This window comes from Micromonospora sp. CNZ322, assembly GCF_007827755.1.
Genome location: NZ_VITD01000002.1, coordinates 1 through 110157, shown reverse-complemented (window position 1 = coordinate 110157; position 110157 = coordinate 1). Strand labels below are relative to the sequence as shown.

Here is a 110157-nt window from a genome sequence, read left to right as displayed (position 1 = left end):
AGGAGGCCGAGACCCTCCAGATCCGGCCGGACACCCCGGTGCTGCACCTGCTGCACGTCGCGTACGACGCGCACCGCAAGCCGATCGAGGTGTCCCAGGCGACCTGGCCCGGCCCCATGACCACCCTCACCGAGGAGTACAAGATCCCGGGCCCGACCCCCGACCCGGAACCCGACCCCGGCCTGGTCCTGGGCTAAACCCTCGCCAAGGTCGACTCGGTTTCCTGGAAGTCGGGCATCGCAGCGCCCGGGACACCGCGACTTTCTGAAAACCGAGTCGACCAAGGCGCGCGACACGACGCGCGTGGGCTAGAGGCGGATGCCCAGGAGGGCGTCGACAGTGTTCGCGAAGAGGGCGGGCGCTTCGGGGTCGTCGGTGGCACCGGCGAGGGTCGCCTCGGCCCAGCGGTCGGCTGCGGCCAGGGCTCCGGGGGTGTCCAGGTCGTCGGCCAGGCGTGCGCGTACCTCGGACAGCAGCTCAGCCCCGGACGGCCCGGCAGGCGCGGCGGCGGCCCGCCGCCAACGGTCCAGGCGCTCGTACGCGGCGGTGAGCAGCTCGTCGGTCCAGGTGCGGTCGCTGCGGTAGTGCCCGGAGATCAGCGCCAGCCGGATCGCCATCGGGTCGACCTTGTCGGCGCGCAGCCGGGACACGAAGACCAGGTTGCCGCGGGACTTGGACATCTTCTCGCCGTCCAGACCGATCATGCCGGCGTGGACGTAGTGCTCGGCGAACGGCGCCTGGCCGGTGAGCCGCTCGGCGTGCGCGGCGGATGCCTCGTGGTGCGGAAACAGCAGGTCGTTGCCGCCGCCCTGCACGTCGATCCGGTCGCCGAGCAGGTTGAGCGCGATCACCGCGCACTCGATGTGCCAGCCGGGGCGGCCCGGGCCCAGCTCGCCACCCGGCCAGGACGGCTCGCCCTCGCGTGCGCCGCGCCACAGCAGCGGGTCAAGTGGGTCCCGCTTGCCGGCCCGGTCGGGGTCGCCGCCGCGCTCGGGGAAGATCTCCAGCATCTGCTCGCGGGTCAGGTTCGACTCGTAGCCGAAGCGGGGCGTGGCGGAGATGTCGAAGTAGACGTCGCCGGTGCCGTCGTCGAGCCGGTACGCGGCGCCATCCTTGAGCAGCACCTCGACCTTGTCGGCGATGTCCGGGATCGACTCGACCGCGCCCACGTAGTGCTCCGGCGGGATGATCCGCAGCGCCTCCATGTCCTCCCGGAACAGCGCCGTCTCGCGCATCGCCAGGACCACCCAGTCCTCGCCGTCGCGGGCGGCCCGCTCCAGCAGGGGGTCGTCAATGTCGGTGACGTTCTGCACGTAGCGCACCGGGCGGCCGGCGTCGCGCCACATCCGCTGCACCAGGTCGAAGGTGATCATGGTGGCGGCGTGACCGAGGTGCGTGGCGTCGTACGGCGTGATGCCGCAGACGTACATGCTTCCCGCCTCGGCCGGCTCACTCGGGTGGACACCCTGCCGCGCCGAGTCGTACAACGCCAGTGGCTCGCCCCTGCCCGGCAGCCGTGGCACCTCGTGTCCCGCCCAAGACTCCATGGGATCAGCCTAGCCAGCCCGACGACGACGCCGGAGCGCCCCACGGGTGATCAAGATGACAGCGGGTCACATGGGCGGCCAGGGCATCGCCGGCCAGTCCTCCGGAGGCTGGGGGAAGCAGCCGGTCTCGCGCAGCCGGTCGACCCGGGCGGCCACCTCGGCCACCTCGCTGATCGTCAGGTGGTCGGCCAACTCCGCGCCGAGCGCACCGGCGACCTGCCCGGCCAGTGCGTCGAGCATCTCCACGGCGTCCGCGGGCAGCCGCTTACCGGCCCAACCCCAGAGCACCGTGCGCAGCTTGTCCTCCACGTGGAAGCTCACCCCGTGGTCCACGCCGTAGATCCGGTCGTCGGCACCGACGAGCACGTGACCGCCCTTACGGTCAGCGTTGTTGAGCACCGCGTCGAGCACCGCGAGCCGGGCCAGCCGCGGGTCGTCGGCGTGCGCGAGGGCGTACGCGGCACCGTCGTCGTCCCGGGCCGCGGCGATCGGGATCCAGCGTGGCGGCAACTCCCCGGCGGGCAGGAAACCGACAAGCGGTTCGGCGTCCTCCGGCTCGTCGATCCACAGCTGGCAGGAGCCGGGGCCGAACGGGCCGTCCCGCAGCACTGTGGGCGGCACCAGGTCCCATCCGGTGGCCCGGGAGACCAGGTACGCCGAGACCTCCCGACCAGCCAGGGTGCCGTCGGGGAAGTCCCAGAGGGGGCGCTCACCCCGGACCGGCTTGTAGACGCAGCGGGCGGTCAACCCGTCCAGGGTCAGGATGCCGCGCAGCGTCGTGTTCGACGCGTCGACCAGCCGACCCTCCAGGTCGAGGACGCCGTCACGCAGCAGCCGCAGCGCGGCGTCGCCGTCCTGGCGAGGCTGGAGGCCGGACGAGGTCACCGGTGATAACCGTTGTGCCGCGGGCAAAGGTGCCCGGCGGGGTCCAACGGTTGGCCGCAGAGCGGGCACGGTGGCCGGCCCGCGTTGACCACTCGCCGGGCCCGCTCGATGAACTGGCGGGTCGCCTGCGGAGTGAGCCGGACCCGGAGCCGATCCAGGTCCTCGTCCGGCTCTTCGTCCTCGTCGTCGTCCTCGTCCTCGTCGTCCTCGTCGCCGAGCTCGACCTCGGGCTCCACCTCGCCCGCCGCGATCGCCTCGATCACCACGGTCGCGGTGTCCACGTCGAAGGCCAGCCCGAGCGTCCCGACCCGGAACTCCTCGTCGACCGGAGTGTCCAGCGGCTCGTTGTCGCCGATCACCGGCGCCAGCTCGGGCAGGTCCACCCCGAAGCGACGCTGCGCCTCGGTGAGCAGCTCCTCAAGCTTCTCGGCGAGCAGGGACACCTGGACCTTCTCCAGCGCGACGCTGACCAGCCTGCCGCCGCCGCGGGCCTGCAGGAAGAACGTGCGCTCCCCCGGCGGCCCGACAGTCCCGGCGACGAACCGCTCCGGCGGTTCGAAGGCGTGCACCTGGTGGGTCATACCCACGACCCTATCCGGCCCGCCTTGGCACCGCGCACCCCACCGACGCGAATCGCCGCAGCGACGGCGCGCCCGGCGTACCAGGGGCTAAACCCGGGCGTGGCGGCCCTTCCGGCGCGCGCTGACGCTCCGGCCGGGGGCGCTGTCGTGACGCGCCTCACCCCGACGCACCCGCCCCGCCACCGACGGCCGCGTCCGAGTCGGCCACGCGGTTCGCGCGCCGACGCCGCTTGGCCGGCGGCGGCACCAGCGCCGCCAGGTCGCCACCGGTGTCGTTGAGTCGCACCAGAAACGGACGCAGCGGCGTGAACCGGATCGCCGTCACCGATGCCGGGTCGGCCACGATCCGCTGAAAGGCATCCAGGTGTACGCCGAGCGCGTCCGCCACGATGGCCTTGATCACATCGCCGTGGCTGCACGCCAACCAGACCGCCTCGGGCCCGTGCTCGGCGGTCACCCGGGCGTCCCAGGTGCGCACCGCCGCCACGGCACGCGCCGCCATCGCCGCCATCGCCTCCCCACCCGGGAAGACCGCCGCGCTGGGGTGCTGCTGGACCACCGGCCAGAGCGGCTCCTTGGCGAGCTTCTTCAGCGGCTGCCCCTCCCAGCTGCCGTAGTCGCACTCGATCAGCCCGTCCTCGACCACCGGGGCGGCCTGCGGGAGTGCCAACTCCAGGGTCTGCCGGCACCGGATGAGCGGGCTGGTCACCACCGCGGCCAGCGGCACCGCCCGCAACCGCTCGCCGACCGCGGTGGCCTGGGCGCGCCCGGTGTCGTCCAACTCGACCGGTTGCCGACCGGCCAGGCCGCCATCGGCGTTCGCCGTGGTTCGGCCGTGTCGCAGAAGCAGAAGGGTCGCCACGGGACCACCCTATGACCTGGGCCCGGCGCCGGGCCGTCGCGGGCCCTGGAGGCACCACCCGGGGAGCGGCGGGACGACGAGTGCGGCCCCCGGGCTCCGCCTGCGGGCGGAGCCGGGGGCCGTCGGCAGATCGGTCAGGTGGCGTCGATCGTGCCGGTCAGCAGCAGAGCCAGGACCAGGGTGCCCAGCGCGACCCGGTACAACACGAAGACGTACAGGGTGTGGTGGGCGACGTAACGCAGCAGCCACGCGATGGCCGCGTACCCGATGCCGAACGCGATGAGGGTCGCCACGATCGTCTGGGCCACGGTGGGCACTGACGTGCCCGGGGCGGACGGTTCGAAGACGTCCCCGAGGCTGAACACACCGGACATCACCACCGCCGGGATGGCCAGCAGGAACGAGTACCGTGCCGCCGCCTCCCGGGTCAGGTTGAGCAGCAGACCTGCGGTGAGCGTGCCGCCGGAGCGGGACACCCCGGGGACCAGCGCCATCGCCTGGGCGAAGCCCATCACGATGCCGTCCTTCATCCGGAAGTTCTCCAGGGTGCGGGTCTGCCGCCCCCAGTACTCGGCGAACGCCAACACGAAGGCGAACACGATCAGCGTGGTCGCCACCACCCACAGGTTGCGCCCGGCGGTCTTGATCTGGTCCTTGAACACGAAACCGAACAGCCCGATCGGGATCGAGCCGACGATCACGTACCAGCCCATCCGGTAGTCGAGGCTGGAGCGGACCGACTTGTCCCGGATGCCCACCAGCCAGGTCCGGGTGATCCGCCAGATGTCCTTGGCGAAGTAGATCAGCACTGCCGCTTCGGTACCGAGCTGGGTGACCGCTGTGAACGACGCGCCGGCGTCCCGGTCGAAGAAGATCGCCGAGGTGATCCGCAGATGCCCCGACGAGCTGACCGGAAGGAACTCGGTCAGTCCCTGGACGATGCCCAGGACGATGGCCTCGACCCAGGTCACTCGCCGACTCCCGAGAGGTCGAGAGCCTCGGCGACGGTACGCAGGGTCTGCACACCGCTGTCCCGGTCGGCCACGAAGAGCGTCACCGACAGCGTGGTGACGCCGGCTGCGGCGTACTCCCGCATCCGCTCGGCGATGCGCTCCTTCGGGCCCAGCAGCGAGGTGCGGTCGATGAACTCCATGGGTACGGCGGCGGCGGCGTCGCGCTGCCGCTTGGCCAGGTACAGGTCCTGCACCTCGCGGGCGGCGTCGCCGTAGCCCATCCGGGTGGCGAGCTGGTTGTAGAAGTTCTGCTGCCGGCTGCCCATGCCACCCACGTAGAGAGCGGCGTACCAGCGGACGAGTTCGGCGCAGGAGGCCACGTCATCGCCGATCACCACAGGCACCGACGGCACCACGTCGAACCCGGCCAACTCCTTGCCGACCTTGGCCCGTCCGGCGGCCACCGAGGCGAGCTGCTCCTCGGCGAACTCCGGGGCGTAGAACACGGCCAGCCAGCCGTCGGCGATCTCGCCGGCCAGCTCCAGGTTCTTCGGGCCGACAGCGGCCAGGTAGATCGGTATGTGCTCGCGGGGCGGGTGGAAGCCCAGCCGCAGGGCCTTGCCCGGGCCGTCCGGCAGCGGCAGCGTGTAGTGCTCGCCGTCGTACGCCACCTCCTTGCGGGCGATGGCCAGCTTGACGATGTCGACGAACTCGCGGGTCCGGGCCAGCGGCTTGGCGAAGCGCACGCCGTGCCAGCCCTCGGACACCTGCGGGCCGGAGACACCCAGGCCGAGGCGGAACCGACCGCCGGAGAGCGCGTCGATAGTGGCGGCGGTCATGGCGGTGGCCGCCGGCGTACGGGCGGGGATCTGCATCACCGCGGCGCCGACGTCGATCCGTTCGGTCTGGCCGGCCATCCAGGCGAGCATGCTGGGCGAGTCGGAGCCGTAGGCCTCCGCCGCCCACACCACCGAATAGCCCAGCCGGTCCGCCTCCTGGGCCAGCGCCAGGTGGTCGGCCGGTGTGCTCCACGCCGTCTGGTATCCGAGACTGAGCCCGAGTCGCACTGGTCCTCCCCCATCCGTGGCACAGGTCGCCCCAGGTTACGCAATGCCGATAACGGACTCGATCACCGGCTCGACCCCTTTGATCCCCCCTCCATCGGGGCAGCCCGGGGCGGCGGAACCGGCAGAACCGGCAGAGATACGGGAGCGAGGATATCCGTGGCGGCACGTTCGAAATAAGGTTCACCCATGCAACAGCGACCGCTCGGCCGAAGCGGGCTGGCGGTTTCCCGGCTCGCGCTCGGCACCATGACCTGGGGCCGGGACACCGACGCCGACGATGCGGCCGCTCAGCTGAAGAGTTACCTCGACGCGGGCGGCAACCTGATCGACACCGCCGACGTGTACGGCGACGGCGACGCCGAGTCGGTGATCGGCTCGCTGCTGGGCTCCCTCGTCCCCCGTGAGGAGCTGCTTATCGCCACCAAGGCCGGGTTGCGCCCCGGCAGTGGCCGACGTCGGGACGGCTCCCGAGGGCACCTGCTGCGCACGTTGGACGCGTCGCTGCGCCGGCTCGGCACCGACCACGTTGACCTGTTCCAGGTGCACGGGTACGACCCGGACACCCCACTGGAGGAGACCCTGGCCGCCCTGGACCACGCGGTGGCCAGCGGCAAGGTCCGCTACGTCGGGGTGTCGAACTTCTCCGGCTGGCAGACGGCGCGGGCCGCCGCCTGGCAGACCGCCTGGCCGGGGCGGGCGCCGGTGGTCGCGTCCCAGGTGGAGTATTCGCTGCTGGAGCGGGGCGTGGAGCGGGAGGTGCTGCCCGCGTGCGACGCGCTCGGCCTCGGCGTGCTGCCCTGGTCGCCGCTGGGCCGGGGCGTACTCACCGGCAAGTACCGGCACGGCCGCCCGGCCGACTCCCGGGCCGCGTCGCCGCACTTCGAACGGTTCGTCTCGACCTACCTGGAGCCGCGCTGCTCCAGCATCGTGGAGGCGGTGGCCACCGCGGCCGGTGGGCTGGGGGTGTCGCCGCTGGAGGTGGCGTTGGCGTGGATCCGGGACCGGCCCGGCGTGACCGCGCCGATCCTCGGCGCGCGCACGGTCGGGCAGCTCCTCGGTGCGCTCGCAGTGGAACGGATCACCCTGCCCGAGGAGATCACCACCGCGCTGGACGACGTCTCCGCGGTGCCGGTCGGCTACCCCGAACGCGACGGCTGACCAGCCGGCCGGGTCACGGCCGGCCCCGCAGGCCGGGTCACGGCCGGCCCCGCGCGCGGGTCACGGCGTTGGGCGCTGTCCGGGTAGGTCGTGGATCGCGGTCAGGAAGCGCGACTGGTCGTCGCGGAGCGCGGGCTGGGTGAGCCGGATCCACGAGCCGTCGTCGAAGACGATCGTGGACGTCAGCTGCACGAGCCCGGTCGCGCCGCGCTCCGAGTCGACCCGGGCCACCCGGTCGCGGCGCACACTCCACAGCACCCGCGGTTGCCGTCGGTCGGGCCGGTCGGCGTCCGGGCGGGGGCCCATCCGCAGCAGGTGCAGGTGGGTGTCGGTCACCGCCAGCGGGGTGCCGCTGTAACGCTCCAGGAAGAGCAGCAGGCTGCCGGCGAGGGTGGCGAGGTCGCCGCTGAAGACGAACCGGCGACGGTAGGCGATCTCGGCGAGCTGCTCGGCCAGCGGGCGGTACAGGCTGAGCCGGAACAGGGCGCGGAACGCCTCCTGCTCCTCGGTGAGCGGGATGGGATCGCGCTGCACCCGCTGGTGTGGGGCCGGCTCCGGTTCGGCCGCCTCCGGCACACCGGCGGCGATGGCACCGGCCTTGCCGGGCAGCAGCAGCACGCCAGCGGCCAGCCGGACCGGCGTCAGCACCGCGTCCACCCAGACCACCGGGTTGACGATGTTGAGTAGCCCGAACAGCACCTTCGGGTCGAGCGAGTCGACAAACTCGTCGGCCATCACATCGGCGAGCTGCCGACCGGCCTTGTGGGTCTGCGGGGCGCGGACCGGGCCGAGCCCCACGTAGCGCAGCTCCTGCCCGGGCAGCAGTGGCGCGACGAGAGCACGTTCGGGTTCGTCGCTGGTGCGGAACTCGTCGCGCAGCTCGCGAGCCTTGTCCCGGGCGGCCCGCGCGCCGCCGAGCACCGCGTCGGTGAACCGACCGAGCCGGCCTCGCTCCCCTGACATCACGCGTTCCTCCCTAGCGGCCCGCCGGCTGACCCGCCGGCGGCTGCCCGAAGACATTCTGGTCGATCCAGTCCGCGCCGCCCTGCACCGCCTGGTCGATCTGGTCGCCGACCTGTTCACTGCCGGGAACGGAGAGCCCGCTGGTCAACGCGACAGTCCCCCAGGTGACACCGTGCACGACCGAGTTCGGCACGTTCCACGGCAGGTTCGTCGCCCAGTCCCGGGCGATCACCCGGGCCCCGTCGGCGACCCCGTGCGCCCGCAGCGCGGCGGCCCGGTCGAGGACGCCCATGTCGAACGGGGAACCGGACTTGCCCAGCTTGTAGGTGCCCTTCGTGGGGTCGAAAATCTTGTGGAACCACTTGTCGGCCTTGCCGGCGGCGTGCCGCTTGTCGGCGTACTTCTTGCCGGTACGCAGCTTGTCCTGCATCTTGACCAGCTTGTCGAGGTGCGCCTGCAGCTTGCGCAGGTACAGCATGACCCGCTGGAGCAGGCGGATGACCTTCTGCAGGTGCACCGCCAGCGGCCGGATGACCTTCAGCATCCGGGTGACCACGACCAGGGCCCTGGTCACTGTCACGCCCACGCCGACCGCCCAGGACGCCCCCATGGTCACCGGCGCCATCAGCAACGCCGTCACCAGCGTCACCAGGAGGAAGTTCACGAACTCCACGCAGAGGTCCACGAGCACGTCGTGCACGGTCTGCAGGCCGTCGGCGACACTGCGCAGGTATTCCGCTGTCGCGGCGAACTGGTCGGCGACGTCGAGGAGCTGCTGCTCCACCTCGGCCAACCGCTGGCCGTACGCCACACCGGACGGTGAGCGCCAGCCGGCCTGCGCGGACTCCCGGGTGCCGCGGTGACCCTGGGCCAGCTCGCGCACCTGCCCGGCCAGCGCGTCCCACTCGGTGGCCTTCGCGCGCAGCACGGCGGGCTCGCCGTCGACCAGGTCGACGAGCTGGATCAGTGGCCAGGCAAGGGTCCGGCAGACACTGTCGACGGCGTCCTGCACTCCGGAGAGCGCGCTGTCCAGGCCGTTCCACAGTTGGACGGCGCTGCCGGCCGGCCCGCTCATCCGGGCAGCCCCGACTGGATGGCCTTGAATCCGGCGTCGAGGTCCCGTTCGTTGTGCTCGTACGCCTCGACCGTGTCGGCCAGCGCCGTGGCGACCCGGCCGAACGCGGCGTTCGCGGCGGCGAACAACTCCTTGCCGCCGGTGACCTGCTCGGCGTACTTGTCGCGGAGCATGTCGCTGGCGAACGGCAGGTGACCGAAGGCGTCCGACGGCACGTCGCCGGCCGAGACGATCTGCCGCTCCAGCGCGGCCAGCGAGCTGGCAACCTGCTTGGCGGCTGTCTCCAGTCGACGGACCGCCTGCACGTCGACATCGATATCCGGCGGCATGCCGTTCCTCCCCCATGAGTCGAGCGCACCGACGATACGATCTCCCGGCCGCCGGGCACCACCCGGTCGCACGATTCACGGGGAGGAATCTCATGACGGACCCGACGTCCGCGTTCGACGCGCTCGCCGGGCGGATCGCCGACATCGAACGCCGGTTCGCGGGCCTCCGCGACGACCTGGCTGAGCTGTCCGGCACCGCTGTCGACGAGAGCGGGCTGGTCTCGGCGACAGTCGACGCCACCGGCGCGCTGACCGGCCTCACCCTCGCGCCCGCCGCCCTGCGCGCCGGCACGGAGGGGGTGGCCGAGCTGGTGCTCGACGCGTACCGGCGGGCTCGTGAGGTCGCCTCCGGGCACGTCGACGAGCACACCGAGGGGTTGGACGTCGCGCTCGGCGCGGGGCTCGGCGACCTGTTCGGCACTCCGGGGGACTTCTCGGCGCTGGGCCGGCTGGAGGAGACCGTGGCCCGGCTCGGGCGGCTGGACGACCGCCTGCCGGGCGCACCGGCGTGACGTCGCCGACCTGGCCGGAGATTGCCGCTCGGCTGCGGGACACCGTCGCCCGCTGCGACCGGGACACCGACCTGGAGCTCTCCGCCGGCCCGCGCGGGATCCGGCTGCTGGTGCGCCGCGAGGTGGTGCGGGTGATCTGCCCCGGCCACGACGAGGCACGCCTGGCCGCGCTCGGCTGGCACCGCCCGACCGGCGACGAGGGCTGGTGGTACGAGGCGGCGCGCACTCCGGAGCAGGTGGAGCGGCTCAGCGTGTTCGTGACCCGTACCGCCGCCGAGGTGCTGACCGACGAACCCGGCACGCTCTCCTGCCGGGCGCTGCCGCCGGCCGCGCATCCCGGCCCGCCGGCGGCGCCGGCCGCGGGCCCCGGACCAGCGGTTCCGGCCGCCTCGGCTGGACCGGCGGTGCCGGCTGCGCGACCTGGACCAGCGCCCGCCGAGGACGCGGTGCCGGCGGTGGTGGCGCAGCTCGCCGCGGCCGTCGACCGACGCGACCTGCCCGGCTACCTCGGAGCGCTGGCCGGCGCCACGGTGTGCGTCCCCCTCGCCGGAGAACCGACGCCGGACGTCGACTTCCCGTGGACGGTGGTCGGCGACGCGACCGGCGCGCCGCTGCTGCCGGTCTTCACCTCGCCGGGGGCGCTCGCCGCGTTCGCAGGGGACGGGGTGCCGTTCGTCGCGCTGCCCTGCGCCGAACTGTTCGAGGACTGGCCGGACCCGTCCTGGGGGCTGGCGGTCGACCCGGGCAGCCCCCGAGCGGTCGCCCTGGCCGCCCCGGCCCTCGCCGCCCTGCTGACGGCGAACGTCTCCACAACCTGACGCCCTGTCCAGCCGCGACGACGCCCCCTCTCCCCGCGATCTTGCAGTTGCTGTCGCGGCATAGGGAGCTTTCCACTCATCTCGGCGACAGGAACTGCAAGATCGGCGCGACGGGGACGCGGGGTGGCACGGAGGGACGGGGCGGCACGAACCGCCCGCGGTGGCGTCGTTGGTCACTCCAGAGGGGGTGGCGAACGGCCGCTGGGCTGGGCAGCATGGAGGGCATGGACTACGAGTACGCGCCACTGCGGCTGCCGCCGAACGTCGACCGGTTGACCGCCGCGGCGCAGTTGGCGATCCAGGCGGAGTTCTCCGGATGGGAGTTGGCCCGGGTGCGGCTGTACCGGGACGGCACGCGGCAGGTGGTGCTGCGTCGTCGGCGGGTCAACCAGCCACAGCCGGGTCTGTCGTACTGACGACCGGGCGGTGCCGCCCGAGGCCGGAGTCGGCCCCGGGCGGCACCCGGCCTAGTGCTGGTGCCCGGCGTGGTCGTGGTCGTCGTCGAGCTCCAGGAACGGGTGCTCGTCGAGCCGACCGACCAGCCGGTCGTCGGCAGCAGGCTGGAACGGGCCGACAGCGTCGTCGTCGTCGAACGACTCCAGGTCGACCGGGGTGCCCACCTCGCTGACCATGACCACCCCGTCGAGCGGCTCCAACTCGGGGACGTCCAACGCGCCGAGCGAGCCGTCACCGCTCTGCAGCAGCTCCAGCACCGCCTCGCCGACGCCCTCCACCGGCGCCGGCTCGTCGTCCTCCGGGGTGCCCTCGCGGCGGGCCGCCTCGGCCACCCGCAGCAGCGCGGCAACGCTCGGCACCCGGTAGTCACGACGCTGACGCACCGAAATCACGCGGGGGTGCGGGTCGCTGGCCTCGGCACCCTCGCCGCCGCCGAAACGTTCGTCGGCCTCGTCCGGGTCGATCGAGTCGACATCCCACGGCGTCACCTCGCCGAAGGCGTCGAGCAGTCGCTCGTCGTACGCGAAGGAGGCGTTGTTCAACGCCACGTACGCCTGCCAGACGTCGTCGTCGTCGACGCGGCCCTGCGCGGCGCGTACGGCGGCCAGGTGGTGGCGGGCCGCTTCGATCACCCGCTCGAGAGCGGCGTCCAGCTCACCATGCTGGTCGGTCATGTGGGGCAGTCCCTTCACGATGGGGAGGTTGCGCGCCGGCGGCCACCGCCGGACACGACTAGCAGGTGCGGAGGAACCGGTCGAGAACCCGCACGCCGAACTGTAGTCCGTCCACCGGAACGCGCTCGTCGATGCCGTGGAACAACGCCGAGAAGTTCAGGTCGGCGGGCAGCCGCAACGGGGCGAACCCGAAGCAGCGGATGCCGAGCTGCGAGAACGCCTTGGCGTCGGTGCCCCCGGAGAGCATGTACGGGACGGGCCGCGCCCCCGGGTCCTCCGCGCGCAGGGCCGCCGACATGGCCTCGACGAGGTCACCGTCGAAGGTGGTCTCCAGCGCCGGCTGCCGCTGGACGTACTCGATCGCGATGTCCGGGCCGACCAGCTCGCGCAGCTGCCGCTCCAGCAGCTCGGACTGGCCGGGCAGGCTGCGGCAGTCGATGGTGGCGGTGGCCCGGCCGGGGATGACGTTGTCCTTGTAGCCGGCACTCAACCGGGTCGGGTTGGCGGTGTTGCGGATAGTCGCGCCGATGATGTTGGCGATGGGGCCGAGCTTCGCGATGGCCGTCTCCGGGTCGTCCGGGTCCAACTCGATGCCGAGCAGGTCGGAGACCTCGGTCAGGAAGGCCCGCACGGTGTCGGTGACCACCACCGGGAAGCGGTGCCGGCCGATCCGGGCGACGGCCTCGGCGAGCGCGGTGACGGCGTTGTCGTCGTGCATCATCGAGCCGTGCCCGGGGCGGCCCTTGGCGTGCAGCCGCAGCCAGTCGATGCCCTTCTCGGCGGTCTCGATGAGGTAGAGCCGCTGGTTGTCGTTGACCGAGTAGGAGAAGCCGCCGACCTCACCGATCGCCTCGGTGCAGCCGTCGAAGAGGCCCCGGTGGTTGTCCACCAGGAAGCGCGCGCCGTAGTCGCTGCCCGCCTCCTCGTCGGCGGTGTACGCGAGCACGATGTCGCGCGGCGGTCGTACGCCGGTGCGCTGCCAGTGCCGCACCACGGCGAGCACCATCGCGTCGAAGTCCTTCATGTCGATGGCGCCCCGGCCCCAGAGGTAGCCGTCGCGCAGCTCGCCGGAGAACGGGCCCACCGACCACTCGTCGGCGTCGGCGGGCACCACGTCCAGGTGGCCGTGCACCAGCAGCGCGCCCCGGCTCGGGTCGGTGCCCGGGATGCGGGCCACCACGTTCGCCCGGCCCGGCGCGGACTCGTGCAGGACGGACTCCACGCCCACCTCGGCGAGCTTCTCCGCCACGTACTCGCCCGCGCGGCGCTCGCCGACGCTGGTGTCGTTGTCACCGGTGTTGGTGGTGTCGATGCGCAGCAGGTCGCGGCAGAGGTCCACGACCTCTGCGGTGGGGTCGGGCAGGGCGGAGGCGGCATCGCTCGTCATCGCCTCTTCATACCAGCCCGGGCCGCTCGACAGGCCGGCGCGGGTGGACGCATCGACGGGCCGGTTTCGCGTTGGTCGCGTTCGGGTACCGCCGCCCACGACCGTACGTCCCTGCCGGAGCTTCCGCCCGCCAGTCGAGGAGGGCACCATGTCCGCTGTTCCCCTGCCGCCGCTGCCGCCCGCGCCCGCATCCGAGGAGGGTTACCGACCCGCCGGTCGCAGCATCGCCGACATCGTCGACCGGGAGCACCGGCAACTGCTGGCGCTGCTGGACCAGCTCTCCGGCCCGGACACCACGCCGCAGGAGGGGTTGGCGGTGCTCACCGCCGCGCTGTCGCGGCACCTGTCCGCCGAGGAGCAGTACCTGCTGCCGGCGGTCCGCGCGGTGCTGCCGGCGGCCACCGAGCGGGTGGACGCGGAGATCAACGCCGACGCGGCCCTGCTGAGCGCCCTGAAGGGGCTGACGGACGAGGCGCTGGCCGAGATCGCCGAGCGGGTCCGCCGGCATGTCGACGGGGTGGGCGCGCTGGTCACCGAGCTGCGCGCGGTCGCGACCGAGGAGGAGCTGATCCGGCTCGGCAACCGGTTGGAGATCGCCGAGGAGGCCGCGCCGACCCGACCGCACCCGGGCACGCCGGCCACCCCTCCGTGGAACCGGATCGTGGAGCCAGCGGTCGGGGTGGTGGACAAGGTCCTCGACGCGGTGACCCGCCGGCCGACGTACCTGGCGGACCTGCCGGAGCCACCGCGCGACCGGTGACCGGCGAGACCGCCGGCAATGCATTCATTATCACCGATCCGCTCGGGCTATTCCGCCAGCAGACGCGTAGTCCTACCGTCACAATATGAACCTGGAGCTGCGTCACCTGCGGGTGGTCTGCGCGATCGCGGAGACGGGAAGTGTGACGAAGGCGGCCTCGGCTCTCGGGCTGGCCCAGCCGGCGCTCACCGCCCAGCTCCAACGCATCGAACGGACGCTGGGCGGCCCGCTGTTCGACCGGGACCGGCGCGGGGCTCGACCCACCGCGCTCGGTGAGCTGGTGCTGGCCCGCGCCCGGGTGCTGCTGCCGGCGATGAAGGGGCTGCAGGACGAGGCCGCCCGGCTGGCCGGGGCGGGCGACACACCGCCGTGCTACCGGTTCGGTGGGGTGAACAGCCCGATCCTGGGTCGGCTGGTGCACCGGTTGGCGGCCGAGCAGCCGCCCGCCCAGATCACCACGTACGCGTCCTGGTCGGTGGACGAGCTGGCGCAGTTGGTGGCCGGCGGTCGGCTGGACTTCGCGCTGGCCGGCGTGTGCGGCGACGCCAGTCCGTCGGCCGGGTTCGGGTTGAGCTGGCAGGAGGTCGCCGTCGACCCGGTGCTGGTGCTGCTGCCGGAGACCCATCCCCTCGCGGCCCAGGACGAGGTCCGCCTGGCCGACCTGCGCCACGAGCAGTGGGTCGCCGCGCCGGGTGACGGCTGCTTCGCCGACTGCTTCGCCGCCGCCTGCGCCCGTGCCGGCTTCACCCCCCGCAAGGTGTACGAGACCGACATCCGCGGCTGCGTCGACCTGGTGGAAGCCGGCGTGGCGGTGGCCCTGTGCCAGGCGACGTTCCGCCCCGTGAGCGGCCTGGTCACCCGTCAACTCGCCGGGACGCCGCTGCGCTGGCGGCTGCTGCTCGGCTGGCATCCGGACTCCCACGCCGCCCAGGGTGCGGCGCTGGTGCTGGAGACGGCCAAGGCGGCCTACGTCGACTCGTTGGCGCCGCACCCGGCGTACCTGGCCTGGCTGCCCCGCAACCCGGGGTTCGGCGTCCGGCACCCCACCGGGGTACGGCCGGGCTGAGCGGCCGGTATTCCCGGCCGCTGGCGGTGCGAACCGCCGTGGGCCGGGTATCTGGCGGACATGACCGACCTCTACCCGCCCGCCGACGACCGCGAACTGCTGCGCCAGGCGGCTGCCGCGCACACCGCCGCCACCCGCGAGGTGGAGGCTTTCCTGCGCCGCCTACCGGCGGTGCCCGACCCGGCCGACGTGACCGAGTACGCCAACCTGCTCACCCGAGAGGACCAGACCCGCGGTGACCGGGACGCCGCCGCCGACGCGGCGGGCCTGACCATTGCAAGCCTGGAATCCGACAAGGGCCAGTAGCAGGACGCCGAACGGTGCCGTCCCTGCCCGGGACGGCACCGTCGTGCGGTCGCTCAGCGTTCGACGAGCGGGTCGTGACCCAGGTCCAGCAGGGAGTGCCGCCAGCTGTCGTCGGCGTTGCCGCGCGACGGCTTGGCGTCCATCAGCTCGCGGATCCGCTCGACCGCCTCCCGCATCACCTCGATGTCCTCCGGGGTGAGGTCCACCTTGCGCTTGGTGAGCACCTTGAGGATCTCCCGGCCGGGCTGGGGCAGGTCGAGGTTCGGGTTCGGGCTGAACGACTCCTCTCCCGAACCCCGGGTCAGCAGCCAGGTTCGCAGCTGCTCCGACGGGACGTTGACCTCGGCGTGGAAGTCCTCCCAGAGCACTTCCACCTCGGGGTCGAGCCGCGCTTCGCGTACCATCAGGTCTCCTCTCCGGGCGGCGGCCCGGACGTCTCCGGGTCGTCCTGGTCGGTCTTCGGATGCAGGCCCTCCGCGGGCACCCGCGTCCGGCGGGGGTTCGCGGTGGGCGGCGCCAGGATCGGGTCGGGATGGTCGTCCTCGTCCCGGGGTTTCGCGGACTCCGCGGGCTGGTGCGGGTCCTCGTGTTCGTCCCTTCGCGCCGGCCCGCTCATCGCGGGTGTGTGGTCGTGGCGGCGGTGTACCCCCGCTCGCCCGCGGTCACGTCGAAGGTGAGTGCGCCGTCGCGGACGTCCACAGTGACCTTCTGCCCCGGCGAGATCGCCGACTCCAGCAGCATCCGGGACAGGTGGTTGTCCACCTCCCGCTGGATCACCCGGCGCAGCGGGCGGGCACCGAACTCCGGCTGGTAGCCGTGTTCGGCGAGCCAGTCGATGCCGGCGGTGGTGAACTCCACCTGGAGGTCCTGGGCGTGCATCCGGCGGCGGGTCTCCTCCAGCAGCAGCGCGGTGATGTCGCGCAGCTGCTCGGCCTCCAGCCGGCGGAAGATGATGACCTCGTCGATGCGGTTGAGGAACTCCGGGCGGAAGTTCTCCTGCAGGCGGCGCATGAGCCGCTCCCGCAGCTCGTTGCTCTCCTGCTCGCTGCCCACGTCCCCGGTGCCGAAGCCGACCGAGCGCTGGGCGCCGGTGATCAGCTCGGAACCGAGGTTGCTCGTCATGATCAGGACGGTGTTCTTGAAGTTCACGGTGCGACCCTGACTGTCGGTGAGCCGCCCGTCGTCGAGCACCTGGAGCAGGATGTTGAACACGTCCGGGTGGGCCTTCTCGATCTCGTCGAGCAGCACCACCGCGTACGGGCGGCGCCGCACCGCCTCGGTGAGCTGACCGGCCTCCTCGTAGCCGACGTATCCGGGCGGAGCGCCGACCAGCCGGCTGACCGTGTGCCGCTCCTGGAACTCGCTCATGTCCACCCGGACCATCCGGTCCGCCTCGCCGAACAACGCCTCGGCCAGGGCGCGCGCCAACTCGGTCTTGCCGACGCCGGTCGGGCCGAGGAACAGGAAGCTGCCCATCGGCCGTTCCGGGTCGGCCAGCCCGGCCCGGGAGCGGCGCACCGCCTCGGCGACCGCGGTGACCGCGTCGTCCTGACCGACCACCTTCTGGTGCAGGTGGCCCTCCAGGCGCAGCAGCCGGTCGCGTTCCTCCTCGGTGAGCTGGCTGACCGGGATGCCGGTGGCCCGGGAGACCACCTCGGCGATCTCCTGCGGGCCCACCTCGGGCACCTGGGAGCCGGACGAACCGTCCTCGCCGTTCGCCCGTCGAATGTCCTCCTCCAACTCGGCGATCCGGTCGCGCAGCGCGGAGGCCCGCTCGTACTGCTCGTCGGTGACGGCCTGTTCCTTGTCCCGGCGTACATCGTCGAGTTCCTGCTCCAGCTCCCGCACGTCGGACGCGGGGGTGCGGGTGCGCAGCCGCACCCGGGCGCCGGCCTGGTCGATGAGGTCGATCGCCTTGTCCGGCAGGAAGCGGTCGGTGACGTACCGGTCGGACAGCTCGGCGGCGGCGACCAGCGCCTCGTCGGTGAAGCGCACCTGGTGGTGGGCCTCGTACCGGTCGCGCAGCCCGCGCAGGATGGCGATGGTGTCGTCGACGCTGGGCTCGGGCACCAGCACCGGCTGGAAGCGCCGGGCCAGCGCGGCGTCCTTCTCGATGCTCTTGCGGTACTCGTCCAGCGTCGTCGCGCCGATCACCCGCAGCTCGCCGCGGGCGAGGGCGGGCTTGAGCATGTTGGACGCGTCCATTCCGCCCTCGCTGCCGGCGCCACCGGCCCCGACCAGGGTGTGGATCTCGTCCATGAAGATGATCAGCTCGTCCCGGTGCGCCCGGATCTCGTCGATCACCTTCTTCAGCCGTTCCTCGAAGTCGCCCCGGTAGCGGGTGCCGGCGACCAGACCGGCCAGGTCGAGCTGGACGACCCGCTTGCCCAGCAGGGTCTGCGGTACGTCGCCGTCGCAGATCCGTTCGGCCAGCCCCTCGACGATGGCGGTCTTGCCGACGCCGGCCTCGCCGATCAGCACCGGGTTGTTCTTGGTCCGCCGGGACAGGATCTCCACGGCCTGCTCGATCTCGTCGGCCCGCCCGATCACCGGGTCGATCTGGTCGTTGCGGGCCAGGTCGGTGAGGTCCTGCCCGTACTGGTCCAGGGTGGGGGTGCCGCGGTCCGGCTTCGGGCCGTTCATCGGCCCGCGCTCGGCATTGGCGGCCTGCAACGACTCCGGTTGGATCCGGCCGGCGGCCAGCATCCGCCCGGCCGGCGACTCCGGGTTGAGCGGCAGCGCCATCAGGATGTGCTCGGGGCCGATGTAGTTGGCGCCCATCGCCCGGGACAGCTGATGGGCGTCGAGCAGCGCCCGCTTGGCGGCGGGGGTCAACGACAGGTTCGGCGGCACCTCCCCGCGCGGCGCGCCGTCACCCTTTCCACCGAGGGCGTTGAGCAGGGTGTCCGGATCAGCCCCGGCCCGGCGTACCAGGTCACGCAGCGGTTCGCGTTGCAGCGCCGCCCAGAGCAGGTGGTCGGTGTCCAGGTCGCTGCTCTGCCGTTGCGCGGCCCGCCGGGCCGCGTCGGCCAGCATCTCCCGAGCGTCGGCCGTCATCAGTCGGGTGATGTCGACCCGGTGCGGCGGTCGGCGCCCTCCCTCGCCCCGGCCGAAGTACCTGGCCAGGAATTCGTCCCACGGGTCGGAGCCGATGTCACCGGGTCCCATCATGTCTGTCCTCCGCAGTAGGGCTCGGCACGGTCGGCAGGGGCTACCCGGCGCGCGCCCCGACAAACGCCGCAGGTGGCGGAGGACCGGCGTTCCGGGAGTGGCGTCGGGTCAGGGCCGGCCGATGGTGGCAGGCTGACGGGATGGATGAGACCCCGCTGCTGATCGTGGATGGCGCCAACGTGGTGGGCTCGCGCCCGAACGGTTGGTGGCGTGACCGTGCCGGGGCCGCTGCCCGGTTGCGCGACTCGCTCGCCCCGGTGGCGACCATCGGGTTGCCGGCCCGGCTCACCGCCCCGGTGGAGGTGGTCCTGGTGGTCGAGGGTGCCGCGCGGGACGTGCCGGGCACCGAGGGTGTCCGGGTGGTCTCCGCCGCCGGCTCCGGCGACGACACTGTGGTCGAGCTGGTGGAGGGCGCGCCGCGACGGCGGCGGCTGGTGGTCACCGCCGACCGGGAGTTGCGCGGGCGGGTGACAGCGCTGGGCGCCGAGGTGTACGGCCCGCGCTGGCTCCGCGAGAACCCGACCAGCAACTGAGAAATTCTCGCACTGGGACTCCCACAGATCGGACTCCCGGCACTTCCGGGGGCCTTCCGGACAGGCGGGCAGGAACACCGACAGGGCGGATGTTCTTTCGGAACCGCCGATAGGCTCTAATGGAGATCTCCCCGCCCCCAGGAGGTTCCGCCGTGGCGAGCGTCGCCGAGCTGAAGGCTGCCATCGATGTCGCCCTCCAACAGATCGGAGACGGGCAGACAGCCGTGCAGGCGGCCGGCGAGAAGCTCTCCGAGGCACAGCAGACCCTGGCCGGGGCGCTGGAGGGCAGCGGGCACGAGACGGTGGAGGCGGCCCAGGCGTCGCTGACCCAGGCCAGCCAGGAGCTGGAGGAGTGTCTCGCCGCGACACTTGTCGCGGTGGAGCAGGCGCAGCTCTACGTCTCCACCCTGTAGGCCGCCATGTCCATCATCGAGGATGTCGGCGGGCAGGTCCGTGCCGCCACCGAGGAGTTCCCGGTGGCCCTGCTCGGGCAGGCGCTGGAGAAGTTCGGCCTGGCCGCGGAGCGGCTGCGCTGGGTACGACAGGAGTCGGCCAACCCGATGGGGGTGCCCGAGCTGTCCGCCGCCACCGAGCACGCCGAGAGCGCCGGCTACGCGCTGCGGGTGGCCCAGGAACAGCTGTCGGCCTACCTGACGGCGATCGGGCTCGGCGCGGACGGCGCCCCGGCAGCCCGCCCTGAGCAACGCGCTCCCCGCCACGACACGCCACCGGCGTCCGGGCCCGCCACGGTCGCGCCGGAGCCGGCCGAGCAGGTGCGAATGCGCCGCTGGTGGTCGGTGCGGGTGGCCGAGCTGACCGGCGGGCGCGAGGGCACCGACAACGAACCCGACGAGCGGGTGGACGACTCCCAGGAGTTGCTGCGCCGAGTGGTGGGTGGTGTCCGCTCCGGCGACCGGGACCGGCTCCGCAAGGAGCTGCGCCGAGCCTCGGCCGATGTGGGGCTGGGCATGGCGGCGTTGGCGCCGCCGCTGCTGCGCGAACTGGCCGGTGAGCTGCTCGGGCACCCGCCGCGCGCCACCGACCTCGGGCGGCTGCGCGGCGAGTTGGACGGACGCGTCCGCGACCTGCTGCCCGGGTTGCCGCCGCCGGTGCTGGAGACGCTGCTGACCCGGGTGTGCCGGATGCCGCCGCCGCGCGCCTCCGGGGAGCCGCCGCACGCCGCCGACTCCGCGGTCACCGCCGGGGTGGCGACCGGGCTGCTGCTCGCCCGCCTCGGCCGGGACCTGTCGGCCGGCGCGCGAGAACCGGCGGGCGCGGGGCAGCGAGGCGACGCGGGAAAGCCAGCCCGGGCCGGGCAGCCGGCAGGCGCGCAGCAACCGGGCGGGACCGGGCGGCCTGGCGCCGTTCCCCGCGCCGGCGGTGCGGTGCAGCGGCCGAACACCGCCACCACGCAGCGCTCCGGTGGCCTGCCGCCACGCTCGGACGGGCCGCCGCCACGCCCAGGTGGGCTGCCCCCACGCTCGGGCAGCCCCTGGCGGGACGCGCCGACGCGCCGGGGCTCCGATGGCTGACCGGCGCGGTCAGCTGGCCAGCCGGGTCCGGGAAACCCTCGCCGAGGCGTTGGGCGCCACCCGTACCCGGCTGTCCGCTGCCCAGGCCGACCTGACCGCCGGGCGGGAACGACTGGCCCGGGTCCAGCGGGCGGCGGCCGCCGTACCGGCGCGGGTGGGCGCCCAACGGGACCGCCGCATCGCCGAGATCGACGCCCGCTACTCCACCCGGATCGCGGAGCTGGCCCGGCGGGCCGCCGACGCGGCGCGGCAGGAGGCGCCCGGCTGCGCGGGGGCCGACTGGGCCGGGTGGGCGCCCACGCCCGCCCGCCGGGCCGAGCCGCCCGGCGCGCTGCGGGTCGGCACGGTCCGGATCGACGGCGTCGACCCGGTACCCGCGCTGGTGCCGCTGCTCGACGCCGGGCACGTCCACCTCTCCGGGGACGACCGCGCCGGCTGCGACGCGGTGGTGTCCGCGTTGCTGCTGCGGGCCGTCGGCCGCGCCGACCCCGGGGCGGTACGACTGATCGGGTACGACCCGGACCAGCTCGGCGGCGGACTGGCCGGGTTCGCCCCGTTGGGCACGGCCGGGCTGCTCACCTTCGTCGGGCCGGGAGGGCTGGGCCCACTGCTGGACGACCTGGTGGAGCAGATCCGCCGGATCAACGAGACGGTCCTCGCCGGCGAGTACGCGTCGCTGCGCGAACTGGCGGCGGCGACCGGCCGACGACCCGAGCCGTGGCGGGTGGCGGTGCTGCTCGGTGGGGAGGAGCTGAACCGGCACGAGCGCGGGCAACTGGACCGGGTGGTGCGGGCCGGCGCCGCCTGCGGCGTACACCTGGTGGTGCACGGTGTGCCGTTGCCGGAGGATCCGACGGTGACCCGGGTGGTGGCCGGGGTGTCCGGCGCGCGGATCGGCGGTTCAGCCGGGCTGCCGGTCCGACTGGACCCGCCGCCGCCGGCGGCGCTGGTCACCGAGACCTGCCGGGACGTCGCCGCCCGGGTGAACGCGGGCCCGCCGCCGACCCCCTTCACCGACCTGCTGCCCCCGCCCGAGCTGATGTGGCGCGAGGACTCCGCCGACGGGCTGACCGCGCCGATCGGTGAGGGCCCACAGGGTCGGCCGGTGCGGTTGACGCTTGGCGACTATCCACCGCACGCGCTGATCGGGGGGCCGTCCGGCACCGGCAAGACCAACCTGATCTTCGCGTGGATCGGCGCGCTCGCGGCCCGCTACTCCCCCGCTGAGCTGGAGTTCTACCTGCTGGACTTCAAGGAGGGGGTCTCGTTCGCGCGGTTCGCGCAGGGCCGGCGCGACCCGAGCTGGCTGCCGCACATGCGGCTGGTCGGCATCAACGTCAACACCGACCGGGAGTTCGGGCTGGCGTTGCTGCGCTTCCTCGCCGAGGAGTTGCGCCGACGCGCCGACGCGGCCAAGAAACACGAGGTCACCAAGCTGGCCGAGCTGCGGGCCGTCGACCCGACCGGGCACTGGCCACGCATCGTCGCCGTGGTGGACGAGTTCCAGATGTTGCTGGCCGGCCGGGACGTGGTCGCCCGGGAGGCGGCCGACCTGCTGGAGGACCTGGCCCGCCGCGGCCGGTCCCAGGGCATCCACCTGGTCCTCGCCTCGCAGGACGTGCGGGGCATCGAGGCGCTGTGGGGCCGCCCCGCGCTGGTCGCCCAGTTCACCCTGCGCATCGCGTTGCCCAAGGCGCTGCGCATCCTCGCCGAACGAAACGACGCGGCGCAGTCGCTGCCGCGCTGGCACGCGGTGGTCAACGCCGAGTCAGGCATGGTGGAGGGCAACGAGGTGGCCCGCATCCCGTCGGCCAGCGACTGGGAGACCTGGAGCGGGCTGCAGCACCGGCTGTGGCGGATGCGGGCCCCCGACGCGGCGCCCGCCCGGCTCTTCGACGGCGACGCGATCCCCCGGCTGGCGGACGCCCCGGACTTCCGGGCGCTCGCCGTCCCTCCGGACGGGACCGCGCCCCGCAACCCGGTGGCCCTGCTCGGCGAGATCATCGACGTGCAGTCCCGCTCGGCGTCGCTGCGGCTGCCGCGCGCCCCGGGCCGCAACCTCGCGGTGCTGGGCACCCGCGTCGACGAGGCGTGCGCGGTGCTCGACGCGGCGGCCCGGTCGCTGGCCCGTCAGCACCCGCCGGGCACCGCCCGGTTCTCCATCGCCTGCCTCGACCCGGACGCCGACCCGATCGCTCGCGCCCTCTACGACGACCTGGCCGACGACGCCGCCTGGTACGACGAGGAGACCGTCGGCGAGCTGATGGCCGAGACGGCCGAAGGGCTCAGCGGCCCGGCAAGCCCGCACTACCTGCTGCTCTTCGCTGTCGACGCGGCAGCGGGTGCGCTGGCCGCCCGGGTGGGTCGGCGCACCGGCCTGGAGCAGCTGCGCCGGATCATGCACGACGGGCCGGAACGACGCACGCATGTGCTGGCCTGGTGGCGGGGCGTCGCCCGGATGCGCGCCGACCTTGGTGGGCCGGCCTCCCGTACCGACCAGATCGGCGCCTGGGTGGCCCTGGACGCGCACGGCGGCGAGCTGGGCTCCTCGCTCTACCCGGGCACCGGTGGCCCGGACTGGTATCCCCGCCCCTGGCGGGGGCTCTTCTTCGACCGGGCGGTCCACCGCACCGGACAGGTGATCATCCCCTATGGACCGACACGATGAACGAACCGGTGACCAGCGAGACGTACGCGGCGCAGCTGCGGCGGCTGGCCGACCTCACCGCGCGGGTGCGCGAGCAGCGCGCCGAGGCGCACACCTGGCACGAGCGGCAGTGCGCCGCCGCCGAGCGGGCCGTTGCCGAGGCCGCCGAGCAGCTCCAGAACGCCGAGGAGGAGCTGGTCGCCGCCCGTGAACAGCAGGAACGGGTCGACGCCGAGGTGGCGCACCTGTGGCAGCAGGTCCGCTCGCGCCTCGGTGCCCGCCGCCTCGGCGGCCCACCCGCCCCGGCGAACGGCGTCGGGGCCACCGACCCGGTGCTGCTGCTCGCCAAGGCCCGTGACCTACTCGACCGGGCCGGTCAACCGGGCGAGCTGCCAGGCTCGGTCAACCCGCTGCTGGCGCTGTGCGGGGTGGCCGGCGGTGTGCTGGCGTACGCGCTGGGCGCCGGGGCCCGCGCGCTCGGCGTCGGGTACGGCGGGGACCTGGCGGTCGGACTACCGGTGCTGGCGCTGGTGGTGACGCTGCTCGGGCCGTTGGTCGGCCTGGTGCCGGCCCGGGTGCTGGCCGACCGCCGGCACGCGGTGCTCGGCCCGCGACCGATCACTGTGGTCCTGGGCGCCGGTCTGCTGACCACGGTGCTGCTGCTGATCCTGGGCCGCTGACCCACGCGCGGCGGGTCCCGCCGGCGCTGCCCTCTCGCCGCCTGCCGAAGGCGTGATCGACTTGGCTTCCTGGAAACCGCGTTGTCCCGGCCTCCCGGACACCGCGGTTTGCTGAAAACCGAGTCGATCAGCGCCGCGCCGCCGGTCAGGCCGGGATCAGGACGGCCTCGCGGAGCAGTCGGCGGGCAAGGGTGACCCGGTCGGCGTCGTCGGGCAGGCCGGGCAGGTCACCGACCCGGGTGACAGTGCCGGTGAGCAGCGCGCGGGCGGCCGGCTCGCAGCTCGCCGGAAGGGTGATGGTGCGGTCGAAGAGCCGCAGCGCCACCGTGTCGGAATCATGCGGCACCAACTGCCAGCGCAGGCCGGGACGCACTGTGACCCGGGAGTCGGCGTCCAGGGTGGCCAGCGCGTCGGCCTGGGCGAGCGGTCGGATCGGCGCCGGGCGGGCCGCCGGCCAGGCCCGCTGCCGCAGTCGCGCGGCGACCGCGCCCGGGTCGGCGCGCAATAGCCAGTCCCGCAACGCCTCCACGGTCTCGGTCAGCTCCGGCTCGATGGCGTCCGGGTCGGCGACGTCGGTGCCGAACGGCAGGCTGGCCCGCAGCCGCTGGTCCTCGGCGGACAGCGCCAACAACTCCTCGACCAGGGCGTAGCGGGTGAGCGCGCGGATGCCCACGGTCAGGTGCAGGGAGCTGGCGTCCTGCGCCTGCGCGCTGTGCAGCCACCCCCGGGGCAGATAGAGGGCGTCACCGGGGGCGAGCACCACGTCCAGCGCGGCCGGGCCCTGCGCGGTGGCACCGACCTCGTCGGCGCGCCCACCCCATGGCTGCTTCTCCAGCGGGTCGGGCAACACAGGCGGGTGGATCCGCCAGTGCTTGCGGCCGTCGACCTGGAGCACGAACACGTCGTGGGTGTCGTAGTGGGTGGCGAAGCCCTGGCTGCCGGCCGGGGTCAGGTAGGCGTTGATCTGCAACGGCTGGTTGAGCGCGAGGCCCAGGTCGCGGGCGAAGTCGACGAGCGGCGGCCAGATCCGGTGCAGCCCCTGCAACACCAGGGTGGCCCCGGACGCGTACTGCTCCAGGACCCGCTCGTCGAGCACCTGGTCGCCGATTTCGGCGCCCGCGCCGCCGCCGCCGGTCCAGCGCGACGCCGCGACCAACTGGCCGTCCTTGGCCACGCGCAGGAAGGGTGTACGCAGGCCGCGCCGGCTCAGCAGCTCGTCGGCGTCGGCGGGGCTGAGCAGGTCGGTGAAGCCGGCTGGGTCGGGCAGTTCGGCGGCGCGGGACAGCAGCGGGGTGTGCCCCCAGTGCGCGGCGGCGAACTTGGCCGGTTCGACCGAGACGCAGCGGGCCAGCGCCGCGGTGGCCTCGGCGGACGGAACCGCCGGGCGGCCGTGGTGGCCGCCCGGCGGGTCGAGGTAGGTCATGGCGAGCCGCTACCGGGCGCTGCCGTCAGCGCCACCGTCCTGCTGGCCCGGGGTGGCACCGCCATCGGCGGGACCCTCCGCGCCGCCATCGGCGCCACCGTCGTGCTGACCGGGAGTGGCACCGCCGTCGGCGGGACCCTCCGCGCTGCCGTCGGCGCCACCGTCGTGCTGACCCGGGGTGGCACCACCGTCGGCGGGACCTTCCGCGCCGCCATCGGCGCCACCGTCGTGCTGGCCGGGGGTCGCGCCGCCGTCGGCCGGACCCTCCGCGCCGCCGCCGCCGGTGGTCTGCATGTCGTCATCGTTGAGTGCCATCGGTACTCCCTCGGGTGTGCCGCCCCGCCGTACGCCGGGGTCCGTCGTGCTGCGGGTGGTACCCCACGCGCGATCTTCTCTAACCCTCACCGTAGACGCCGAACCGGGGCGACACGGGCAGTTCGCGAGCGGCGGCGGAGAGTGCCAGGATGGGGTGGTGATCCTGGTGGGCACGTCCGGCTGGCAGTACCGGGACTGGCGCGGCCGCTTCTATCCGCAGGGGCTGCCGCAGCGGCTCTGGCTGGAGCACTTCGCGGCCGGGTTCGCCACCGTCGAGGTCAACAACGCCTTCTACCGGCTGCCCGAGCGGGACACCTTCGCCGCCTGGCGGGCGCGCACCCCGGCGGATTTCTGCGTGGCGGTAAAGATGAGCCGCTACCTCACCCACATCAAGCGACTGCGTGACCCGCAGGAGCCGGTGGCCCGGTTCCTCGGCCGCGCCACCGCGCTCGGTGACCGGCTCGGCCCGGTGCTGCTGCAACTACCACCGAACCTGCGGGCGGACGTCGAGGCGCTGGACGCGACGCTGCGACTGTTCCCGGCGCAGGTGCGGGTGGCGGTCGAGCCCCGACACCCCTCCTGGTGGACCGACGCCACCCGGGCGGTGCTGGAGCGGCGTCGGGCCGCGCTGGTCTGGGCGGACCGGCTGGGCCGCCCGGTCGCCCCCCGTTGGCGCACCACCGACTTCGGCTACCTGCGGCTGCACGAGGGGCGGGCACGGCCGTGGCCGCGTTACGGTCAGGCGGCGCTGCGGTCCTGGGTGGGTCGGCTGACCGACGCCTTCGGCGCGGACGAGCCGGCGTACGTCTATTTCAACAACGATCCGGGCGGGGCGGCGATCGTGGACGCCGTGGCGTTCGCCGCGCTGGCCCGGCGGGCCGGGCACCCGGTGTCGCGGGTGCCCACCGCCGCCGAGGCTGCCGACGACTGAGCCCGCCCGACGACTGTCGGGCGGGCTCGCGGTGTCAGGCCGTCACGGCATCATCGTGGCGAGGTCCTTGGGCATGGTGTCCTTCACGTCCTGCCACTCACCCTGGGTGACGTGGCGGCGCAGCGTGTCCAGCACCACCTGCGTCACCCGCTCCGCGCCGCCCTCCGCGTCGTACGGGAAACCCTGCCGCACCTCGTAGAGGAAGTCGTCGCGGTTGAGCTTGATCGGCACGTCGGACGGCACCCAGCCGTCGAAGTAGATGCCCCGCACCAGCACCGGCAACTGCTGGGCGAACTCCACGCTCTCGCCCACCGGCAGCCGGTCGCGCAGCAGGTGCAACACCGTGCGCAGTGCCGCGTACGACTGGTTGCGCCGTTCCTTCGGCCAGCCGTAGGCGTTCTCGATGTCCTTGAGAATGAGGTTCGTCTTGTCCAGCGAGGACTCGAACGCTGAAATCATCGAGTCAGCCATCGGTCGACCCCCGTTCCGTGGTGTCCCACCGTCGGTCGTCGGCGCGGCGCGGCGGCCCCACCGGGCCACGGCGGGCCCGCACCGGGCTGCCCTGCGGGGCGCGCCGGGCGTTGTCGGCCGTGCCGACCACGTGCAGGACGGCACCTCGCCGTCGATCCGTCACCAGTCGAACCGTCATCCCCGTCACCTCCGTGTCGTCTCCGGCGTCGGCCGTCCCCGGACGGCCGTACCCACCGCGTCCACCCTCCCCGCGGGTGGGGTGAGTCGTCCCCACCCTGATCGGGTGAGGTCAGCCGGCGCCGAGCAGACCCGCGAGGGTCTTCGCGTTGGTCTGCGCATAGTCCCGGTAGCAGTTGTTCATGAGCACGTGGGTCTGCCCGGCCTCGTCGGCCAGCTCGCGCAGCTTCGGCGCCCAGTCGGCCAACTCCCGCTTGGAGTAGTGGTAGCCGAACTTCTCGTGGATGTCCTTGCTGGTCCACTTGTCGCTGTGCCCGTGAAAGCGCATGACCGCGAGGTCCGCGGTGGCGGCCAGCACCGGAGGCAGCGACGAGCGGTGGCCCTGCGGCATGTCCACGCAGACGTACGGCAGTTTGTGCTCGCGCAGGAAGGCCAGGGTCTCGTCGGCGTTGTCGCCGTCGAACCAGGAGGCGTGCCGGAACTCGTACACCGGGCGCAGCGGCGCGCAGCGCTTCGCCACCTCCAGCAGGTACTGCTTGTTGGCCCGCTTGATGGTGAACCAGGGTGGGAACTGGAACAGCAGCGCGCCCAGCTTTCCGGCCTCGACCAGCGGGTCCAGCGCGGACAGGAAGCGCGTCCACACCTCCTCGTACGACTGCGCGGGCAGGTCGTCGGGGTAGACGTTCTTCTTGTCGGTCTCCGGACGCAGGTCCTTGTAGAGCGCGCTGACCCGGGTGGGGTGCCCGGTCAGCAGGCTGAACGCCTTGATGTTGAAGGTGAAGCCGGCCGGAGTGCGCTCGGCCCACAGCCGTGCGGTCGCCTCGGCGGGCGGCGAGTAGTAGGTGGCGTCCACTTCGACCAGCGGGAACTGCCGGGCGTAGTAGGCCAGCCGCTTCTCCGGGGTGTCGGCGGTCTGCGGATACCACCCCGAGTCCAGCAGTGTGCGGTCGGTCCAGGACGCGGTGCCCACGAGGATGTCACCCATTGTGGAAGTCCATCGCGTCGCGGACCGACCGGCAACCGCTGGGGTGGCTCAGGCCGCCCGCCGCTCGCGAGTCTGCTTGCACGTCACACAGGTCGTGGCGGACGGGAAGATCTCCAGCCGCTCCACCGGGATCGCCGCCGAGCAGCCCTCGCACCAGCCGTAGGTGCCCTCCTCGAGCCGGCCGAGGGCGTGCTCGTACTGGGCGCGGCGGTCGAGGATGGTGCGCAACAGGGACTGGGCGGTGTCCCGCTCGGCGGTCTTGGTGCCGCTGTCGGCCTGGTCGTCGCCGGCGGTGTCGCCGACCTCCACCAGCCGCAGCACCTGGCTCTGGAGCACCGCCTGGTCGTACTCCGCGGTCAGCTCGTCGTAGCGCGCCTGGAGCGACTGTCGGATCTGGTCGATCTCCGTCTGGGACCGGGTCGTACCGACCGTGTCGTGGACGAGCATCGCTGCCTGCCTTTCCTGGGCCTGTGGCTCAAGTGAACCGGGTGCCGGCGGCGTGGGGCCCCGGTCACGGTCGCGTTCGGTGCGCGGGCGATCACCAGCGCTCTGTGAGCCGGGCGAGTACCCGCCCGATCAGGCGCGCAAACCGACGAATTCTCGGTTGTTGTCAGTCGTTGCCGCCGGGCTCCACGAGCGCCGGGCGGCGGGGGTCGTCGGCGCGTACCACGACGTCGGCGAAGCTCGCCGGGACGACTTCCTCGGCGTACCGGTCGAAGGCCGGCAGCGCCCACTGCTGGGCCGGGTCGGTGCGCCGGCGCAGCGCCGCCGGGGACAACTCCAGGTGGACGGTCACGTCGAAGGGCAGGCCGCCGCCGAGCAGCAGCGAGCCGCTGACCAGGACGACGCCGCCGGGTGCCAGGTCGACGTAGCGGGCGCGGCTGGCCCGGTCGGCGTCGGCGTCCCAGAGCGACGGAAGCAGCCGGCCGCTGCCGCCGGGAGCGGCCGGGTCGAGCACCTCCCGGCGCAGCCCGGCCTCGTCGACCCAGGCCTCGTAGAAGGAGTCCGGGTTGGTGCGCCCCAACTCGAAGCGCAGCGACGCGGGGCGGAGGAAGTCGGTGGCGCGGACGTGCAGCACCGGGTGGCCCTGGGCGCGCAGCGGGTCGACCAGCGCCGCGGCCAGTTCGTCGACGCCGGCGGCGGGGGCGCCGTCCACGGCCACCCGCAGCCGCGCGGGCCCGGCGGCGGCGGTCGCGGCGCGGGTCGCCGTGTCGGCCAGCCGGCCGGTCAGCTCGGTGACGAGCAGGTCGGGCGAGATGGGGCGGATGCGCACCGGACCATCCTGCCCCGCGCCGGGTACGTCGGTGCCGCCGGTCAGCCGCTGCGGTCGATGGTGACCCGGGCGTCGTCGGCCAGCCGGTAGCCGACGCCGTAGACGGTGGTCACCAGCGGCACGTCCACGCCGACCTTGCCGCGCAGCCGACGCACGTGCACGTCGACGGTGCGCACGCCGGCGTGCTCGTAGCCCCAGACGGCGTTGAGCAGTTGCAGCCGGGTGAACACCCGGCGCGGGTGGGCGACCAGGTGCAGCAGCAGATCGAACTCCAGCCGGGTCAGCGGCAGCGGTTCCTCGTCGCGCAGCACCGAGCGCGACGAGGCGAGGATGTGCAGGGCGGGAATGGTCGGGCTGATCGGGCGGCCCGGCGACCGGTTGGCGGGCGCCTGGTCGGGGCGGCGTTCGGCCGGTACCGAGCCGATGATCACGCCTTCGCCCCGCTCCAGCATCTCGCGAGCGGCCTCCAACAGCCGGCGCGCCGCCGGGGTCAGCGACTCCTCACAGGCCAGCGGGATGGACAGCGTCACGGTGAGCACGGGCGCGGCGGTGTTCGCCGGGCGACGCTGGCCGCCGGGAGGTCGACCGGGCACCGCGGGTTGGGACGTATGCCATCCGGCGCGCGACGAGGCGGGGCTGACCGACATGGTCCTCCTTGGGCTGGTCCGGGTATCTCCCCACGGCCCGGGACGCCGCTTCATCGATGCTTCCCGGCGCCTGGGCGAGGGTCAAGAGGCGGCTGCGTTGCATGAATGTGACAATTGACGAACACATCGGAGCCAGATGCTCGCTCTGCGTACGAGGCCTGATGATTACAGCAGAGTCGTCGAGATGCCCCGTTACGGGGGTCCCCGACCGGTTCACCAGGCGGTCACATCGCCGCCGGACCAGGGCTCAGCTGCTGTGATCCACGCTGATCGGGGCCTCGTCGGCCAGCCGGTAGCCGACGCCGTAGACGGTGGTGACCACCTCCGAGCCGGCCAGCTTGGCGCGCAGACGGCGGACGTGCACGTCCACCGTCCGGGCCACCGCGTGCTCGTAGCCCCAGACGCTGGAGAGCAGTTGCAGGCGGGTGAAGACCCGGCGGGGCCGCTCGGCCAGGAACAGCAGCAGCTCGTACTCGATGCGGGTCAGCGCGATGACCCGGTCGCCCTGGCGGACCATCCGCGAGCCGGCCAGGATGCGGACGTGGTCCGGTGCGGCGGGCGGCGCGGCGGGGCGCGGGGCCTGTCGCGGCCCCGACGCGGGCTCCTCCACGGCACGAAGTTGACCCTCCCCCGACTCGGCCAACTCGCCGAGCAGCTGCACAAGCCGGGCCAGCCGGGGGCTCAGCGGCCCGGGGACGAGATCGAGGGTGATGGTCAGGGTCGGGCTGGTGCGCGGACGGGCCGGCGGGCGCACGCCGGGGTGGCGGCGCGTGGGGATGGCGACGACGGACATGGTGCCTCCTGAGTGGCGGTACGCGCGCCACGCCGGGTGTGGCGTGACGGTCAGCGGCGCGCCCAGCCGGCGTTGACCGGGGACGCGAGGGGAGATGGGTGGTGCAGTGGGGTCGGGCCGAGGGCCGGCAGGCCGGCGATCCGCCAGGCCGCGAACCCACCGACCACGTCGGTGGCCCGGTGCAGGCCGACGTCCTGCAACGCGGCGGCGGCCAGCGACGAGGTGTAGCCCTCCTGACAGAGGATCACTACCGGCACGTCGTAGTCGACGGCCTGCGGCAGCCGGGCCGCGCAGCGTGGGTCGAAGCGCCACTCCAGCACGTTGCGTTCGACGATGAGCGAGCCCGGCACCACGCCGTGCGCGGCCCGCTGGGCGGCCGGGCGGATGTCGACCAGCAGCGCTCCGGCCCGGTACGCCAGGTGCGCCGGCTCCGGGTCCAGCCGGCGCAGCCGGGCCCGCGCGGCGGCCAGGATCTCGTCGATGCCCCGGGAGCCCGGGGGCGGCACGGGGGCGGGACAGTGCTCGGCGGTTGTCTGCATTCTCGGTTCCTTCCGGTGACAGGGTTCTCGGTGGGCGCGGCTACCAGGACCGGCCGGCCTCGGCGACCTCGGCGACCCGCAGCCGCCCGTCCAGGAGGTGATAGCGGGTCATCCGCAGCAGCGCCGGCCGGTAGACGTGCACGCTGACCGCCGGCGCCGAGCCCCGGTTGGTCACCTGGTGCACGTGCCGGGGGCCGAAGCGGCGGCCCGCGCCGGCCGGCAGCAGTCGGGGGCGTAGTCGACCGGCGCTGACCGTCTCCTCGGTGAGTACGCCGCCGACCACCCGGAACGCTCCGGAGGAGCCGCCGTGGTCGTGCAGGTCGGTGCCCTGCCCGGGCAGCCAGCTCAACGCCCACACCTCGTGCTCGTCGCTGACGGCGAGGCGGGCGTACCAGCGCTCGGCGGGGTCGAAACGCAGCGCGACCGGCCAGCCGGCCGGGTCGGCCCATCCGGCGGCAACGGTGAGCAGGTCGGGCTCCGGACGGTGGTGCGTCATGGCGGTTCCTCGCGGGTCGTTCGGCGGGGTGCCCTCGTACTCTAAACGGCAAAGCCTATAGGTTTAGTAGGTAATTCCGTCTGGTGGGACGCAGGTCAGCCGCCCGGGTGAATCAGCGCAGCACCGGCGGGTCCGCGCGGTAGCCCGGCAACGAGGGCCAGCGCACTGTCAACACCACCGACGCGCGCTCGGCGAACCAGGAATGGTCGACCCCACGCGCCCACACCACGTAGTCGCCCGGCGCGGCCAGCCGTACCGTCCGGTCCGGCAACTCCACCCGGAAACACCCCTCGACGAGTACGAGCAGGGTGGTGCGCACCTCACCGGTCGCCCACCGCGACCGGGCCTGCCCGGGCGGATGCACGCCCCACTTCACCTCGACGTCGGTGCTGTGCCGGATCTCCCCCGCCGGCGCGAAGTGCCCGAGCAGCCAACCGGCGTTGGCGGCGCCGTCGACGCCCGCGTTGCCCACGTACACCGTCTCACCCATCGGACCCCTCCCCCAGCGCACCGGCCGAGCAACCTATCAGGACCGGTGTGGCTAACCTGGACCGGTGACCGAGAACCTCGACGCCGAGACGCTTGCGTTCGCGCACCGCATGTTCGACCTGGCCCGAGCCGGCGCCACCGACGAGTTGGCGGCGCAGATCGACGCCGGCCTGCCGGTCAACCTCACCAACGACAAGGGCGACACGCTGCTCATCCTGGCCGCGTACCACGCCCACCCGGACACGGTGGCCGCCCTGCTCAGCCACGGCGCCGACCACACCCGGGCCAACGACCGAGGTCAGACCGCGTTGGCAGCGGCGGTCTTTCGCAGCAGCACCGAGGCGCTCCGCGCGCTCCTCGCCGCTGGCGCGGATCCGGCACACGGCAACCCGTCGGCCATCGAGACCGCGCGCTTCTTCGACCTGCCGGAGATGACGGAGCTGCTGCGCGTCGGCTGACACCGGCACGGCCGGCCGGTATACAGAGTCGGTGGAAGATCCTCTGCCGGAGCAGATGCGGGCCGCCGGCACCGCGCTGCTGACCGCGCTCGACCCCGCCACCCGCGAGAGCGCCGTGCACTCGTTCGACGACGAGGCGGCCCGACGCTGGCTGGAGTACCGGCCCCGACCCCGACCGGGCGTCTGCCTCGCCGAGCTCGACGTCACCGCCCGCAAGGCCGCTCACCGGTTGCTGGCCACCGCGCTCAGCCCCTCGGCGTACGCACAGGCGATGGCGATCATCTCGCTGGAGGAGGTGCTGGACCGGGCCGAGGGCTGGCAGCGCGGGCGGCACAGCGCCGACTACTGGGTGGCCGTGTTCGGCGACCCGGCGCGCGACGACCGTTGGGCGTGGCGACTCGAAGGGCACCACCTGTCGGTGAACATGACAGTGGTGGACGGTCAGGTCTCCCCCGCGCCGATCTTCTTCGGTGCCAACCCGGCCGCGGTCCGCTACGCCGGCCGGCCGGTCTCCCGTCCACTCGGTGTGGAGGAGGACCTGGCCCGCGCCCTGCTCGACGCGCTGGGCCCGGCCGAGCGGGCCGCCGCGATCATCGCCGACGAGGCGCCCGCGGACATCATCAGCGCCACCCGCGGGCGGGTCGACGCGCCGCTGGAGCCCCTCGGCGTACCGGCGGAGCGGCTGGGGCCGACCGGCCGCGCGCTGCTCGACCAGGTGGTCGCCCTCTACCTCGACCGGCTGCCGCCAGAGCTGGCCATCCGGGAGGCGACCCGACTGGACGCCGGCCCACTGCACTTCGCCTGGGCCGGTCCGACCCAACCCGGGCGGCGGCACTACTACCGGGTGCAGGGCGACGACCTGCTGATCGAGTACGACAACACCACAGCGGACGGCAACCACGCGCACACCGTGCTGCGCCGCCCCGCCAGCGACTTCGGCGCCGACGTCCTGGCAACCCACCACCAGGCACACCCCCACTAACCCCGCGCCCACGCCCTCGCCGATCTTGGAGTTTCGGCGGTCGAGGTGCCGTGATAGGCGGCTTTTGCAGGTGCCGAAAGTGCAAGATCGACGGGTGGGGGTGGCCGTCAGGGGCGGGTGGCCTCGATGAGGAAGCGTTGGGCGTGCGCGACGAAGGGGCCCTCGTTGGCGATGCGGTGGTGGAGGTCGCGCAGTGGTGCGCGGTAGCGGTCGACAGTGAACCCGGGCACCGTCCAGATCACCTTGCGCAGGAACCAGACCACCGCGCCGATGTCGGCGAAGGTCGCCCGCAGCGTGGCCCGACGCAGGTCGACCACCCGCAGGCCAGCCGCTTCGGCCGCGGCGACCGCGTGCTCGGGGTGCCGCTGGGTCGGCGGCGGCAACGGCCCGAGGATCGCCTCACTGAGCTCCCGCATGGTGCCGGCCCCGATCTGCTGCGACAGGAACGTCCCGCCCGGCCGCAGCACCCGTGCCGTCTGCACCCAGTCGGTACGCACCGGATGCCGACTGACCACCAGGTCGAACGATGCGTCGCGAAACGGCAGCGGCCCGTCCGGTGCGACCGCGACCACCGACGCGCCGACCCGACGCAGGGTCCGGCGGGCCACCTCCACGTTCGGCGGCCACGCCTCGGTCGCCGTCAGCAGCTTCGGTGGACGCGGCACTTCGGCGAGCACCTCCCCGCCGCCGGTGTCCACGTCCAGCGCCGCGTCGGCCCGCGCCATCCGGTCGGCGACCAGCCGGGCGTACCCCCAGGGTGGACGCTCCTCGGTGGCCCGGCCGGCCAGCCAGTCGAAGCCCCAACCATCGACGGGCGCGGCGGCGGCCTCCGCGATCAAGTCCTCGGCGTCACGCTCAGCGGTCATGGCGGTCAGCTTCGCGGCCGGTCACCCGGCCGGCAACCCATTTGCCGCCGCCCGGTCGGGGTGTCCGCGGTGGATGTCAGCCGAAGCTCAGCCCGTGCTCTTCGAGGGCGGCCTGGAGGATCCCGAGCGCCTTCGGGCCCATGCCGTGCAGCTTGGCGAGGTCCGCCTCGGGAACGCCCGCGAGCTGACGCAGCGCGGTGTAGCCGGCGCCCTGCAGGGCCCTGGTGGCGGGCGCGCCGATCTTCGGGAGCGTGTCCAGAGAGGAGGTCATCCCGGGATGGTAGACCGACCAGTCGCACGGATGCCTGCCCCGCGCACCAGGCCCACTTGCCGGCCGGACGGCGGGTCGGGCCAGGTCGGCCCCGTCTGGCCGGGTGGGGTCAGGGGCGAGTCCAGCGGGTCCGATCAGCGGGCCCGCTCGGCCGGTGGGGCCAGAGACGAGACCGCCGGCAGGTCGGGTCAGGGGCGGGCGATCTCGCCGGTGGAGCCGGCCAGCGCATCCAGGCCGCCGGACTCGGCGCGGCCGCTGTCGAACTGACGCATCAGCCGGGCGCCCAGGTGCACGCCGACCCCGCCGACGGCCAGCGCGACCAGTTCGGTGACCAGGATCGCGACCGACGCGCCGCGCTGCGGGGAGTGTGACCGGACCAGGCAGGTGAGCAGGAACATGGCGGCCATCACCGCGTTCACGAGGTTGAAGGCGACAGCGGTACGGCGGGTACGGTCGCCCGGCACGTCCCACAGGTCGACCATGCCGGCCACGGCGGTCAGCGCGGCGGCGACGAGGGCGGCGACGCCGGTCCAGTAGCCGACCTCGCCGAGGAACGCGGGCCCGCCGATCACGTCGGTGAGGTCGAAGACGGTGGCGCTGACGAAGAGCCCGAGCGGAAACGTCACCAGCATCGGTTGGATCGGGTGCCCCTGCACCCGCAGCCGGCTCTGCATCGGTCCTCCCCCAGGTCGGCGCAGCTCACCTGACCAGAGTGCTACCCGGGGCCGGTCGAGGCGAAACGATGCCGCCCGACTCGCCGCCGGCAGGGAGAACGGGCACCGTGGCCGCAGCCGTCGGCCGACGGCCAGACCGTCGGGTGATCGACTCGGGCTTCAGGAAGTCGGGGCGTCCGCCGGCCCGTGACACCCCGATTTCCAAGAACCCGAGTTGATCACACCGCAGACGCGGCCCGAGCCGCCCACGCAGCCCACGCGGCGGACGCAACCCGGGCAGCCCACGCGGCCGACGGCACCCAGCGGCCAACCCGACCCCAGCGGCCGACGCGACCCACGCGGCCTCAGCGGCCGGGGTCAGTTGTCGCGTTGGCGGGAGACCGTTCGGACCAGGCGCTCGGCCACCTCGCGCAGCGGGATGTCCAGCGACGAGGCGGCGGTCCGCAGCACGTCGAGGGCCTCGGCCGGCGGGCACCCGCGCTGCGTCATGATCACGCCGACGGCCTGACCCACCACGCCGTCGTGCAGGAGTGAGGCGTCCCGCTCACCGGCGAGGGTGAGCTGTCGGTTGCGGTCGCGGACGGCGGCGAGCAGCAGGCCGGCGTGTTCGGCGAGCAGCATGGCGGTCAACTGGTGTTGCGGGGTCAACAGGTCCGGCGCGGCGGCGTACAGGTTGATCGCCCCGATGACCTGGTCGTCAATGTCGACCGGTGCGGAGATCACCCCGCGTACGCCGAGGTCGCGGGCGTGCGCCGTCCAGGCCGGCCAGCGGAGCTCACCGGTCAGGTCGGCGGCGAGGATCATCTCGCGGCGGTGGATCGCGCTCATCGCCGGCGTGTCCGGCCCGTGTCGCAGGTCGTCCAGCCCGGCCAGCCCCTCGTCGGAGGCGGCCACCCCGGCCGGCTCGCCAGCCCGCAGGGCGGTGAACCCGCACCAGCGCACCCCGGCAACGGCGTCCCGGGTGACCCGGACCAGGGCCAGCAGCGCCTCATCAAAGTCGGTCAGGGCGATCAGCCCGGCGGTCAGCTCCCGTAACAGTGCGGCTGCTTCCAGGACGCCGAGGGTGTGCATCACTGGTTCCCGCGTGTCGAGGTTCACCGGTTCGCAGCCTCCGTGCCGTCTCGCGCCTGCCCGGCAAGCATCGTCACCTGTGTCATCGTCTGCTCTCTCCCGACTCGACCGACCAGCCCTACTACCCTGGGAAACCTGGGTCGAAACGGCGTAAATCGGGGCCCCGGTCACGCGCGGAGGCGCAATCGGGGCCCCGACGGTCGGTACGTCAGCGCGAGGCGCCGCTGAGCCGCCGCCCGATCGACGCGATCAGACGGTCCAGCTCGGACCCGAACGGGTTGTCGTGCACGAGGTACGTCCAGGTGGCGGTGGGCCGGACCAGGGTCCCGTCGTCCGGCTGCCAGTCCTCATCGAATTCGGTCTCGGTGAACGTGGCGATGGTGCGGGCCTCGATCTCCGGGATCAGGTCGTTGAACGCCGGAACCGCGGCCCGGTGGAACTCGTCCAGCGGGTCGAGCCGGCCCAGCGCGCGCAGGTGCACGCCCTCGCGGACCTCCGACAGCTCGGCCAGGTGCTCGGCCCAGAGCCGGTCCAGGTGGTAGAGCGCGATCGACCGGGCGGCACGGGCGAGCAGGTCCTCGTCCATCTCGCCGGCCTTCTCGGGCTCCTTCTCCAACAGCATCACCGCGGCCACGTCGCTGGTGAGCAGCCGCTCCCGGCGGGCGGCGAGGGCCTTGCGCTGCTGCTCGATCACCACGCTGTAGCGCCAGGTGTTGCGGTGGATCTCGTGGTTGACGCCCTCGGCGACCCGCTGGGCGTGCTCCACCGCGTAGTCGACCTGCTCGTCGGTCACCAGACCGTCGGCGTTCATCCGCGGCGAGGCCGGCACCGAGTCGGCGGCGTGCCGGACGACGAGGTCGTCCTCCAGGCTGACGAAGAAGACCGAGCCGCCCGGGTCGCCCTGCCGGCCGGCCCGACCGCGCAGCTGGTCGTCCACCCGGCGGCTGTCGTGCCGGCCGCTGCCGATCACGTAGAGCCCGCCCAGCTCGGCGACCCGCTCCTGGTCGGTCTGGTCGCTGCCGCCGAGGCGGATGTCGACGCCACGGCCGGCCATCTGGGTGGAGACGGTCACGGCGCCGTACGCGCCGGCCTCGGCGATGATCGCGGCCTCTTCGTCGTCGTTCTTGGCGTTCAGTACGACGCAGGGCACCCCGGCGGCGTTCAGCCCGGCGGCCAACCCCTCGGACTCCTTGACGTCCAGCGTGCCGACCAGCACCGGCCGCCCCTTGGCGTGCCAGCGCTGGATCTCGTCGATCAGCGCCTCGTCCTTCTCCGCCCGGGTGGCGTAGATGCGGTCCGGCTCGTCCTCGCGGATGCACGGGGTGTTCGGCGGGATCACCGCGACCTCGAGGTCGAAGAACTCCCGCAACTGGTCGCCGACCAGCACAGCGGTGGCGGTCATCCCGCAGACCTTCGGATAGAGGGCGATGTACGCCTGCATGGCGATGGTGCCGAGCACCTCACCCTCGGCGGTGGCGTCCAGCCCCTCCTTGGCCTCGACCGCGGCCTGGAGACCGTCCGGCCAGCGGCGGCGCTGGGCCACCCGGCCGCGCATCTCGTCGACCAGCTCGACGGAGCCGTCCCGGACGATGTAATCCACGTCACGGTGCAGCAGGGCGTGCGCGTGCAGCGCCACGTTGACAGCGGAGAGCTGCGCGACGTGCTCTTCGTCGTACAGGTCGATGCCGAGCTTGGCCTCCATGGCGGCCAGGCCGGCGGAGGTGAACGCCACGCTGCGCCCGTCCTCGGCGACCGTGTAGTGCTTGCCCTTGCGCAGGCCACGAACGAGCGCGGCGGCGGCGTGCACCGGGTCCTGCTCGCCCGGCACCGCGCCGGCCAGGACCATCGGCACCCGGGCCTCGTCGATCATGATCGAGTCGGCCTCGTCGACGATGGCGGTGGTCAGCGCGGGCTGCACCCGGTCTTCCACGTCGGTGACCAGTTGGTCGCGCAGGTAGTCGAAGCCCGCCTCGCTCACCGAGACGTAGGTGACGTCGCAGGCGTACGCGTCGCGCCGCTCCTGCGGGGTGGAGGCCTCGTTGACCCAGCCGACGGTGAGGCCGAGCAGGGTGTAGACCGGCTCCATCCACTGGGCGTCGCGGCGGGCCAGGTAGTCGTTGATGGTGAGCACGTGCACCGGGCCGTTGCCGAGTCGGACATGCCCGTACGCGGCGATCGTGGCGGTCAGTGTCTTGCCCTCACCGGTGGCCATTTCGGCGACCTTGCCGGAAAGCAGCGACATCGCGCCGAGCAGCTGCACGTCGTACGGCCGCTGGTCGAGGCCACGGCGGGCGGCCTCACGGCCGACGGCGCAGATCTCCTCGTAACCGGCGGCGGCACCCGCGGCCGCGGTCAGCTCGGCCTCGTCGAGCGCGGTGAGCTCAGCCTCGCGCGCCTCGATCGCCGGGAGCAGTTTCTCCAGCGGAGCAAGATCCACGGTCGAGCCGGGGCGCTGGAGGAACCGCCGGAACTTGCTCTTGAACCGTTGCGACACACCCATGAGCGGCAACGGTACGCGATTCCGGGCGGCGCGCGCGGCCCGGCCGCCCGGCAAGTTGGCCTTCCTGCGGCGCGGTCAGCCGACCAGCAGCTGGTGGCTGGCGAGTTCCCGGTACAGCGGGTCGGTGGCGGTCAGTTCGGCGTGGGTGCCCGCGGCCACCACCCGGCCGCCGTCGAGGACGACGATCTGGTCGGCATCGACCACGGTGGCCAGCCGGTGCGCCACGATCAACAGGGTCCGGCGGACGGCCACGGCGTCGATGGCGCGGCGCAGCGCGACCTCGTTGCGGGAGTCGAGGTTGCTGGTCGGCTCGTCGAGCAGCAGCACCGGCGGGCCGGCGAGCAGCGCGCGGGCGATGGCCAGCCGCTGCCGCTCACCTCCGGAGAGCAACACGCCACCCTCGCCCACCTGCACGTCGAGGCCCAGCGGGGTGCGCTGCGCCAGGTGGCCCAGGTTGACCTCGTCGAGGACGTCGCGCAACCGGTCGTCGGTGGCGTCCGGGGTGGTGATCAGCAGGTTCTCCCGCAGCGTGCCGGCCAGCACGGGAGCCTCCTGCTCGACGTAGCCGAGCCGGGCCCGCAGTGCGTCTCGGGGCAGGTCCCGTACGTCGGTGCCGTCGAGTCGGACCGCGCCGCCGCGCACCTCGTAGAAGCGCTCGACCAGGGCCAGCACCGTGGACTTGCCGGCGCCGGAGGGGCCGACCAGTGCGGTCCGGGTGCCGGCGGGGACCGCGAAGCTGACCTCGTGCAGCACCGGCTCGCCGCCCGGGTAGCCGAAGCCGACCCGGTCGAACTCGATCATCGGGGTCGGGCGGCGCGGAGTCGCCGTCGCGGCGGCGCGCGCCGGACTGTCGTCCGCGCCCTCCGCGGGCACGGCCAGAATCTCCTCGATCCGCTGGAGGGCGCCCAGGCCGGACTGCAACTGGGTGTACGCCCGCAGCACCTGACCCAACGGCAGCGCCAGCAGGAACAGGTACATGACGAACGCGACCAGGTCGCCGACGGAGATCGCCCCGGCGGCGACCCGTGCCCCACCGATGCCGAGCACCAGCAGGAACGCGCCCTGCACGGTGACTGAGCCGATCGGGCCGACCAACGCCTGCACCCGGGCCACCCGCAGCCCCGCCGCGTACGCCTCCCGGGCGCTACCGGTGACGGTCTCCGTCTCCCGGGTCTCGGCGCGGCTGGCCCGGATGGTCCGGGCCGCCGAGATGGCCCGCTCCACCGCCGAGGTCATCTCGCCGATCCGCTCCTGGGCGACTCGGGCCAGCGCCCGGACCCGGCGGGCGAAGGTGGCGGCGAAGACCAGCCCCAGCGCCACCCCGAGCAGGGTGACGCCGAACAGCAGCGGGTCGAGCAGCACCATGGCCGTGCCGGCGCCGACCACCGTCACCGCCCCGGTGACCGTCTCGAACAGCCCGGAGGTGACGACCGCGCGCAGCAGCGTGGTGTCCGAGCCGACCCGGGAGAGCAGGTCGCCGGTGCGTCGGCGGTCGTACTCGGCGATGGGCAGCCGCAGCAGGTGGCCGGCGAGCCGGCGCCGGGTGCCCAGCACCACTCCTTCGGCGGTGCGTTGCAGCAGGTAGTCACGCAGCCCGCCGATCGCCGCGCCGAGCACCACGAGGGCCACCAGCACCGCCACCAGCCGGGAGACGGCCTGCTCGGCACCGATCCGCTCCAGCACCGACCGGGTGAGCAGCGGTTGCGCCAGCGACGCCGCCGAGCCGACCAGCGACAGCGCGCCGACCACGACGAGGGTGCCGCGGTGTTCCCGCAGGTACGGCAGCAACGCGGCGAGGCCGACCGACCGGCTCCCGGGGCTGCCGCCGTCCGGCCGGTCGGTCGAGGTGTCGCCGGAAACAGGCCGGTCCTGCACGGTGCTCATGTCGCGAACGGTAGCCGCCCCTGGCACGCGGCGAAGGCGGGTCAGGTCGCGAGCACCACCTGAAGCTCCTGGCGGCGACGGTCGGCCAAATCGGTGAGGAGGGCGGGCGCCTCGTCGAACGGCACCACCGCCGAGACGAGGTGCTTGCGGATCGCGTCGCCGTACGTCCTGAGCAGGTCGACGGTCTCGGCGGAGAGCCGTTCGCGGTCCCAGGTGGGCGCAAGCCCGCGCGGCACCCGGCCGATCTGGGCGCAGCGCAGCGACAGCCCGTTGTGGTGGAACTCCTCACCGAGGCGGACCGCGTCCGCGCCGCCCTGGTAGAAGGCGAGGTCGATGACGGTGCCCTGGGGCCGCAGCAGCCGAAGGGCGAGGTGCAGCGCCCACGCCTGCCCCCGGCACTGGAACACCACGTCGGCGCCCCGGTCGCCCGCGGTGTGCGCCCAGCGGGTCTTGAGCACCACCGCCGGGTCGTCCGCGTCGGGGTCGAGGGTTTCCAGACCGAGCGCCTCGGCTACCTGACGGCGGTGCGGGGTGGGGTCGAGCACCACCACCGACGCGGCGCCGTTGTGCCGGGCGAACAACGCCGTCAGGAGCGCCACGACACCGGCGCCGACGACGGCGACCCGTCGGCCGCGTACCCCGTCGCCGAGCGCGCGGACGTCGGTGCCGTGCAGGTCGGCGGCGGCGTGCAGCAGACCGTTGGCGCAGATCGGGCCCATGTGGGCGACGTAGACGCCGAGCAGCGGGTCCAGGTCGTCGGGCAGCGCCACGAACCGTTCGGCGACCGGGTCGGCCAGCCAGCCGGTGCGGTGCCCGTACGTCATCGCGCCGACAGTGCCCACCGCGACGGCCGGGGTCTCGCTCTCCACCACCCGGCCGACCTGCATGTAGCCGAGTCGGGTCACCGGGTAGGGCGTGCTGGCGGCGCCCGGCTGGAACAGGCCTAGGTCGGCGTTCCAGGTGACGTTCAGGTAGGGGTTCGTGCCCTTGACGTAGCTCAGCTCGGTGCCGGCGGAGACGCCGCTGAACAGCGTCTCGACCCGGAACGTGCCGGGGCGCAGCGGGGCGGCGTCCTGCTCGACGAGGTCGACCCGGCCGGGACCGGTGACCACCACGACCTTGTCACGCATCGACTGTCACCCCGGTGGTGAGCGCCGCCGGCGCAGTGGCGGTGGCGAGCCGCACTGTGGTGCCGGTGCGGGCCGAGTCGGCCACGGCGAGGGCGAGCTGCTGGGTCGCGAGGGCCTCGGCGTACGGGACGCGCACGTCGTCGCCGATGCCGCGGACGGCGTCGACGAAGGCGCGGTCCACCGCCACCCGGGCGGCTTCCGGGTCGGCGGGGAGATGTCGTTCGCCGTCGGCGTCGCGGATCGACAGCCCGTCCTCGGTGATCACGAGGGCCAGCCCGTCGGCGAGGATCTCCAGGCCGGCGCGGTGCTTCCAGCCGAGGACGCAGGCGGCGCTGAGCGTGCCGACCGCGCCGTCGGCGAAGCGCAGCGCGGCGGTGGTCACCGAGTCGATGTCGGCGCCGTCGACCGGCGGTGGTGTGCCGTTGCCGTACGCGGTGACCTCGGTGACCTCGCCGGCCAGCACGCGGATCAGGTCGAGCACGTGGGCGGCCTGCTCGACAACGGGCCCGCCGGAGCGGTCCCGCCGCGACCACCACGCCACCGGGGGCACCTTGTCCAGCCAGGCGCCGCTGACCATCCGCACCGGACGGTCGGCGAGCAGGTCGCGGGCCTGGTCGAGCACGCTCAGGTAGCGCCAGTGGTGGCCGACGGCGGTGCGCAGGCCGCGCCGCGCGACCAGGTCGGCGATCCGCTCGGCGGTGCTCAGGTCGACGGCGACGGGCTTCTCCACGAACATCGGCACCCCGGCCTCGATCACCGCCTCCTCGGCGGGACCGTGCGCGAACGGTGGCACGCAGACGTACACGGCGTCCAGCTCGGTGGCCAGCAGCTCGGCGACGTCGGCGCAGGCCCGCCCGCCGTGCTGTGCGGCCAGCGCGGACGCGGCCTCCGGCGCGACGTCAGTGACGCCGACAAGCTCGACGTCGTCGAACCCGGCCAGTACCCGCGCGTGGCGTTGTGCCACGCCGCCGGCTCCGACCAGACCCACCCGGCAGTTCGGCATTCCGACACCCCTTCGAAGACATTTCATGTGCGATGGGAGCAGTCCCCTGAGCTGTGCGCAATCAAACGTTCATCACCCGGGAACGCATTGTCGTCACCAGTGTGATCAAGCTGTTGCCGAGAATGCGGTTAGCGCGTGATGAGGAATGGGAACAACCAAATTTGGTTTTTCCACGCACGAACGGAGGGGTGCCCGTGCGGGATACGACATCGAGTGTGTCGCCGGTGGTGGAGGCGTGGGCCACGTACCGGACGACGTCGGCGGCGGACTGGCCGACCCGTCGGCTGTTGCGTGCCAAGGGTGAGACCCGGGTCAGCGTGGTGCTGCCGGCGCGCAACGAGGAGGCCACCGTCGGCGCGATCGTGTCGACCATCAGGGAGCACCTGATGGACCGGGTGGCCCTGGTCGACGAGCTGATCGTGGTGGATTCCCGCTCGACGGACCGGACCGCGCAGGTGGCCCGTGCCGCCGGCGCGGAGGTGGTCAGTCAGGACGCGATGACCCGGGGGTTGCCCCGGCTCACCGGCAAGGGCGACGCGCTCTGGGCCGGGCTGGCCGCCGCCGAGGGAGACGTGGTGGCGTTCATCGACGCCGACCTGCGGGAGTTCCGACCGCACTTCGTGAGCGGGCTGCTCGGCCCGCTGCTGACCGACCCGTCGGTCGACTTCGTGAAGGGCTTCTACCACCGGCCCCTGGTGGGCAGCGCCAGCGTGGAGCAGGACGGTGGGGGCCGGGTGACCGAGTTGATGGCCAGACCGCTGCTCAACCTCTTCTGGCCCGAGCTGGCCGGCTTCGTGCAGCCGCTCGCCGGCGAGTACGCGGCTCGCCGGGACGTGCTGGCCCAGGTGCCGTTCGTCTCCGGATACGGGGTGGAGACGGCCATGATGATCGACCTGCTCGAGCTGGTCGGCCTGGACGCGCTGGCGCAGGTCGACCTCGGTGAACGCAAGCACCGCCACCAGGACACCGCCGCCCTGGGCCGGATGTCCGCGCAGATCATGTTGACCGCCTGGTCCCGGCTGCAACGGCGCGGCTGGGCGACCCCCGGGTTCGCGCCGGAGTCGTTGCTGACCCAGTTCCGTCGCGGCGGTTCGGACACCTTGCCGAACCTGGACCGCGAGATCGTGGTCAGCGACGTGTCCATCGAGGAGCGCCCGCCGTTGGCCGAACTGCGCCACCGGGTGCCCCGCCGCCGGGTGGCCGCCGCGTGAGCACGAGGAGCCTCACCGTGCTGATGAACGCCGGCCCGTGGCTGTCGGTGCCACCACCCGGCTACGGCGGCATCGAGAACGTCATCGCCACCCTGGTGCCGGAGCTGCGGCGACTCGGCGTACGGGTGGTGCTCGCCTCGGTGGGCAGCAGCACCCTGCCGGTGGACGAGCAGATCTCGGTCTTCGCCGACGGGCAGTTCGCCGCGTTGCAGCGGCCGTACAACCAGGTCTGCGGGATCGCCCAGGCGCACCTGGCCGGGGTGGTGCGGGAGTTGCACTCCCGCGACGACGTCGACCTGGTGCACGATCACGTCGAGGCGGTCGGGTTGGCCACCCTCGCCGCGATGGGGCCGGCCGGACCGCCGACCCTGCACACCCTGCACTGGGACCTGGCCAAGCACCCGGCTCTCTACGGCAGTCTGGACGGCGGCGACCGGGTCCGGGTCAACGGCGTCTCCGCGTCGCAGTTGGCCCGCGCCCCGCTGGCGCTGCGGGAGCACTCGGTGGGCCACGTGCACCTGTCCACGCCGCTCGCCGTGGACGCCGACCGGCGGCCCCGACCGGACAAGGGCGAGCACCTGCTCATCCTGGGCCGGATCAACCCGGGCAAGGGGCAGGACGTGGGTGCCCGGCTCGCGCACCGGGTCGGTATTCCGCTGGTGCTGGCCGGCCCCGTCGGCCCGTACCATCGGCCGGCCGACCTGGCCGCGGCCGGCGACGAGGCCCGGCAGAACCCGGACGTGCGGTTCTTCCTCGACGAGGTGGCACCGCACGTCGACGGTGACCTGGTCCGCTGGGTCGGCACCGTGGCCGGCCAGGAGCGCGACGACCTGCTCGCCAGCGCCCGCGCGTCGCTGTTCCCGCTGCGGTGGGAGGAGCCGGGCGGCACGGCGGTCGTCGAGTCGCTCGCCCTGGGTACGCCGGTGGTGGCCACCGCCCGGGGCTGCCTGCCGGAGCTGATCGAGCATGGCCGTACCGGGCTGCTCACCACCGACGAGGAGGAGTTGGGCGACCTCGTCCTCGCCGCCGAGTTGCTCGACCCCGACGAGTGCCGGCGGGTGGCCGCGCAGCGCTTCACGCCCGCGGTGATGGCGCAGCGTTACGTCGAGCTGTACGAGCGGGTCCGGCAGTCGGCGAGCGCGCCGAGGTTGCTGCCGGCCTGACCGACGGCGGGGCCCGGCCGGGGGTTTGCCGGTCGCGCTAGCGGGTAGCCGGCAGCGCTCATGCCCGCCGCGCGACGAGGAGCCGGGAATGGTCGGACCGATGGCGCACTCCCGGGCCCGACCCAACCCGGCCGACGGCAAACCGCCGGTCCGTCGCGCGGCGGCGACCGTGGGAGTGCTGTTCCTGCTGGTCGGCGTACTCGGCTTCGTGCCGGGGATCACCACCGGCATGGACGCGCTGCGCTTCGCCGGCCACGACTCGGGCGCGTACCTGTTCGGCGTCTTCCAGGTGTCGGTGCTGCACAACCTGGTGCACCTGGCGTACGGGGTGGTGGGTCTGCTGTTGGCCCGGACGGTCACCGGTGCTCGGGCGTTCCTGATCGGCGGCGGCGCGGTCTACCTGGTGCTCTGGCTCTACGGGCTGGCGGTGGACCACGACACCGGGGCGAACGTGCTGCCGGTCAACGACGCCGACAACTGGCTGCACCTGGGGCTCGGCGTCGGCATGATCGCACTGGGCGTCCTGACCGGCCGCCCCGTTGCTGACCGCCGAGCCCAAGCCTGACCGGCCGGGCCCGCCCCTGACCTGAGGTTGCGGGACGTGACCTGCCTCGCCCCGCCGTCGGTCCGGTTTGACCGGGAACGGCCTCGGGTAGTTGGCAGATCCCGACCCAGCAGCGAATTGAGGCGCCGATGTCGAGCGGGATCACCTGCGAGGTGCGCACCACCGCACCGGTGGCGGTCGTCCGGCTCACCGGTCCGCTGCATCTCGGCACGATGCGCTCCGTGCACCGGGCGCTCAGCGACGCGCTGGTCGACCAGCCGGAGGCGCTGGTGGTCGACATGGCCGGCGTGAGCGTGGAGGATCGGTTGGCGCTGTCCGTGTTCGCCGCGACCGCTCGCCGGGCCGAGGAGTGGCCGGCGGTGCCGGTGCTGCTCTGCTCCCCGTCGCCGGTCGCCGCACGATGGCTGGCCGAGTCGACGACGTGCCGGGTGCTCCCGGTGTCCGCGGACTGCGCGGAGGCGACCCGGTTGGCCGGCACGACGTCCACGCTGCGGATGCGGACCCGGCTGGAGCCGGTGGCCGGGGCCTGCCGGCGGGCCCGGGAGTTGGTCACCGAGGCGTGTGCGCGATGGAACCTGCCCCACGCGTCCGGCCCGGCCACGTTGGTGCTCAGTGAGCTGGTGGGCAACGTGGTGCGCCACGCCGGCACGCCGATGCAGGTGACGGTGACCCTGCGCCGGCCGTATCTGCACTTGGCGGTGGTGGACGGCAGCAGCGCCCAGGCCCGTGCGGGCAGGACGGACCTGCACGCCGAGGGTGGGCGAGGGTTGATGCTGGTCCGGGAGCTGACCCAGCGGTGGGGTAGCGTGCCGGCCGGTCCGGGCAAGGCCGTCTGGGCGATGCTTCCGGCAACCTGAGCGTTCGAGGCGCTTGCGCCGGTACTGGCGATCTGACCGAAATTCCCGTCATTGGCTGGTTACATGGTGTGAGGGTGGGTAGAGCACGCCCGTCCTTTCTGCCGTCACGACGGGGTGAGCAGCCATGCCCAAGCGGGTAACCACAGAACCCGGTCGCGATCGGGGCCCGGCGATCCTGGCACCGGCCCGTTTCGGGGGGTTCCCGGGAGCGGTACGGACACCGGTCCCCGGCAACTCCCTGATCAAGTTCCTCGCCACGACCGACCACAAGCAGATCGGCCTGCTGTATCTGCTGACCTCCTTCGGGTTCTTCCTGCTGGCCGGCCTGGAGGCGATGCTGATCCGGGCCGAACTGGCCCGCCCGGGGATGCAGTTCCTCTCCTCCGAGCAGTACAACCAGCTCTTCACCTCGCACGGCGCGGTGATGCTGCTGCTGTTCGCCACGCCAGCGGCGTTCGGGTTCGCCAACTACATCGTGCCGATCCAGATCGGCGCACCGGACGTGTCGTTCCCCCGCCTCAACGCGCTCGCCTACTGGCTGTACCTCTTCGGCGGCCTCATGGTGGTCGGCGGGTTCCTCGCCCCGGGCGGCTCGGCGGACTTCGGCTGGACCGCGTACGTCCCACTCAGCAGCGTCGAGAACAGCCCCGGCGTGGGCGCGAACATGTGGGTGCTCGGCCTGGTCGTCTCCGGGCTCGGCACCATCCTCGGCGCGGTCAACCTGATCACCACGATCCTCACCCTGCGCGCGCCCGGCATGACCATGTTCCGGATGCCGATCTTCACCTGGAACATGCTGTTCACCAGCGTGCTGGTGATCCTCGTCTTCCCGCTGCTGGCCGCCGCGCTGCTGGCGCTCTCGGCCGACCGGTTGCTCAACGCGCACGTGTACGACGCGGCCACCGGCGGCCCGATGCTGTGGCAGCATCTCTTCTGGTTCTTCGGCCATCCCGAGGTCTACATCATCGCGTTGCCGTTCTTCGGCATCATCACCGAGATCATCCCGGTCTTCTCCCGCAAGCCGCTCTTCGGCTACACGGGGATCGTGCTGGCCACCATCGCCATCACCGTGCTGTCGATGACGGTCTGGGCGCACCACATGTTCGCCACCGGCCAGGTGCTGCTGCCGTTCTTCAGCATCCTGAGCTACCTGATCGCGGTGCCCACCGGTGTGAAGTTCTTCAACTGGATCGGCACCATGTGGAAGGGCCAGCTCACCTTCGAGACGCCGATGCTGTTCGCCATCGGCTTCCTGGTCACCTTCCTGCTCGGCGGCCTCACCGGTGTCCTGCTGGCCAGTCCGCCGGTCGACTGGCACACCCATGACAGCTACTTCGTGGTGGCGCACTTCCACTACGTGGTGTTCGGCACCGTGGTCTTCGCCCTCTTCGGCGGCTACTACTTCTGGTGGCCCAAGATGACCGGACGACTGCTCGACGAACGGCTCGGCAAGGCGCACTTCTGGACCATGTTCATCGGCTTCCACGGCACCTTCCTGGTGCACCACTGGCTGGGCAGCGAGGGCATGCCGCGCCGGTACGCCGACTACCTGCCCACCGACGGTTTCACCACCCTGAACACGGTCTCCAGCATCTTCGCGTTCATCCTCGGCCTGTCCACCCTCTTCTTCATCTACAACGCCTGGAAGTCCTGGCGGTACGGGGCGATGGTGACGGTGGACGACCCGTGGGGCTTCGGCAACTCCCTGGAATGGGCCACCAGTTGCCCGCCGCCGCTGCGCAACTTCGACCGGATGCCCCGGATCCGCTCCGAGCGCCCTGCCTTCGACCTGAAGTACGGCCCGCTCGTCGCCGATCTGGGCCGCGACCTGCCGCAGCGCACCACCAAGCCGCCACAGCACTTCGCCGAGGAGTTCCGGATGGAGCATCACGCCCCGGAGTCGCCGTCCGCCGAGGGCGCGCACGGCGCACGCGACGCGGTCGACTACCAGCCGGCGCCGCGCTCCGGCGCCCGGCCGGTGGACGTGCCGGAGCCCGAGGGCGTCCGCCGGCCGAGTTTCGAGCAGAGCGACCCGCCGCAGGACGCCGAGGACGAGCCGAAGCCGCACGAGCGCTGGCGCCACCCGCACAGCGACGGCAACCCCGAAGAGCACTGACCAGGGGTACGCGCAGAAGGGCCGACACCCAGCGGGGTGTCGGCCCTTCGTTCGTCCGTGTGCGTCAGTCCCGGGCCGGCGCCAGGCCGGCGGCGGTGAGCGAGCGGCGTACCGCGGGCTGGACCCGGGTCAGCCGCAGCGGCACCCCGGTCCGCTCCGCCGCGTCCCGGCCGGCCATCAGCGCGGCGATCCCACCGGCGTCGAAGCCACCCGCGCCGACCAGGTCGACGACCACCTCGCTGGGCTGGCCGGTGACCGCCTCCAGCATGGCCCGGCGCAGCTGGTCCGCGCCGTCGCGGTCGATCTCGCCGCCGACCTCGACCACCACCGAGTCGCCGTTCTGTTTGACCGAGATCCGGGTCTTGCCCGGGTCGGGTTCGGCGGCGCCGTTCTGCCACGGCGGCGGCGCGTCTGCGAGCATCGCCTGGCGCAGCCAGGTGAGCGCCCGCGACAGCAGTCGGGACACGTGCATCTGCGAGATGCCGAACCGGGCGGCGATCTCCGCCTGGGTCTGGTTGCCGTAGAAGCGCATCGCGAGGATCCGTCGCTCACGCCAGGGCAGTCGGTGCAGCAGGCCGCTCACCGTCACCCGGTCGTCGACCGACTCCAACGCGTTGTCCGACTCGCCGACCAGGTCCCCGAACTCGGCGGAGCTCTCCCCACCCACCGGCGCGTTCAGCGAGGCCGGGCTGTAGCCGGCCGCTGACTCCAGGGCGGCGAGGATCTCCTCCTCCGGGGTCTCCAGCCGGGCGGACAGCTCGGCCACCGACGGGGCCCGGGACAGCTCGCTGGTGAGTGCGGCGGTGGCCTGCCCCACCTCGAGGATCAGGTCTCGCAGCCGGCGGGGCACGTGCACGCCCCAGGTACGGTCCCGGAAGTGGCGTTTGATCTCGCCCACGATGGTGATCGCGGCGTACGCGGTGAACGAGCCTCGTTCGGGGTCATAGCGGTCGACGGCGTTGACCAGCCCCAGCCGGGCAACCTGCTCCAGGTCCTCCAGCGGCTCCCCCCGCCCCCGGTACCGACGGGCCAGCCGGCCGGCGAACGGCAGCGCGAAGCGCACCAGGTCGTCCCGGGCCTCCCCCCGCCGCTCCGGCGGCAGCCCGGCGATCCGGGCCGCGTACGCCATCGCCGCCGCGTCGAGATCCTCCAGACCTCGATCGGTGGGTGGTGGTGGGGTCGTGGTCGTGGTCGTGCTCGTCTGTCCGAACATCCGCGCCTCCCTCAGGAAGGTCCCCCGCCCGGATCGGGAAACCGGTCGTGCGCGTGGTCGAGCCACGCACCGGGCCGGAAAGTGGGTCAGTGACTGGGATGCCAGCGGGCGACACCGCCTCTACGCAGCGCAATCAGGCCGTCGCAGCCAGCGATGTTCCCGCTCCGTAGGTACTCAATCACGGGACCCGGGGTTCGCGAGGATGTTTCGGCGTGCTCCGTCTCAGGAGACCAACAACCCCTGGTGGCCGCCGCTGTCGCGGAGCACTGCCAGCGCCTCGGCGACCCCCAGCGGGGGCGGCGCGGGCAGGTCGTACGGCTGGGCGCGCAGCACCTCGGTGGCCCGGCGGGTGGGCACCGAGGTGACCGGGTAACCCCGGGCGGTGGTGCGGTCCAGCGCCCGACGCCGCCGACCGAACCCGGCGACGGCCAGCCACTGCGGCAACCCGGCCAGCGCGGGTGAGCGCACCCCGGGCGGCTCGGGCAACACGTCCACCGAGCTGAACGCCTCGCTGCCGGCGAGCCACCACTCGGCCTCGTCGACGCTGCGGCGGGTGGCGTTCTCACACCAGTACGGCACCAGCCCCGCCCGCACCACCTGCCACGGGTCGAGCAGTCGACCGCACTCCACCACCAACCGGTCACCGGTCTTGCCTGCGCGCCGCAGCCACCGCCGGTACAGGTCGGCCACGCCCGCGCTCAGCGCCGCCGGCCGGGGCACCAACACCCGGTGCAGCGGGTGCTGGTGGCGGGCGGACCAGTCCCGCGCGGCCAACTCGAAGCCCGAGTCGACGCCGTGCTCGGCGTACGCCGACGGCACGGACACCTCCGGCGGCTGCCACCGGGTCGCGTCGCCCCCGACGGAGCGCAGCACCTGCCGCAACGCGTGGCTGTCCGGGTGGAAGTCCACCGGGTCCAGCCCACTGCCCGGGCAGCCGACCTGGAAGCTGTGCCCCGGCCCGCGCTCCAGCACCGGCCAGGTGCGCGCGTCGCGGACCAGGAGCACGGGGGCACCCGGCACCAGCAGGTCGGCCAGGAACCGCGCGTACGCGGCCGGTAGGGCCCTCCACGCGGCGGTCAGCGACACGGTCGCCCCGGTCAGCGCGCCACGGCTGGCCGGGCAGTGCACCTGGCGCAGGTGCAGGTCGGCGTTGCCGGCGAGCAACCGGGTGGCGAGTGCGGCGCCATGCTCCGCGGCGTCCGCCGGGCGGTCCACTCCGCCGTCGGACCAGTGCACTGTCATCTCGAAGCCCGCCGGCAGCCACGGCACGCCGAGGGCCACCGCGAGGTGTGCGGCCGCGCCGTGCGGAGAGCCGATCAGCACCCCGGGGTAGCGCCGGCGGGGGTACTGGTCGACGAACCAGCGGGCCACCCTTGCGGCGTCCACCTCGTCGACCTGGGCCACGGTGAGCGCGACCCGACCGGCGGCGCGGGTGACCGCAGCCCGGCGTACCGGCTCGGGGGCGCCGGGGAACCGCGACGTCGGCCCGGTGTGCCCGAGGTCGGCGCAGTCGACCCCGCGTAGTGCCCGGGCGGTGGCGGCGACCAGCACCCGGGCGGAGCTGCCCGCGGCCACGACCCGGTCGCCGGCGAGACCGGCGCCATCGGCCGTGAGCCCCTTGTGCACCTTGTGCACCGGCCCCACCTTGCCTCGTTCGCTCACCACGCGGCCCGGCTTCCCGTCCCGATGGGGTTCAAACGGGGCATCACCCACCTGGCGGCACATTCCGCTGGTCAGCGGGGTGCCCCGGTCATCACCGGCGTTCGACGGCTCGGGTTTCGCCAGGGCCAGGGCGGGCACTTCCGGGGCCATGCGCACCGACGACACCAGCGAGCCCGCCGCCGCCACGATCACCCCGTACGAGGACGGACCGCTGCTGGTCCGCGGCGACTTCGCGTTGGTCACCCCGGACGGCGAGCGCATCGACGCACGGCGGGGCACTGTGGCGTTGTGCCGGTGCGGCAAGTCGGCGCTCAAGCCGTTCTGCGACGGCACCCACAAGGCGATCAACTTCCGCGCGGGCACCACCCGCGAGGGCTGACCCCACATCGCCGCGTCGCGCAGCGAGAGGGCGCGGAGGGGCCGCACCAGAGGCTCTGCCCCTTTGATCAGACGAGCGCGGGTGGGGCCACCTCCTGCGACGCCACAAGCGAGACCTTGGGCGGCACGGCCGGCGGGGCCGGTGCGCGCAGCGAGCTTCGGCCGGCGGCCCAGCTGTCCAGCAGGTGCGCGGCGAACAGCCGGTCCACCGCTAGCCCGGCCGCCGCGCCGAAGAGCACATCGGAGGCGAGGGCCGGCTCGACGCTTACCAGGCCACCGCACATGTCGTGTGCGGCGATCTGCTCGTGCACCGCGTCGGCCTCGACGTGCTCGTCGTAGAAGCGGGTGGCCACCTCATCGAAGCCGAGCCGGCGCAACCCGTTGCCGTAGCGACGGTTGGGCAGCGAGGAGGTCATCTCGAACGCGGCCAGGTGCCCGAGCAGCGCGCCGCGCAGCCGTCGGTGCAGCCCGAACAGCGACATCAGGTTGTTGGTCGCCAACGTCACCGCCGGCGCCACGGCGATGTGGGCGCCGTAACCGGTGTCCAGGCCCAGCCGGTCGAGGGTGCTCCGGAACAGCTCGGCGTGCATCCGGTCCAGCCGCCCGTTGCCGTACTCGTCGGTCTGGATCTCCACGAGCGCGGCCTTGGCCGGGCCACCGAGGCGGGGCAGCGCCCAGCTGTGCGGGTCCGCCTCCCGCAGGTGGTAGACGGAGCGGTGGACGACGAACTCGCGGAACTGGGTGAGGTTGGCGCGGCGTTGCAACGTCGCGGCCAGCGCCGGCCCGTCGTCGGCAGCGACCAGCTCGGCCAGGCCGGCCGCCACCCCGGCGGCGGGCACCGACGGCGCGCCGACCAGCCGACGCAGCGCCGTCTCGAATACCCGTTCGCAGCGGGCACGCACCGCCAGTAGCGTCGGCTGCCACTCCCACAACTCGTCCACCCCGAGCCAGCCCCGGTAGTGCAGCTCGTAGCAGAGAAACAGCGTCAGCTGCAGGTCCTCGTCGGTGATCGGGTCCGCAGGGTAGAGGTCGACGCCGAGATCGGCCGGCAGGTCGTGCGGCGGGTGCCGCAGAGCCTCCACGACCGCCGCGGAGAGCGGACCCCGTGCCGTCGGCAGGGTCGCGGGACCGTAGCGGCGGTCGGCGGGCTCGGACATGGGACCTCCAGCGTCGTCGGGCCGCTACTCATGCCCTGGTCCAGGGTGGCTAAACGAGGTCGTCAGCGTTCGCGGTGGCCTCCACCTGCTCGCGGACCTTCCGGGCCGGAGCGCCCTCGGCGTACAGGCCCCGCAGGTCGGCGAAGGCGGGCTCCGGCGGCGCCAGGGACACCGCCGGGTCGACGACCGCCTCCAGTACGCAGGGGCGGTCCGCGGCGAGGGCCTCGTCCCAGGCCGCGCCGACCAGCTCCGGACGGTCCACCCGCACGCCGTGCAGCCCCAGCAGCCGGGCCCACCCGGCGTACGGCACGTCGGGGCGGCGGCGGGTCGGGTCGGACGACGGTTGTCGCCCGCCACCCATGCCGTTCTGGTCCCTGTTGTTGAGCACCAGCACCACCAGCCGCGGGTCGCGCCACTGCTGCCAGAGGTGCGAGACGGTGATCAGTTCGGCGAGCCCGTTGAGCTGCATCGCCCCGTCACCGACCAGCGCAACCACCGGCTGGTCGGGGGCGGCGAGCTTGGCCGCCACCGCGTACGGCAGCGCACAACCCATCGAGCCCAGGGTGCCGCACAGCTGCGCGTTGACCCCCGGTGGCAGGGTGAGGTGCCGGGCGTACCAGTAGAGGACCGAGCCGACGTCGACGGCGACCGACCCGGTCCCCGGCATCCGGGCGGACAGCTCCTGGAGGACGAGCTGCGGGTTGACCGGGTCCGCGGCGGCGGCGACCCGCTCGGCGGCGACCTCCCGCCAGCGGTCCACCGAACTCTCCACGGTGGCGCGCCACTGCTGTTCGGGCCGACCGCGCAATCGGCTCAGCAGCGCCCGCAGCGTCTCGGCGGCGTCACCGACCAGCGGCACGTCGGCCGGGTACCGGGCGCCGATCCGGCGACCGTCGATGTCGATCTGGACCGTGCGCGCCTGCTCGGGCATCGGGAAGTAGTCGGTCCACGGGTCGTTGGTGCCGACCATCAGCAGCGTGTCGCAACCACCCATCAGCTCGGCGGCGGCCGGGGTGCCGACCTCGCCGAGCACCCCGGTGTGGAACGGCAGCCGCTCGTCGAGCACCGGTTTGCCGAGCAGCGAGGTGGCCACCCCGGCGCCGAGCCGGTCGGCCATCTCGATGATCTCGGCGGCGGCGTCCCGACCGCCCTGGCCCACCAGGATCGCGGTCCGCTGGCCGCCGCCGAGCAGCTGCGCGGCGGCGTCCAGGTCCACGTCGTGCGGCAGGACCCGGGCCAGCGGTTCGCCGGGGGTCGCCGTGATCACCCCGGCGCCGTACGACTGCAGGTCGGGCACCAACGCCTCCTGCAATTGTCGGGGCAGCACCACGCACGTCGGGCTGCGGGTCGCCGCCGCCGTCCGGAACGCCTGGTCCAGCAGCGCCCCCACCTCATCGGGACTACGGCCGTACCGGACGAACTGGTTGCACACGTCGCCGAAGAGCCGGCTCAGCCCGATCTCCTGGTGCGCGCCGCCGAGCGGCCCGGAGATGTCCTCCCCGACGATGGCCACCACCGGCTTGCTGTCCAGCTTCGCGTCGTAGAGGCCGTTGAGCAGCTGGACGGCGCTGGGGCCCTGGGTGGCGAGGCAGACCCCGATGCCGCCGGTGAACTTGGCGTGCCCGGTGGCCATGAACGAGGCGGTCTCCTCGTGCCGGGCCGGGATGAACGCCGGCTCGCCGCCGGTGCGGTCCAGCGCGTCGACCAGTGGAGCGATCGCCTCGCCCGGGTACCCGAAGGCGCGGGGCACCCGCCAGGCCAGGAGCCGCTCCACCACGACGTCCGCAACCGTTCGGTCAACCATTGCCGCGCCCCGGTGTGCTGGGGTCGACGTAGCGCAGTACCGCGCCGACGCCGTCGGTGAGGTCGGGCGCTTCATCGGGGCCGAGCACGGTCAGTGCCGCGTCGGTGCCCACGAGCGCCCGGACCAGCGCCGCGTCGGCGCGTACCCGCTGCGGGTCGGCGACCGACATGGCGGCCAGCTGCCCCGGGTCGACGGCGATCTCGGTGGGTTGCGCGCCGATCCACAGCTCACCGTTGGCCGACGGGTCGTCCACGATGATCATCGTGTCGACCTGGTTGCGTTGCAGGGCCGAGACGACAGCGTCGAGGCCGCCGCCCACGTCCTCCTGCACGCCGAACTTGTCCAACGCGGCGCTGATCCGCTGGTCGGCGATCTCCGCGATGGTCTGCACGGTGAGGTCGTCCAGCAATGTGAGGTCGGCGCCAGCTGCCCGGGAGCCGGCGTCGGTGCGGACCATCAGGTCCTGCCAGCGCTCAGGCATCTGGGCGGCGATCATGCCGGTGGCCCGAACGTCGCCGGCCACCACCACCACCTCCGCGCCGACCTTCTCGGCCAGGTCAACGGTCGCGGCGGTGACGTCGCCGGCGTTGCGGTGCCAGGCCTCCATGGCGGCCTTCTGGTAGATGTCCTGAGACCAACCACCGGGCTGCGGCTTGCGCAGCGGGAAGGTCTCCCCACCAACGACGTGGGCCTTCCGCGGAACCCCACCGGCGCTGATGGCGATCGCGTCCGCGCCGGTGCGGTCGGCCAGCACGCGCACCCAGGCCACCTGCTCGCCGCGTTGGGCGAGCAACGGCATCACGTGCGGCAGCGGCCCCACGTGGGCCAGGTCCCGCAGTGGCGGCGCGGACAGGAACTCGGAGAGCACCACCCGGCCGTGACTTGCGAATACCGCCAGGCCGTAGTCCCCGACCATCGGATCATGACCTCGGACCACCCGGTCCAGCGCGGCGATGTTCGCCTCGTCCGCCCCCTGTTCGGCCAGGCTGCGCTCCAGGGCACGCCAGCGCAGATCCAACGCGGGATGGGCGTCCTCCGTGTCCGCGGAGGCGTCCAGATACACCGAGCACCACGGCCCGGGACGGTCGTAGAGCGGGCGCAGGAAGGACAGCTGCATGCTCGACCCCTTTCCAGCTCGGCCCCCCGCTTACCCGGGTCGCCGGGGATGTCACCTCGCGGCCGTGAGCCCGTGACCAGGTTTCATTCACGTCGTTCAACCGACGACGTCGATACGATCTGTGAACACAAGCGGACTCTCGGTGGTGGAAATGGACAGCGGACTCGATACCCGACGGATCGTGCACCCGACGGAACGAATCGTCACCGGGCGGCTGATCCGCCTGCTCGACGGCTACACCCGTGAGGTACGCATCGGTCAGCCGGTGCTGGTGGCGGTGCTCGCGGCGGCGGCCTTCGCCCGGCTGCCCGCCCTGCTTCTGCGCTCGCTCTTCTCGTTCGGCGGCGGCGGCACCCGCCGTCGCTGGAAGGAGCTGAAGCAGGGTCCGGAATACCTGGTCACCCCGGTGCGGCTACGCAACGCCGCCGGTCAGCTCTGCGAGGTGGAGCTGCACGGTCACCTGCCGCAGAGCGCCCTGCACCCGGCAGACCAGGTGCAGCTCACCCTGCGCCCGCAACGCGACCCGGAGCTGCCGCCCCGGATCGAGCGGATCGTCAACCTCACCACCGGGCAGCTGCTGACCCCGCGTACGGCGACGCTCTGGTCGCATCTCGGGCCGCCGCTGCTGCTGCAGGCGTTCCTGGGCACGCTGCTGCTGGCCGGCGTCGCGGCCTGCTCCGCGCTGACCTGACCGGCCCCGGCGGGTCGGCGGTTCAGCCGACCGGGGTGGGTGTGCGGGTAAGTCGGGGGTTCAGCCGACCGGGGCGGGCTCGCGGGCCGTTTGCCGGTCGACGCCGAGCATCCCCCGGCGGCGGGCCCAGCGCTCGAAGGCAAGGGTGGCGAACGGCGGCACCGCGCTGGCCAGGGCCACCGCCGTGGCCAGCAGGCTCCACCGGTGCAGCCGGGCCACGGCAAGCACCAGCAGGACGTACGCGACGAACAGGCCGCCGTGGATCGGCCCGAAGATCTTGACGCCCAGCTCGTTGTCCGGCGGACCGTACTTGACCAGCATGCCGACCAGCAGAGCCAGCCAGGAGCAGGCCTCGGCGATCGCCGCCGCGACGAACAGCCGGGTCACCTTCTCGCGCATCCGCACGCCACCACCTCTCGGCCCGCAATGCTATCGGTCCGCTCTGGCTGGGCTAACGGGGCGGGCAGTTGGGTAGGAAAGGGTCCTCGGGTCTTCCCCCGCCCGCCGATCACGTGCGAGGTTAGGGGGACCAGCGGTGACAGGGTGGTGACCATGGGCGAGGACGTCGGCGTACGAACCTTCAGTCGAGAGGATCGAGCCCGGTACCGCGACAAGGTCCGCCGCTGTCTGGATGTCTTCGCCGAGATGCTGCGCGAGTCCCGCTTCGACCTCGACCGGCCGATGACCGGCGTGGAAATCGAGCTGAACCTGGTCGACGAGTCGTCGAATCCGGCGATGCGCAACGCCGACGTGCTGGCGGCCATCGCCGACCCGAGCTTCCAGACCGAGCTGGGCCAGTTCAACATCGAGATCAACGTGCCGCCGCGCCGGCTGACCGGCACCGGCACCGCCGACTTCGAGGAGTACGTGCGGGCCAGCCTCAACGCCGCCGAGGTGAAGGCCCGGGCGATCGGCGCGCACATGGTCATGATCGGCATCCTGCCGACGCTGCGCCCCGAGCACCTGACCGCCGAGACGCTGTCGGCCAACCCCCGCTACAAGCTGCTCAACGAGCAGATCTTCGCGGCCCGCGGCGAGGATCTGCCGATCGCCATCAGCGGGGTGGAACGTCTGGCGGTCACGGCCGACACGATCACCCCGGAGGCGGCGTGCACCAGCACCCAGTTCCATCTCCAGGTCAGCCCGGCCCAGTTCGCCGACTACTGGAACGCCGCCCAGGCGGTGGCCGGCATTCAGGTGGCGGTCGGCGCGAACTCGCCGCTGTTCTTCGGCCGGGAGCTGTGGCGCGAGACCCGCATTCCGCTGTTCCAGCAGGCCACCGACACCCGGTCGGAGGAGATCAAAGCCCAGGGGGTACGCCCCCGGGTCTGGTTCGGCGAACGCTGGATCACCAGCGTGTTCGACCTGTTCGAGGAGAACGTGCGTTACTTCCCGGCGCTGCTGCCGGTCTGCGATCCGGAGGACCCGGCGCAGGCTCTCGCGGCCGGTGAGGTGCCCAATCTGGCCGAGTTGCGCCTGCACAACGGCACCGTCTACCGGTGGAACCGCCCGGTGTACGACGTATCGCGGGGTCGGCCGCACCTGCGGGTGGAAAATCGGGTGCTGCCTGCCGGCCCGACCGTGCTGGACACCATCGCCAACGGCGCCTTCTACTTCGGGTTGGTGCGCGCCCTCGCCGAGTCGGACCGGCCACTGTGGTCGCAGATGTCGTTCAGCGCCGCCGAGGAGAACTTCACCAGCTGCGCCCGGCATGGCATCGACGCGCAGGTCTTCTGGCCCGGTCTCGGTTACCTGCCCGTCACCGAGTTGGTGTTGCGCCGGTTGCTGCCGATGGCGCATCACGGCCTGGACCGGTGGGGGCTCGACCCGGTCGAGCGTGACCGGTTGCTCGGCATCATCGAGCAGCGGTGCCTGACTGGCCGCAACGGCGCGACCTGGCAGGTGGAGACGTTGCACCGGTTGGAGTCGGCCGACCACCTGGACCGGCCGGAGGCGCTGCGCGAGGTGGTCCGACACTACGTCGACCTGATGCACAGCAACCGGCCGGTGCACGAGTGGCCGATTCCGTGAGCACGCCGGATGGGCGGCCCGATCGGAGCGGGCTCAGCCTCGCGGGGTGGGCACACCGAAGAGATCGATGATGCCGCCGGGAAGCTGGGCGAGCAGGTCGTGTCGCTCGTCGTCGTTCAGCGCCTCGGCGACGGTACGCAACACCGCCTGGGCGTGTTGACGCACCTGGTCCGCGTTCGCGACCTGTTCGCGGTCCCCGACGTTCTTCAGGAACTCGCCGACATCCCATCGGCGGCCCTGCGGATTGCGGGTGACGGACCCGTTCAGCCGCTCCGGTAGCTGCGCCGCCAGGTTGTCTGCCTCCTGTCCGGCGAGCCGTTCACCGAGCACCGACAGGACGGCCTGCACGGACCGCACGGCCTCGTTCTCACCGAGGCCCGCGCGCTGTCGTACCGTGGCGATCATCTGCTCGTACTCCATGCCCTGCTCCTTCGGTCTCGTCGGCATGCCGTCGGGCCTGCCTGCGGACGAACGGGGCGAGTTCCCAGGCTCCCTGGTGACAAACGGGTCGTGCGCGGACCCGGGCTTTCCCGCCGTTGGCGGGCGAGACCTCACAAAACATGCCAGTCGCGTCACTCGGATCTCCAGCTGAGCCAGGTCGGGCAGCGTCGGAAGCCGGCCCGCTGATACGGGGGCACCGCGCGTTCGCTGGAGTGGCCGCTGTCCCTTGTGGACCCCCACGCCAATTGATGCCTGTCGTAGGCTGTGGCAGCTCGCACACATCGTCTGATCACGATGAGGGGACGCCGGTGGCCACTTCTGGAACAGACCCAGCCACGATCGAGGGGCCGGCGCAGGTGCCCCTGTCCCGTCGACACATGCTGCGGATGGGAGCAGCGGCCGCCGGCGGCGCGGTGCTCGTCGGCACGGCGGAGGCCACGTCCGCGCAGGCCGCGCCGGTTGGTGCGAAGCGCGTCCTGCGGGCACCGGCGCTGGCACCCGGTGACCGGGTCCGGGTCGTCTCGCCCGGCAGCACCCCCGACCCCACGAACATGGCCCGCGGCATCGAGATCCTGCGGAGCTGGGGCCTGGAGGTCGAGCTGGGCAGGCACGTCTTCACCAAATACGGCTATCTGGCCGGCACCGACGCGCAACGGCTGGCCGACCTGAACGCCGCGCTCACCGACCCGGGCATCCGTGCCGTCTTCGCCGCCCGTGGCGGTTACGGCACCCAGCGGATCGTCGATCAGATCGACGTTTCCGTTCTGCGCCGGGACCCCCGGGTGGTCGTCGGTTTCAGCGACATCACCAGCATCCACGGCAAGCTCTGGCGCGATACCGGCCTGGTCACCTTCTACGGCCCCATGGTCAACTGGAGTGACGACCGCACCGGCCCCGAGTCGGCGGAGGCGCTTCGCAGGGCGGTGATGACCACCGCACCCGTCACGATCTCCCGGGACCCGGCCGAGACAGCCGCTTCCGTTGTGGTGCCGGGGCGGGCATCGGGGCCCCTGCTCGGCGGCTGCCTGACGCTGATCTCCACCTCGCTCGGCGCGGAGGACTCCCCGAAGTTCGACGGCGCGATCCTCTTCTTCGAGGACGTGGACGAGGCTCCGTACAGCATCGACAGCATGCTGACCGAGCTGCGCCGGGTGGGCGTGCTGCGCAGGGTCGCCGGTGTGGTCATCGGCCAGATCACCAACAGTGTCGGTGAGCCGGGCGAGTGGGACGCGGCGGCGATGCTCAAGGACCGCCTGTACGACCTTGGCGTACCGGTCCTCGGCGGGCTGCGGCTGGGGCATGGCGACGGGCAGCTCACCGTTCCGCTGGGCTCGCGCGCCACGATCGACGCCACGGCAGGGACCCTGACGGTGGAGCCGGGGGTCCGCCCACGCTAGGGGCTCAGACCTGGGGGGTCGGGTCCCAGGGGGACGGGTCGTCGCGCAACCGACTGTACAGGTAGCCGTCACGCCATTGGCCAGCCCGAAACTCGCTGGCCCGCACGACGCCCTCGAGCTGGAAACCGGCCTTCTCCAGCGCCCGTTGCTCGGCGACGTTCTCCGGGTGCGTACCGGCCTGGACGCGCTGGGCCGGGCTGTGCTGGAAGAGGTAGTCGCAGAGCAACGCCTGGGCGCGCCAGCCGATGCCCCTCCCCCGCCACTGCGGCAGCAGGACGATGCCGATTTCCCAGTACGACGCCCGGCCGGCGTAACGCCCAGCGGTGTAGCTGACGACGCCGGCGGCGGCCTGCTCCTGCTCGACCTCCACGACGAGCCGTCCGTCGTCCTCGCCGAGGTAGCCGTCGACGGCGAACCGCCGCGCCGGCACCCCGGCGTCCCGGAAGCCGGCCCAGTCCAGACCGATCAGGCCCGGCTCGGTGCAGAACCGCCGGAACATCGCCAGGTCGGTCTCGGCAACCGGCCGTAGCCGGACAGTGAGATCGGCCGAGACAGACATCGACATGCCGCCACTCTCCATGGCGGACACGCTAGCTTGCGCAGAGCCAAGGCCGGGTTCGGCGCCGTGTGCACGCAGAGCGACGGGCGTTGATAGCCGAGGCTCTGGTCGGCTCCTTTGGAGCTGAATCGTTGACGACGTCACCTCCCGGCCACCCGGCCCAGCCCAGCCCGACCCAGCCCGACCCAGCCGCGCTGAATCGTTTGCGACATCAGCTCCAAAGGCAGCGCGCGAAGAACTCCCCCGCCGGCGGGCCTGGCCGCCGGTCAGACCTTGAGCAGCACCTTCGTACAGTCGTCCTGCTTCTTCTGGAAGATCTTGTAGCCCTTCGGGGCGTCACGCAGCGGCATCCGGTGGCTGACGATGAAGCTGGGGTCGATCTCGCCCCGCTGGATGCGCTCCAGTAGCGGCCGGGTGTAGCGCTGGACGTGGCACTGACCGGTCCGCATGATCAGCGAGCGGTTCATGAACGCGCCCATCGGGAACTTGTCGACGAAGCCGCCGTACGCGCCAACGACCGAGACCACCCCGCCGGAGCGGCAGGCGAGGATCGCCTGCCGCAGCGCGAACGGCCGTTCCGTCTCGACTCGCGCGGCCTGCTTGGCCCGGTCGTACGCATACATGGCGGCGTTGCCGTGGTGGCCCTCCAGGCCCACCGCGTCGATGCACGCGTCAGGACCCCGGCCGGCGGTCATCTCGTTGAGGGTGTCCAGCACGTCGACTTCCTCGTAGTTGATCGTCTCGGCGTCGATGTGCTCCTCGGCCAGCCGCAGCCGGTACGGGAACCGGTCGATGACGATCACCCGCTCCGCGCCGAGCAGCCGGGCGCTGGCCGCGGCGAGCAGCCCGACCGGCCCGGCGCCCCAGACGGCGATCACCTGCCCGGGTTTGATGTCGCACATCTCCGCGCCCATGTAGCCGGTCGGGAACACGTCGGCCAGCATGACCGCCTGATCGTCGCTGATCTCGTCGGGCACCTTGACCGGGCCGACGTCGGCGAACGGCACCCGGGCGTACTCGGCCTGGCCACCGGCGTAGCCGCCGAGCAGGTGCGAGTAGCCGAAGATGCCGGCCGGCGAGTGACCCATGATCTTCTCGGCGATGCCGGCGTTCGGGTTGGAGTTCTCGCAGACCGAGTAGAGGCCGCGCTGGCAGGACGAGCAGTGCCCGCAGGCGATCGGGAAGGGCACCACCACCCGGTCGCCGGGGGCGAGGTTGCGGACCTGCGGGCCCACCTCCACCACCTCGCCCATGAACTCGTGGCCGAGGATGTCGCCCTTGCGCATGGCGGGGATGTAGCCGTGGTAGAGGTGCAGGTCGGAGCCGCAGATCGCGGTGGTGCTGATCCGGACGATCGCGTCCCGGGCGTTCATGATCTTCGGGTCGGGTACGTCGATGACCTTGACGCTGTCGGTGCCCATCCAGGCGGTGGCCTTCATTCTCGGTCCCTTTCGGAGAGCTCGGGCGGTCAGCGGCGGGACGCCGGCAGCGGCTGGGCGGGTCGCTGCATGGCCTGTTGGCGTACGGAGATGCCGTTGGGGCTGCCCTCGGAGCGGACGACCTCGCCGGTCTCCAACACCTGCTTGAACCGGCGCAGGTCGTCGCGGACCTGCTGCTCGGGTTCCTCGCCGAAGAGCTTCGCCACCGCTCGCCCGAGCGCGCCGGCCGGCGGCGCGTAGCGCAGCTCCACCCGCACCTCGGTCCCCCGGTCGCCGGGTGCGGGCACGAACCGGACCCGGCCGGCGTTGGGCACCCGGGTCCCCGGCAGCGACCGCCAGGTGATCGACTTGTTCGGCTGGTCGTCGATGATCTCGGCGTCCCACTCGACGCGGTGCCCGGCCGGGCCACGGGCGATCCAGTGCGAGCGGCGCAGGTCGTCGGCGCGGACGGACTCCAGGTGCGCCATGAACCGCGGCAGGTTCTCCATGTCCCGCCAGAACCGGTACGCCTCGGCGGGCGACCGGTTCACCGTCACCGCGATCTGCATCCTGATCACCCGGGAGCGGGCCCGTCGAGCCCGCCCGACGCGCACGGCGGCGAGCACGTCGACGGCGGCGATGCCGGCGACGGCGAGGGTGGTCAGCGCGACCCGGCGGCGGCGTTCACCGCTGCGGTCGGCGAGGGCCCGCCCGAGAAGTGTGAGGTCCATGGCGTCGCCGGCCACCCGACTCCAGGCCCAGCCGGCCGGGCGGCGGCCGCTGAGCAGGCCGGCGGCGCTGCCCAACTCCCGTAGGCCGATGGCCGGAAGCACGGATCGCGCGGCCGGGGAGTCGTCCACCCCGGTTAGTCGCGCGACGGGTCCGGGCGCGACCAGCGCGCCCACCCCCAGGGCCAGGCTCAGCAGGCCGAGCGCGCTCGGCAGCGTCGCCGGCACCGGTCCGTCCAGCTCCGGCAGGAGCACAGTGTCGACTTGACTCATGTCCGGTCCCTTCCGGTGGGCGTCGCCGCCGGTCCGCCGGCGGGGGCGGCGGTGGTCGCCGCTCCCGTGACGCTATGTCGTATCGGTGCCACATGCGCCGGGTTCGGGGCAGAACGTCCGTTGCGGTCGGTGTGGGCAAGAACGCCTGCGGCGACGGTCGACATCGCGACATTGACCGATTTGGATCACCTGAACACCGTTACCGTCGGCCCAACCCGTCGTGCCGCCGGAAGGACATCCCCGTGAGCCGTGCTCTGCTGCGCCACCTGACCGCCACCATCGCCGTCGCACTGCTCGTCGTGGAGGCCGCCGCGCCTGCCCACGCGCGTACCCCCGGGTCGCCCGCGCCCGGCGGTGTCCGCACCATGGTGCGCGACGCGGCGACCGGCGCACCGGTCCCCCGGGCCTGCGCCGCGCTCGTGCCGGTGGACGCCGCGGCGTTGGCGGCGGTCACGCTCGGCGAGGACCAGCTCGGACGGTACGGGGGTTGCGCCGACGAGCAGGGCGTCCTGGTGGCCGGGGACGTCGCCCCAGGGAGGTACCGGCTGCTGGTGCGCCCCTACGACACGACGGCGCACGGCTTGCAGTGGGTCGGCCGGCACGGCGGCACCGGTGAGCGCGAGCGGGCCCGGGTGGTCCAGGTGCGCGCCGGCACGGTGACCGGCGTGCCGGATGTCCGGCTCGACCCGCCGGGCACCGTCGTCGGAGTGGTGACCGACGCGGCGACGGGCGCGCCGATCCCCCGTGCGCTGGTCATGGTGGTGCCCTACGTGCCGCACCCGAAGTACGGCGACCACGGCCCGACCACCGACGACGACGGCCGCTACACGATCACCGGCCTCGGCCCGTACCACTGGCCCGTGCAGTTCGCCGCCGCCGGGCTCGCGACCGTGTGGTCCGGTGGGGTGGGCGGTCGGCGGCAGGCGCGGCCGGTGCGGGTCCGCGCCCAACAGACGGTGACCCTGAACCAGGCGCTGCCCGCCGGTACGCCGCTCAGCGGAGCGGTGCGGGTCGACGAGCTGCTCACCTACGCCCAGGTGATCGCGTTCGACGCGGCCACCGGGGACCTGGCCGGCGTGGCGGACGTGGGCACCGGTTACGTCCTGCGCCTGCTCCCCGGGCAGCGGGTGAAGCTGCGCTGCGACTGCGCGTACGCCCCGCCGGTCTGGCACCGCGACGACGCCGGCTTCGACGCCGCGACTCCCGTGCGGGTCCGCCGGGCGCCGGTCGTGGTGGACTTCAACCTCGACTGACCTGGATTCTGGCCGGCCACCGGAACCTTCTTCCCGGCCCGTTGGTGGGGTTGGTGAAGAAGGGGGGTGGCGGTGTCCGACGGCGATCCGATCTCCGAGCTCTACGCCAGCTGTTTCCGACGCCTGGTCGTCCAGCTGTACGCGGTGACCGGCGACCTGACCGAGGCGCAGGAGGCGGTCCAGGAGGCGTTTACCCGAGCGCTGATGGCGCCGGGGCGGTTCGCCGGTCTGGAGAATCCGGAGGCCTGGTTGCGTCGGGTCGCGGTGAACTGGGCCCGCAGCCGGTACCGCCGCCGTCGGGTGCTCGACGGGCTGCTGCGTCGCATCGGTCCGCCGCCGGCCGTCGCCGACCACTCGCCGGAGCACCTCGCCCTGCTCGCCGCGCTGCGCGAGCTGCCCGAGGGGCAGCGACAGGCGCTGGCCCTGCACTACCTCGTCGACCTGCCGGTGGACGAGATCGCCGCGACGCTGGGCGTGTCGTCCGGGACTGTGAAGTCCCGGTTATCGCGGGGCCGGGTCGCCCTGGCGGTGCTGCTCGCCGACACCGACGCCACGGAAATCGGGAGGATCGATGTCCGGTCGTGAGTTCTCCGGGTTCGACGTCGACACCGTCACCGAGGCCGTGTCGCAGCCGCCCCTCGACGAGCTGCGAACCACCGCCCGGTCCCGTCGGCGCCGGTCGGTCGCGACGGTGACGGCCGCACTTGTCGTACTGGCCGGGCTGGTGGTCGTACCGCTGGTGGTCGAGCCGGACCGGGCCGCGCCGGCCGACCCGCCGGCACCGTCGGGTGCGCAGTTCAGCCAGTTCACGCTGACCGGGCCCGACTCCGGGGTCGACGTGCGGCGGGACGGCTGCGTCGTGCGCTTCTCGTACACCGGCGACGCCGGCCGCAGTTGGTCGGACTGGGACGCGGCGCGCTTCGAGGGCCCCCGATGTGCTGCCGACACCGCCGCCGAGACGCCGAGCAGCGGTATGGACTTCTCCGTCGCTGGGACGCCGAGCAGCGGTATGGACTTCTCCGTGCTCGGTGAGCGGTCCTACCTGGTCACCGACAATGGGCTGGCCCACCTCTCCACCGACTACGGCCGCACCTGGCGGGACGCGGACTCCGCGATCGTCGCCGTTCCCACGTTCCCGGCGACGGCCCGACCGGTCCTGTGCGGGTTCGGCTGTGCGCCGGTGGTGGAGCCGCTCGCGGTGGACCCGTCGACCGGAACGGTGTACCGCCTCACCGCCACGGCGCCCGGCCTGCTTCGGCTGGACAGCCTCTACCCGGCGGCGGACGGCAGCATCTGGGCCACCGGCGGCCAGGGGTCGACAGTCGCGCGCAGCGCCGACCGAGGCGCGACCTGGACGACCTGGGAGGTGGGTGACGACGCGAAGGTGATCACGGCGGTCGGGCTCGACGACCGGGAGGGGTACGCGCTGACCCAATCATCGGCGGCGGGTGGCGAGGTGCGGCTGCTGCGGACCACCGACGGCGCGAAGACCTGGACGGACACCGGCGTCGACCTGCCGGATCAGCTGCACTACGACCTCACTGTGGGGTCGGACCGGTCCCTGCTGGCGATCACTCCCGGTGGGGGCACCGAAGCCGACCGCCGTGCGCGGCTGCTGGTCAGCCGGGACGACGGACGCACTTTCACTGTCGCCCGGGAGTACGGCCGGCTCGTCGGCGCGGTCAGTGTCGCGCCCGGCTACGCCTGGCTCTTCGGGCGTGACGACGGGTCGACGGGCGAGCCGGACCACTTCCTCGTGACCACGGACGCGACCACCTGGACCCGCTTCTCGCTCGCACCGTGAAAAAGCACCACCCGGCGTTAGGAGTGCGCGGCAGCGGGTAGCCGGCATCCGCTCTTACCAGCGCCCGAGGAGGTGGGATGTCGGAGACCAGCGCCTTCTTCGAGCGGTTGACGGTCGCTGGCCAGGATCCACGGTTCAGCAAGGTCTGTGGCAGCGTGCGATTCGACATCCGCGACGACGGCAACCTGGAGCAGTGGCTGCTGGACATCGATCATGGCCGGATGCGGGTGACCCGAAGCGATGCCCCCGCCACCACGGTGATCCAGGTGTCCGCGCAGCTCGCGGAGGCGATGGCGCGGGGCGAGGTGAACGGGCTGGCGGCGATCACCCGGGGCGAGATCATGGTCGACGGTGATCTCGCCCTGGCGTTGCGTATCGGGCGGCTGTTTCCGCGAGAGCCGGGGCGGCTTCAGCGTGAGGATCCCGACAGTGGAACGTGACCGATGAGGGACATCGCGGGCACCGTGGCGTGCATCGACGGGAACACCTTCATGGTGTCCGACGCCAGCGGCGACGTGCAGTCGTCCCCGAGCACCCCGGTCGGCCTCTTCGCCGCTGACACGCGCTTCCTGTCCCGCTGGAGGCTCACCGTCAACGGAGAGTGCATGACCGCGTTGTCGGTGGACGACAGCCAGTACTTCGAGGTCACGTTCTTCGCGGTGCCGGGCGCGGCGGTGGACTACGTGGAGGCCGACGTGTCGGCCATTCGCCGCAGGCGCATCGGCCCGGACCTCACCGAGTCGCTGACGATCTTCAACTACGGCGAGCGGGACATGACGCTCGACGTACGCCTGGAGGTGGCCGCCGACTTCGCCGACATCTTCGAGATCAAGTTCGACATCGGCGAGAAGAGCGGCGCGTACTACACAAACGTCGGCGAGAACGAGTTGCGCCTGGGCTACCGGCGCGGCACCTACCGACGTGAGGTCGTCGTGTCAGCCAGCGAGCCCGCGGAGTTCGGCCCGGACGGCCTTGGCTTCGCGGTCCGGCTGCGCCCCGGGCAGCAGTGGTCCACCCGGTTGCAGGCCGTCATGTTGGCGCTGCGCCCGGACGGCGTCGACCTGCGCTCCGCCCTGCGGGCCCTACGGCCGGACGAGTCCACCCTGCCCACGAGCGTGCAGGCCTGGGTCGCGGCGGCCCCGACCCTGGACACCGACAGCGTCGGCCTCCAGCAGGTCTACCACCGCAGCCTGGTGGACCTGGCGGCGCTGCGCTTCGCCCCGCTCTCGCTCGGCGGGGCGAGCGTGCCCGCGGCCGGCCTGCCGTGGTTCATGACCCTGTTCGGTCGCGACAGCCTGTTGACCTGCCTGCAAACCCTGCCGGTCACCCCCTCGCTGACCCCACCGACACTGCGGATCCTCGCGTCGTTGCAGGGCGCCCGGACCGACGACGTGTTGGAGGAGGACCCTGGCCGGATCCTGCACGAGCTGCGCTACGGGGAGTCGGCCGCGTTCGAGGAGCAGCCACACTCCCCCTACTACGGCACTGTGGACGCCTCGCCGCTGTTCGTGGTGCTGCTCGACGAGTACGAGCGGTGGAACGGCGACACCGCGCTGGTGATGGAGTTGGAGCAGGAGGCTCGCGCGGCCCTGGCCTGGATCGACAGGTACGCGGATCTGAACTCCACCGGCTACATCTGGTACCAGCGACGCAACCGGGCCACCGGCCTGGACAACCAGTGTTGGAAGGACTCCTGGGACAGCATCTCCTACGCCGACGGCCGGCTGCCGGGCTTCCCGAGGGCCACCTGCGAAACCCAGGGGTACGCCTACGACGCGAAGATCCGAGGGGCCCGGCTGGCGCGTACCTTCTGGGGTGATCCTGCCTTCGCCGAGCGGCTGGAGAGCGAGGCGGCGGCGCTGTACGACCGGTTCAACCGGGAGTTCTGGCTGGAGGACCGCGGCTTCTACGCCCTCGCGCTCGACCACGACGGCACTCCCGTGGACAGCCTGTCGTCAAACATCGGGCACCTGTTGTGGAGCGGCATCGTGCCACCGGAGCGGGCGCCCCGGGTGGTCGAGCACCTGATGGGTCCGGCGCTCTTCTCGGGTTGGGGGGTGCGGACGTTCGCCGAGGGGCAGCGCCGGTACAACCCGCTCGGCTACCACAACGGCACGGTCTGGCCGTTCGACAACTCGTTCATCGCGTGGGGTCTGCGCCGCTACGGGTTCGGCAACGAGGCGGCCCGCATCGCCGAGGGCATCCTTTCCGCCGCCACCTACTTCGAGGGTCGGCTACCCGAGGCGTTCGGCGGGTTCGACCGCGACACCACCAAGTTTCCGATCCGGTACCCGACCGCGGGCAGTCCGCAGGCGTGGTCCAGCGGAGCCTGCATGCTGCTGATCCGCACCATGCTCGGCATCAACCCGCACGAGGACCACCTGGCCGTGGACCCGGCGTTGCCCGCCACCTTCGGGCGGATCGCGCTCCTGGACATCCCCGGCCGTTGGGGCAAGCGCGACGCGTTCGCCCGCCAACGCCCCGACCAGCACTGACGGCACGGTCAGCCGACGGCTGGCCCGGTGGCCCGGAAGGTGCGCCGGTACGCGTCCGGCGGTACGCCGACGGTGCGGTGGAAGTGTCGACGCAGCGTCGCGGCGGTGCCCATGCCGGCCGCCTGGGCGATGGCGTCGATGCTGTCGTCGGTCTGCTCCAGCAGCTCCTGGGCGCGGCGGATCCGGTGCGTCGACAGCCACAGCAGCGGGGTGGTGCCGGTGGCCGACCGGAAGTGGCGAGCCAGGTTGCGGGAGCTCATGTTCGCCTGCCGGGCCAGGTCCTCGACGGTCAGCGGCCGGTCCAGGCGGGCCAGCGCCCAGGGAAACAGGGTGGCCAGCGGGTGGTCGTCGCGGGCCGGCACCGGGGTGGTGACGTACTGGGCCTGACCACCGGCGCGGTGCGGTGGCACGACCAGGCGGCGGGCGACCGCGTTGGCGACGGTCGAGCCGTGGTCGCGCCGGATCAGGTGCAGGCACAGGTCGATCGCGGCGGCCTTGCCGGCGGAGGCGAGCACGGTGCCGTTGTCGACGTAGAGCACGAACGGGTCGACCCGTACCCGGGGATAGCGGGCGGCCAGCGCCTCGGTGTGCGCCCAGTGCGTGGTGGCCCGCAGCCCGTCGAGCACCCCGGCGGCCGCCAGCACGAACGCGCCGGTGCACAGCGAGACCATCCGGGCGCCCGCCCGGTGGGCCGCGCGGACCGCGTCGAGCAGGTCGGGCGGCACGTCCGCGTCGACGTCCTCCACCGACGGGACGATCACGGTGTCGGCTCGGGCGAGGCGGTCCAACCCGTCGTCGGGCGCCACCAGGAAGCGGCCGACCCGGACCGGGCCGGGGCCGCAGACCATTACGTCGTACCAGGGGTCGGCCAGGCCGGAGGGGTCGTGGGCGAAGACCTCGCAGGCCAGGGCCAGCTCGAAGTGCAGCATCCCGTCAGTGGCGGCGATCGCGACAAGGGCCATGTCCGAAACTGTACGGGGATTGGCGTTCCCGACACTGGTCGGCCGCCGACCGCTGCGGGAGGCTGGTCCCAGTCGATCTTTCGAGGAGGCAGCGATGGGTTACCGGGTGGCGGTGTTCGGGGCGTACGGGCACACCGGACGGTTCGTGATGACGGAGCTGCGCGAGCGCGGGTTCGATGCGCTGCCGGTGGGACGCGACGCGCACCGACTGGCGGCGTTCGGGCTCGCCTACCGGGTGGCGTCGGCCGACGATCCGGCCTCGCTCGACGCGGCGCTGACCGGGGTGGACGCGGTCGTCAACTGCGCCGGCCCGTTCGCGGCGACCGCAGCCGGCGTGATCGAGGCCGCGCTGCGCGCCGGGATCCCGTACGTGGACGTGGCCGCCGAGATCGAGGCCAACCTCGACACGTTCGCGCACTTCACCGAGCGCGCCCACGCGGCCGGTGTGGCGGTGGTTCCGGCGATGGCCTTCTTCGGTGGGCTCGGCGACCTGCTCGCGACGACGGCGATGGGCGACTGGACGTCGGCCGACGAGGCGCACGTCGCGTACGGACTGAGCAGCTGGCACCCGACGGCCGGGACGGTCGCCGCGGGCGTCGTCTCCCGCGAGCGCCGCGCCGGCCGCCGGGTCCGCTACACCGGCGGCCGGTTGGAGTACCACCCCGGCGGGGAGCTGCCGAGGGTGGACTGGGACTTCCCCGCGCCGCTGGGCCGGCGCACCGTTTTCGGCGAGTTCAGCATGGCCGACGTCGTCACCATCCCCCGGCACCTGGCCATCCCCGAGGTCCGCACGTACATGACCGTCGACGCCGCCACCGACCTGGCCGCCGCGGCAGCGCCGGTCGCGGTCGACGAGCGGGGCCGGTCAGCGCAGACGTTCACTGTCGACGTCATGGTGCGTCGCGGCGACACGCGCCGCCGCGTCGTGGCCAGTGGCCGGGACATCTACGCCGTCAGCGCGCCCCTGGCCGTGGAGGCGGTCGGGCGCGTCCTCGATGGTCGGACGAGGACCAGCGGCGTCGCCTCCGCCGGCGAGATGTTCGACGCGCCCGACTTCCTGCGCGCCCTGTCGCCGACCATCTGCGTCGAACCGCTCAGCGACTGAGACCACGAATTCGACCACAATTCGTTACTCAAAAATCGTAATCATCGAACCGGAACGGGGGCAGCGGGACTTAAAAGAAACTTAAGGCTGCGCGGGCGAAAAATTGTCATCCGAAGCCGCCTCGTTGGCTGCCAGGGCACTTGTCGACCGGCCTCCTTAATTCTTTCCCCGCGAGTTGATGCAGGCCCTTGACGTGCACATACTCCTTCCGACAGAGCTTTATCGTCGATTCGAAGGAAACCACTGGTAATGCGGACTCCCCCCGCGCACGTCGCACCGCCGGATCGGGCGCGAAAGCGTCGTCGCCTCACTCGCATCACGCTCGCCTCAGCGGTCGTCGCCGCGCTGGCCGGCAGCGGCATCTACATCGCCGGCGCCCAGGCCGAAGAGGTCGCCGTGCCCGGCCGGGTGCAGGCAGAGGCCTTCGCGGCACAGTCCGGGGCGCAGACCGAGGGCACCGGCGACGCCGACGGCGGCCGGAACGTCGGCTGGCTGGCCAGCGGCGACTGGCTGCGCTTCGACGGTGTGTCGGTGACGGGCATCGACCTGACGGCCCGGGTCGCCTCGCACAACGCCGCCGGCGGCACTGTCGAGTTGCGCCTCGGCGCGCAGAACGGTCCAGTGCTGGCCAGCTTCCCGATCGCCCAGACCGGTGGCTGGCAGAAATGGACCACCGTGACCGCGAAGGCGTCCGCTGTGCCGGCCGGCGCGCAGACCGTCTTCGCCGTCATGAAGAGCACCTCGACGTCGGATTTCGTGAACCTGAACTGGTTCACCTTCGGCCCCGCGACGGGCACGTCGCCGAGCGCCTCGTTCACGCCGAACACGTCGGCCGTCCCTTCGGTTACGCCGAGTTCCACCGCGTCCGCGTCCCCGTCGACGTCCGTCCCGCCGAGCGCACCGGCCGGCGGCTGGGTGCCCGTCGACCAGGCCAAGTGGAGCAGGGAACTGGCCGCCTTCAACGCCATCAAGCCGAAGGCGGTGCCGCCGGGCACCACCCGGGTGCCGGAGTTCCACACCGACTGCGGTGTCGCGAATTCCGCCCCGGACGACCCGATCGTCCTGCCGGGCCTGTCCGGCGCCTCGCACATGCACACCTTCTTCGGCCCGAAGATCGACGCCTTCACCACCACGGACAAGCTGTTCACCGCGGCGAACACCTGCAACGCCCCGGGGGACAAGAGCGCCTACTGGACCCCGGAGCTGCGCAAGGACGGCAAGGCCGTACCGATCAAGAGCATGCGCGTCTACTACGGCTCGCGGGTCAAGGACCCGTCGACCGTCAAGCCCTTCCCGCCGGGCCTGGTGGTGGTCGAGGGCGACGCCAAGCGGCAGGTGGACACTCCGAAGAACGCCGGCAGCAACCAGTTCTGGTGCGCGGGCAGCGCCGAGATCGGCCGCAGCGCCGACGGCAACTGGCCGAAGTGCGCCCCCGGTGGCAACCTGATCTTCCAGCTCGTGTTCAAGGATTGCTGGGACGGCAAGAACATCGACTCACCCGATCACAAGTCGCACATGGGCGACCCGGTGAACGGTGTCTGCACCGACAAGTACCCGGTGGCCGTGCCGGATCTCTCCTTCATGGTCAACTACGAGTCGCTGGGCGGTGACGGTCTCAGCCTCTCCTCCGGCAAACCGTCATCCATGCACGGCGACTTCATGAACGCCTGGGAGCCGGAGCGTCTCGGTGACCTGGTGAAGTCCTGCCTCAACCAGAACGCCAAGTGTGGCGTCGACACGACCTTCGCCGGCGGCTGACCAACCGCCTCCGTGGTCGACGGACGGCCCCCCGCTCAGGCGTGGGGGCCGTCCGTCATCGCATCACGTCAGTCAGAGATTCACGCTGACGCCGGCCGCCTTGCATGCGGCGTTGACGTCCTTGCCGGCCTTCTCGAAGGCCGGGTTGTCGGCGGCGGTCGCCGGGTCCGCCGCGGCCGCGGCCTTGGCCGCCTCGGCGGCGAACGTCCGCAGGGCGTCGGCCAACTTGCCGTCGCCGGTCGAGGCGACAGTGGTCACCTTCTGCTCCAGCCCGGTAAGGATCTTCTTGAAGTCCGCCGCCGACGCGTCACCGGTCGTGGCGACCTTCACCATCTCGGTCCTCATCTCGTCGCTGGCCTTCTTCACCGCCTCGCAGAGCTGCTTGTCGGTCGCCGCGCCCGCCGCGGGTGACGAGGCCGGCGTGGCGGCGGCGGAGGTGGCCACCGCGGACGGGGCTGCGGAGGTGGGAGCGGCCGTGGTGGATCCGGCGGTCGTCGCCTTGTCGGCGTCGCCACAGGCGGCGAGGGCCGTCGAAACGGCAAGGATCAACATGGCGGAGGCAAGACGGGAAGATTTCACGGACGTGGACGGTAGTCGAAGTCCACACGATGATCAATTCGCTCGGCGTCCGCCACTCCGCGTGCTGTCAGCGACGATTTACCGCCGCCCACTGGCCACCGCACGGCAACCACCTGTGTGGACGGCGGGCTGGTAGGAAGAGGCGAGTTGCCTCACCTCAGGGAGATGATCGTGGCACGTTCCCACCTGTCCCGCCGTTCGCTGCTGACCGCCGGTGGCGCCGCCGCCGTGGCCCTCGGCGCGGCCGCGGCCAGGCCGTCCGCCGCCGCCGCAGCGCCAGCCGACAACAGGGTCGATACGCCGGCCGAGGCGCTGCGCCGGCTGCAGGCCGGCAACCGGCGGTTCACCTCCGGGCACGGCCGGCACCCGCACCAGGGCCTGACCGACCTGCACCGGCTCGCCGCCGGTCAGCACCCGTTCGCCATCACCGTCGGCTGCGCGGACTCCCGGGTCGCCCCCGAGGTGCTCTTCGACCAGGGGTTGGGTGACCTGTTCGACAACCGGGTGGCCGGCAACATCGTCGACGACCTGCTGCTCGGCAGCGTCGAGTTCGCGGTGGAGGAGTTCGGCAGCCTGCTGATCGTGGTCCTCGGCCACGAACGCTGCGGCGCGATCACCGCCACCATCGACGCCATCCACACCGGCGGGACGGCGCCCGGGCACATCGGCACCATCGTGGACGCCCTGCGCCCGATCGTCGAGCCGGTGCTGGACCAGCCCGGCGACCCGGTGGAGAACGGGGTCCGGGCCAACATCGCCGCCCAGGTGCGGGCGCTCAGCGCACGCAGCACGATCATCGCCGAGAAGGTCCACGAGGGTGCGCTGCACGTGGTGGGCGCCCGCTACGACCTGGACAACGGGCGGGTTTCCCTGGTGGCCTGAGGCCGTCACCCGATCCTGGGCCACCCGGATGGCGACGCTGGTCGGTCATCCACTGCCGCCGACCGGCGCCGCCGGTCGCGTCGCGGCCGACGGGTACGGCGGAAATAGGACCAACCGGCCAACGGCAACGCGACCGCCCAGGCCAGCAGGAGCGGCAGGCCGATCAGGACGCCGGTCGGGGTGAAGATGTCATCCGCGCTGGACTCCCCCAGCTCCGCGGCGAACTGCCAGGGCAGGGTCGCCGAATAGCCGATCATCAGGGCGGACCCCAGCACCGTTGGCGTCAGCGGCAACCACTGTGGCACCCGACGTCCGCGCAGCCACGGCACCCACCGGGGGAAGACGAGCCCCCAGTCCTTGATGAGCCCCAGCGCCAGAACGCCGCCGAGCCCGGCGAGGACGCAGAGCAGGCCCAGGTAGAACGCGCCGGCCGGCAGACCCAGGAAACCGTCGACCGGGTGATCCCCCACTCCGGGCCCGCGACCGTGGTACCACTCGCGGAACCGGTCGGGATTGGCGAACAGCGGGATGCCGAGGATCCACGGCACGTGCAGCGGGATGAACCCCAGTACGGGGGCGATCCACGCCACGTGCCCGGCTCGGCGGGCCCAGGACGGCGGCGGTGGCGAGTCGGGCACAGCGTTCGTACGTGATGTACGGGTCACGGCGTCGTCTCCATCAGTGGCGGGCGTTGGCACATCCGAGATCACCGTCGCCGAGCGGCGCGACGAGCGGATCGCCGCGCGGAGGGAAATCGCCTCCCCCGCCGCAGGGATGGCGTCTTTTCGTCACGACGGTCCGTGTGACGAAAACACTTCACGGCGGCGGGCCGCGCTCCGGAGGCTGGACACCATGAATGTGACAGGGCTCGACCGACCGGGCGACGGCCACCCACAGCCCTCGCCCGGGGACACCCTCGCCCGAATCACCGTCGTGGACGCACTGCGGGGCAGCGCGCTGCTGCTCATCCTGCTGGTGAACATCGCGTTCTTCAGTTCCGGCTACGACTTCCACCTGGTCGACGATCCGACGCACGGCGCAGTCGACCTGCTGATCGCCGGCGCGGTGGAGCTGTTGTTCGCGATGAAGGCGTACCTGCTGTTCGCCTTTCTGTTCGGCTACAGCTTCACCCTGCAACTCGACTCCGCGGCACGGCGCGGAGTGGCGTTCCGCCCGGCGTTCCTGCGCCGGCTCTCCGGGTTGTTCGTCCTCGGCGCGCTGCACGCGGTGCTGCTGTTCCACGGCGACATCCTCACCACGTACGCGCTGCTCGGTCTCGTGCTGCTCGCGGTCCGGCGGATCGAGCCCCGCACCGCGCTGGTCGCAGCGGCGACCATCATCGGCGGCATCGCCGTCGTGGCCGGGGTCGCCGCGGTCCTCGGTGCCACGCTGGTTCCGGACGAGGCCGCTGCGGTCAGCGCCGGTGCGCGTTCGACGCTGGCCCTGGGCGGCGGCCTCGGCGATGTCGTTCTGGAGCATCTGCGGTCGATGCCGGCGATGATCGGCGGTCTGGCCGTGCAGGGGCCCCTGGCGTTCGCGGCGTTCCTCGTCGGCCTCGCCGCCGGTAAGCACCGGCTTCTCGCCACCGTGCCCGCCCACCAGGACCTGCTACGCCGGTGCGAACGGGTGGGGTATCCGATCGGTCTGGCCGGCGCCGTCGTGTTCGCGGTCGGTGGTTCCACGGCGAACCTGACCGGGCTGATGGTCAGCATCGTCACCACGCCGTTCCTGGCCGCCGCCTACGCCGCGACCCTGCTGCGCCTGTTCACGCGGCGGCCGCGCCTCGCGGGCGCGTTCGCGCCCGCTGGACGGATGGCCCTGACGAACTACCTGGCCCAGTCGCTCATGTGCGTGCTCGTCTTCACCGGCCTCGGGTGGGGTCTGGTCGGCCGCACCGCGCCGGCACAGACACTGCTGATCGCACTGGTGATCTTCGCGGTGCAGCTGGTGGTCAGTTCGTGGTGGCTGCGGCGGTTCCGGTACGGCCCCGTCGAATGGGCGCTGCGCGCCTGGACCCACCGGGAGCGCCGCCCCAACTAGGGTGCTGACATGGTCGATCGGCACCAGGTGATGAACTTCCGGGTCCGGGCCCAGCAGCTCGACCGGGACGAGGGCACGCTCGCCGACACCGCCGTCCTGGACCTCGGCGTGCAGAACACCGGTCCGGACGGCGCGCGGTGGGCGCTGGCGGTACGCGGGGTCGACGTTTCCGCGTTGTCCGACACCGATCTGGTCCTGCTGTGGACCGTCCGGGGCGCTCCCCACCTCTACCGCCGGGCCGACGTGGCGAAGGTCGCGGCCGCCGTCGAACCCAACTCCTCGGCCGACGCGGACAAGCGCGTCTACGACGCCGCGAAGCCGTTGAAGGCCGCTGGCATCGGCACTCTCGCGGCCCTGGACGAGATCGCCGACCGGATGCGGGCCATCGTCAGCACGCCGACGGTCAAGGGGGACGTTTCCGGCCGCCTCGCCACCATGCTGCCCGAGCCCTATCTGCGGTTCTGCCGTCCGTGTGACGCCACGCACCTCTACGAGATGCCGTTCCGGCTCGCCGCCGTGCGGGCCGGACTGGAGTTGCAGCTCGACACCTCACCCCCGGTCCTGCGGCGCATCGCCGGGTTCAGGAAGGCAGCCGCTGCTGGCGACCGCTTCGATCTCATCCGCGCGTATCTTCGCCTGCTCGGTCCGGCCACCCCGAAACAGGTCGCCGACTACCTCGACGCCCCGGTGAAGGACGTGAAGGCGCACTGGCCCGAGGATGTGATCGAGGTGACGGTCGACCGCGAGGTGCGCTCACTGCTGGCCGCCGACGAGGAGGCGCTGGAGTCGGCCGACGGTAAAGTCACCCGCCTGCTCGGCCCGTTCGACCTGTTTTTGCAGGCCAAGGACCGGGCAACGCTGGTGCCGGACGCCGCCCACGCCAAGGAGCTGTGGCCGGTGTTGGGTCGCCCCGGCGCCGTCCTGGTCGACGGCGAGGTGGTCGGCACCTGGCGTCCCCGCAAGTCCGGCAAGACGTTCACTGTCGCCGTCCAGCCGTGGCACCGGTTGTCGGACGCCACGCGTAAGGCCATCACCACGCAGGCCGAACACCTCGCCGCGTACCGCTCCGTCTCCCTCAGCGGCGTCGACTTCGGCAGCTAGTTTTCGAGGACGCTCACTCCACCGCCCAGGCGATGGCGGGCGGGTGCACCCGAGCGCAGATCGGCCCACCGACGGCATCGGTCAACCCGAGCCGGCCGACCAGCGTCCCGTTGCCCTCGTGGGCGGCGCGCAGCAGCTCGGTCGGTACGTCGGTGAACATCAACTTGGCTCGTCGGAACATTGCGAAGCCGTCCTGGGTCACCGCGCCCCAGCTCAGATAGAGAAACCGGGCTCCGGGGCGGCCGTGCACCCACGGGCCACCGACGTCGAGCGCTCCGTCGATCTCGCGGCTGGACACCTCGAAGGACCAGGTGGCGCTTGCCGCGTCGGCCGGCACCTGATCGACGACCTCGGCCTTGCGCTGGACCCCGACGTGCACGTTGCCCCGCCGCAGCGCGTCGGCCTCCGCACCGGGACGCTGACCTGGGAGATCGCTGCCGTCGATCCGGATCCGCATGGCAGCGACTCTAGTTAGTCGGCCGGTTGCTCTGCGGTGTCGTTCTCGCCGTACTCGCCGCGGATGGGCAGGTAGTAGGCGGGCAGGAACGCGGCGATGATGGCCACGCCGGCGATCGGCACGAACGCGCCGACGAGGATGCCGGAGCCGATCCAGACCAGCGCGAGCGCGAACCGGCGGCCGATGGCTCGCGCACCGAAGCGACCGAGGCCGGGGTCCAGCAGTTCGGCCCGACGGAGGTACGCCCACACGATGTTGAAGAGGGCCGCGGCCGTCCACAATGTGCCGCCGTAGACGACGACCGACGCACGCAGCCCCTGCTCCGCGCGCAGCGCTTCGGCGAGCAGTGACGTGGAGAACGGCAGGAACGCGATGACCATCAGGAGCAACGTGTTGAGGAACAGGACCCCCCGGTCGACATGCCGGACGCGGTCGAACATGACGTGGTGATTCACCCACACCTGCCCGATGAGCAGGAAGCTCAGCGTGTACGCAAGGTACGACGGCCACAGCGCACCGAGCCCATGGACGAGGTTCCCGAAGTCGTGGGGCGGTTGGATCTCCAGCACGAGGAGCGTCACGGCGATCGCGAAGACACCGTCGCTGAAGGCCAGCAATCGGCCCGGGTTACGGGTCAGCCGTGAAGTTTCCCTTTTGGGAGGCACGTAGCGAATTATGCAATAGGTCAGCTTTCGTCATTGGCGGAGCGGCGCCAGAACTGGCGTGGCGCGAAACCCTCACGTCGCAGCCAGTGCTCGGTGTAGACGATCCGATCCGCCTCGACGACCACGAGTGTGTCCTCGGGCGGCTCGGACAGCGCCCGCCCCCGCTCGGCGTGCTCGTTCTCCCACCGAACCGCCGCCCAGTAGTGCGCGCGGTCCGGATGCTCAGGAGCAAGCACCCTGGCCGTCCCGAACAGTTGGGCACCACGGCTGCTGGCCAGTCCGACCAGCGGCGCGAAGATGCCGATGGACACGCGCGGGTCGGCGGCGATGTTGCGGATCTTCGGCGACCGTGGCGCGGCGGTGAAGAGCACCGCGAAGCCGAGCGGGTAGTACCGCACCGGGGTGGCCAGCGGCCCGTCCGGACCCGTGGTCGCGAGCACACACATGTTCTGCGACGACAACAGGTTGAGGAGGCGCTCCTCAAGCCGTTCACGATCGAGCCGCCTCGCTGGTGTGGGCTCCGACAGCCACGGATTCGTCAACGGCATACAACGTCCTCGACCATGGCGAGCACCCTAACCGCGTAACCCACCGTCAAGATCGGTAGGGCATGCCCTACGCCGTCCTGTGCAGGTAGGCCTCGGCCAACTGGCGAAGGCGCGTCCGGTCGAAGCTCTCCCCGCCGGCCGCCAAGATCCCCGCCTCGGCGGGGTGGGCGGCCCGGTCCCCGAACTCCGACGCCCCACCGACGTGCTCCAGGTGCGCGTGGGTGAGCACGACCATCGGGTCGCGCTCGAACAGGCCCGGAATCGCCTGCCGCAGAGCGACGACACCCAGCCCGGCGTCGATCACGATGTCCCGATCGTTGCCCCGCAACCACCAGAAGTTCGCCGACAGCAGTTCGTTGACGTGCGGCTCCGAGACCGGACGACGTCGCCGTCCACTTCGGCCCGCGCATACCAGCCGACCATGCCCGAGAGTCTGCCAGCGCGGCGGTGCCTCTTCTATGCCTGACCGACAGCCTGAGCGATGGCGAGGGTGTGCTGATACTCGCGCCAGTGGGCCAGTTTGCCGTCTCGGGTCCGCAGCACCCCGATGAACGGCGCCGAGGCGGTCAGCCCGGTCGCCGTGTGGGTGCCGACCAGTTCGTATTCGACCACGATCACCTCGGGGTCGGCGGTCTCATGCAGGACCACGTTGCGGCAGGCGTCGAACCGGACCGGGAACATCGCCCGGCCCGCCTGCGTGTGTTCAAGGACCCGTTGCTTCCCTTCGATACGCGTAGGGCGGCCGGGTACGGCGAACGGCGTCTCAAGCACCACGTCGTCGGCGAGCGAGTCGGCCTCGTAGGTGGGCAGGTTCGCGAGCCACCGGGCGCGCATGCTGTCGAAGATCTCGCTTGGCGTCACGTCGTCCTCCTGGATAATGAGTCATGACTCGACTTACCCGTCCGAGAATAATGAGTGGAGACTCACTTTGGTAGAGGGGGCGCCGCTGCGTGCCGACGCGCAGCGCAACCGGGCACGCATCCTGGACGCCGCCGAGGCGGTGTTCGCCGAGTTCGGCACCCGCGCCTCCACCGAGGAGGTGGCCCGGAGGGCCGGCGTTGCCATCGGCACGGTCTTTCGGCACTTCCCCACCAAGGACGACCTGCTCGCCGCGCTCATGAAGCGACTGCTCGCGCAGCTCGTCGAGGAGGCCGGGAAACATGACTTCTTCACGTTCTTCACTCACCTGGTGGCGCAGGCCGCCGCGAAGAAGACGGTCGTCGACCTGCTCGCCGGGTCCGGGGTGGACATCCGGCTTCCGGACACGGTAGGTCACCTGGAGGAGGCGGTGGGCAGGCTGCTGGACCAGGCGCGGGCCGTCGGAGCCGTCGCGGACTCGGTACGGCTACCCGAGACGATGGCGCTCCTTGCCAGCCTGTGCCAGGGCGCTCTGCACGGTGGGTGGGACCAGCAGTTGCAAGCCCGTACGCTCGCGGTCGTCTTCGCCGGCCTGAAGCGCGACTGACCGCAGCGGACGGGGCCTGGTGCGGACGGGGCCTAGATGATCGCGAAGAGACGGTCAGCGGGCTCCACGACGGCGGCCAGCACCGCGCCGGGCACGAGGGCCGGGTCGGTCGCGCGGATCGTGTCCGCCTCGAAGGTGGCGAACCCCGGCCCACTGATGCGCAGGTGGAGTGCCAGCTCGGGATTCTCTCCACCCGGGTGGTTCGCCACCGCGAGAATCTCCGCCGTCGCGGCGACACCGGCGGCGGACAGTCGACGCGTGTCGCGGCGCGAGCGGCCCACCACCCGCCACCCGAAGACGCCGAACCCGACACCGATGGCTGTCGCCAGGACGCCACCAACCAGCAGACCCCAGAAGTCGGTGGACGATGACGCTGGGTCCAGCGTCACGGCGGCGACGAGCAGGACCGGTCCGGGTAGGCAGATGGCCAGGAACACGAATCGGCTGAGCAGCGCGCCGATCGGACTGACACGCGCTTCCGCTTCGCGAGGGGCACTCGTCACCCTCGCACCGTAGTGCAGCGGCCGGCTGGTCCACTCCACCGTCCAACCGAGGCCGGGGAGGGTGAATCCGTCCGCGTCGGCAGGCGGGAACGCCCGATCCGCCGATCCGAACGAGTACGCCATGAAAGACTCGCTCGGCTGGCGGAAGGGGCGGGGATGCAACCAACCTGGCTGGTAGCGCTCTCGTGGGCTTCGCTCGCGGTCGGCGTCGTCAGCTTCGCGGTCGTGCTGGCCGACACCTATCTTCGCGGCAACCGTCAGCCGGTCCGGGTCATGGAGATCGTCTGGCTGGTGACCGTCCTCTACATCGGCCCGGCCGCTGTCCGCCTCTACTGGAACTGGGGCAGGCCCGAGGCGTTCTCTCGACGGCGGCAGGAGGGGCAACCGCGACGGCCCCGCCGGGGCATCGTCGTCACCCACGTGTCCCGCTGCGGCGCGCACTGCGCTCTCGGGTTCATCGTCGCCGAGGTCGCCCTGTACGCCGTGAGATTCGACCCGGCCGAAGACCCGCTGTGGGTCGCCTACGCCGGCGACTACCTGACGGCGGTGACGATCGCCATGCTCTTCCGGTACTTCGCCGGGCCGGGTCGCAGCCTGACGAAGGTCTGGCACGCACTGTCGAGCGTCGGCAGGATGGAGCTGCTGACCATCACCGTGTTCGAGGTGGCGTTGTTCGTGTGGCTGACCCTCGCGCATCGGGTGGTCTTTCCGGAGCTACACCTGCGACCCGACAGCCCGACGTTCTGGTTCGCCGGTCAGCTCGGGCTGATAGCCGGCTTCGTCGCGGCCTGGCCCACCGCCTCCTGGCAGCTCGGCCGAAGGCTGAGGTTCGAGCCGCGCCGACTCCCCTACGACTGAACGAGCCCGGCCACCCCGACAAAAACAAGCGGCAAGGAGATCACTCTCCCTGCCACTTCTAACGTATACCGCACCTGGGGGCTTGCGGCAAGACCCCGGTCGTGGCGCAGAATCGGCGGCCGGACCAGCACAAACGAGGTAACGGGGGCGCGACGTGGGTGTGTTGTCGATGGACAGGGACCGCGGCGACCAGGCACCGCTGTTGGATCTTCGAGAGGTCGACGAGACGCAGGTGTCGGTCGTCGGCGGCAAGGCCGCGCACTTGGGCGCGCTGTCCCGGATCGACGGCATCCGGGTGCCGGCGGGGTTCTGCGTCACGACGGCCGCCTTCCGGCGGATCATGGCGCAGACGCCGTCGATCGACGATCGGCTCGATCAGCTTTCGCGCCTGAGCCCGGACGACCGGGAGGCGATTCGCACGCTCAGCGCGGAGATCCGCCGCAGCGTCGAGGAGACCCCGGTTCCGGGCGACCTGGCCGCCGCGATCACCGGCGCGCTCGCCCGGTTCGGCGAGCAGGCCGCCTACGCCGTGCGGTCCAGCGCGACGGCGGAGGACACGCCCACGGCGTCCTTCGCCGGTCAGCAGGACACCTACCTGAACGTGGTGGGGCCGGAGGCGATCCTGCGACACGTCAGCCGGTGCTGGGCGTCACTGTTCACCGAGCGGGCCGTCATCTACCGCCTGCGCAACGGCATCGACCACCGCACGGTTCAGATGGCTGTCGTCGTACAGCAGATGGTTTTTCCGGATGCCTCCGGCATCCTGTTCACGGCGGACCCGGTGACGGGAAACCGGACTGTCGCGACAGTGGACGCCAGCTTCGGCCTCGGCGAGGCCCTGGTGTCCGGCCTGGTGAACCCGGACGTCTTCACGGTGCGCGACGGCGAGGTCGTCGCCGGCACGGTCGCCGCGAAACAGCGCGCCGTCACCGCGCTGCCCGGCGGCGGCACGCGGGAGGTGGTGATCGACCCGCAGCGGCAGGAGCAGCCGGCGCTGACGCAGGCGCAGGTGGTGCGACTCGTGCGGCTCGGGCGACGGATCGAGGCGCACTTCGGCAGCCCGCAGGACATCGAGTGGTGCCTGGTCGACGACGACTTCCAGATCGTGCAGAGCCGGCCGATCACCACGCTGTTCCCCATCCCGGCGGCCGATGACCAGGAGAACCACGTCTACCTCTCCGTCGGTCACCAGCAGATGATGACCGACGCCATGCGGCCGCTGGGGCTCTCCATGTGGCAGCTGACGGCCATCGCCCAGATGCTGGAGGCCGGCGGGAGGTTGTTCGTCGACGCCACCCGGCTGCTGGCCTCACCCACGAGCCGCGCCGGTTTCCTGAACATGGCGGGCAAGTCCGATCCGCTGATGAGGGACGCGCTGGAGACCCTGATCGACCGCCGAGACTTCGTTCCGACGCTCCCGGAGGGCGGTGGTCCCGCCCGGCTGGCGACCGGCGGGGCATCTACCTCGATCGAGACCGACCCGGCCATCGTCACCGAGCTGATCGAGCGCAGCGAGGCGTCCATCGCCGCCCTGCGGCGCGACATCGCGACGGTGACCGGTACGGCGCTGTTCGACTTCCTGCTGGAGGCCTTCCAGGAGCACAAGCGGGTCCTCGGTGATCCGCTGAACATGCAGGCGATCATGGCCGGCATGGAGGCCACCTGGTGGCTCAACGACCGGCTGCACGAGTGGCTGGGCGAGAAGAACGCCGCGGACACCCTCACCCTCTCCGCCCCCGGCAACATCACGTCGGAGATGGGGCTGGCGCTGCTCGACGTCGCCGACGTGATCCGTCCGTATCCGGAGGTGGTGGCGTTCCTCCAGGACGTCGCACACGACGGCGTCGCACACGACGACTTCCTCGACGAGCTGCCGAAGGTCGCGGGCGGGGCCGAGGCACGCGCCGCCATCGAGGCGTACCTCGACCGGTACGGCATGCGCTGCGTCGGCGAGATCGACATCACCAGGCCGCGGTGGAGCGAACGCCCCGGCACCCTGGTGCCCGTGCTGCTGGACAACATCAAGCTCTTCGAGCCGGGCGCGGCCCGGCGGCGCTTCGAGCAGGGCCAACAGCAGGCACAGCAGCAGGCGCAGGAGGTGTTGACGCGCCTGCGGGCGCTGCCGGACGGGGAGCAGAAGGCCGACGAGACCGCGCGGATGATCGACCGGGTGCGGACCTTCATCGGCTACCGGGAGTACCCGAAGTACGACATCATCAGCCGCTACTTCATTTACAAGCGGGCCCTGCTGGCAGAGGCCGAGCGCCTGGTACGCGCCGGGGTGCTCACCGAGACCGAAGACGTCTTCTACCTCACATTCCAGGAGTTCCACGAGGTCTCGCGCACGCACCGGGTGGACGACGAGCTGATCCGGCAACGCCGGGACGCGTTCCGGTCGTACCAGGCGCTCACCCCGCCCCGGGTGCTGACCTCCGACGGCGAGGCGATCACCGGGGCGTACCGACGCGACGACGTGCCGGCCGGCGCCCTGGCCGGTGTGCCGGTGTCCGCCGGGACGGTCGAAGGACGCGCCCGCGTCATCCTGGACATGGCGCAGGCCGACCTCGAAGCCGGTGACATCCTCGTCACCGCCCACACGGACCCGAGCTGGACGCCCCTGTTCGTCGGTATCGCCGGACTGGTGACGGAGGTCGGCGGGTTGATGACGCACGGCGCGGTGATCGCGAGGGAGTATGGCCTGCCGGCTGTCGTCAGCGTGCTCGACGCCACCCGGCTGATTCGCGACGGGCAGCGGATCCGCGTGCACGGCAGCGACGGGTACGTCGAGATCCTGCCCTGACCGACGGCGCTACAGGAGGAACGACGATGGCGGTTTCGGTCCGACGGCTGGCGATCGTGGTGGCCACTGCGTCGACAGTGGTGTCGTTGGCGGGGTGCGGGAGCGGCGGTGGCGACGCCACCGAGGCGCGGACGACGCCGAGCCCGGAGGTGACGCTCGCCCCGTCGGCGGCCGCCGATCAGGAGTTCCGGCGGCTGGAGGAGCAGTTCGGGGCGCGGTTGGGGATCTACGCCGTCGACACGGGCACCGGCCGCACCGTGGAGTACCGCGCCGACGACCGGTTCGCGTACGCCTCGACGTGGAAGGCCCTCGCTGCCGCCGAGGTGCTCGACGGCACCACCGACGCCCAGCTGGATCGGGTGGTGCGGTACTCGGCGCGGGACCTGGTGGCGCACTCCCCCGTCACCGAGAAGCACGTCGGCGAGGGCATGAGTCTGCGCGCCCTCGCCGACGCCGCCGTGCGCTACAGCGACAACACGGCCGGCAACCTGCTACTACGCCACCTCGGCGGGCCGGCGGGGTTCGAGTCGAAGCTGCGCGCGCTCGGCGACACGGTCACCGACGTCGCCCGCTACGAGACCGCGTTGAACGAGGGAACACCGGGCGACAAGCGGGACACCAGCACCGCGCGGGCCCTGGCCGGCGACCTCCGGGCGTACACAGTGGGGGTTGCCCTGCAACCGGCGGACCGTGACGTGCTGATCGGCTGGCTGCGGGGCAACACCACCGGCGCCGCGCTGGTCCGCGCCGGGGTGCCGGCCGGCTGGGTGGTCGGGGACAAGACCGGGACCGGCGGGTACGGCACCCGCAACGACATCGCGGTGATCTGGCCGCCTGCACGGGCCCCGATCGTGCTCGCCGTGCTGTCCAGCCGCGACAAGAAGGACGCCAGCCCGGACGACGCCGTCATCGCCCAGGCCACCCGCGTGGTCGTCACCCAACTGGGAGCATGAGCCCGTCAGGTCGCGGCGCGGCTGTCGTACGCCGTCTGGTGGCGGCGGATCTCGGCGTGGTGGTCGGCGGACCAGGCCGCCAGGGCCAGGACGGTGGAGAGCAGTGACCTGCCCAGGTCGGTGAGGGCGTACTCGACGCGGGGTGGCACCTCGGGGTACGACGTCCGGGTGACGAGGCCGGTGCGCTGGAGGTGTTTCAGGGTCAGCGTGAGCATGCGCTGGGAGATGCCGGGGATCGCGTCGCCCAGGTCCGAGTAGCGGACAGGGTCGTCGGCGAGCGTGCCGATGATCAGCACGCTCCACTTGTCGCCGACGAGGTCCAGGACCTCGCGGATGAAGTCGGCGTCCTCGTCGTTCCAGTGCGCGCAGGGCCCCGGAGCGGCCCGGACGTTGCCCCGGACGTTGGTGCGTCTGCGCCGAAGATCTCCTGCGCTCATCCCCGTCACCCCTCCGCGTAGCCCGCGCTACGCACATGAATGTACCTTTTGTGGCCCTCCGATTCTGATGCATCATGGCGCTACGAACAAGAAGTGAGAATCACTGAGGAGCACCATGAAGATCGAGTTCTGGTCGGACATCGTCTGCCCGTACTGCGGGCTGATGGACCACCGGCTCCACCAGGCCCTGGACCGGCTCCCGTACGGCGATCAGGTGCGGGTGATCCACCGGTCGTTCCAGCTACACCCCGACCTGCCCCGCGCGGGGGTCAGTCAGCGGGAGTTGATCACGATGGCGGGGGCTCCCGCGACAACCGTCGACCGGGTCCTGCGGCCCATCGAGCGGGCGGCCGAGGCGGAGGGTCTGACGCCCTACCACGCGGTGGACCGCACGCTCGGGCCGACGGATTTCGCCCACGAGCTGCTCGCGTACGCGACCGACAAGGGGCGCGGCGCCGAGACCTGGACGGCGATGTTCCGCGCGCACTTCGGGCAGGCCCGCAAGCTGTGGACCGTCGAGGAGGTGCTCCACTTCGCCGCCGAGGTGGGCCTGGACCACGACGAAGCCGCCGACGCCCTGCGAAGCCGCCGCTACCGGGCCCGCGTGGCGGCCGACCAGCGCGAGGCACAGCGCCTCGGGGCACGCGGCGCGCCGTTCCTCGTCTTCGACGGCCGCTTCGCCGTTCCCGGGGCGATCGGCCTCGACGATTTGCTCGCGGTCATCGACAAAGCGTGGGCCGAGAGCCACCCGACGCCGCAGCCGCTGCCGGTGATCGGCGACACCGAGGGCATGTGCGTCCCGGACGGGTGCGCGGTGCCGGACCGCACCACCTGAGCCGTCAGGCGGGGCGGTACTCCAGCAGGACGACCCCGGAGGGGAAGGGTTCGGCGGACACCAACTCCAGTCGTGCCAGCGGCTGGCCACCGTCGAACAACGCCTTGCCCTCGTCGGCGTCGAGGCGGGTGAGCCGCCGGGTGTTCGTCCGATCGACTCGGGTTTCGTGAAGTCGGGGTGTCCTTTGGAGCCGGGACACCCCGACTTCCGTGAACGCGAGTGGATCGTCGGGTCGTGCTGCCGACGCCGCCGCACCCCCGCAGGTTGCCCGTCGGTGGCACCATCGGCCTGGTGAACGTTCGTCGTTTGGCGGCCGTCGACATGTACGGCAGCCGAGGAACCACCCGCCGGCGGCGGATCATTGTGGCCGAATTCCTCGTCGGCGTGGTTGTCATGGTGACGTGGGGCGTCTGGCTGCTGTCGTCCTCGAACGACCTCGGCGGCCGAGCGTTCGGCCTGTGGCTGACCGGCGCAGGTCTCAACTACGCACCGCTGTCCACGTACGCGCTCATGCTGATGCGACCCGGTGCCCTCGACGCCGAACTGGCAGGCGTCGACACCAACCTGGAACTGCGCCGCTACACAGTGCTCCAGCTGTGGGTCTTCGTGCCACTCTCGCTCGTCGTCTTCACCATTCGCGACACACTGGCCCGACCGAGGGCAGGCACGACAGCTCCCTGACCACCTGACCTCCGCCGGGCCGCCGCCGTCTGTGATCGCCCACCGTCGCCAGCCCCTGCCCGCGCCCGGACCGCGTACCCGCGCCTGGCACGGTCACGCCGCGACGGCTGCCCTGCCCACCGGGAACCGCACGCCGGTGAGGTCTTCCGAGACGGCCCAGAGGCGTTGCTGCACGCTCACGTCGTAGGACTCGGGGCTGGACGTGACAAGCTTCGGGTAGCCGCGCGACTCGCCCGGGCCGTCCGGGCCGTAGTACTGCCCGCCGAGGACGGACGGGTCGGTGGCGGCCCGCAGGGTGGGCAGCGCGCCCGCCGTCGCGGGCTGGGTGATCACGGGGGCGAGCAAGGTCAGCGGTCCGCGGACGACCGCCGGGGCGTTGCGGGCCAGTTCGGTGTTGGAGATGCCGGGGTGCGCTGCCACCGCGGCGGTGGTGCCGTGCGCGGCGAGCCGGCGCTGCAACTCGTAGGTGAACATCAGGTTGGCGAGCTTCGACTGGCCGTAGGCGGCGACCCGGCCGTAGGACCGTTCCCATTGCAGGTCGTCGAAGTGGATGGCGGCGCGGATGCGGTGGCCGACGCTGCTGACGGTGACCACCCGGGAGCCGGGCACGGGCAGCAGCAGGTCGAGCAGCAGGCCGGTGAGCGCGAAGTGGCCCAGGTGGTTGGTGCCGAACTGCATCTCGAAGCGGTCGCGGGTGGTCTGCCTCGGGGTGTACATCACGCCGGCGTTGTTAATCAGCAGGTCGATCCGCGGGTGGGTGGCGCGCAGGCCGGCCGCGGCGGCGCGCACCGATTCCAGCGAGGTCAGGTCCAGCTCCCGTACGGAGACGTCGCCGTTGATGCGGGCGGCGGCGAGCTTGCCCTTTTCTGTGTCGCGTACGGCCAGCACGACCGACGCCCCGCGCTCGGCGAGCCGCCGGGCGGTCTCGAAGCCCAGCCCGGTGTTGGCACCGGTGACCACGGCGACCCGGCCGTCCTGGCGCGGGATCTGCTGCTCGGTCCACTTCATCTCAAGCTCCTTAGGTACCGCCGGTAAATTATGCCTGAAACGGTAAGGTACCGCCGGTACGCTGTCAAGAGACCGCCGGTACCTAAGCTAGGGTTGGTGTCATGACGTTCCAGCGGGCGCGCAGCGAGGAGCAGCGTGAGGTCCGACGCCGGGCCATCCTGGAGACGACCTCGGCCATGCTCGACGAGATGCCGGTGGCCGAGGTGACCCTGAACGAGCTGAGCCGGCGGGTCGGCCTGGCCAAGACGGCGGTGCTGCGCTATTTCGAGTCCCGCGAGGCGGTGCTGCTCGACCTGCTGGACGACCGGACGAAGACCTGGCTGGCCGAGCTGGAGCACGAACTGGTCCACGGTGTCGACCTGAGCCGGCCGGCGATGGAACGGGCGGAGCAGACGGCCGACGTGCTCAGCCGGTCGCTCGCCGCCCAGACGGTGCTCTGCGATCTGTTCGGCGCGCAGGGCGGGGTGCTCGAACACAACGTCTCGGTCGAGGTGGTCCGCCGGCACAAGCGGGCCGCACTGGGCAACCTCGCGGTGATGGCTGGCCTCGTCCGGCGACACCTGCCCGAGGTCGGCGACAACGCCGAACTGTTCTGCCTGAACGCCTTGATCATGGGTGGCGCGCTGTCCGCCTACACCTCGCCGCCGCCGAGCCTGCTCGCCGTCTACGAATCCGAGCCGGCGCTCGCGGTCCACCATGTCGACCTACGGACAGCCCTGCGGGTCTCCATCATCACGTCGCTCGTGGGCATGCTGCCGCGCTCCTGAGTCGGAAGCCTCTCGAGGTTTGACCGACGAGGAATTCGAGCACATCCGAGAGGGCCAGGTGTGAGGCCTCAAAGGAGTGATGCCAGTGAAGCGACCGACTCTCGGCATACTCCTCATGGTCTTGGGGACCATCATCGGGTACGTGCTCGCCGGCACCGTCGGTGAGCGCTATCCGGACGCGTTCGTGGGCACATCCGCCGTGATCATCATCCTGGTTCTGGCTGCCGTGCTCGTGCACCTGCTGCGTCGCCGGCGGCAGCAGCGGGATTGAGGAAGGCACGCAGGTTCGCAGGGGGAGGTTCACGATGCTGCGTCGTCAAGTAACAGGTGCACTGGTCGTACTCGCATTCTTCGTGTTGATCGCTGCGGCGCAGATCGCCTGGCCGGAGGTCCAACCGATCTTCCGGTATCTGGCCGGCGGGTTGATCGTGGTCGGGCTGCTCCTCGTGGCCGTGGGCTTTGTGCTCAGAGAACGACGGCGACGCTCTGACGGTTGACAGCGGACGGGCTACGGCCACACCTCGTGGCACCTGGGTCAGTGCGAAACTCGGTGGCCATGAGGCTGTTTGCGGTCTACCGTGGCCCGCCGTGCTCTCAAACGAACAGATAATCGGGCAGGCCCTGGACCGGATCGAGGCGGGCTACGTCTTTCCTGCGAAGGTCGCGGACATCGACGCCGCGATCCGGCGCCGTCTCGCGGCAGGCGAGTACGACAACCTGGACGGGCCGGCGCTCTGCGAGACGGTGACCGCTCACCTTCAGCAGGTGTGCCCGGACAAGCATCTGCGGCTGCTGTGGTCGGACCAGCCGCAGTCGCTGGATCCAGCCGACGAAGACGGCGGGCGGGCCGCGTTCCTCGCGCTGCTCAGGGCGGAGAACCAGGGGATCCGCCGGGTCGAGCACCTGGACGGCAACGTGGGGCTCATTGACGTGCGGCGCATCGCGTACGCCGACGAGGGCGCCGCCGCGATCGGCGCGGCCATGCAACTGGTCGCCCTCAGCTCCGCGCTCATCCTGGACCTGCGCGCCTGCTCCGGCGGAACACCGGAGGGAGCCGCGATGTGGTGCAGCTACTTCTTCCGCGACGACCAGGTGCACCTCAACGACTTCTACGAGCGGTCCACCGGCGCGACCCGCCAGTTCTGGACGACCGCGCACCTGCCCGCGCCGCGCTACGCGGACCGCCCGGTCCACGTGCTCACCAGCGCGGCGACGTTCTCCGGAGGCGAGGACGTGGCGTACACCCTTCAGGCGCATAGCCGGGCCGTCGTCGTCGGTGAGACGACGCGTGGCGGCGCACATCCGACGGCCCGCCACCCGGTCACCGAACACATCCTCGTGACCGTGCCGACCGCCCGCACCATCAACAGCGTCACCGGCACCAACTGGGAGGGCGTCGGAGTGGTCCCCGACGTACCCGTCCCGGCGGACCAGGCACTCGACACGGCACTCAAGGCCATCTCGGGCGCATAGAGCGCGGCTGCGTCGGCGGCCGCCGCTGGGCCGCCGGCGGCAGCAGCGGGATCGCGTAGGCCACGCACTACTCTTCCGCCAACCCGCCGCGAGCATGGTCTACCCGACGTCGACGCTGGCGCGCTGCCGTACGGCGGGGCGCCGCTGCTGCCGGACAGTGCGCAGGCCGAAGTAGGCGACGCACCGGAAGCCAGGTACAGCAGGGCCTGCACGTTGAGCACGAGTACGACGCTGAGCACGTCGCCGAGCAGGCCGTGTCAGGCCGTTGCCATTCCTCGGGTGGCCAGCTCGCTGAGCGACGCGACGCCGTTGTCGCCGAGCGCCGCCCGAGCCACGGCGGGCTTGCCCAGCTCGAACACCTCGACGAGGAGCGTCGGCGATCCGGACCGGCGGCGAATCCCGTCGATCTCCTGCCGGTCAGGGTTGAACGGCAACGCCGACCATTGGTTGGCGGTCTCCTGCCAGTCGGACGAGACGGCCGCGACCAGGCCGTCCAGCAGGGTCGCGTAATCCTCCGGGCTGATCGCCCGACCCAACCCGTACCGTTCGCGCAGAGCGAGAATCTCGGGCGTGGGCTTCTTGGAGGAGTAGCTGTCGTTGATTCCGAGCCACCAGTGGGCGAAGTAGGTGCCCTGGTAGCCCTGGGCAAGGTAGCGCGAACCGTCGTGGTGCACCTCGATGATGAAGTTGTGCACCTGCGGGAACTGGCAGTCGAGCAGCAGGACGGTAGCGGTGCCGACCGGCTTGACGAGCAGCGCCTTCTTGAGCGCGTCGCCGCCGCCAGTCCCGTAGGTCTCGCGCGACACGCTGGCCGGCTTTCCGCCCGCGGCGTGCAACAGCTCGCGAATCTGGAACGCCGCCATCCCGCAGTTCGCCCACCTGCGGCTCTCGTCGCGCAACGCGATCTGCGGGTCGCCGGTCTTGCCCGTACTCCCCACTGCCGCCTTGAGCTTGACCACCTCGTCGTCGTCGACGGCCTGGTCACGACGCCGCTGACTGTCGTCGGTCTTGAGCGCGGGGTCGCCATGTGCGTATCTGGTCGCGGCGGTGATGGCTTCGGCCCACGTACCGAAGCTCTGACCTGGCTTCAGCACGCTCTCCGACCAGGTCACCAAGGCACCGATCACCTCTGCCCGAAGGTCGGTGGGCAGGAGCGGTTCGATCCTGGTCAGGATGTCGCCGCACGCCTTCGCGTCGGTGTCCATGTTGGGGATCTGACCGTTCGGTGGGTAGGCGTCTTTCTCCTCCGCGATGATCAGCATCTGAACCCTCCAATGTCCCCTGTGTACTGACCGCCCTGATGGCGAGCCGGCTTCCAGGTTGGACCCTGCGTGAGCGAGCGGACACCCAACGTCGGACTTCCGTCGGATCGCGGTTTCGCCGCTCTCCCGGTCACCGCCCCTGGCGGGCGGTCTCGCCAGAGAGGGATCGCGGGTACCGGAGGGCGCTCAGCAGGGCGGTGACGACAGCAGCCACCAGCAAGATCCTCACCACGTGGAACACCACCGCGTCGCCCGTGGAGTCCGGCGGGAAGATGTCCTTGACGAGCAGGCCGACGCCCAGTCCCAGCCCCAGGCAGGCATGCATCGTGGCCCGCAGGCGTGGAAGGGGCTGTCGGCGGCCGAAGATCCGGGGCACGGCCGTGCCCCCACGCCTTCTGACGAGCAGCACGGCGGCCATGGCCAGGTTGGCCGCCGCGCACACGACGGCCAAGACCACGTCCACGGGTTCCATGGGGCCGAACGCTAGCGCACCCATGCCCGCGCCAGCGCCTGCCAACTCCGAGGCCGGCTCGCGGAAACACTGTGGCACAGCAACTTCTGCCCTAATCTATGGGTGTCAATTGCTGCCTACAGCTCCATCGAGAGAGGAATCCCGATCGTGAACGTCGGTAGCCGAGCCCTTCCGCGACTCCTCTCCTTCCTGCTGGCCGTCGTACTCACCACCGGCCTGTCCCTGCTCGGCGCCGCGCCGGCGGCGGCCGGGCAGACCGGCCTGCGAGCCGCCGACCCCAGCGTGATCCGCGTCGGCGGCACCTACATCTCCGTCCAGTCGGTCAACGGCGGGATCGCCGTGCGGCAGGCGGCCTCTCCCGACGCGCTGGCCGCCGCACCCGCGCGGCAGGTCTGGACGGACAGCCGCAACCTCGGTGAGGTCTGGGCCCCGGAGATCGTCACCGATGGCGGCCGCTACTACATCTACTTCTCAGCGGGACGCGGCACCGCCCACCGCATGTACGCGATCCACTCGGCGTCACCGGCCAGCGGCTACACGGCCGAGCGGCAGCTCGCGCTGCCCGACGGCAGGTGGGCCATCGACGGCAGCCTGTTCACCTTCAACGGGCAGCGGTGGTTCGTCTGGTCGGGTTGGGCCGGGGACACCAACGTCGAACAGAACATCTACCTCAGCCGGATGAGCGACCCGCTCACCCCGACCGGTGGCCGGTACATCATTTCCCAGCCCCGTGAGAGCTGGGAGCGCGTCGTCGGCAACCCGTTCATCAACGAGTCACCCGAGGCGATCAGGGACCCCAACGGGCAGCTCCACATCGTCTACTCCGCCAACGGCAGCTGGAGCGACCAGTACTGCCTCGCCGACCTACGGCTACGCGCCGGCGGCGACCCGACGTACGTGTGGGACTGGTACAAGTCGAACGGCTGCCTGTTCGGCTCGAACCGGGCCACCATGATGGCCGGCTGGGATCCGACCCTGCACGTGAACGGACCTGGTCACCACAGCTTCGTGCTGCTCAACGGCGACATCGCCACCAGCCCACCCGCCGGGCCGAGGTTCCCGCTGATGTACCACGGGGTGCCCAAGGGCACCGCGTACTCCTGGGCGAACCGCTACTGGTACACCGGCACCTTCTGCTGGTGGGGCAACACCACCTACCGCCGCGCCAACGTGCCCGGCCCGACGGCCGACACCGGGTTCAGCATCAAGTTCTTCGAGTGATCCGGACGTGAGCCTTCGATCGTGTAGGGCTGAATCACCCACGGGCCGGAGGAGGCTGCCGCCGCCGGCTGCCTGTCCCGCCGCGGTTCCGTGTTGCCGGCCAGTGGTGAGAGATCGACTCGGGTTCCGTGAAGTCGGGGTGTCCACGGAGCCGGGACACCCCGACTTCCGTAAAGGCGAGTGGATCGTGGCCGGCGCGCGCGTGTCAGCTGGGCGGCGGCGGACACTCCAGGACGGCGATCGAGTTCCCCGCGAACAGCCCAAGGTGCGGGTGCCCGGAGAAGATCTGGACCGCCTCGTCGTGCGAGCCCGCTTCCACAATGGTGTAGGCGATCAGGGCGTCGGTGAAGTCCTCGACACCTCGCGCCGTGACCAGCTTCTTCGCGTACAAGGGAGCGCCGGGGTCGACGATGGCCTTCTTGTTGGCCTGCGCCCATGACGCCCACGCGTTCATGAACTCGGTCTGCTGCTGTTCGGTGAGGTCGGCCTTGTCGGCCTCGTCAGCCGCGCCGTTGAAGAGCGCCAGGAACCTGCCCACCCCGGCATCTTAGCGGCGGCCCGCTCAGGCCGCCGAGTCGCAATCACGACCCAGGCCGAAATGCCAGGTCGTTGACGCCTCAACAGATGGAGTACTTTCAGTCACAGGTGAAACACTCTCTGCTTCCGTACCCATCGGGCATCGTGAATGCATGAAGCTACGTATGCTCCTGATTGGGGCCTTCGCGGCCCTCCTCGCCACGCTCGCAGTGCCGTCGGCCGCCACCGCGGCCCCGGCCGACCAACCGGTCGTCAGCGTCGCGGGGCAGCCGGCCAACCCGGCCAACGCGATCGCCTCCGACAACCCGAACGCCGGCATCAGCGGTGTCTCGTCCCAGGCTGTCGGCCCCTGCCCCTACACCGCCACCTGCGTCTACACCGACACCTACTTCGGCGGACGCATGTTCGTGCTGTACCAGTGTCGGTGGTACTCGCTCACCAACTGGAACGGCTGGGGTTCCATCTACAACAACCAGACCTGGGGCGCCTGGGCCGACATCATGGACCAGAACCGCAATCCGATCCGCGGCTTCAGCTCTGGAGTCGCCTGGGAAGCCGTCGACTTCTCGCCGGTGTGGTACATCCGGATGTGCTGATCCGCTTGCCGCGGGAGGGAGTCGGGGTTGCCCGCTCCCGCCCGCTAGGCGCCCGGCAAGCAACACCCTTCGGCCGCGGCGGGACCTCTTCGGGTCCCGCCGCGGTTTCGCATTCCCGGCTGGCGGTGAGATCGACCCAGGATTCTTCCAACCGAGCCGATCTTAAGAAAGTTAAGATCCGATGCTTGGAAGTTGAGGATTCTTAAGATACAACTTTAGGTATGATAGGACAGGCGATGGACTGGCAGGACCTGACCAGCCTGACGCGGGGGCAGCCGTTCGTCGTCGAGCGGGTGCGCCTGGCGAGCAACGGCGTCGCGATCGAGGGCGAGTTCGAGCCACCTCAACTGGCTCAGCTCAACGTCGATGATCAGGTGTTCGTCACGGCGTTCGTGCGCTGCCACGGTTCGATCAAGGAGATGGAGCGCATCTTCGGGGTGAGCTACCCGACGATCAAGTCACGACTCAACCGGATCACGCAGATGCTCGACTTCGTCGAGACCGACCCGGCGCCCTCGCGAGCCGACATCATCGACCGGTTGCGCCGCGATGAAATCACCGCACAGCAGGCGCTGGCCGAGCTGGACGGCCGGACGTGATGCCGCAGTTGGTGACCGTCAAGGTCAACCGTCCGGACCGCCGGCCCATCCGCGTCTGGGTTCCGGTGCTCCCCGTGGCGCTCGTGCTCTTCCCGGTCGTGGTCCTGGTCGTGCTGGCGGCGATCGTGGCCTGCATCGTGTTCCGCATCGGCGTGGTGCGGGCACTCGGCGCCGCTTGGCGTGTCATCTCCGCGCTGCCCGGCGCCCGCTTCGACATCGAGCACTGCCGCACGGCCGTGCTCGTGGCCATCCGATAGGAGAGGTTCGAATGACCGAACAACGCAAGGACATCCTCGACATGCTGGTCGCCGGCAAAATCACCGCAGAGGAGGCGGAGCAGCTCATCGCCGCACTCGAACGGGACCAGGCACCGGCGACGGCGAGTCACGACGCCCGGCCGAAGGGCAAGGTGAAGTACCTGCGGGTGGTGGTGGACGCCACCGACAACGGCGAGCCGTCGCGGGTCAACGTGCGGGTGCCACTGCAACTGCTGCGGGCCGGTGTACGGCTCGCGGCGCTGGTCCCGCCGCAGGCCCTGGTCAAGGCCAATGCCTCACTCAGCGACTCGGGTGTGCCGATCGACCTGACGCAGCTCAAGCCCGAGCAGTTGGAGGCGCTCGTGGAGCACCTCGACGAGGTGACCGTGGAGGTGGATTCACCCGATGCCACAGTGCGGGTCTTCTGCGAGTAGGCGCCGTCTGATGGGACGGCCCCTAGCCCCTCTCGACGGGGCGTTCGGACTTGAAACGCAGCCCGGCCGCGGTCCAGCACGCCTCGACGGCGGCCTCGGCGAACTCCCCGGTGAGCCCCAACCGGCCGACAAAGGCGTGCGCGGCGAAGATCGTCGACTCACCGACAAAGGTAGCCAACTCGGATTGCGCGTCCCGCTTCCGCGACGACCAGAGTGCACCTCAACCACTTCTACAACCGGTCAGACCACTCGGAGTTCCGCGAGCCACAAAACGACAGCCGGCAGCCAGTCGACCGGAACTGCTGTAGCTGTTGCCCGTGCCTGCTCCCCAGCGGCTGGCGCTGACCTTGGCGCCGCCCCTGCTGATGCTCGGGTTCGCCCCGTGACAGCATCGCGGTGGACGGACGACGCCCTTCGATCGCTGCCCTACAGTCGACGGCACTGTCGACGGAAGGAACCTCATGAACGAGAGCGACCAGACGATGTTCCGTACGTCCGCCCGTCTCACCTTCGTGTTCATGCTGCTGGTGGGCTTGCTGGCCTGGGTTGCCGTCCAAGCCGTGCTGGCACTCATCGCGGGGCGGTCGGCGGCCGACTACACGGGCATCGCCGTTTCGGGCGTCCTCTACGCCGTCGTCTTCAGCGCTCTCTCGCTTGTGCTGCATCGCAGGAACTGGTCATCGGTCGACGTCACCGGTCCGGCACTGGCGCTCGCCGAGAAGGGGCGAACGGCGGTCCTCCCGTGGCAAGCGATCCAGTCGGCGACGGTCCGCCGTCCTGGCCCGTTCGCCGTTCTTCAGGTCATCCTGCGCCCAGGAGCGGTCGCGCCATCCGCCACGACGCTTCGTCCACGGATTCGCGCCGGTCAGCCTGTTTACACGATTAACGTCGGACTGCTTCGGCCGGCGACGGGCGTCCTGCGTACCGCACTTGCCCGTCACCTGCCACAGGTCGCCGGCCGCTCCTGACTTCCGCTCGCGAAGTCACTGCGGCTACCTGAGTGGCTCACCCGCCGACCGGCTCGTCAGCCATTGGCCTTGCTGCGACGGGTCCGCCGACGGGGGGTGTCGTCGCCGCTGGCGAGCCGGGTGAAGGTGAGCATGTTCGCCAGCGCCACGGCGATGATCGCGACGCCGACCTGGATCGCGAGCACTACCCAGTCCCAGCGCAGCACCCACACCTCCACGCCGGCCCCGTCGTCGATATCAAGCGCCCTGGCGACCACTGTGCCCAGCACGGCCGAGCCGACGCCGAGAACGAACGTGGCGAAGAAGCCGATCCGCTGCCGCCCCGGCAGGATGAGCCGGCCGAGCAGGCCGACGAGGGCACCGATGAGCACCGCGCCGAGATAACCGGTTACCAGCATTGCTGTCTCTCCCCTCCAGCAGTGCCCAGGTACATGCCCGAATCTGACGTGCCCGGAAACCCCGCCCCGATCACGGCCCGAGGCCGCGGGCGTGTCGGCTCGTTCCACTACGCTGGCGGAGCTTTCACAGGTGAACGAAGGACGCACATGGCCCGCCCCTACAGTCCCGGACCGAAGCTGTTCGTCTTCGCTGCCGGTGATGGCAACGATCAACACGTCTCGGTGGGCGACCCTCAGGAGGCCTACGTGGCGTTCTCTGCGTTCTTCCGGGGTCGAGAGTCTGACACCTACACCATCACTGACGAAGCGGCGAAGCAGAGTTTGGTACTCAGGCCTCGTCGGGGTGTGATCTCCCGAGTCAAGGATGCGGACCGACCTCGGTCGGAGCACCTCCAGGTCGACAGGGGCAACCGCTACCTTCCGAGCGCGATGCTGTTCTTCGAGAACGGATATGCCGGCCTCGACTACTTCGGCCAGTGGTTTTCCGATCTCTCCGACCTGGACGCTTCACCGGAGACCCGCGGTGCCGCCCGCGCCGCCACGATCACGACGGAAGCAGCGGCAATCAAAGACGTCGCCCGGATCTGGGCGGATTCGGGAATCGTAGACCCAAGCGACCAGTACTACGTCTTCTTCGACTCGCACGATGTCGACGAGGACCGAGCCGAGCGAGCCGAGTTGCTCCAGTTAATCGAATTCCTCGGTCTCGAACGGGTCGACGCCCCGGCCGAGGCCGCCGGGGGCGAAGTCTGGGTGCGCACCGACCCACGTCTCGCTGTCGAATGTGCACGGTGGTCGTGACCAGATAAGAGACATCGTTTTCACGCGTAGCGGCGACGGCTGGATCCCGAAGGTGATCCGGGAGGACGGCGAGCTGAAGCTGATGCTCGCCGCCGGGGCCGACGCCAACCATGACCCTCGCACGTTCACGTTCCCGATCGGGGAAGCCCATCTCACGGTGATCCGCAGCTTTCACCTCGTGAGGCCGACCGGCGTCGCCAGTCGCGCCACGCCAGCCGGCGGCGGACATCGCCCGGTCGGCGGCCAGCCAGGCTAGGTCGGCCTCGCCGAGCTTCACCAGCAGCGACGAGGTAATCCTGGGCGATGGCGGACGAGCGGATGATCGATCCGGCCAAACCGGCGTCGTTCACAACGGCTCCGACCCACAATGTGGGGTGCGGATGCGGTATCCGCGGCCGTCGTGCGGAGCGCCCGGTTGTGGGCGGGTCATCACCGCGGACCGGTACGAAAGACCCAGGAACCCCGAGGTGGGACTTTCCTCGCAGTCAGATGAATCGGCCGTGGCCGCGGGTACCAACGGTCCGACCACACCAGCGTCAGCCACTCACGCGGTGCTCATCAGATGCTCATCGGTCTGCGGCAAGGTCGAAAGGAGCGCCTGCCGACTTGCGGCAGGTGCACCGGTCGGCGACCAGTCACTAGGAGAACAGCACGTGGACCTGCAGCTCAGCGGCAAGACCGCATTCATCAGCGGATCCAGTCAAGGCATCGGTTACGCAACCGCGAAGGCCCTGGCCGGCGAGGGCGTCGACGTGGTCCTCAACGGCCGCGACCCGGCAAAGCTGGCCGAGGCTGTCGACGTGTTGCGTCAGGAGGTGCCCCGCGTATCCGTCACTGGTATTCAAGCCGACTTCTCGGTTGCCGATGACGTCGACAGGCTGTGCGACGAGCTGCCCAGCGTTGACATTCTCATCAACAACGTCGGGCTCTTCGAGCTCAAACCTTTCGAACTCATCTCGGACGAGGAGTGGCGGCTCTACTTCGAGGTGAACGTGCTCAGCGGGGTCCGGCTTGCGCGGCACCTCATGCCGGCGATGCTCGATCGGGGGTGGGGCCGGATCGTGTTCGTGAGCAGCGAGTCGGGCGTCAACATCCCCGCCGATATGCTCCACTACGGCACGTCCAAGACGGCGATGCTCGCAGTGGGTAACGGCCTGGCGAAGCTCACGAAGGGCACTGCGGTGACCGTTAACTCGGTGCTGGGCGGCCCCACATATTCCGCCGGCGTCGCCGAAACGGTCAGGTCGCTGGCCGATGCCCAATCCCTGCTGGAGGACGACCTGAAAGTGGCGATCATCGGCGCCAACCAGACCTCCCTGCTGGGACGCTTCATCGAACCGAGTGAGATCGCAAACACCGTGACCTTCCTCGCCAGTCCCGCCGCGTCCGCAATCAACGGATCGGCGGTACGCGTCGATGGAGGCGTGCTGACAACGATTCTGTGAGTCCGCGGCGGGATTAACCCGCCGAGGCCTGTATCGGTGGCGGCGTCGGTGCAGGTCGTGGGATCACCGGGGCGAGCCCACAGTAGGGCGGCGAGGTGGCCGGGGCGGCGACGCTGCTTCCGTCGCCGGTCGAGCAGGACCCGGGCCGGGGTCCTGACCGCGATGCCGGGCATCGGGGTCAGGACCGCGAATCATGACGCCCCGGCGTAGCCACACGCCGTCGTCCTGGGCCGGAGTAGCCGGCCAGTCAGCGGGTGAGGCCGACGAGCGTGGCCAAGCGCGCCACGCCGGCCGGCGCCGGGTTCGCCCCACCGAGTACCGGTCCAGGGCACGCACACCCGCTCCACCTTGTCCACCCAACTCTTCGACCTGCGCAGCCGATCGTCAAGCATCTGCTGCGTCATCGACCGCCGCACCCGCCACCGCGCCACCCGCCGACCAATCGGCACGTCATCGCTGCTCACGCCGCCACCGCTGGTCCGGGACCGCGCGGGTCGTGTCCTCCACGGGTACGCGTCGCGCCACGCCGGCCGGCGCCAGCTGCGCGCGGGCAACGTCGGCGATCACGGGTACGCGCCAACGGCCGCCCACTGACCACCCCGCGCGGGCGCACCTTCGCCTCGTTGATCATGAGGTTGACGGGCGCTTCGATCTCCACGAAGCCGGCCAACCTCATGATCGTCGGGGTGGGATGGGGCGGAACGCACCCCACCTCGGCCTGCGCGAGCAGCCTCTGCTTGGCGGTTCAGCGTTCGGCTGCCTCAGATTGCTCGCCGTTGTTTGCCGGCGCGCGGACCAGGCCAGACGCGTCCCCTACGGCATGCGGACAAGACCCCCAGGCTCCTGCGGGAGCTGTTCGAGCTGCCGGAGGCACCATCCCGGGCACCCCTCACCAAACCCGGGCTGACCCTCAGCGGCAACCCGGGAAACGCCGCACCGGATCGAGATTCGAACTGGTTCGAATGTCTCGGCTGCGCCGCTACCCCCGGGGTTGACTGACCTCGTCCACACCGGTGCCACCAGCACAATCACTCAGCTCCGGCAGAAGGATCCCCAAGCTAAGGAGACTCATGAAGCGACAAATCCTGGCGTTCTTCGGTGCGTTGGCGCTGGCGGCCGGCGGGCTCCTGGCCGTGGCCAGCCCGGCCCAGGCGGCGACGTCGCGCAACGGCGTGTGCGAGAGCGGCGAACTGTGCATGTGGCAGCACCCTGACCTACGCGGCGGTCGCTACGACACCCTCTCGACCACTGCGGACTTCAAGCAATGGTCGTTCGTGGCTGCCTGCACCTCGGACTGCTTGCTGCATGACAACGTCAGCTCGCTGCGCAACTACGACACGCAGAATGCCGTCCGCCTCTTCGAGCACGAGAACTACCGGGGCCTCTACTTCTGGCGGCAGAAGGCCAACAGCGGCCAGTCGGACGAGGCCCTGAACCTCACGCTGGACCGGGACCAGAACGGGAACCACTGGGACGACCGATTCAGCTCGTTCTGCTTTGTCTGGGCCGGCCAGCCGCAGACCCGCTGCCGCCCCTAGGACCCCATCGAGGGGCTCGCGTCGGCCGCGAAACGGCGGGCAACGCGGGCCCCTCCAGCCTGAGCGAGGTCTCCATGCCCATGATTCGTAGGCGATTCGCGGCCCTGGCCCTGGCCTGCCTGACCATCGGCGCCGGGGCCGCCTGTGAACCGAGCGGTCCCGCGCAGCGGCCCGCAGCGCCATCACCGGTGGCGACCATGAGCCTTCCGTTGGACCAACTGTTTCCGTCCGGGGACGAGGACCTGCTTCTCCAGCGGGCCGAGGCGAAACTTGTCGTGGCCTGCATGCGCCGGCTCGGCATCTCCTACCGGCCACCGGAACCGCACCACACCGACCCGGCTGCCACGCGCGACGGGTTGTACGGGCTGACGGAGCACGACCAGGCGCAGCGCCTCGGTTACCACGCGGCACCCGGCGGTGACGCGGCTGAGGACAAGCCTCCACCGCCTCCGGAAAAGACGGCGCTGGCGCTGACCGGCACCCGGTTCGGCACCGACGGACCGGAGCCGGCCGGCGGCCGGATCCCTGAGGGCGGCTGCCTCGGCGAGGCGAACCGGCGCCTGACCGAGGGCGGGCCGCCGGTCGGCGAGACGCTCCTGTACGACCTGGCCGTGCGGGCCGGCCAGCAGGCAGAGCAGGACGCGCACGTTCGGGCCGGGTTCCGGGCCTGGTCGACGTGCATGGCCGGCAAGGGGTTCGCCTACGCCGACCCCTGGCAGGCCAACGACGACCCGAGGTGGAGCACCGATCATCCCAGCGACGTGGAGCGCTGGACCGCGGTGGCCGACGTCGCGTGCAAGGACAGCACGGATCTCGTGACGATCTGGCAAGCGGCGATGGTGGATCACCAGCGGCGCACGATCGCGAGCCGCTCCGCCGACATCGAACGCTACGAGCAGGCCAAGAGCGCCCGGCTCGCCAATGGCCGACGCGTGCTGGCGACGAGGTGAGGCCAGCCGCGACCGGCGGGTAGGTCGGTCAGCGGGTGAGGCCGACCAGGTTGGCCAGTCGCGCCACGCCGGCCTGCGCCGGGTGACCCCGGGCGACATCGGCGATCACGGTACGCGCCAACGGCCGGCACCGGACCTCAGCCGGCGCGACGCTGTCCGCGTCGACGAGCGCGCGGGCAGCGCCGCGCACGTCACCCACGTGGAGGTACACCCGCGCGACATCCACCAGATACGCGCCCCGATACTCGGCCGGCAACCTCCGCCACGCCTCCCGCCGAATGACGGTCCCGTGCCGCCGCACCGCCTCGACGGCGTCACCCCGCCAGGCCGCCACCAGCACCCGCGCCAGCTCGACGGCGATCGGCCCGAAGCTGGTGTCGTGCGTGTCGTCGTACCCCCGAAGGTTGTTGGCGACGGCGGCGGACCGATCGATCAGCTCGTCGGCATGGCGGGTGTCGCCGCAGCCGGCGGCGGCCAGGGCGGCCTGGAGCAGCAGCGTCCCACCCACTGCCCACTCCCCCGCCGACCGCTGCGGACCTGAGGTGATGCGGTTCGCGGCGGCGAGCGTCGCGGCCAGGGCGAGGCGGTCGCGGCCCGACGCGCGGAGCGCCTGAGCGACCGAGATGGCCGCCGTTGCCGCCAGGATTGGGGCGTCGCCGGCGGCTGCCATCGCCCGGTCGGCGGCCAGCCACCCGAGGTCGGCCTCGCCGAGCTTGACCAGCAGCGACGAGGTGATCCGGTACGTCTGCGCCAGCAGCTCCGCAGACCGCGCCCCCTGGGCGGCGTCGAGCAGACCCGGCAACACCCGCACCAACTGCCCGTAGTGCGCGTGCTGGTAGGTCAACCAGGCATGTCCGACCTGCCTTCTCAGGTCGTCTGTCTGCGGTGGAGCCTGCGGGATGTCGTAGCGGGCGAGGGCGGCTCGGATGTCGTCCACCCCGCCCGGCGTGCCCGCCGGGGTGCTCCGCTGCTGGCCGAGCAACACCTCCGGGTCGACCCGCAGGACGCGGGCGAGTTCCTGGATCACCGAGTACCGGTCGAGGGTGCGGGCACCCCGCTCGATCTTGTCGACCCAGCTCTTCGACCTGCGCAGCCGATCGGCGAGCATCTGCTGCGTCATCGACCGCCGCACCCGCCACCGGGCCACGCGGCGGCCGATCGGGATGTCATCGCTGGTCACGCCGCCACCGCCGGTCCGCGACCGCACGAGTCGTGTCCTCCACGGGTACGCGCTCCGCCTCAGCCTGGGCTAGGAAGCGCTGTTTGGCGGCCTCGCGCTCGGCCGCCTCCGATTGTTCGCCCTTGCTTACCGGCTCGTCGCCTTGCACGCCCACCTCCGCTAATTGGGGGCGACGGACTGATCCTCGCCGCCACCAACGAACTTTTGTGATCAGCGAAGCCTGCTGCTCGGTGACGCACCAGATGGTGAGCGATGCGTCTCATTGCGCTGCTCAGGACGTGGGTTGCGCAGGGTTGCGCCGGTCCCCAAAGGACTCGTTTGGCCCATAGGCTCGTCACTAGTAGTAGTTGGCTGATGCCTGGAGGCGGAACCATGGCGCGACCGGTGACCAACGCGGCGTTCGAAGGACTGCTCCGGGCCGCCGGTTACGGCAACGCGCATGCTGCATTCGCCCGTCAGCTCAATCACGCTGGCCGCAACGAGGGTGCCTGGCGGTATGACGCTGCCAGCGTTTACTGGTGGCTACGCGGTCGCCGGCCTGGCGAGCACGTCCAGGCCGCCATGGCCGAAACACTGGCCCGCAAGCTCGGTCGCTTAGTCGCCGTCACGGAGTTGGGGTTCGGCGCAGCCGACAGCATTGGAACGTGTGCTTACTCTGCGTCCGTCGATGGTGCGATCGATATCGCCGAGCAGACCTGGACGAGGCTCGTCAAGCACCGCGACCAGCATTCCAGCGGAGCGTTCGACAGCGGCAAGGCCCTGCAGGCGGCGCTCGGTTGGCGGTATGACCTGCCCGACGAGACGGTCAACCGATCCGGCCGGCAGCAAGTCACGCCCACCGACGTTCAATCGCTGTACGCACTGGCGGACCACTTCACTGATCTCGACCGATGTCACGGCAGCGGCTCTCCGCGCACTCGTGCCGTTATGGCCGACTTCCTCGTACATCAGGTCGCGCCCATGCTGCGCGGCACCTACACCGATGCCGTGGGGCGCGACCTCATGCGCGCAGCGGCAACACTCTCCGGCCAGCTCGCCTTTATGTCGTATGACGCGGGCGAGCATGCCATCGCACAACAGCATGCGGTCCTCGGCTTGCGGCTCGCCAAGGCCGCTGATGATCGCCTGTACGGCGCTCACCTGCTGGCCAACCTCGCCACCCAGGCTGTGTTCTTAGGGCACGCCCGGGAGGCGGCCCGGCTCGTCGAAGCAGCCATCGACGGCGCCGGCCGCGCCCCCGCCGCCGTCATCGCTCGGCTGCACGCCACCGCTGCTACCGCGTACGGGCAGTCGGGCGAGCGGCGCGCCTGCCAACTCGCACTCGCCAAGGCCGAGGGTGCTATCGATCGGGCGGGCACAGAATCTGGCCCGCGTTGGGTCGCCTACTTCAGCCCAGCTCACCTAGCCGGTGCCGCGCTGAGGTGCCTTGGCGACCTGCGTCTGTACACGCAGGCTCTTCGCCACGCACCCGATGCGCTCGCTCTCAGCAGCCACAACACCCGAACCCGTGCCCTACACACCGCCCTCGTCGCCATGACTCATGCCCGTGCTGGAGATACCGACGCCGCCTGCAACTGGGGCCGGAGGCTAGCGGAGCACCCTACGGGCATCCAGTCAGCCCGTCTTCAACAGCGCGTCTGCGAACTCACTACAGTGCTGGGACCAAACCAGACATCGCCGCAGGTCAAAGGAGTCCTGCATGCCCTCAGAACCATTTCGGCCGTCACGTAGATCGTGAGCACCGCGAGGACTGTCCGCTAGCCTCACCAAGGTGACCTGGACGGAGCCCACCACCTGGTACGCCAACTTGGCCTCCTTCCACGCCGCAGCCGCGGCCTTCATCACGGACCCAACTGGCAACGTGCTTCTCGTAAAGCCCACATACCGCGACCACTGGGCATTCCCGGGCGGGTACGTGGACGAGGGCGAGTACCCACACGATGCGTGTGCGCGCGAGATCCGAGAGGAGCTAGGGATCGCGGTCGCGGTAGGCGACCTTCTCGTAGTCGACTGGGCACCCTCCGCCGGACAGCGGCCGAGGGCGATCATCAGCTTTACGTTCGACTGCGGGTCTATTGCCAACCTCGACAACTTCACGCTATCCAGGCAAGAGTTGGAGGAGATTGCCTTTTTTCCATGCCATAAGGCAGAGCAGCACCTTCCCAGCAATGTCGCTACACGAGTTCATGCGGCAATGCGAGCCCGTGAACGACGCGCCGCAATATACCTTGCTGGTGGTTTGGCCGCCTCCAATGAACTATGACGTTATCGTAATCATTTGACGAAGATTCCGGGACCGGTCGTCGCCGCAGGTCGAGCCCGCACCTAGTTGGATCGACTAGGAATGACTTGATCGATTCTCAAAAGATAACGAACCCACCTCATTGCATCTTCGGCAGAACTAACGCGCTGCCTACTAATCCCTGCCGATGCGGCGGCGACTTCGGCGAAATTTTCCAACATTTCACTGTCACTGGGCAAGAGCGCGGGGTTGGAGGCGGCTGCGGCAAAAACCAGCGACACCCAAATCGGCACTTCGGCAGAGCTTCCAATATAGATCGCAGGGTTCTTCAATTCGCTAAAATGCTGAACAAGTTGCGGATGGATAGCTACGGGAATGGCAAGCTCCGGAATGGGCGAATGTGGGGGACGATTCTCTAGACAAAGACGAACTAGCACAGCAATGTCGTCGAGCTTTGTAGCGGCTGAGTGGAGGTAGAGGTAGTTCGCTATCACCCGACAAAGGTTTTCTCCTCTGATGCCCGCCGGAGCTACGCGCGCGTCTGTAAGGTGCTTTAGGCGGGCCGGCACAAATTCCGACGGCTGGGCGAAACCCTCCGCGAGAAGGCTCGTCAGAACACCGTAGTCATTGTGGCCGTCGTCGTCAGGATGAATGCCCGTATGTAGTGCCATACCAGCACGAAGGTCGGCCTCTGCCTCCCTGTCGCCGATTAGGCGGAAGTAGGCGATGTGGGGGGAGACGGGCGAACCACGAAGACGACGTCCGACAGAAAGCGGGTCTGGCCGAACATCGAGAGCGTCATGAAGAGACGTCCAGCCGGATGGATCAAGTCCCGCCCGCCAAAGGTTGACGGTTGATTCCCACCAATCTCCGGCTGTCATGTCGGAGGGAGCGATTTGTTCGATCGGCACATATGAGACCGAGACAGAAACGCGCAGCAACAAGAGGTTGGCTGAGTAAGCCGCAAGGCGACGGATCTCGTCTTTAGACGACGCCTGGTATGAGGCGTAGACCGGGTTTATGCGGCGCTGGCGACTAGAACCTATCAGCATGTCGATGACGCCCTGGATAGGACTCACCTCGGTGCCAGAAGCAGAAATCTCGGATACAAATTCTAAAATGCTTTGACGCACGGATAGCGGATGATGACTAAGTAGCGCGTATAACAAATTGTCATCCGCAACTTGACCTGGCAATGACCCGAATTCTGCTCGCGCCGGCGCGAGTTGCTGGAGCATCTGAACGGTGAATTTGGCCACGAGGTACTCGCCAAATGTGGCGTGCAAGAACTCGTAGGACCGGCGAACTCCGTCCAACCTATGAACGTTCGCCTCCGCCGCGTAGACAAAGAAGAACCTGCCGATAGTCTTCTGACCTATCTGCTCGCGAGGGATGCCCTGGGAGTCGGCACGAAGGGCACTCGGCTCGCTCAAGGCTACGAGGTCGTCCCCAAGCCGATTGTCGGCAATATCTTGCCGACCGCGATTGACCATCCCGAACGCTGTAACTCCTAGCCTCCACAACTGTGCGTGGACGGCATCGTCAACCTCCTCACTCCGTCGGCCCTGTAGCTGTTTCAAGACCTCGCGACGAACGAAGTTCGTCAGTAGTCGCTCGTATAGCGCAGTCGTCGACAATTTTCGAGCTAGGATGGGGGCTTGGGGATCAGCAGCATACAGGGCAAGCATGAGCAGTAGGAGCGGCTGACGGGCGAGGGACGGATAACCCAGCGCGACTTCGGCGCTAAGTTCTCCCACCGTTCCGTCCTCAATGAGGGTTTGATTCGCCCGTCGCCACGTCTGCAACCAGGTCTTGACTTGGTTGTCGTCGAATTCCTCTAGCCGGACGATCGGCAAACCTCGAGGGATGCGGACGTTATCCGTCACGACTGTCCTGCTCGTTACAATTACCACAACCGGATGATGCTGGTCGGCTTCCCGTTGCTGGAATTCCATGATTTCCTGGAGGTAGCCGGCTCGATCATTCGCGGTGGCTTGCAGTAGCTCGTCGAGTCCGTCCAGCAATACTACGCGGACCGTGTCCTTGCTTTGCTCGACGAGGGTTGGCCAGTCGGTCCGCCCATGGGTAATCTCATCCAGTGCCTGCTGGACTTGGTGGTACACGGGCGCCGTCGCGTCGACACGTCGCAAGGCGACGCGAATGACCGTATATGAATCAAATGGAATGCGGGCGGCCAAAGCCTTCGTTAACAGCGACTTCCCTGCTCCCGGGTGACCAAGGAGCAGTAGTGGAAAGCTCGCACTCGTCGGGGACATCAAGTGCGCCGCTAAGAAGATACTTAGATTGCTCGAAACCGGAACGCCTTGCCACCAGTTATCGTTGGCGGGTTGGCTTTCTCTGTCAAATATTGCATGCCTGAACTGCGGCTCGACGTAAATTTCCTCGACCACCGGGAAGATAATGTCATCCAAGCCGTGGAAGGCATCCGCTGGAACGATGGGCTCGCGCAGGAGACCGCGTGATGCATTCATCAGCGCTCGACGGGCTGTCCGATCTTGTGGTGGATTGGTGATCGATACCGTAGCGAGAAGCGCTTGCGTCGAGGCAAGAGCCCTTGATTGGGAGTCAAATGCCAGCGCAACCTCCTCTCGCAAGGTTGCAATTTCCGTTCGAGTGGAAGAATGTTCGCCGAGCATTGTCCAGACGAAAAACTCCGGCACCTCGGCGGCCATTTCAACGTAGTGCGACTTGTACCGTTCCAACGCCCCGAACACGATACGGTCGCGCTGTTCTATGTTATCGAATGTTCTGATCAGGCGCTCCTGGCCAGCGGACTGTGCCAGGTGAGCTATGAAACGCTGCACCTCGGTTGCCATGAGAGAAAAATGATGTTGTATTCGATCGAGATTCTCGTAGTAGCCAGCTGACGCAGACGGAATCGGAGTCGGGCTTCGGAGAAGCCGCTCCAGGACTGGTTGCACCAACAAGCCATCCGTGCCGGCTGTAAGATTGATCTTCTCCTCGAAGGTAATCTTGAGAGAAGCGTAGTCCCTCTTATCCACACTTTCCCGCAACACTTCGAAGAATGCGCAGCCGACGAGGGTTGTATGCGATGCTGCAATTAGGTCATATCTTTCGAGGCCGCCTGTCTTGAGCAAACGGTTAAAGCCAGCATCCAGAAGTTGGCGTACATTAGCGACTGCTTCGTTCTTCTGGTCAACAAGTCCCCACAGTCCGTGAAGCCATGCGACAGGCGCGAGCGGGCTGAGAAGGATGATTCCACCGATAAGTGCATTGATGCGTTCGAGATGCGGGTGATCGTGTTTACCCAGAATCTTGAGAGCGCCCGCATAGGTCATGCTTGGGTTGTATCTCATGAAGAGCCGCCAATGCTCGGGGTCGGTGCAGCCTTCATAGCACACCTTCGCCACGCAGCAATCGCGAACTATGCTCGGTTTCGAATTCAGGGCAGGTCGTGGGCTCGTCCATAGACCGATTGGCCGCAGTCTGCCTAGCGACGGTCTCGTTTTCTCCTGCCGCTGAAGGGTGTCGCTGTCCCTAGGCTTCGGCACCGCCTCGCGTGTGACCAGCGTCCACTCTGGCCTGGCCGTCCTCGCCGCGTGCGTCCACGTTCAGCCGGGGTCTGAGGGACTAAGGCGTGTTTCATAAGCCGGGTCAGAGCCATTCGCAGATGATGGTGATGGTCAGGATGGCCTGGAACCGGACGGCCAACTTGTCGTAGCGGG

At 71.1% G+C, this 110157-nt stretch carries 121 protein-coding genes and 1 pseudogene (1 of these 122 only partly in view); 58 read left to right on the top strand and 64 right to left on the bottom strand.

The features are described from left to right. Window positions 1–197, top strand: the final stretch of a protein-coding gene (locus FB453_RS05515) for a GntR family transcriptional regulator (protein WP_145788057.1). The gene continues 595 nt to the left of window position 1, outside the view; 197 of the gene's 792 nt are visible here — the last part of the coding sequence; its start codon lies beyond the left edge, outside the window; its stop codon occupies window positions 195–197. A gap of 111 nt (window positions 198–308) precedes the next feature. Here the strand turns inward: FB453_RS05515 and mshC are convergent, their stop codons facing one another. The 6 genes from mshC to FB453_RS05485 form a co-directional block, all read right to left on the bottom strand. Continuing rightward, complete coding sequence (gene mshC, locus FB453_RS05510) at window positions 309–1547, bottom strand: cysteine--1-D-myo-inosityl 2-amino-2-deoxy-alpha-D-glucopyranoside ligase (RefSeq protein ID WP_145788055.1); 1239 nt, start codon at window positions 1545–1547, stop codon at window positions 309–311. 66 nt (window positions 1548–1613) lie between these two features. Further along, window positions 1614–2432, bottom strand: a complete 819-nt coding sequence (locus tag FB453_RS05505; RefSeq protein ID WP_112587406.1) for an SCO1664 family protein — start codon at window positions 2430–2432, stop codon at window positions 1614–1616. Then, window positions 2429–3013: a DUF3090 domain-containing protein gene (locus FB453_RS05500; RefSeq protein WP_088948067.1), complete on the bottom strand. Its 585-nt coding sequence runs from the start codon at window positions 3011–3013 to the stop codon at window positions 2429–2431. The genes FB453_RS05505 and FB453_RS05500 overlap by 4 nt, the downstream gene beginning before the upstream one ends. A 157-nt stretch (window positions 3014–3170) precedes the next feature. Next, complete coding sequence (locus tag FB453_RS05495; RefSeq protein WP_145788053.1) at window positions 3171–3875, bottom strand: MSMEG_4193 family putative phosphomutase; 705 nt, start codon at window positions 3873–3875, stop codon at window positions 3171–3173. A gap of 134 nt (window positions 3876–4009) precedes the next feature. After that, window positions 4010–4846, bottom strand: coding sequence for an undecaprenyl-diphosphate phosphatase (locus FB453_RS05490; protein WP_112587410.1), 837 nt, complete (start codon window positions 4844–4846; stop codon window positions 4010–4012). After that, complete coding sequence (locus tag FB453_RS05485; RefSeq protein ID WP_091408471.1) at window positions 4843–5895, bottom strand: LLM class F420-dependent oxidoreductase; 1053 nt, start codon at window positions 5893–5895, stop codon at window positions 4843–4845. The genes FB453_RS05490 and FB453_RS05485 overlap by 4 nt, the downstream gene beginning before the upstream one ends. A gap of 186 nt (window positions 5896–6081) precedes the next feature. Here FB453_RS05485 and FB453_RS05480 point away from each other — a divergent pair, with 186 nt between their 5' ends. Further along, on the top strand, window positions 6082–7053 hold the full coding sequence (locus FB453_RS05480) for an aldo/keto reductase (RefSeq protein ID WP_112587412.1): 972 nt from the start codon (window positions 6082–6084) through the stop codon (window positions 7051–7053). A 60-nt stretch (window positions 7054–7113) separates the two neighbouring features. Here FB453_RS05480 and FB453_RS05475 read toward each other — a convergent pair whose 3' ends face one another. Genes FB453_RS05475 through FB453_RS05465 form a run of 3 tightly spaced genes read right to left on the bottom strand, consistent with a single transcriptional unit; the run spans window position 7114 to window position 9420 of the window. Continuing rightward, window positions 7114–8016 (bottom strand): hypothetical protein, encoded by a 903-nt coding sequence (locus FB453_RS05475; protein ID WP_112737069.1) that lies wholly within the window; start codon window positions 8014–8016, stop codon window positions 7114–7116. Between the two features lie 13 nt (window positions 8017–8029). Continuing rightward, complete coding sequence (locus FB453_RS05470; protein WP_112587416.1) at window positions 8030–9091, bottom strand: WXG100 family type VII secretion target; 1062 nt, start codon at window positions 9089–9091, stop codon at window positions 8030–8032. After that, window positions 9088–9420, bottom strand: a complete 333-nt coding sequence (locus tag FB453_RS05465) for a hypothetical protein (protein ID WP_112587418.1) — start codon at window positions 9418–9420, stop codon at window positions 9088–9090. The genes FB453_RS05470 and FB453_RS05465 overlap by 4 nt, the downstream gene beginning before the upstream one ends. A 92-nt stretch (window positions 9421–9512) precedes the next feature. Here FB453_RS05465 and FB453_RS05460 point away from each other — a divergent pair, with 92 nt between their 5' ends. The 3 genes from FB453_RS05460 to FB453_RS05450 all read left to right on the top strand — a co-directional run bounded on the left by FB453_RS05460 (window position 9513) and on the right by FB453_RS05450 (window position 11166). Next, the gene (locus tag FB453_RS05460) at window positions 9513–9932 is read left to right on the top strand and encodes a YbaB/EbfC family nucleoid-associated protein (RefSeq protein WP_158629563.1); all 420 of its coding nucleotides are present in this window, start codon (window positions 9513–9515) and stop codon (window positions 9930–9932) included. Further along, a complete protein-coding gene (locus tag FB453_RS05455) occupies window positions 9929–10750 on the top strand; it encodes an SseB family protein (RefSeq protein ID WP_186718067.1) in 822 nt (273 codons plus the stop codon). Before FB453_RS05460 ends, FB453_RS05455 begins: the two co-directional genes overlap by 4 nt. A 224-nt stretch (window positions 10751–10974) precedes the next feature. Next, entirely contained in the window at window positions 10975–11166 is a 192-nt protein-coding gene (locus FB453_RS05450; protein WP_013734349.1) for a DUF5703 family protein, read from the top strand. A 51-nt stretch (window positions 11167–11217) separates the two neighbouring features. Here the strand turns inward: FB453_RS05450 and FB453_RS05445 are convergent, their stop codons facing one another. Continuing rightward, entirely contained in the window at window positions 11218–11880 is a 663-nt protein-coding gene (locus FB453_RS05445; protein WP_091408864.1) for a hypothetical protein, read from the bottom strand. A 58-nt stretch (window positions 11881–11938) separates the two neighbouring features. Next, a complete protein-coding gene (locus FB453_RS05440) occupies window positions 11939–13267 on the bottom strand; it encodes a M20/M25/M40 family metallo-hydrolase (protein ID WP_145788048.1) in 1329 nt (442 codons plus the stop codon). Window positions 13268–13415: 148 nt separating this feature from the next. Here FB453_RS05440 and FB453_RS05435 point away from each other — a divergent pair, with 148 nt between their 5' ends. The 3 genes from FB453_RS05435 (at window position 13416) to FB453_RS05425 (ending at window position 15399) form a co-directional block, all read left to right on the top strand. Continuing rightward, a complete protein-coding gene (locus FB453_RS05435; RefSeq protein ID WP_145788046.1) occupies window positions 13416–14027 on the top strand; it encodes a hemerythrin domain-containing protein in 612 nt (203 codons plus the stop codon). A gap of 85 nt (window positions 14028–14112) precedes the next feature. Beyond that, a complete protein-coding gene (locus FB453_RS05430) occupies window positions 14113–15093 on the top strand; it encodes a LysR family transcriptional regulator (protein WP_112726365.1) in 981 nt (326 codons plus the stop codon). A 60-nt stretch (window positions 15094–15153) separates the two neighbouring features. Then, the gene (locus FB453_RS05425) at window positions 15154–15399 is read left to right on the top strand and encodes a hypothetical protein (protein ID WP_053655798.1); all 246 of its coding nucleotides are present in this window, start codon (window positions 15154–15156) and stop codon (window positions 15397–15399) included. Window positions 15400–15452: 53 nt separating this feature from the next. Here FB453_RS05425 and FB453_RS05420 read toward each other — a convergent pair whose 3' ends face one another. Genes FB453_RS05420 through FB453_RS05410 form a run of 3 tightly spaced genes read right to left on the bottom strand, consistent with a single transcriptional unit; the run spans window position 15453 to window position 18570 of the window. Continuing rightward, window positions 15453–15803, bottom strand: a complete 351-nt coding sequence (locus tag FB453_RS05420; RefSeq protein WP_112700615.1) for a DUF3140 domain-containing protein — start codon at window positions 15801–15803, stop codon at window positions 15453–15455. After that, window positions 15803–16015 carry a hypothetical protein gene (locus FB453_RS05415; protein ID WP_112587428.1) on the bottom strand — a complete coding sequence of 71 codons (213 nt, stop codon included), beginning with the start codon at window positions 16013–16015 and terminating at the stop codon, window positions 15803–15805. The genes FB453_RS05420 and FB453_RS05415 overlap by 1 nt, the downstream gene beginning before the upstream one ends. Beyond that, entirely contained in the window at window positions 16012–18570 is a 2559-nt protein-coding gene (locus FB453_RS05410) for an ATP-dependent Clp protease ATP-binding subunit (protein WP_112587430.1), read from the bottom strand. Before FB453_RS05410 ends, FB453_RS05415 begins: the two co-directional genes overlap by 4 nt. A gap of 140 nt (window positions 18571–18710) precedes the next feature. Here FB453_RS05410 and FB453_RS05405 point away from each other — a divergent pair, with 140 nt between their 5' ends. The 5 genes from FB453_RS05405 (at window position 18711) to FB453_RS05385 (ending at window position 23962) form a co-directional block, all read left to right on the top strand. After that, window positions 18711–19103, top strand: a complete 393-nt coding sequence (locus tag FB453_RS05405; protein WP_091408422.1) for a PIN domain-containing protein — start codon at window positions 18711–18713, stop codon at window positions 19101–19103. 152 nt (window positions 19104–19255) lie between these two features. Further along, window positions 19256–19516 (top strand): hypothetical protein, encoded by a 261-nt coding sequence (locus FB453_RS05400; RefSeq protein WP_030332749.1) that lies wholly within the window; start codon window positions 19256–19258, stop codon window positions 19514–19516. Window positions 19517–19522: 6 nt separating this feature from the next. Then, window positions 19523–20635, top strand: coding sequence for a hypothetical protein (locus FB453_RS05395; protein ID WP_145788044.1), 1113 nt, complete (start codon window positions 19523–19525; stop codon window positions 20633–20635). Next, a complete protein-coding gene (locus FB453_RS05390) occupies window positions 20628–23303 on the top strand; it encodes an FtsK/SpoIIIE domain-containing protein (protein WP_145788042.1) in 2676 nt (891 codons plus the stop codon). Before FB453_RS05395 ends, FB453_RS05390 begins: the two co-directional genes overlap by 8 nt. Then, window positions 23300–23962, top strand: a complete 663-nt coding sequence (locus FB453_RS05385; RefSeq protein ID WP_145788040.1) for a hypothetical protein — start codon at window positions 23300–23302, stop codon at window positions 23960–23962. The genes FB453_RS05390 and FB453_RS05385 overlap by 4 nt, the downstream gene beginning before the upstream one ends. 145 nt (window positions 23963–24107) lie before the next feature. Here FB453_RS05385 and FB453_RS05380 read toward each other — a convergent pair whose 3' ends face one another. Beyond that, on the bottom strand, window positions 24108–25385 hold the full coding sequence (locus tag FB453_RS05380) for a JmjC domain-containing protein (protein WP_145788037.1): 1278 nt from the start codon (window positions 25383–25385) through the stop codon (window positions 24108–24110). A gap of 9 nt (window positions 25386–25394) precedes the next feature. Further along, a complete protein-coding gene (locus FB453_RS05375; RefSeq protein ID WP_091408405.1) occupies window positions 25395–25700 on the bottom strand; it encodes a hypothetical protein in 306 nt (101 codons plus the stop codon). A 157-nt stretch (window positions 25701–25857) separates the two neighbouring features. Between FB453_RS05375 and FB453_RS05370 the strand changes: the two genes are divergently transcribed. Beyond that, window positions 25858–26631, top strand: coding sequence for a DUF72 domain-containing protein (locus FB453_RS05370; RefSeq protein WP_145788035.1), 774 nt, complete (start codon window positions 25858–25860; stop codon window positions 26629–26631). Window positions 26632–26673: 42 nt separating this feature from the next. Here the strand turns inward: FB453_RS05370 and FB453_RS05365 are convergent, their stop codons facing one another. From FB453_RS05365 to FB453_RS05320, 10 genes are all read right to left on the bottom strand, one after another. After that, window positions 26674–27102, bottom strand: a complete 429-nt coding sequence (locus FB453_RS05365) for a DUF2267 domain-containing protein (RefSeq protein ID WP_112732811.1) — start codon at window positions 27100–27102, stop codon at window positions 26674–26676. Then, window positions 27095–27280 carry a hypothetical protein gene (locus tag FB453_RS05360; protein WP_112587444.1) on the bottom strand — a complete coding sequence of 62 codons (186 nt, stop codon included), beginning with the start codon at window positions 27278–27280 and terminating at the stop codon, window positions 27095–27097. Before FB453_RS05360 ends, FB453_RS05365 begins: the two co-directional genes overlap by 8 nt. A gap of 111 nt (window positions 27281–27391) precedes the next feature. Beyond that, window positions 27392–28264 carry a DUF72 domain-containing protein gene (locus FB453_RS05355; RefSeq protein ID WP_145788033.1) on the bottom strand — a complete coding sequence of 291 codons (873 nt, stop codon included), beginning with the start codon at window positions 28262–28264 and terminating at the stop codon, window positions 27392–27394. Between the two features lie 48 nt (window positions 28265–28312). Next, complete coding sequence (locus tag FB453_RS05350; RefSeq protein ID WP_091408390.1) at window positions 28313–28711, bottom strand: TraR/DksA family transcriptional regulator; 399 nt, start codon at window positions 28709–28711, stop codon at window positions 28313–28315. 163 nt (window positions 28712–28874) lie between these two features. Continuing rightward, window positions 28875–29537: a nucleoside/nucleotide kinase family protein gene (locus FB453_RS05345; RefSeq protein ID WP_145788031.1), complete on the bottom strand. Its 663-nt coding sequence runs from the start codon at window positions 29535–29537 to the stop codon at window positions 28875–28877. A gap of 41 nt (window positions 29538–29578) precedes the next feature. Further along, window positions 29579–30184: a winged helix-turn-helix domain-containing protein gene (locus tag FB453_RS05340; protein WP_145788028.1), complete on the bottom strand. Its 606-nt coding sequence runs from the start codon at window positions 30182–30184 to the stop codon at window positions 29579–29581. A 247-nt stretch (window positions 30185–30431) separates the two neighbouring features. Next, a complete protein-coding gene (locus FB453_RS05335; protein ID WP_145788026.1) occupies window positions 30432–30977 on the bottom strand; it encodes a winged helix-turn-helix domain-containing protein in 546 nt (181 codons plus the stop codon). Between the two features lie 50 nt (window positions 30978–31027). Beyond that, window positions 31028–31516: a rhodanese-like domain-containing protein gene (locus FB453_RS05330; protein WP_145788024.1), complete on the bottom strand. Its 489-nt coding sequence runs from the start codon at window positions 31514–31516 to the stop codon at window positions 31028–31030. Window positions 31517–31556: 40 nt separating this feature from the next. Then, window positions 31557–32012, bottom strand: coding sequence for a cysteine dioxygenase (locus FB453_RS05325; protein WP_145788022.1), 456 nt, complete (start codon window positions 32010–32012; stop codon window positions 31557–31559). Between the two features lie 112 nt (window positions 32013–32124). Beyond that, entirely contained in the window at window positions 32125–32502 is a 378-nt protein-coding gene (locus tag FB453_RS05320; protein ID WP_145788020.1) for a signal peptidase I, read from the bottom strand. A gap of 109 nt (window positions 32503–32611) precedes the next feature. Between FB453_RS05320 and FB453_RS05315 the strand changes: the two genes are divergently transcribed. Continuing rightward, entirely contained in the window at window positions 32612–32959 is a 348-nt protein-coding gene (locus tag FB453_RS05315) for an ankyrin repeat domain-containing protein (protein WP_486480210.1), read from the top strand. 31 nt (window positions 32960–32990) lie between these two features. Then, window positions 32991–33941: a DUF3500 domain-containing protein gene (locus FB453_RS05310; protein WP_181518493.1), complete on the top strand. Its 951-nt coding sequence runs from the start codon at window positions 32991–32993 to the stop codon at window positions 33939–33941. A 107-nt stretch (window positions 33942–34048) separates the two neighbouring features. Here the strand turns inward: FB453_RS05310 and FB453_RS05305 are convergent, their stop codons facing one another. From FB453_RS05305 to FB453_RS05270, 8 genes are all read right to left on the bottom strand, one after another. Then, window positions 34049–34807, bottom strand: a complete 759-nt coding sequence (locus tag FB453_RS05305; RefSeq protein WP_112737706.1) for a class I SAM-dependent methyltransferase — start codon at window positions 34805–34807, stop codon at window positions 34049–34051. Between the two features lie 76 nt (window positions 34808–34883). Continuing rightward, entirely contained in the window at window positions 34884–35078 is a 195-nt protein-coding gene (locus tag FB453_RS05300; protein ID WP_112698320.1) for a helix-hairpin-helix domain-containing protein, read from the bottom strand. Between the two features lie 188 nt (window positions 35079–35266). After that, the gene (locus FB453_RS05295) at window positions 35267–35752 is read right to left on the bottom strand and encodes a DUF2231 domain-containing protein (RefSeq protein ID WP_112587466.1); all 486 of its coding nucleotides are present in this window, start codon (window positions 35750–35752) and stop codon (window positions 35267–35269) included. Between the two features lie 357 nt (window positions 35753–36109). Beyond that, window positions 36110–36850, bottom strand: coding sequence for a GAF and ANTAR domain-containing protein (locus FB453_RS05290; RefSeq protein WP_145788016.1), 741 nt, complete (start codon window positions 36848–36850; stop codon window positions 36110–36112). Between the two features lie 181 nt (window positions 36851–37031). Continuing rightward, on the bottom strand, window positions 37032–39323 hold the full coding sequence (gene secA2, locus FB453_RS05285; protein ID WP_145788014.1) for an accessory Sec system translocase SecA2: 2292 nt from the start codon (window positions 39321–39323) through the stop codon (window positions 37032–37034). 75 nt (window positions 39324–39398) lie between these two features. Then, window positions 39399–41207, bottom strand: coding sequence for an ABC transporter ATP-binding protein (locus FB453_RS05280; RefSeq protein WP_486480165.1), 1809 nt, complete (start codon window positions 41205–41207; stop codon window positions 39399–39401). A 41-nt stretch (window positions 41208–41248) separates the two neighbouring features. Then, on the bottom strand, window positions 41249–42337 hold the full coding sequence (locus FB453_RS05275) for a zinc-dependent alcohol dehydrogenase (RefSeq protein ID WP_112698322.1): 1089 nt from the start codon (window positions 42335–42337) through the stop codon (window positions 41249–41251). Further along, window positions 42330–43340 carry a Gfo/Idh/MocA family protein gene (locus FB453_RS05270; protein ID WP_145788011.1) on the bottom strand — a complete coding sequence of 337 codons (1011 nt, stop codon included), beginning with the start codon at window positions 43338–43340 and terminating at the stop codon, window positions 42330–42332. The genes FB453_RS05275 and FB453_RS05270 overlap by 8 nt, the downstream gene beginning before the upstream one ends. A gap of 227 nt (window positions 43341–43567) precedes the next feature. Here FB453_RS05270 and FB453_RS05265 point away from each other — a divergent pair, with 227 nt between their 5' ends. The 5 genes from FB453_RS05265 to ctaD all read left to right on the top strand — a co-directional run bounded on the left by FB453_RS05265 (window position 43568) and on the right by ctaD (window position 49252). Then, window positions 43568–44551 carry a glucosyl-3-phosphoglycerate synthase gene (locus FB453_RS05265; protein WP_225855332.1) on the top strand — a complete coding sequence of 328 codons (984 nt, stop codon included), beginning with the start codon at window positions 43568–43570 and terminating at the stop codon, window positions 44549–44551. Window positions 44552–44574: 23 nt separating this feature from the next. Beyond that, entirely contained in the window at window positions 44575–45714 is a 1140-nt protein-coding gene (locus FB453_RS05260) for a glycosyltransferase (protein WP_112587928.1), read from the top strand. 88 nt (window positions 45715–45802) lie between these two features. Then, window positions 45803–46279 carry a DUF4383 domain-containing protein gene (locus FB453_RS05255; RefSeq protein ID WP_145788009.1) on the top strand — a complete coding sequence of 159 codons (477 nt, stop codon included), beginning with the start codon at window positions 45803–45805 and terminating at the stop codon, window positions 46277–46279. A 128-nt stretch (window positions 46280–46407) separates the two neighbouring features. Continuing rightward, complete coding sequence (locus FB453_RS05250; RefSeq protein ID WP_145788007.1) at window positions 46408–47136, top strand: ATP-binding protein; 729 nt, start codon at window positions 46408–46410, stop codon at window positions 47134–47136. 124 nt (window positions 47137–47260) lie between these two features. Further along, a complete protein-coding gene (ctaD, locus tag FB453_RS05245) occupies window positions 47261–49252 on the top strand; it encodes an aa3-type cytochrome oxidase subunit I (protein ID WP_112587480.1) in 1992 nt (663 codons plus the stop codon). A gap of 64 nt (window positions 49253–49316) precedes the next feature. Here the strand turns inward: ctaD and FB453_RS05240 are convergent, their stop codons facing one another. Together FB453_RS05240 and FB453_RS05235 are read right to left on the bottom strand one after the other, a co-directional pair. Further along, window positions 49317–50465: a SigB/SigF/SigG family RNA polymerase sigma factor gene (locus tag FB453_RS05240; RefSeq protein WP_112587482.1), complete on the bottom strand. Its 1149-nt coding sequence runs from the start codon at window positions 50463–50465 to the stop codon at window positions 49317–49319. A gap of 222 nt (window positions 50466–50687) precedes the next feature. Then, on the bottom strand, window positions 50688–52130 hold the full coding sequence (locus FB453_RS05235) for a hypothetical protein (protein ID WP_486480164.1): 1443 nt from the start codon (window positions 52128–52130) through the stop codon (window positions 50688–50690). Window positions 52131–52275: 145 nt separating this feature from the next. Here FB453_RS05235 and FB453_RS05230 point away from each other — a divergent pair, with 145 nt between their 5' ends. Next, window positions 52276–52506: a CDGSH iron-sulfur domain-containing protein gene (locus tag FB453_RS05230; RefSeq protein WP_112587484.1), complete on the top strand. Its 231-nt coding sequence runs from the start codon at window positions 52276–52278 to the stop codon at window positions 52504–52506. A gap of 67 nt (window positions 52507–52573) precedes the next feature. On the opposite strand, the gene FB453_RS05225 is transcribed toward FB453_RS05230, so the two are convergent. The 3 genes from FB453_RS05225 to FB453_RS05215 are packed head-to-tail and all read right to left on the bottom strand — an operon-like array spanning window position 52574 to window position 56583. Beyond that, window positions 52574–53662, bottom strand: coding sequence for an iron-containing redox enzyme family protein (locus FB453_RS05225; protein WP_145788003.1), 1089 nt, complete (start codon window positions 53660–53662; stop codon window positions 52574–52576). Window positions 53663–53711: 49 nt separating this feature from the next. Continuing rightward, window positions 53712–55466, bottom strand: coding sequence for a thiamine pyrophosphate-binding protein (locus FB453_RS05220; protein ID WP_145788001.1), 1755 nt, complete (start codon window positions 55464–55466; stop codon window positions 53712–53714). After that, complete coding sequence (locus FB453_RS05215) at window positions 55459–56583, bottom strand: baeRF2 domain-containing protein (RefSeq protein WP_112676564.1); 1125 nt, start codon at window positions 56581–56583, stop codon at window positions 55459–55461. The genes FB453_RS05220 and FB453_RS05215 overlap by 8 nt, the downstream gene beginning before the upstream one ends. A 142-nt stretch (window positions 56584–56725) precedes the next feature. Here FB453_RS05215 and FB453_RS05210 point away from each other — a divergent pair, with 142 nt between their 5' ends. Further along, window positions 56726–57274 carry a hypothetical protein gene (locus tag FB453_RS05210; RefSeq protein WP_181518497.1) on the top strand — a complete coding sequence of 183 codons (549 nt, stop codon included), beginning with the start codon at window positions 56726–56728 and terminating at the stop codon, window positions 57272–57274. 60 nt (window positions 57275–57334) lie between these two features. On the opposite strand, the gene FB453_RS05205 is transcribed toward FB453_RS05210, so the two are convergent. Then, the gene (locus FB453_RS05205; protein WP_145788910.1) at window positions 57335–57673 is read right to left on the bottom strand and encodes a DUF3817 domain-containing protein; all 339 of its coding nucleotides are present in this window, start codon (window positions 57671–57673) and stop codon (window positions 57335–57337) included. 153 nt (window positions 57674–57826) lie between these two features. Between FB453_RS05205 and FB453_RS05200 the strand changes: the two genes are divergently transcribed. Further along, entirely contained in the window at window positions 57827–59305 is a 1479-nt protein-coding gene (locus FB453_RS05200) for a glutamate-cysteine ligase family protein (RefSeq protein WP_145787998.1), read from the top strand. Window positions 59306–59338: 33 nt separating this feature from the next. On the opposite strand, the gene FB453_RS34035 is transcribed toward FB453_RS05200, so the two are convergent. Further along, a complete protein-coding gene (locus FB453_RS34035) occupies window positions 59339–59725 on the bottom strand; it encodes a DUF2267 domain-containing protein (RefSeq protein ID WP_170158688.1) in 387 nt (128 codons plus the stop codon). 398 nt (window positions 59726–60123) lie between these two features. Between FB453_RS34035 and FB453_RS05190 the strand changes: the two genes are divergently transcribed. Continuing rightward, window positions 60124–61143 carry a S66 peptidase family protein gene (locus FB453_RS05190; protein ID WP_225855331.1) on the top strand — a complete coding sequence of 340 codons (1020 nt, stop codon included), beginning with the start codon at window positions 60124–60126 and terminating at the stop codon, window positions 61141–61143. Between the two features lie 4 nt (window positions 61144–61147). Here FB453_RS05190 and FB453_RS05185 read toward each other — a convergent pair whose 3' ends face one another. The 3 genes from FB453_RS05185 to FB453_RS05175 all read right to left on the bottom strand — a co-directional run bounded on the left by FB453_RS05185 (window position 61148) and on the right by FB453_RS05175 (window position 64121). Continuing rightward, a complete protein-coding gene (locus tag FB453_RS05185; protein ID WP_145787994.1) occupies window positions 61148–61708 on the bottom strand; it encodes a GNAT family N-acetyltransferase in 561 nt (186 codons plus the stop codon). 260 nt (window positions 61709–61968) lie between these two features. Then, window positions 61969–63141: a zinc-dependent alcohol dehydrogenase gene (locus FB453_RS05180; RefSeq protein ID WP_145787991.1), complete on the bottom strand. Its 1173-nt coding sequence runs from the start codon at window positions 63139–63141 to the stop codon at window positions 61969–61971. Window positions 63142–63170: 29 nt separating this feature from the next. Next, complete coding sequence (locus FB453_RS05175; RefSeq protein ID WP_145787989.1) at window positions 63171–64121, bottom strand: SRPBCC family protein; 951 nt, start codon at window positions 64119–64121, stop codon at window positions 63171–63173. 242 nt (window positions 64122–64363) lie between these two features. On the opposite strand from FB453_RS05175, the gene FB453_RS05170 reads away from it, so the two are divergent. From FB453_RS05170 to FB453_RS05150, 5 genes are all read left to right on the top strand, one after another. Next, entirely contained in the window at window positions 64364–65374 is a 1011-nt protein-coding gene (locus tag FB453_RS05170; RefSeq protein ID WP_145787987.1) for a carboxypeptidase-like regulatory domain-containing protein, read from the top strand. 72 nt (window positions 65375–65446) lie between these two features. Then, window positions 65447–65959: a sigma-70 family RNA polymerase sigma factor gene (locus FB453_RS05165; protein ID WP_145787985.1), complete on the top strand. Its 513-nt coding sequence runs from the start codon at window positions 65447–65449 to the stop codon at window positions 65957–65959. Beyond that, on the top strand, window positions 65946–67178 hold the full coding sequence (locus tag FB453_RS05160) for a hypothetical protein (RefSeq protein WP_145787983.1): 1233 nt from the start codon (window positions 65946–65948) through the stop codon (window positions 67176–67178). The genes FB453_RS05165 and FB453_RS05160 overlap by 14 nt, the downstream gene beginning before the upstream one ends. 77 nt (window positions 67179–67255) lie before the next feature. Continuing rightward, window positions 67256–67618 carry an SCP2 sterol-binding domain-containing protein gene (locus FB453_RS05155; protein ID WP_145787981.1) on the top strand — a complete coding sequence of 121 codons (363 nt, stop codon included), beginning with the start codon at window positions 67256–67258 and terminating at the stop codon, window positions 67616–67618. Window positions 67619–67621: 3 nt separating this feature from the next. Further along, complete coding sequence (locus FB453_RS05150; RefSeq protein WP_145787979.1) at window positions 67622–69673, top strand: glycogen debranching N-terminal domain-containing protein; 2052 nt, start codon at window positions 67622–67624, stop codon at window positions 69671–69673. Between the two features lie 8 nt (window positions 69674–69681). Here FB453_RS05150 and FB453_RS05145 read toward each other — a convergent pair whose 3' ends face one another. After that, on the bottom strand, window positions 69682–70635 hold the full coding sequence (locus FB453_RS05145; protein ID WP_145787977.1) for a helix-turn-helix domain-containing protein: 954 nt from the start codon (window positions 70633–70635) through the stop codon (window positions 69682–69684). Between the two features lie 94 nt (window positions 70636–70729). On the opposite strand from FB453_RS05145, the gene FB453_RS05140 reads away from it, so the two are divergent. Together FB453_RS05140 and FB453_RS05135 are read left to right on the top strand one after the other, a co-directional pair. Further along, window positions 70730–71740 carry a saccharopine dehydrogenase NADP-binding domain-containing protein gene (locus tag FB453_RS05140; protein ID WP_145787975.1) on the top strand — a complete coding sequence of 337 codons (1011 nt, stop codon included), beginning with the start codon at window positions 70730–70732 and terminating at the stop codon, window positions 71738–71740. A 249-nt stretch (window positions 71741–71989) separates the two neighbouring features. Then, window positions 71990–73498, top strand: coding sequence for a DUF1996 domain-containing protein (locus FB453_RS05135; RefSeq protein ID WP_145787973.1), 1509 nt, complete (start codon window positions 71990–71992; stop codon window positions 73496–73498). Window positions 73499–73570: 72 nt separating this feature from the next. Here FB453_RS05135 and FB453_RS34030 read toward each other — a convergent pair whose 3' ends face one another. Then, window positions 73571–74077, bottom strand: a complete 507-nt coding sequence (locus tag FB453_RS34030) for a hypothetical protein (protein ID WP_186718064.1) — start codon at window positions 74075–74077, stop codon at window positions 73571–73573. 171 nt (window positions 74078–74248) lie between these two features. Between FB453_RS34030 and FB453_RS05125 the strand changes: the two genes are divergently transcribed. Beyond that, window positions 74249–74959 carry a carbonic anhydrase gene (locus FB453_RS05125; protein WP_145787971.1) on the top strand — a complete coding sequence of 237 codons (711 nt, stop codon included), beginning with the start codon at window positions 74249–74251 and terminating at the stop codon, window positions 74957–74959. 5 nt (window positions 74960–74964) lie between these two features. On the opposite strand, the gene FB453_RS05120 is transcribed toward FB453_RS05125, so the two are convergent. Then, entirely contained in the window at window positions 74965–75624 is a 660-nt protein-coding gene (locus tag FB453_RS05120; RefSeq protein WP_145787969.1) for a hypothetical protein, read from the bottom strand. 187 nt (window positions 75625–75811) lie between these two features. On the opposite strand from FB453_RS05120, the gene FB453_RS05115 reads away from it, so the two are divergent. Together FB453_RS05115 and FB453_RS05110 are read left to right on the top strand one after the other, a co-directional pair. Further along, window positions 75812–76999, top strand: a complete 1188-nt coding sequence (locus tag FB453_RS05115) for a DUF418 domain-containing protein (RefSeq protein WP_145787967.1) — start codon at window positions 75812–75814, stop codon at window positions 76997–76999. A gap of 9 nt (window positions 77000–77008) precedes the next feature. Beyond that, a complete protein-coding gene (locus FB453_RS05110; RefSeq protein ID WP_145787965.1) occupies window positions 77009–78100 on the top strand; it encodes a winged helix DNA-binding domain-containing protein in 1092 nt (363 codons plus the stop codon). Window positions 78101–78113: 13 nt separating this feature from the next. On the opposite strand, the gene FB453_RS05105 is transcribed toward FB453_RS05110, so the two are convergent. The 5 genes from FB453_RS05105 to FB453_RS05085 all read right to left on the bottom strand — a co-directional run bounded on the left by FB453_RS05105 (window position 78114) and on the right by FB453_RS05085 (window position 80631). After that, the gene (locus tag FB453_RS05105; RefSeq protein ID WP_112737728.1) at window positions 78114–78557 is read right to left on the bottom strand and encodes a DUF5990 family protein; all 444 of its coding nucleotides are present in this window, start codon (window positions 78555–78557) and stop codon (window positions 78114–78116) included. 14 nt (window positions 78558–78571) lie between these two features. Then, window positions 78572–79222, bottom strand: coding sequence for a TMEM175 family protein (locus FB453_RS05100; protein ID WP_222431316.1), 651 nt, complete (start codon window positions 79220–79222; stop codon window positions 78572–78574). 20 nt (window positions 79223–79242) lie between these two features. Next, window positions 79243–79770 (bottom strand): pyridoxamine 5'-phosphate oxidase family protein, encoded by a 528-nt coding sequence (locus tag FB453_RS05095; RefSeq protein WP_145787963.1) that lies wholly within the window; start codon window positions 79768–79770, stop codon window positions 79243–79245. A gap of 67 nt (window positions 79771–79837) precedes the next feature. Then, window positions 79838–80119, bottom strand: coding sequence for an MBL fold metallo-hydrolase (locus FB453_RS34025; protein WP_486480209.1), 282 nt, complete (start codon window positions 80117–80119; stop codon window positions 79838–79840). A 107-nt stretch (window positions 80120–80226) separates the two neighbouring features. Then, a complete protein-coding gene (locus FB453_RS05085) occupies window positions 80227–80631 on the bottom strand; it encodes a nuclear transport factor 2 family protein (RefSeq protein ID WP_145787959.1) in 405 nt (134 codons plus the stop codon). 67 nt (window positions 80632–80698) lie between these two features. Between FB453_RS05085 and FB453_RS05080 the strand changes: the two genes are divergently transcribed. Beyond that, window positions 80699–81235, top strand: a complete 537-nt coding sequence (locus FB453_RS05080) for a TetR/AcrR family transcriptional regulator (protein ID WP_486480163.1) — start codon at window positions 80699–80701, stop codon at window positions 81233–81235. 32 nt (window positions 81236–81267) lie between these two features. Here FB453_RS05080 and FB453_RS05075 read toward each other — a convergent pair whose 3' ends face one another. After that, entirely contained in the window at window positions 81268–81861 is a 594-nt protein-coding gene (locus FB453_RS05075; protein ID WP_145787954.1) for a hypothetical protein, read from the bottom strand. Window positions 81862–81894: 33 nt separating this feature from the next. Between FB453_RS05075 and FB453_RS05070 the strand changes: the two genes are divergently transcribed. The 3 genes from FB453_RS05070 (at window position 81895) to bla (ending at window position 86349) form a co-directional block, all read left to right on the top strand. Then, on the top strand, window positions 81895–82596 hold the full coding sequence (locus FB453_RS05070) for a DUF4396 domain-containing protein (RefSeq protein WP_145787951.1): 702 nt from the start codon (window positions 81895–81897) through the stop codon (window positions 82594–82596). Between the two features lie 169 nt (window positions 82597–82765). Next, complete coding sequence (rph, locus tag FB453_RS05065; RefSeq protein WP_145787949.1) at window positions 82766–85396, top strand: rifamycin-inactivating phosphotransferase; 2631 nt, start codon at window positions 82766–82768, stop codon at window positions 85394–85396. Window positions 85397–85422: 26 nt separating this feature from the next. Then, window positions 85423–86349: a class A beta-lactamase gene (gene bla, locus FB453_RS05060; protein ID WP_145787947.1), complete on the top strand. Its 927-nt coding sequence runs from the start codon at window positions 85423–85425 to the stop codon at window positions 86347–86349. Between the two features lie 5 nt (window positions 86350–86354). Here the strand turns inward: bla and FB453_RS05055 are convergent, their stop codons facing one another. After that, window positions 86355–86786: a winged helix-turn-helix transcriptional regulator gene (locus FB453_RS05055; protein ID WP_145787945.1), complete on the bottom strand. Its 432-nt coding sequence runs from the start codon at window positions 86784–86786 to the stop codon at window positions 86355–86357. A gap of 115 nt (window positions 86787–86901) precedes the next feature. Here FB453_RS05055 and FB453_RS05050 point away from each other — a divergent pair, with 115 nt between their 5' ends. Continuing rightward, complete coding sequence (locus FB453_RS05050; RefSeq protein WP_145787943.1) at window positions 86902–87621, top strand: DsbA family oxidoreductase; 720 nt, start codon at window positions 86902–86904, stop codon at window positions 87619–87621. A 4-nt stretch (window positions 87622–87625) separates the two neighbouring features. Here FB453_RS05050 and FB453_RS05045 read toward each other — a convergent pair whose 3' ends face one another. Next, entirely contained in the window at window positions 87626–87820 is a 195-nt protein-coding gene (locus FB453_RS05045) for a hypothetical protein (RefSeq protein WP_145787941.1), read from the bottom strand. Between the two features lie 92 nt (window positions 87821–87912). On the opposite strand from FB453_RS05045, the gene FB453_RS05040 reads away from it, so the two are divergent. After that, window positions 87913–88302 (top strand): hypothetical protein, encoded by a 390-nt coding sequence (locus FB453_RS05040; RefSeq protein WP_145787939.1) that lies wholly within the window; start codon window positions 87913–87915, stop codon window positions 88300–88302. Window positions 88303–88395: 93 nt separating this feature from the next. Here FB453_RS05040 and FB453_RS05035 read toward each other — a convergent pair whose 3' ends face one another. Continuing rightward, entirely contained in the window at window positions 88396–89310 is a 915-nt protein-coding gene (locus FB453_RS05035) for an SDR family NAD(P)-dependent oxidoreductase (RefSeq protein WP_145787937.1), read from the bottom strand. Window positions 89311–89411: 101 nt separating this feature from the next. On the opposite strand from FB453_RS05035, the gene FB453_RS05030 reads away from it, so the two are divergent. From FB453_RS05030 to FB453_RS05015, 4 genes are all read left to right on the top strand, one after another. Beyond that, a complete protein-coding gene (locus tag FB453_RS05030) occupies window positions 89412–90077 on the top strand; it encodes a TetR/AcrR family transcriptional regulator (protein ID WP_145787935.1) in 666 nt (221 codons plus the stop codon). Window positions 90078–90162: 85 nt separating this feature from the next. Continuing rightward, window positions 90163–90348, top strand: a complete 186-nt coding sequence (locus FB453_RS05025) for a hypothetical protein (protein WP_145787933.1) — start codon at window positions 90163–90165, stop codon at window positions 90346–90348. Between the two features lie 34 nt (window positions 90349–90382). After that, window positions 90383–90574, top strand: a complete 192-nt coding sequence (locus FB453_RS05020; protein ID WP_145787931.1) for a hypothetical protein — start codon at window positions 90383–90385, stop codon at window positions 90572–90574. A 91-nt stretch (window positions 90575–90665) separates the two neighbouring features. Continuing rightward, complete coding sequence (locus FB453_RS05015; RefSeq protein WP_145787929.1) at window positions 90666–91550, top strand: S41 family peptidase; 885 nt, start codon at window positions 90666–90668, stop codon at window positions 91548–91550. Between the two features lie 257 nt (window positions 91551–91807). Here the strand turns inward: FB453_RS05015 and FB453_RS34020 are convergent, their stop codons facing one another. Continuing rightward, complete coding sequence (locus tag FB453_RS34020) at window positions 91808–92812, bottom strand: hypothetical protein (RefSeq protein ID WP_186718060.1); 1005 nt, start codon at window positions 92810–92812, stop codon at window positions 91808–91810. Between the two features lie 130 nt (window positions 92813–92942). Beyond that, window positions 92943–93284: a hypothetical protein gene (locus FB453_RS05005; protein ID WP_145787927.1), complete on the bottom strand. Its 342-nt coding sequence runs from the start codon at window positions 93282–93284 to the stop codon at window positions 92943–92945. 147 nt (window positions 93285–93431) lie between these two features. Between FB453_RS05005 and FB453_RS05000 the strand changes: the two genes are divergently transcribed. Then, window positions 93432–94505, top strand: a complete 1074-nt coding sequence (locus tag FB453_RS05000; protein WP_486480162.1) for a glycoside hydrolase family 43 protein — start codon at window positions 93432–93434, stop codon at window positions 94503–94505. 205 nt (window positions 94506–94710) lie between these two features. Here FB453_RS05000 and FB453_RS04995 read toward each other — a convergent pair whose 3' ends face one another. Next, complete coding sequence (locus FB453_RS04995; RefSeq protein WP_145787925.1) at window positions 94711–95043, bottom strand: hypothetical protein; 333 nt, start codon at window positions 95041–95043, stop codon at window positions 94711–94713. Between the two features lie 151 nt (window positions 95044–95194). Between FB453_RS04995 and FB453_RS04990 the strand changes: the two genes are divergently transcribed. The 4 genes from FB453_RS04990 to FB453_RS04975 all read left to right on the top strand — a co-directional run bounded on the left by FB453_RS04990 (window position 95195) and on the right by FB453_RS04975 (window position 96928). Beyond that, window positions 95195–95638, top strand: a complete 444-nt coding sequence (locus FB453_RS04990) for a hypothetical protein (protein ID WP_145787923.1) — start codon at window positions 95195–95197, stop codon at window positions 95636–95638. Window positions 95639–95874: 236 nt separating this feature from the next. Next, window positions 95875–96237, top strand: a complete 363-nt coding sequence (locus FB453_RS04985; RefSeq protein WP_145787921.1) for a DUF2089 domain-containing protein — start codon at window positions 95875–95877, stop codon at window positions 96235–96237. Beyond that, window positions 96237–96494: a hypothetical protein gene (locus tag FB453_RS04980; RefSeq protein ID WP_145787919.1), complete on the top strand. Its 258-nt coding sequence runs from the start codon at window positions 96237–96239 to the stop codon at window positions 96492–96494. The genes FB453_RS04985 and FB453_RS04980 overlap by 1 nt, the downstream gene beginning before the upstream one ends. Window positions 96495–96505: 11 nt before the next feature. Next, a complete protein-coding gene (locus FB453_RS04975) occupies window positions 96506–96928 on the top strand; it encodes an SHOCT-like domain-containing protein (protein ID WP_145787917.1) in 423 nt (140 codons plus the stop codon). 22 nt (window positions 96929–96950) lie between these two features. On the opposite strand, the gene FB453_RS34015 is transcribed toward FB453_RS04975, so the two are convergent. Beyond that, a complete protein-coding gene (locus FB453_RS34015) occupies window positions 96951–97106 on the bottom strand; it encodes a hypothetical protein (protein WP_186718058.1) in 156 nt (51 codons plus the stop codon). A gap of 283 nt (window positions 97107–97389) precedes the next feature. Here FB453_RS34015 and FB453_RS04970 point away from each other — a divergent pair, with 283 nt between their 5' ends. Next, complete coding sequence (locus FB453_RS04970) at window positions 97390–97896, top strand: hypothetical protein (RefSeq protein ID WP_145787915.1); 507 nt, start codon at window positions 97390–97392, stop codon at window positions 97894–97896. A 56-nt stretch (window positions 97897–97952) separates the two neighbouring features. On the opposite strand, the gene FB453_RS04965 is transcribed toward FB453_RS04970, so the two are convergent. After that, window positions 97953–98294 (bottom strand): GlsB/YeaQ/YmgE family stress response membrane protein, encoded by a 342-nt coding sequence (locus FB453_RS04965; RefSeq protein WP_186718056.1) that lies wholly within the window; start codon window positions 98292–98294, stop codon window positions 97953–97955. Between the two features lie 147 nt (window positions 98295–98441). Between FB453_RS04965 and FB453_RS04960 the strand changes: the two genes are divergently transcribed. The 3 genes from FB453_RS04960 to FB453_RS04950 all read left to right on the top strand — a co-directional run bounded on the left by FB453_RS04960 (window position 98442) and on the right by FB453_RS04950 (window position 100540). Continuing rightward, window positions 98442–99095 carry a hypothetical protein gene (locus tag FB453_RS04960; protein WP_145787913.1) on the top strand — a complete coding sequence of 218 codons (654 nt, stop codon included), beginning with the start codon at window positions 98442–98444 and terminating at the stop codon, window positions 99093–99095. Next, a complete protein-coding gene (locus FB453_RS34585; protein ID WP_222431314.1) occupies window positions 99079–99351 on the top strand; it encodes a DUF6357 family protein in 273 nt (90 codons plus the stop codon). Before FB453_RS04960 ends, FB453_RS34585 begins: the two co-directional genes overlap by 17 nt. A 397-nt stretch (window positions 99352–99748) precedes the next feature. Further along, entirely contained in the window at window positions 99749–100540 is a 792-nt protein-coding gene (locus tag FB453_RS04950; RefSeq protein ID WP_145787911.1) for an SDR family oxidoreductase, read from the top strand. 309 nt (window positions 100541–100849) lie between these two features. Here the strand turns inward: FB453_RS04950 and FB453_RS34780 are convergent. Further along, window positions 100850–101004 (bottom strand): annotated as a pseudogene (locus tag FB453_RS34780) (helix-turn-helix domain-containing protein); the annotation flags it as partial. Between the two features lie 606 nt (window positions 101005–101610). On the opposite strand from FB453_RS34780, the gene FB453_RS04940 reads away from it, so the two are divergent. After that, the gene (locus FB453_RS04940; RefSeq protein ID WP_091408216.1) at window positions 101611–102078 is read left to right on the top strand and encodes a peptidase inhibitor family I36 protein; all 468 of its coding nucleotides are present in this window, start codon (window positions 101611–101613) and stop codon (window positions 102076–102078) included. Window positions 102079–102275: 197 nt separating this feature from the next. Next, window positions 102276–103028: a hypothetical protein gene (locus tag FB453_RS04935; protein ID WP_145787909.1), complete on the top strand. Its 753-nt coding sequence runs from the start codon at window positions 102276–102278 to the stop codon at window positions 103026–103028. A gap of 28 nt (window positions 103029–103056) precedes the next feature. On the opposite strand, the gene FB453_RS04930 is transcribed toward FB453_RS04935, so the two are convergent. Beyond that, on the bottom strand, window positions 103057–104208 hold the full coding sequence (locus tag FB453_RS04930; protein WP_145787907.1) for a helix-turn-helix domain-containing protein: 1152 nt from the start codon (window positions 104206–104208) through the stop codon (window positions 103057–103059). Window positions 104209–104580: 372 nt separating this feature from the next. Between FB453_RS04930 and FB453_RS04925 the strand changes: the two genes are divergently transcribed. Together FB453_RS04925 and FB453_RS04920 are read left to right on the top strand one after the other, a co-directional pair. Then, entirely contained in the window at window positions 104581–105939 is a 1359-nt protein-coding gene (locus FB453_RS04925; RefSeq protein WP_145787904.1) for an NsdA family TPR-like regulatory protein, read from the top strand. A gap of 40 nt (window positions 105940–105979) precedes the next feature. Further along, window positions 105980–106471 carry an NUDIX hydrolase gene (locus FB453_RS04920; protein ID WP_145787902.1) on the top strand — a complete coding sequence of 164 codons (492 nt, stop codon included), beginning with the start codon at window positions 105980–105982 and terminating at the stop codon, window positions 106469–106471. Window positions 106472–106533: 62 nt separating this feature from the next. On the opposite strand, the gene FB453_RS04915 is transcribed toward FB453_RS04920, so the two are convergent. Further along, window positions 106534–109770 (bottom strand): NACHT N-terminal helical domain 7-containing protein, encoded by a 3237-nt coding sequence (locus FB453_RS04915; protein WP_186718054.1) that lies wholly within the window; start codon window positions 109768–109770, stop codon window positions 106534–106536. Between the last annotated feature and the right edge of the window lie 387 nt (window positions 109771–110157).

Coding starts and splice junctions, on each gene's coding strand:
- FB453_RS05135 (WP_145787973.1), top strand. CDS start 71,990: ATGCGGACTCCCCCCGCGCACGTCGCACCGCCGGATCGGGCGCGAAAG.
- FB453_RS04980 (WP_145787919.1), top strand. CDS start 96,237: ATGCCGCAGTTGGTGACCGTCAAGGTCAACCGTCCGGACCGCCGGCCC.
- FB453_RS05030 (WP_145787935.1), top strand. CDS start 89,412: ATGACGTTCCAGCGGGCGCGCAGCGAGGAGCAGCGTGAGGTCCGACGC.
- FB453_RS05475 (WP_112737069.1), bottom strand. CDS start 8,016: ATGTCAGGGGAGCGAGGCCGGCTCGGTCGGTTCACCGACGCGGTGCTC.
- FB453_RS05280 (WP_486480165.1), bottom strand. CDS start 41,207: ATGAGCACCGTGCAGGACCGGCCTGTTTCCGGCGACACCTCGACCGAC.
- FB453_RS05395 (WP_145788044.1), top strand. CDS start 19,523: ATGTCCATCATCGAGGATGTCGGCGGGCAGGTCCGTGCCGCCACCGAG.
- FB453_RS04975 (WP_145787917.1), top strand. CDS start 96,506: ATGACCGAACAACGCAAGGACATCCTCGACATGCTGGTCGCCGGCAAA.
- FB453_RS05240 (WP_112587482.1), bottom strand. CDS start 50,465: ATGTTCGGACAGACGAGCACGACCACGACCACGACCCCACCACCACCC.
- FB453_RS05070 (WP_145787951.1), top strand. CDS start 81,895: ATGCAACCAACCTGGCTGGTAGCGCTCTCGTGGGCTTCGCTCGCGGTC.
- FB453_RS05500 (WP_088948067.1), bottom strand. CDS start 3,013: ATGACCCACCAGGTGCACGCCTTCGAACCGCCGGAGCGGTTCGTCGCC.
- FB453_RS05340 (WP_145788028.1), bottom strand. CDS start 30,184: ATGTCGGTCAGCCCCGCCTCGTCGCGCGCCGGATGGCATACGTCCCAA.
- FB453_RS05140 (WP_145787975.1), top strand. CDS start 70,730: ATGGGTTACCGGGTGGCGGTGTTCGGGGCGTACGGGCACACCGGACGG.
- FB453_RS05385 (WP_145788040.1), top strand. CDS start 23,300: ATGAACGAACCGGTGACCAGCGAGACGTACGCGGCGCAGCTGCGGCGG.
- FB453_RS05465 (WP_112587418.1), bottom strand. CDS start 9,420: ATGCCGCCGGATATCGATGTCGACGTGCAGGCGGTCCGTCGACTGGAG.
- FB453_RS05185 (WP_145787994.1), bottom strand. CDS start 61,708: ATGTCGATGTCTGTCTCGGCCGATCTCACTGTCCGGCTACGGCCGGTT.
- FB453_RS05440 (WP_145788048.1), bottom strand. CDS start 13,267: ATGACGAGCGATGCCGCCTCCGCCCTGCCCGACCCCACCGCAGAGGTC.
- FB453_RS05430 (WP_112726365.1), top strand. CDS start 14,113: ATGAACCTGGAGCTGCGTCACCTGCGGGTGGTCTGCGCGATCGCGGAG.
- FB453_RS05315 (WP_486480210.1), top strand. CDS start 32,612: ATGTTCGACCTGGCCCGAGCCGGCGCCACCGACGAGTTGGCGGCGCAG.
- FB453_RS04925 (WP_145787904.1), top strand. CDS start 104,581: ATGGCGCGACCGGTGACCAACGCGGCGTTCGAAGGACTGCTCCGGGCC.
- FB453_RS05390 (WP_145788042.1), top strand. CDS start 20,628: ATGGCTGACCGGCGCGGTCAGCTGGCCAGCCGGGTCCGGGAAACCCTC.
- bla (WP_145787947.1), top strand. CDS start 85,423: ATGGCGGTTTCGGTCCGACGGCTGGCGATCGTGGTGGCCACTGCGTCG.
- FB453_RS04965 (WP_186718056.1), bottom strand. CDS start 98,294: ATGCTGGTAACCGGTTATCTCGGCGCGGTGCTCATCGGTGCCCTCGTC.
- FB453_RS05445 (WP_091408864.1), bottom strand. CDS start 11,880: ATGACCGACCAGCATGGTGAGCTGGACGCCGCTCTCGAGCGGGTGATC.
- FB453_RS05325 (WP_145788022.1), bottom strand. CDS start 32,012: ATGACGCACCACCGTCCGGAGCCCGACCTGCTCACCGTTGCCGCCGGA.
- FB453_RS05160 (WP_145787983.1), top strand. CDS start 65,946: ATGTCCGGTCGTGAGTTCTCCGGGTTCGACGTCGACACCGTCACCGAG.
- FB453_RS05295 (WP_112587466.1), bottom strand. CDS start 35,752: ATGCAGAGCCGGCTGCGGGTGCAGGGGCACCCGATCCAACCGATGCTG.
- FB453_RS05320 (WP_145788020.1), bottom strand. CDS start 32,502: ATGGGTGAGACGGTGTACGTGGGCAACGCGGGCGTCGACGGCGCCGCC.
- FB453_RS04990 (WP_145787923.1), top strand. CDS start 95,195: ATGAAGCTACGTATGCTCCTGATTGGGGCCTTCGCGGCCCTCCTCGCC.
- FB453_RS05190 (WP_225855331.1), top strand. CDS start 60,124: ATGCTGCGGATGGGAGCAGCGGCCGCCGGCGGCGCGGTGCTCGTCGGC.
- FB453_RS05375 (WP_091408405.1), bottom strand. CDS start 25,700: ATGGCACTCAACGATGACGACATGCAGACCACCGGCGGCGGCGGCGCG.
- FB453_RS05410 (WP_112587430.1), bottom strand. CDS start 18,570: ATGATGGGACCCGGTGACATCGGCTCCGACCCGTGGGACGAATTCCTG.
- FB453_RS05215 (WP_112676564.1), bottom strand. CDS start 56,583: ATGCAGCTGTCCTTCCTGCGCCCGCTCTACGACCGTCCCGGGCCGTGG.
- FB453_RS05470 (WP_112587416.1), bottom strand. CDS start 9,091: ATGAGCGGGCCGGCCGGCAGCGCCGTCCAACTGTGGAACGGCCTGGAC.
- FB453_RS05145 (WP_145787977.1), bottom strand. CDS start 70,635: ATGGCCCTTGTCGCGATCGCCGCCACTGACGGGATGCTGCACTTCGAG.
- FB453_RS05275 (WP_112698322.1), bottom strand. CDS start 42,337: ATGCGTGACAAGGTCGTGGTGGTCACCGGTCCCGGCCGGGTCGACCTC.
- FB453_RS34035 (WP_170158688.1), bottom strand. CDS start 59,725: ATGGAGTACGAGCAGATGATCGCCACGGTACGACAGCGCGCGGGCCTC.
- ctaD (WP_112587480.1), top strand. CDS start 47,261: ATGCCCAAGCGGGTAACCACAGAACCCGGTCGCGATCGGGGCCCGGCG.
- FB453_RS05155 (WP_145787981.1), top strand. CDS start 67,256: ATGTCGGAGACCAGCGCCTTCTTCGAGCGGTTGACGGTCGCTGGCCAG.
- FB453_RS05365 (WP_112732811.1), bottom strand. CDS start 27,102: ATGGCTGACTCGATGATTTCAGCGTTCGAGTCCTCGCTGGACAAGACG.
- FB453_RS05460 (WP_158629563.1), top strand. CDS start 9,513: ATGACGGACCCGACGTCCGCGTTCGACGCGCTCGCCGGGCGGATCGCC.
- FB453_RS05255 (WP_145788009.1), top strand. CDS start 45,803: ATGGTCGGACCGATGGCGCACTCCCGGGCCCGACCCAACCCGGCCGAC.
- FB453_RS05450 (WP_013734349.1), top strand. CDS start 10,975: ATGGACTACGAGTACGCGCCACTGCGGCTGCCGCCGAACGTCGACCGG.
- FB453_RS04970 (WP_145787915.1), top strand. CDS start 97,390: ATGAACGAGAGCGACCAGACGATGTTCCGTACGTCCGCCCGTCTCACC.
- FB453_RS05420 (WP_112700615.1), bottom strand. CDS start 15,803: ATGGTACGCGAAGCGCGGCTCGACCCCGAGGTGGAAGTGCTCTGGGAG.
- FB453_RS05480 (WP_112587412.1), top strand. CDS start 6,082: ATGCAACAGCGACCGCTCGGCCGAAGCGGGCTGGCGGTTTCCCGGCTC.
- FB453_RS04960 (WP_145787913.1), top strand. CDS start 98,442: ATGGCCCGCCCCTACAGTCCCGGACCGAAGCTGTTCGTCTTCGCTGCC.
- FB453_RS05270 (WP_145788011.1), bottom strand. CDS start 43,340: ATGCCGAACTGCCGGGTGGGTCTGGTCGGAGCCGGCGGCGTGGCACAA.
- FB453_RS05105 (WP_112737728.1), bottom strand. CDS start 78,557: ATGCGGATCCGGATCGACGGCAGCGATCTCCCAGGTCAGCGTCCCGGT.
- FB453_RS05020 (WP_145787931.1), top strand. CDS start 90,383: ATGCTGCGTCGTCAAGTAACAGGTGCACTGGTCGTACTCGCATTCTTC.
- FB453_RS05150 (WP_145787979.1), top strand. CDS start 67,622: ATGAGGGACATCGCGGGCACCGTGGCGTGCATCGACGGGAACACCTTC.
- FB453_RS05110 (WP_145787965.1), top strand. CDS start 77,009: ATGGTCGATCGGCACCAGGTGATGAACTTCCGGGTCCGGGCCCAGCAG.
- FB453_RS05055 (WP_145787945.1), bottom strand. CDS start 86,786: ATGAGCGCAGGAGATCTTCGGCGCAGACGCACCAACGTCCGGGGCAAC.
- FB453_RS05220 (WP_145788001.1), bottom strand. CDS start 55,466: ATGGTTGACCGAACGGTTGCGGACGTCGTGGTGGAGCGGCTCCTGGCC.
- FB453_RS05415 (WP_112587428.1), bottom strand. CDS start 16,015: ATGAGCGGGCCGGCGCGAAGGGACGAACACGAGGACCCGCACCAGCCC.
- FB453_RS05355 (WP_145788033.1), bottom strand. CDS start 28,264: ATGGGTGACATCCTCGTGGGCACCGCGTCCTGGACCGACCGCACACTG.
- FB453_RS05225 (WP_145788003.1), bottom strand. CDS start 53,662: ATGTCCGAGCCCGCCGACCGCCGCTACGGTCCCGCGACCCTGCCGACG.
- FB453_RS05205 (WP_145788910.1), bottom strand. CDS start 57,673: ATGCGCGAGAAGGTGACCCGGCTGTTCGTCGCGGCGGCGATCGCCGAG.
- FB453_RS05180 (WP_145787991.1), bottom strand. CDS start 63,141: ATGAAGGCCACCGCCTGGATGGGCACCGACAGCGTCAAGGTCATCGAC.
- FB453_RS05200 (WP_145787998.1), top strand. CDS start 57,827: ATGGGCGAGGACGTCGGCGTACGAACCTTCAGTCGAGAGGATCGAGCC.
- FB453_RS05435 (WP_145788046.1), top strand. CDS start 13,416: ATGTCCGCTGTTCCCCTGCCGCCGCTGCCGCCCGCGCCCGCATCCGAG.
- FB453_RS05380 (WP_145788037.1), bottom strand. CDS start 25,385: ATGACCTACCTCGACCCGCCGGGCGGCCACCACGGCCGCCCGGCGGTT.
- FB453_RS05360 (WP_112587444.1), bottom strand. CDS start 27,280: ATGACGGTTCGACTGGTGACGGATCGACGGCGAGGTGCCGTCCTGCAC.
- FB453_RS05115 (WP_145787967.1), top strand. CDS start 75,812: ATGAATGTGACAGGGCTCGACCGACCGGGCGACGGCCACCCACAGCCC.
- FB453_RS05350 (WP_091408390.1), bottom strand. CDS start 28,711: ATGCTCGTCCACGACACGGTCGGTACGACCCGGTCCCAGACGGAGATC.
- FB453_RS05230 (WP_112587484.1), top strand. CDS start 52,276: ATGCGCACCGACGACACCAGCGAGCCCGCCGCCGCCACGATCACCCCG.
- FB453_RS05300 (WP_112698320.1), bottom strand. CDS start 35,078: ATGACCTCCTCTCTGGACACGCTCCCGAAGATCGGCGCGCCCGCCACC.
- FB453_RS34020 (WP_186718060.1), bottom strand. CDS start 92,812: ATGCTGATCATCGCGGAGGAGAAAGACGCCTACCCACCGAACGGTCAG.
- mshC (WP_145788055.1), bottom strand. CDS start 1,547: ATGGAGTCTTGGGCGGGACACGAGGTGCCACGGCTGCCGGGCAGGGGC.
- FB453_RS05250 (WP_145788007.1), top strand. CDS start 46,408: ATGTCGAGCGGGATCACCTGCGAGGTGCGCACCACCGCACCGGTGGCG.
- FB453_RS05335 (WP_145788026.1), bottom strand. CDS start 30,977: ATGTCCGTCGTCGCCATCCCCACGCGCCGCCACCCCGGCGTGCGCCCG.
- secA2 (WP_145788014.1), bottom strand. CDS start 39,323: ATGGGTGTGTCGCAACGGTTCAAGAGCAAGTTCCGGCGGTTCCTCCAG.
- FB453_RS05050 (WP_145787943.1), top strand. CDS start 86,902: ATGAAGATCGAGTTCTGGTCGGACATCGTCTGCCCGTACTGCGGGCTG.
- FB453_RS05035 (WP_145787937.1), bottom strand. CDS start 89,310: ATGAAGTGGACCGAGCAGCAGATCCCGCGCCAGGACGGCCGGGTCGCC.
- FB453_RS05405 (WP_091408422.1), top strand. CDS start 18,711: ATGGATGAGACCCCGCTGCTGATCGTGGATGGCGCCAACGTGGTGGGC.
- FB453_RS05330 (WP_145788024.1), bottom strand. CDS start 31,516: ATGCAGACAACCGCCGAGCACTGTCCCGCCCCCGTGCCGCCCCCGGGC.
- FB453_RS04940 (WP_091408216.1), top strand. CDS start 101,611: ATGAAGCGACAAATCCTGGCGTTCTTCGGTGCGTTGGCGCTGGCGGCC.
- FB453_RS05425 (WP_053655798.1), top strand. CDS start 15,154: ATGACCGACCTCTACCCGCCCGCCGACGACCGCGAACTGCTGCGCCAG.
- FB453_RS05005 (WP_145787927.1), bottom strand. CDS start 93,284: ATGGAACCCGTGGACGTGGTCTTGGCCGTCGTGTGCGCGGCGGCCAAC.
- FB453_RS05175 (WP_145787989.1), bottom strand. CDS start 64,121: ATGAGTCAAGTCGACACTGTGCTCCTGCCGGAGCTGGACGGACCGGTG.
- FB453_RS05305 (WP_112737706.1), bottom strand. CDS start 34,807: ATGACCGCTGAGCGTGACGCCGAGGACTTGATCGCGGAGGCCGCCGCC.
- FB453_RS04915 (WP_186718054.1), bottom strand. CDS start 109,770: ATGACCTATGCGGGCGCTCTCAAGATTCTGGGTAAACACGATCACCCG.
- FB453_RS05260 (WP_112587928.1), top strand. CDS start 44,575: ATGAACGCCGGCCCGTGGCTGTCGGTGCCACCACCCGGCTACGGCGGC.
- rph (WP_145787949.1), top strand. CDS start 82,766: ATGGACAGGGACCGCGGCGACCAGGCACCGCTGTTGGATCTTCGAGAG.
- FB453_RS04935 (WP_145787909.1), top strand. CDS start 102,276: ATGAGCCTTCCGTTGGACCAACTGTTTCCGTCCGGGGACGAGGACCTG.
- FB453_RS05095 (WP_145787963.1), bottom strand. CDS start 79,770: ATGCCGTTGACGAATCCGTGGCTGTCGGAGCCCACACCAGCGAGGCGG.
- FB453_RS04985 (WP_145787921.1), top strand. CDS start 95,875: ATGGACTGGCAGGACCTGACCAGCCTGACGCGGGGGCAGCCGTTCGTC.
- FB453_RS05075 (WP_145787954.1), bottom strand. CDS start 81,861: ATGGCGTACTCGTTCGGATCGGCGGATCGGGCGTTCCCGCCTGCCGAC.